The sequence below is a fragment of the Bradyrhizobium sp. B097 genome, assembly GCF_038957035.1.
Classification (GTDB): domain Bacteria; phylum Pseudomonadota; class Alphaproteobacteria; order Rhizobiales; family Xanthobacteraceae; genus Bradyrhizobium.
Map to the genome: position 1 here is coordinate 3,037,213 of NZ_CP152412.1, position 109,764 is coordinate 3,146,976.

Genomic DNA, 109,764 nt, shown 5'->3' on the forward strand with positions numbered 1-109,764 from the left:
CGCGTCCGAGGCTTGTCAGAGCCTGGCCGATGGCAATGTCCAGTTCGACTATTTGGGTCGCAAACGGCTCAAAGGGTTCAGCGAGCCTGTGCCGATCTACCGTGTGACCGGCGCAACCAATGTCTCTAGTTGGCGGGTACGCAGGGCACGAAGCGTTGCACGGTTTGTCAACCGCGTGGACGAGACCGGGTTGCTCAGGCAGCTGGCTCAAAATGCCGGGGCGAGCCGGCAAACGGCTCTCTTGATCGGTGATCCCGGCATCGGAAAGTCGCGGCTCGTGCACGAGTTTGTCGACGAGCTCAAGCGCGAGGGCTGGCGCCCGGTCCACGCAGAATGCAGTCCAAACCTTCAAGGTGCACCGTTCAGCGCGCTGAAGGCGCTGGTGCTGTCGATGCTCGAAGGGACTGCGGCGGACGCCGATCTCCAGACAGAGCCTCCCACGGCTCTGACCGGGACTGCGCGTTCCGCCATCAATGCGGTGCTGGATCGTCCGATATCGGATCCAGAGTGGGGCGAACTGGAGCCACACGCGCGCGGCCGCGCGATCAGCGACGCGAGCTGCGCGATTCTCGAGAGTCTGGTCGCCGGCCAGCGCACGGTGATCCTCGTCGAGGATCTGCACTGGATCGATCGCGCCAGCGAAGCCGTTGTCGCTGCGCTCGCGGCGCTGCAGATACCTGGCCTTCTGGTGCTGTTGACCAGCAGACCCAACGGCATTCCGGACTGGATCGCGCGCTGCAACGCCGAGATCGCCGCGTTGCGGTCGCTCGGCGAGGATGCTGGACGGGAGATGCTGGACGACATCTTGGGGCGGTCCGCGAACATGGCCGATCTGAAGAGCCGGGTTGTGCTTCATACGGCCAGCGTGCCGCTCTTCATTGAGGAGGTCTGCCGGGGCCTCAAGGATAGCGGGATTCTGCGGGGGCATTGGGGCGATCTAGCGCTGGCGCGTCCGGTCGGCGAGCTTGGCATCCCGAGTAGCATCCAGGGTGTGATCGCAGCGCGTCTGGATCGGGTGTCGAGGGAGGAACGCTCCCTGTTGCAGATCGCGGCAGCGCTAGGCCCGCGCTCGACGGAAGTTATTTTGCGCGAGGCGTCTGGCCTCCCTGAGCCCGCGCTGCAGCGCTGCCTTGCGGTTCTCGACCGCTCCGAGTTTCTCGTGAAAATCGATATCGAGCCGGATCAATTGCTCGAGTTTCCGCACGAAATGGTCCGCCAGGTCATCTACGACTCGATGGTCGAAAAAGTGCGTGAAGGCGTCCACGCACGCATTCTTGCGACGTTGGAGGGCAATGGAAGCTCGTATGATGAGCCCAACAGGCTCTGCTATCACGCAATGCGGGCGAAGGATTGGCAGAAAGCTTTCAGCTACGGCAGAACTGCCGCGCGGAAGAGCCTGGCACGATCGGCATTTGCCGACGCAGCCAACTATTTCGAGATCGCGATGACCGCACTCGACAAGACGCCGTTCGCTCGCTCGCGCGAAGCGGATGCGGTCGACCTCCGTATCGAGGCGCGCACAGCCTTCATGAGCGCAGGCAAGGTCGCCGAATGGTTCGACCTTGGAAGGGACGCGGAGGGACGCGCCAACGCGATCGATGATATCGGGCGGAAGGTCGCGGCGATGGCGGTCAGGTCGGGGGCGCAGAACTTCTATGGTACCCCGGTCGAGGCCATCGAAACCGGCGAGGAGGTTGCCCGTCTGGCGGGAGAGTGGGGCAATCCGGGTTGGCTCAACCTGGCTCAATACAGCCTTGGCCAAGCCTATTTCATTGCGGGGCGCTATCGCGACGCGGAGCAGATGCTGGGACAGGCTTGCCTCCGCCTGTCCGGGTCGGATGCCAGCGCGCCGCCCGGGACGACGCCGAAGACCCTCGAGCTGCTCTGCTGCATGATGAAAAGCGTGACCCACACGACCTTGGGAGAGATTGATACGGGGGCCGAGTTTCATCAACGCGCGTCGGCGATCGCCAACGAGAGCAACAGGCCATTTGATCGCGTTGGCACGGGCTATAGTGGCGGTTGTCTGGCGCTCGGGCGGGGCAATCCTGGCGAAGCAGCGGCGATCCTGGAGGACGCTTTTGCCATTACGCAAAAGTATGGAATTCGCCTCTTTGTGCCGGTCATCAGCTGCCATCTCGGTATTGCCTATCTGGAACAGGGACGTCTCGCTGAAGCGCGGGTTGCGCTCGTCGAAGCCCGAGAGGTAGCCAGGTCGGTGAGCTATACCTCGATCGTGCTGCGTACCTCGATCTATTTGGCACTCGCTCTCAGCCGGCTCGGCGATACGAAGGCTGCGCTGAACATGCTGCGAGAGGCCCGGAATACCGCGCGGCAGCAGGGCTTTTCCGGCCTGGAAGCCGAGGCGTTGTTCGGAGAGGCGACGGTATCGCCGGCGTCAAATGAGAACGACAGGACTTCCGTTCTGCACCAGTTGCGCGCGGCCATCGCGATTGCTTCGAGCAGTGGCACGAAGCCGCTGCTGCATCGGGCCGAGGCGCTCCTGAACGGGATGCTTGCCGATCCACAGGACGAACCCTGGCGCCATTAGAGCGTGACCCGGAGAAGTGCGAAGCGGCTTTCCGAAAGGATCAAGCGCGAGCGCGATGACGCTTCAACCTGACCTCGTCGCGCCACTAGGACACCGCTGCAAGCGGCGGCGAGATCACCTGCGGTGCCTCGGCTGCCTGCGTGGCGGTCGTCGCCAGCTCGAAGCGGATGCCGTGCAGGGAGACGGTCAGCGGGATGGCGCGGAAGTCGTCGTGGAAGGCGCGGATCCGGCGGGCCAGCTCGCCGGCGCTGATGCCGGCGGGAAGCTCGCACATGTCGCGGTACATCTGCCGGGTGCTCTTGATGCCGCACCAGGCGATCTCCAATTCCCTTAGCGGTGAGGGATCGCATGCGAGATCGCGCGACATCCGCCAGAACAGATGGGCAAGCCGCACATAGGCGATCTGCTCGAGCCCACGCACGCTGATCTTGTCGGGAATGATGAAGGACTCGACCCCGACGATCGGGCCGGAATCGACGCGCGCGGCCATCACATGGGCGGTCGCGCCGAACGTGCGTGCACCGTCATAGAGCGCGAAATGCGCCGGCGCCCAGCCGGGATATTGCGGCGGACCGGGGTGGAAATTGTAAGCGCCATGGCCGAGCGCCGCCGGGATGCTTTCAGGCACGATGACGCTGGTGGTGAACGCCAGCAGCCGGGCCTCGCGCAACACCTCGGGTTCGATCGCCGCGAGGTCCTCGGCCGTCACCGCGCAGCGGAACGACAGCGCCGGATTGTGCGCCTTCAGCAGCTCGGTGAGCGCGAATTGCTGGTTGGCGACGCCGGTGAGAAGGATGATGGTCTTCATGATGTCGATGTCCTTCTCTTGCCTGGTGGTTGTGCCGTTGATCAGCCGCGCTGCCCGGCCACGACGAGGACGCTGCCGGCATCGCGGGATTGACCCACGGTGCGGAACAGATCGGCCGGCAACGCCTGCCAGGGCGCAATCTCGATGATCCGGTTGTTCGCGCTGGCGGCTGCCGATTTCGCCGCGCGGATATCGTCCTGCCAGGGGCAGAGCGCGAGCTCGAGCCGGCCGAACCCGCCGCAATCGGCGGCGAACGCGCCGGTGACCGCCTCGATGCTGGTGGCCATTTCGCGTGCGTCGCTGGTCGCGATGTCGCGCATGATCACGGTGATCGCGTTGTTCGAGGAGGCCGGCGACTTGATCACGATCATGGCGTCGCGGCCGCCGCTGCGGCTGGCGCGCCGCGCGGCCCGCATCGTGACGCCGAATTCGGCATCGGGCCCAAGGTCGCTGTTGTCGGTCGGCAGATTGTGGACGACCGTGGTGTGGCGGGGCGTGCCGGCATCTTCGGCGGGGGCATGGTACGAGCGCGGCAGCCAGGCGGTGTCGAGCGCCATCTGCGACGACGTCAGGCTCCAGGCCTGGTCGAGCAGGTAGCCCTCCCAGACCGCAGGATAGGCGGTCGCGATGTGATGCCAGTTGCGCAGCAGCGCTTCGGCGGCCGGGGTGCGGCCGAGATACAAGGTGCGCGCCGACATCTCCCACCGGTTCCACTTGTGGAGCGCGATGTCGCAGTCGAGGGACGACGGCAGCAATGGCGGTTCGCTGAGCGTTGCATCGGCCTCGATGAACAGCAGCGGCTCGCGATGCTCCTGCCACATCCGCAGCATGAAGGCAGACTTTTCGGACGCGCGCATGTGCTCGCCGTCAGCGGTTTCGATCGGTACGATGTCGGAAGCGATCTCGAATTCGGTCAGCTTCTCCCGGAGCACGCGGGCATGATCGTCGCCGCAGGTGCGAGGAAAGCAGGAGACCACGCGCAGCGCTGCGTCGGACCGGGAGCCTTCTTCCGGAGCGATCGGGCGCCAGTTGAGGCCGCCCCACCACATTTCGTGTGGGCCGTCGAAGCTCGGCCCGATCGTCCCGAAGTCGGTCAGCTTGGACTTCAGGAAATCGAACGCGGGATTTTCGCCGAACGGGATAACGACCGCACAATCGGCGCGAAGCGACCGGTAGAGCAATTCGGCGGCGGGGCCGCTCGGCGGCTCGACGAGGATGATGACGCCATGGTCCCGCCCGGCCTGGTGGACGATCGCGCGTCCGAGCCGTTCGGACAGCCATGCGAGCCGCCGGCGCTGTGCAGCGCTCATCCGGATGTTGTTGGTCGCCAGTAATTGGTCGAAATTTGTCTGCAAGCCGTCCGCTTGCACCGTGTCAGCCGAAATCATGCCCGCGCTACCCCTCGTTAACCTTCTACGAGCGGGGCGGCCAGATCAGGCGGACAAATCAGTTGCCCTTGGATGCCTGCGCACTGTTGGCGCTGCGCCAGGTCAGCGTGGCCGAGGGGGCTCCGTTACCGTCGCGGTCCTCGACCGCCAGGATGCGGTCATGGTCGAGGGCGGTCAGCGCGACGGTGTAGATTGCAACATCGTCCTCGAAGCCGTCGACCGGGATCAGCAGCATGCCGTCCTCATTGGTGGCACGGAACTGGCGGCCGCTCCGCTCCAGGCCGGCATCGATCAGCCGTCCCTCGGCGATCGCCTTCACGTTCGAATTCTCCGCAGCCTTCGCGGCGCTCTCGCCGTACTGAACCGTGATGCCGTGCAGCATCCCGGCGCGGGTGAGCTTTGCCAGCGGCAGCGCGATGGTCGCAACCGCCATTTGGCGCGACAGTGGAATCCGCAGGCGGAGGTCGCTGAGCCCGGTGTGATAGACGGTGACGGTTTCCAGCGACGCCTGGCCGTCCGGCCCGAACAGGCCGACCTGCAGCGTCCCGCATTGCGCCTCGCCGAACACGTTCGCCGGCAGGCGATTGGCGCCGAACAATGTGTAGAGGTAGGCGTGCGACGGTGACAACGCGGCAAAGCTGCCGGCCAGCCACATCGGCGGCGCCGGAGCCGCGCAGGCGGCCGAGAGGCCGCGGGCGACGATGCAATCATCGATGAAGCCGGCGTCGAGCAGCGGCGCGAGCGCCTGCGTGCCAAGGTTGACGTCATGCTTGATGCAGCCGAGCAGCACGAGTTCATCATCGTCGGGCAGCAGCAGCAGGCGCCCGAGCACGGCGGCGGCCCAGCGTGCCGCAACAATGGGGTCGGCGTCGGGTCGCAGTGCATAGTGCGGCGCCAGCTCGCGGGCGCGCGACGCATAGGCCAGCGTTCCGGATTGCACCTCGTTCGCCAGCGCCAGCTGAGCGGCCGGGCGCTGGTCGCCCTCGCGCAACACCTCACCGCCGCGATAATCGCGCGCCGATCCTTCATCGGAACAGCAAAGCTGCTCCAGCAACGCGACATTGCGGATCAACATGCGCTTGACGTGCGGCGTGACGATGCGATCCGAGATCAGGCCTTCCGCGGTGTCGTCATCGGCGATGTCGTCGAAGGCGTCATCAAGCGTCAGCAGATAGGCGCCATGCAGCCGGATGCGAATGCCTTCGCGATCGAAGATCCGCCGCAGCGACTTCTGCACGCTGGCGGAATAGCCGAGGTCGACCAGGATCAGGTCGGTGCAGCCGTCGAAATCCGTGATCTTCGCCCGAAGATAAGCGAGCAGGCGGGTACGGACACCGGCAGCGATGTCGGTGATTTCGCGCGAGTCCATCAGATCGGGCAGGGCGTCGGCGAGTTCGCTGCCGCTCGCAATGCCGTCGGGATACTGCGCGAAGAACTTCGTCACCGCCGGAGGCTGCACCTTGACGATATCGACAAAGGTGGCCGCGTCGATCTTGACGACCCGGCTCAGCAACTCACTGAGAGGTTCGAGCGTATCGGCGGATCCGACCAGGCTGACACGACGATCTCGACATAGGCGCCGGTCTCGCCATGGTTTGCCTGCCAGACGCGATACGGCAGCAGACCGTCGCGGCCGAGGAATCCGATCGCGACGCGTGCACCCTTGCGCGCCAGCGCAGCACGCTGTGCTTCGATGAAGGCGTCGAACGCCGCCATCACCGGGCCGAGCACGGTCACGCCGAGGTTGAAAGCAGGAGAATGCTCTGCACTGCGCGCCGTCACCGCACGCCGCAGCGTGCGGGCGCCGCAATCGAGTCGCGACGGCTGATCGGGACACAGCAGTTCGAAGATCGATGTTTCGCGCTGAAACTTCGACGCCAGCGGCGCGCTGGCCTGCGGATAGTAGCGCGGTCGGATGCCGTGACGGCGGGCGCCCTTGATATCGGCGTTGTGATTGTCGCCGACATGGAACGAGCTTGCCGCATCGATGCCTTGCTCGGCGAGATAGGCCTCGAACAGCGCTTCGCTCTTGCCAGAGCCGTGATCGCAGGATGCGTAGAGGAAATCCCAGGTCAGTCCCGGGCTGCAGGAGCGCAGCAATTGCGCGAGCTGGTCGGTGCTCCAGTAGGTGTCGGAAATGAAGCCGACGCGAAAACCGCCGCGCTTCATGTCCATATATTGCTCGAGCATTTCCGGGTTGGCGCGGCACAGCTCGAGCTCGGCTTCGAACTCGATCTGCGCGAGATCGCCCAACGCATCGCGGCTCAGGTCGAACAGCCTGAACGGAAAGTACTTATAGATGTCGGCGATGCGCACTTCAGTGGAGCCGCACCGCTCCAGCGCCAGCTTGCGCGCACGCGCCTCCGCCTGGATTCGATGCTGAACGAAACTGACGGACATGTATGGAAATTTTTCAGCAATGCGGGAAAGCTGAAAAACCCTTTCAAATACGCCATCTGGCGTCGTGCAGGCACGCAACAGAAATGTATCGAAAACATCGAACGAACATGCAGAAACATTCTGCGCTCGACGCGTTGCGTCGACCGTCATGATCGTCATGCGCAAAATTCCCGCCAGTCCTCATGCGTTGAACGCCTGCGTGAGACAAATCAGGCGCGATGATTCAAAAAAGTTGATGCGCGATTCAAAAACGCGCGCTTCGCGACTGACAGATTCAAAAAATCCGATAACGTCGAAATGGTGATTCGGAAAAAATTGCCTAGTCGCAATCGTCGAATGCAAGATGGCGACCAACGGCGATGGATCACTCGCATGCTCCGCGCATGCATGTGTTCGCGTGGCGTTAGTTGATGTGACAACAGCGTTTTCCGGCGCGACGAACTCTCCCGCGGGAATGCGAGGCGATGCTGAACGACTGCTCCAGACTCCGTCGAACTTTTCCCTGCGCCTCCGCGCAGCGGCAGCTTTTGCCGGGCGGTCGGCAAAAAAATCCAGCTAAGCGTTTGAAAAATAACGAAAAAATTTCGCCTGGTTTGCTCAGCCCCTCCGTTCAACGCTCAGAAGCCGCATGCGATGTGTGCTTGCGGCGTTGGTTGGAGAGCGGCGGATGAGTTACGCGCTTGATGTGATGGCAGCGGTCGAGGTGGAGGCCACGGCGGCCGCGGCTGCACCGGTCGAAGCGGCTGCTCCCTGGAGCAACGTCCCCACCGTTGCCGATGCAGGCCCACTCGACACCGTCGAGATCCAGGACGAGGACAAGGAGCTGCTCGACCGCCTCGCCGCCGGCGACGAGGCGGCGTTTCGTGCTCTCGTCGAACGCCATGTCGATCGCGCCTACGCGATCGCGCTGCGCATCGTCGGCAACGCCGCAGATGCTGAAGACGTGGTGCAGGACACCATGCTGAAGGTCTGGACGCATCGCGGCCGCTGGCAGCATGGCCGCGCCAAGTTCTCCACTTGGCTCTATCGTGTCGTCAGCAACCGTTGCATCGATCTGCGCCGCAAGCCGCGCACCGAGAATGTCGATGTCGTGCCCGAGGTTGCCGACACCCAGCTCGACGCTTCGACCGTCATCGAGCGCAACGAGATCGGCAATCTTCTGGAGCTCGCGATGCAGCGGCTGCCCGAGCAGCAGCGCGTCGCGGTGATCCTTTCCTACCACGAGAACATGAGTAACGGCGAGATCGCCGAGGTGATGGATACGACCGTGGCCGCGGTCGAGTCGCTGCTGAAGCGCGGGCGGCAACAGCTGCGCGAGCTGCTCAAGCGGCACGAGCGCGACCTGCGCGGCGCGTTTACCGACTGCTAACCATAAATTCCGGCTTCTGAAGATTTCGCGCCTGACCACCGGCGGCCGACCCGTTTGAACGGTCGGACGGGGGCTGGATCCGCGTCACCTCTCTTTTTCACGATGCGGCATGCGATGCCCCATCAGCACAGGAGCTACTCATGCCCGCAATTTCCACCAACACAGCCGCCAACTCCGCGGTCCGCTACCTCAACATCAACTCGATGCAGGAAACGAGCGCGCTGTCGAAGCTGTCGAGCGGCTCGCGCATCACCTCCGCTTCCGACGACGCGGCTGGCCTGGCGATCTCGACCCGCATCTCCTCCGACATCACGACGCTGCAGCAGGCTGCCACCAACGCAGCGCAGGCGACCTCGATCCTGCAGACCGCCGACGGCGGCGCCTCCAACATCTCGGACATCCTGGCCCGCATGAAGTCGCTGGCCTCCGAGTCCGCCTCCGGCACCGTGGCCGACTCCAGCCGCGCCTACATCAACTCGGAATTCACGCAGCTCAAGGGCGAAATCGACTCCATCGCCTCCGGCACCCGCTACAGCAGCCAGAGCCTGCTCGACGGTTCGAGCGTGTTCTCCTCGGGCGTCTCGGTGCTGGTCGGCTCGACCTCGGCCGACACCATCACGATCACGCTGACCAGTCTGACGGCATCCTCGCTCGGCGTGACCTCGCTCGACGTCTCCAGCCTGTCGAGCGCCACCAGCGCGATGTCGGCCCTCGACAGCGCGATCGACACCGTGTCGTCCGCCCGCGCCGAGATCGGTGCCCAGGAATCGCGCTTCAACTTCAGCGCCGACTCGATCTCGACCCAGACCCAGAACCTGCAGTCCGCGAATTCAGCGATCAAGGACGTCGACATCGCTTCCGAGCAGGCGACGCTGTCTTCGGCCGAAGTGAAGACCCAGGCCGCGGTGTCGGCGGAAACGGCTGCCAACCAGATGCCGCAGTACCTGCTCAAGCTGCTCGGCTAATTCGAACGATAGATCGGGCCGGCATCGTGCCGGCCCGATTCTCACGACCGCGGAGGTGTCGACATGACGGTTAGCAGCGCCACCTCGAGCACATCAGGCGCGACATCGTCGAGTTCCGCCAGCTCTGCGAGCACGGTGACTACGACCGGAACGACCAATTCGGCCAGTATCGACTGGACTGCCCTGATCAATGCCGAAGTCAACGCCAAGCTCACGGCGGCGACCACGATCACCACCAAGATTACGGCGAACCAGGCCAAGGTCACCGCCTACCAGTCCCTGCAGACCGAGCTGTCAACCCTGGCAACCGGGCTGTCGTCGCTCAGCACGTCGATCATCAACTCGATCGCCACCAATGCGTTCGCCACACGTTCGGCGACGATTTCGTCCACCGGCGACGTCAGCGCCGCCTCGGCGCTGTCGATGAGCGTCAACAGCGGCTCGGCGACCGGCGATCACGCGCTCCAGATCACCCAGCTCGCAACCGCGCAGAAGGTGATCGGCACTTCGCAGTCGAGCAGTTCGACCGCACTCGGCTATTCCGGAACGTTTTCGCTGGGCCTCGCCGGCGGCAGCAGCACGGCGATCTCGATCACCAGCGGCATGTCGATGCAGGACATCGTCGACACCATCAACGCGCAGACCTCGGCCACCAATGTCCAGGCCTCCATCGTCCAGGTGTCGAGCGGGTCCTATGAGATGGTGCTGACGGGAACCCAGGACGCCGCAAACATCACCTATTCATCGACATCCGGCGACGACATCCTGAACGAGCTCGGCGTCACCGGCACATCGGGGGCTTTCACCGACGTGTTGCAGAAGGCGCAATCTGCGGAATTCACCCTCGACGGCATCGCGCTCACCCGCAACACCAACGATATTTCCGACGTGCTCTCGGGCGTCACGTTCGACCTGCTGCAGCCGACGCCGAGCGGCACCAGCCTGAACATCAGCATCTCGACCGACACCAGCCAGATCACGTCAGCGCTGCAGACCTTCGTGACCAATTACAACGCGTTTCGCGACCAGGTGATCGCGCAGTCCGCGCAGAATTCCGACGGCACCGCCGCATCGAGCGCGGTGCTGTTCGGCGACAGCACGATGCGCGATATCATGACCCAGCTTCAGCAGGTGCTCAGCGGCTCCGTCGGCGACATGACGATGGCCGACCTCGGCCTGTCGTTCAACGAGAGCAACGAGCTGCAGCTCGATACCGGTACGCTGTCGACCGTGCTGACGCAAAATCTGGCCGGCGTCAGCAAGCTGCTGTCCGCGCAGACGACGGCCTCGTCCAGCCAGCTCAACGTCGTCAACACCGGCACGTCGCCGCAATCGTTCACGCTCGATGTGACGGTGGATTCGACCGGCACGCTGACCGGCGCCTCGGTCGGCGGCGACAGTTCCGGCCTTTCGGTGGTCGGCAACACCATCATCGGCAATTCGGGCACGATCTACGCCGGCATGGCATTCACCTACACCGGCTCGACCTCGCAATCGATCACCGTGACGTCATCGTCCGGGCTTGCGGCACAACTTTATCAGCTCGCGCAAACCAACTCCGGGACCAGCGGTCAGCTACAGACCATGATCACCAACCTGCAGTCGCGCGATACCGATCTGCAGTCACAGGTCAGCGACATCCAGAGCAATGCGGCGACGTTCAAGGCGCAGCTGCAGCTTCAATACGCCAATTATCAGGCCGCCATCGAAAGCGCGAACAACACGCTGGGCTACCTGAGTGCCCTCCTGAACGCATCATCGAGTAAATAATGACCCAGAATGCTACGGCCTACCTTGCCAACAATGCCTATCGATCCGCCGCGGTGGCGGTCCCGCCGTTGAAGGCGGTGGTGATGCTGTGCGATGGCGCCATCACGTTGCTACAGAAGGCGCTGGATGCGCACGAGGCGAAGCGCTTCGAGGAAGGGCACACCTATCTGACGCGGGCGACCGCGATCCTGCGCGGATTGAGCCACCATCTCGACGTCACCCGCGGCGGCGCGATGGCCGATCGCCTGTTCCGGACCTACAACGCCCTGATCATGGCGTGCCTGCGCTCCTACGGCCGGCCGCACGCCAGGGAGAATTTCCGGCGCATCATTGCCAGCCTGACGGAACTCCGCGACGCCTGGAAGTTCGTCGAGGCGACCGCCGGCAAGGCCGCCAAGGCCAGGACGCTCGGCAAGACGCTCGAATCAGCCGCCGGGCGCTGAGCGGCGAATCGGCCGGCGAACCACGTTTCGCCGGGAGGGGGCAGGGCGCTCGGGCGGGCGTCCTGTTGGGGAAAAGGCCGCTCGGTGAGCACCATGCTGGACCTGACGCTACGGCGGCGGAAATTGATTTCCGCCGTCCCGCGAATGCTTTATGACAGCCTTGGCGACGAGGCGGGATCTGCGCGCGGGATGGACGTTGCGACATTCGAAGACCTGATCGACCGGCTGGGGGAGGATCTGTCCCGCTGGCCCGATGATCAACGTCTTGCCGCCGTCCAACTCCTTGCATCGTCGGCCGAGGCGCGGACGCTCTATGAAGAGGCGAGCGCGCTACGCCGGGCGCTCACGGCGCCGCCGGTTCGGGCACCCAAGGGCCTTGTCGACCGTATCGTGACCGCGGCGGCGAAACTGCCCCAACAGGCACTGTCCGAAGTTGCGGCCCCGGAGCCGACCCAGTCTGAGGAGCAGCCGAACGATGCTCAAGCTCCAGGCGATGCCGCACAGCAAGGCAAGGTGCTGCCTGCACTGTTGCTGGCCCTCTGCCTGTTGCCCGCATTGGCGCCGCCGGCATTGATGCTCGGCGAACCGGACCTGCCGATCAGCCTCTCGCTCTAAGCTCTCCGCATTCCTTTGCAGCGCTCCGCGCCCTTCCGCGGTGGGTCGGCCCGCGCGCGCATTTGCGCGCCTCTGGGCCGCGGCCGACACGGCAAATTCTGCCGATTAATCAAGTGATTCCGGGCGGATGAATCCGCGCCTGAAATCGCCGCGTCATCCGTTTTATCTGCGAACGACTTCACGATCCCAATGTTTCACCGCGTTCCGTCGCCTAGCCCGCGACGAAGAGAGCCTCGTCATGACCGTTTCCTCGGCAACCTCTGCTGCAGCCTCCGCCCCCTCGAGCTCGTCGTCGAGTTCGTCAACCAGCGCGTCGATGGGGATGAGCTCGACCGATTTCCTCAACCTGCTCGTCAGCGAACTGCAAAACCAGGATCCGCTGAACGCAACCAGCACGACCGACTTCATCAATCAGCTCACCTCCTACGCCAACTTCACCGAGCAGCAGTCGACCAACGCCAGCATGACGTCGCTCGCGAGCTCGTTCTCGAGCCTCGTGACGCTCAACTCGGTCAACTATATCGGCCACACCGTCGAGGCGAAGACCAACACGGCGGAGCTGACCAACGGTTCGGCCACTTTCGGTTATTCGCTCACTTCGGCCGCTTCCAACGTCGCGATCGCGATCCAGGACTCCTCGGGCAACACGGTGTGGAGCGGCAAGGGGACCGGAAACGCCGGCTCGAACACCTTCACCTGGAATGGCCAGACCACGAGCGGCACCCAGCTCAGCAATGGCGGCCAGTACACGATCCAGGTGACCGCGACCGACTCCGCCGGAAACTCGCTGCTCAGCTACACCACGATGACCGGAACGGTGACCGGGATCGATGCCTCCGGCTCGACACCCTCGCTGCTCGTGAACGGCGTCCCCGTCAGTGCAGCCAACATCATCGGCGTCACGTCCTGATTGCTTCCGGAGTATTATCATGAGTCTTACTGGTGCACTTTCCTCGGCGATCTCGGCGCTCAATTCGCAGAGCCAGTCGCTGGCAATGATTTCCGACAACATCTCGAACGCCGATACCACGGGTTACAAGACCACGTCGGCGATGTTCGAAGATCTGGTGACGGCGTCGAACAGCGCCACCTCGTACACGTCCGGCGGCGTCACGGTGTCCGGCCGCGCCAATATCACCCAGCAGGGATTGCTGGCGGCGACCACCAACGCCACCGACGTTGCGATCCAGGGCAGCGGCTTCTTCGTCACCACCAATGCGACGACTGGCGGCACCACCTCCTATACGCGCAACGGTGCGTTCACCACCGATAACTCAGGCTATCTCGTCAACAACGGCAATTACCTCGAGGGCTGGCGCACCGACGCTCAAGGCAACATCATCGGCAACGCCTCAGCCGCGAGCCTCGGGCCGATCAACACGCAGGTCGCCTCGACCAGCGGCAGCGCCACCACCAAGACCACGGTCGCGGCGAATCTTCCGGCCGATGCTGCCATCGGCGCGACGTTCAACAGCTCGATGACGGTCTACGATTCGCTTGGTACGGCGAGCACCATCCAGATCGACTGGAAGAAGACCGCCGACAATGCCTGGCAGGCGAGCTTCGAGCAGCCGAAGCTCGCGTCGGACTCCAGCACGGCAAGTGCCAACGCGATCACCGATACGGTGGCGATCACCTTCAATCCCGACGGTTCGCTCGCCTCGACGGTGCCGAGCCCGCCGACCATCTCGATCACCGGCTGGAAGGACGGCGCGGCCGACAGCTCCACCGCCAACGGTACGGCGATCACGCTCAATCTCGGCACGGCCGGCAAGACCGATGGTCTCACGCAATATTCGTCGGGCCAGACCACGCCTTCCGTCGACCTCACGAGCATCACGTCGGACGGCCTGCCTTACGGCAAGCTGAGCAGCATCGCGATCGGCAGGGGCGGCGTGGTCGATGCGACCTACTCCAACGGGCAGACGATCGCAATCTACAAGATTGCGGTCGCGACCTTCAGCGACCCCAACGGATTGAGCGCGGCTAGCGACGGCCTGTACTCCGCGACGGCAGCCTCCGGCAACGCCACGCTGCAGACCTCGGGGGCCAACGGCGCCGGCACGATCTACGGCAGCGAGCTGGAATCGAGCACCACTGACACCAGCGGCCAGTTCTCCAACATGATCTCGGCGCAGCAGGCCTATTCTGCGGCATCGCAGGTCATCACCACCGTCAACAAGATGTTCGACACGCTGATTTCGGCGGTGTCGCGATGATGACTGAAAAGAAGAATGACCGCCTGCTGGTCAGGCTTCGGCGGCTGAAGGCGAGGGCCGCCTCGGTTCGGCCGGACGATCGGGCGCAGCTCACTGCGTTGCTCGACGACGTCGGAACACTGCGGGACCTGCTGATGCGCGAGTGCGCGCGGCTCGACCAGGAACTCAACCGGGCCTCGGTCCGGGTAACGGCAATCACCGCGTATGGGCGCAGCGCACAATCGGTTCGCGCCCTGCGTCGCGGACACTAGCTTGAACGGGAGCGATGACATGACACCGGAACGCAGCATCAAGATCAATCCCGCGGGCAATGACGAGCGCGCCAGGTCGTTGATCGCGTTGATCGACAATCTGATCGAGATCGTGAACGAGGAGAACGTCGAACTCGCCAAGGGCCTGCCGGCCTCTCGGCTGAAACAGGTCGACGAGAAGAACCGCCTCGCTACGCTGTTCGAGCAGTGCGTGGCGGAGGCCGTCGGCAAGACCGCCAACCTCAATGTCCAGGATCGCGTGCTGCGCGAGCAGCTGATGGACCGGATCCTGAAGCTCCGGGTCGCGATGGACGAGAACGTAATGCGGCTGCGCGCGGCAATCGATGCCAGCAATCGCAGGATCGAGGCGATCATGCAGGCGATCCGCGAGCAGATCGCCAACGTATCGCCTTATGGGGCCGGCGGCCGTCGTGTCACGTCCGCGATGTCCTATGGCACCAACGTGCGGGCCTGATCGGGCCGGCGCCGGAGGGAGTTGGCCGTGTCGTCGCTCGATATCGCACGAAGCATCGCATTCAGCGGGCTGTCTGCCACGCAGGTGCAGATCAGCGTCGCCTCGGCCAATATCTCCAATGCCGACACCAAGGGCTATACCGAGAAGACCGCCAACCAGAGCAGCAGCGTCACCAGCGGTGTCGGCACCGGCGTCACGATCTCGGGGATCACCAGCGCGGTCGACAAGCTGCTCCTGAAGTCGCTGGTGGGCGCCGATTCTGATCTCGGCGCCGCCGACACCAACAACAACTATCTGACCGAGCTCCAGCAGCTCTATGGCAGCACGTCGAGCGGCAACAGCTCCACGACGGGGACATCGCTGGCCAACACGATCGCGGCATTCGAATCGGCGCTGTCCTCGCTCGCCAGCACGCCGAGCAGCGCTTCGCTGCAATCGAATGCCGTCAGCGCGCTTGCTGCGGTCACTAATCAGTTACAGCAGACCTCGAACGGCATCCAGAAGCTGCGCTCCAACGCCGATCAGGACATCGCCTCGTCGGTCACCGACATCAATTCCGATCTGCAGCAGATCTCCGACCTCAACAAGCAGATCAAGCAGGAAGCGGCCGCTGGCCAGTCGACCGCCGATCTTGAGGACCAGCGCAACAGCGCGCTGCAGGACCTCGCTTCGCAGATGAATGTGAGCTATTTCACCACGTCGAGCGGTGATCTGCAGGTCTATACTGGCTCGGGGCAGGCGCTGGTCGACAGCACAGCGCACCCGCTGAGCTATACGGCGCTGCCCAGTGTCACGGCATCAACGACGTACAGCGCCGGATCGTCGAGCGGCTTCAGCGGCATTACCGTCAACGGGGTCGACATCACCTCGCAGATCTCCTCCGGCAAGGTCAGCGCCCTGATTGCCCTGCGCGACCAGACCCTGCCGGCCGCGCAGTCGCAACTCGACGAGCTTGCCCAGCAGCTGGCCTCGAGCGTGAATGCGGTCTCGAACCAGGGCACATCGGTGCCGCCGCCGACGAGCCTGACCGGTACGGCGACTGTCAGCAATTCGACATCGTTCGCGGGCACCGGCACGGTGCGTATCGCAGTCGCCGACAAGAGCGGCAATCTCGTATCGTATCAGGATATCGATCTATCGGCGTATTCCACGGTGGGGGCTCTTGCCGCCAAGATCAACACCATCCCCGGCGTATCGGCGTCGGTCGATGCCAACGGACATTTGTCGATCTCGGCGACCGGGTCGGGCATTGGCATCGCCATCAATCAGATGACGAGTTCGGTCGGCGGTGAGGGATTTTCCCAGTATTTCGGGCTCAACGACCTGATCACGGGGACCAGCGCCTCCAACATCGCTGTGCGCAGTGACATCCTGAGCGGCACGGCGACGCTGCCGACGTCGACGCTCGATGCGTCGTCCACGCTGACGGTCGGAAACTCGGTGCTGTCGTCGGGCTCGGCGACGGTGGTGAATGCGCTCGCGAGCGCGCTGACGGGGTCGACCAATTTCGCGATGGCGGGTGGGCTGGGCGCCACCACCGGCTCGTTCACCGACTATGCGGCAGCGATCGTTGCCGACGTCGCCGGCAAGGCGAGCCAGGCGTCGGCAACCTACACATCCAAGCAGACCGCGCAGTCGACCTATGCGAGTTCGCTGTCGTCGCAGTCGGGCGTCAACATTGACCAGGAGAGCGCGAATCTGAGTGCATTGCAGAACAAATACGCTGCCGCATCCCAGATCATTACGGCCATCAATTCCATGTTCTCGGCGCTGATGACCGCGATGAGCGCAGCCTGAGTGTGAGGGCCTCGTCATGATGATGCGTGTCGCCACCTTCGCGCAATCGGAGCAGATGATATCAAGCGCGCTGCGGGTGCAGTCGGTGATGGCCAATGAGCAGGTGCAGGAGTCCTCCGGGCTGCAATCCGAGGATTTCGGCGGCTACGGCTCAGGCGCCGGGCGCGTGATCAATTTGCAGGTCTCGGTGACGCGCGCCCAGTCCTATATCGATGCCAGCAATCTCGCCGACAACAAGGTGCAGGCGATGTATTCGGCGGTCGGCTCGGTGACCGATATCATCACGCAGCTTCGGACCCAGCTCAGCGCCGCCACGACCGGCAGCAGCACGGCGACGGCATCGGTGATCAACTATGCCCAGCAGGCGATCTCGCAGATGCAGGGGCTGCTCAACACCCAGTATGACGGCGAATACGTCTTCAGCGGCGCCCGCACCGATACTGCGCCTGTGGATCTGTCGAGCTATGACAACGACACGGGCTCGCTGACGACATCAGACACCAGCTACTACAAGGGTGACAGCGAGATCGCGTCGGTGCGCGTATCAGACAGCCAGTCGGTTTCCTATGGCGTCACCGCCGACAATCCCGCCTTCGAGCAGGTCATGCGGCTGTTGAAATACGTCGGCAACAGCACGACGTTGTCGTCGAGCGATATCTCGCAGGCGCTCGACCTCGCCAGCAATGCATTGGATGCAACGTCCACGGTGCAGGCAAAGCTTTCTACCTCGGCGTCGCAGATCGAGACCGCCAGCACCAACCAGAGCGACTACCAGAATTTCGCCAAGACCCTGTCGACCAACCTCACCAGCGTCGACGTCGCCGCGGTGACGGCACAGCTTTCGACCTATCAGGCGCAGCTGACGGCATCCTATTCGGCGATCGCCAAGATCCAGAGCATGAACCTGGCGAGCTACCTGCGATAGCAGCCTGTCGCCGACATCATCGGTTCAGGATCTTCAGCCAGACGTCGCCGAGAATGATCGGCTCGCGCGGGGGAAGCCAGGTCAGGCCCGCGGCCTTGCCAAGCTCGGCGATGGTGCCTTTGGCTTGCAGATCGGTGAGCACCTTGTTGACAGCCTCCAGCAGCGCCTTGTCGGTCTCGAGGGCGACGTAACCGCGGTTGGCGCCGATCGGATAGTAATAGCCGGAGGCGGTGATCTTGGTGTCGGGATGATCAGCGCGGTAGGCGTCAAACCGGCGCAGGTCGAGCAGCGTGGCGTCGAATTCTCCGCGCTCGAGCTCTCCCAACAGGTCGCTACGCCCGGGAACGAGGTGGGTGATGTCTTCGATCAGCTTTCCCTTGTCGAAGGTCATCAGGATGGCATCGCCCAGCGTACCGCTTTCGATCGTCAGGCGGAGCCCGGCGAGATCGCCGATGTCGGAGATCTTGCGGCCCTTGACCCGGTCCTTGGCCTTGGGGCCGAGCACGACGGTCATCGGCGAATAGATGTAGGGCTGGCTTGGCGCCAGCACCCCGATCGGAATCCGCCGCCGGCGATCGTCGCGGGTGGCGCCATCGAAGTCCGGCAGCTTGGCCGTCGCGACACCAGGCGCCTTCAGCGAGTCGGTGGTGAGGGCGTAGCCGCCGACCAGCGAGCAACGCCCGTCCGACAGCAACGCATTGGCTTCCAGCGCGGGGCTCGAATCCTCGTCAAGCTTGCTCTCGAACCACTGGATCTTGAGCGGCCGTCCGAGCCGCTCGGCGATCACTTGCGCGAGCGCGACGTCGAAACCGGCATCCGGCTTGCCGCGATGATGCGCCGACAACGGCGGCAGATCCTTGTCGAGGCATACTTTGAGCGACTCCCCGGCAGCAGCATGTGCTGCCGCCGTCATGGCGAGCAGCAAGGCTGTCGCGGCGCCCGCCAGCAGCGCTCTTATAGGCGCTCTCATTGGGGCCTCCGGCTCGCCAGGAAGGCCCAGACGTCGGCGATCTCCTGCTCGCTCAGGATATCGGCCCAGGGCGGCATCTTGCCGTTCTTGCCTTGCTTCACGGTGGTCACAAAGCGCGTCTTGTCGTCGGGAAACGCGCGCAGGTCCGGCGTGATGGTGCCAGAGTTGACCATGTTGGGCCCATGGCAGTGCGAGCAGTTCTTGGCGTAGGTGACCTTGCCCTGGTCGGCCTGACCCTGAAGGTCGATTGCATTGGCTTGCTGTGCGGCTGCCGGGATCAACGTGATCAAGGCCGCCGCGACGGCGGCGAAGATCGCCGCCGTCAACAGGGTTACTCTTTCAGTCACGTGTGCTCCGCGCTCAGTTCTTGACCGCGAAAACCCACAGCGAGCCGCCGGGCGGGACCTTGGCAAGCCGCTCGTCGCCCGAGAACAGCGAATAGACGCCGCCATAGCCCGAGGTGACGGCGACATACTGCACGCCGTCCTGCTGCCAGGTCACGGGTTGTCCTTCGATGCCCGAGCCGGTCTGGAACTGCCAGAGCTTCTTGCCGGTGTCGGCGTCGAACGCCTCGAATTCGCCAGTCAGCTGACCGGAGAACACCACGCCGCCTGCCGTGGAGAGCACGCCGGAGAAGCGCGGAATATCGCTCGGCGCTTCCCACTTCGCCTTGCCGGTCATCGGATCGATCGCCTTGAGATGGCCGCGCGGTCCGGTGCCCCATTCCCAGGGATCGGTGAGGTCCATGCCGAGATACCACTCGCCCTGCTTGAACGTCACCGGTTCGGACTTGTACTTGCCGCCGAAGGCCAGCGTGTTGGCGTAGGCGAGGCCGGTCTGCGGATTGAACGACATCGGCTCCCAATTCTTGCCGCCGAGGATCGACGGGTAGACCGTGACCTTCTTGCCGTCGCGCGCATCCTTGGCGACGTCGGTCTCGATCGGCCGCCCGGTCTTCAGGTCTACTCCGGTGGCCCAGTTGACGTTTACATAGGGATTGGCCGCGAGCAGCTTGCCGTTGGTGCGGTCGAGCACGTAGAAGAAGCCGTTGCGGTTGGCATCCATCAGCACCTTGGTCGGCTTGCCCTCGACATTCATGTCGGCGAGCACCATCTCGGCCACCGAGTCATAGTCGAACGGATTGTTCGGCGAGAACTGGTAGTGCCACTTGATCTTGCCGGTCTTCGGATCGAGCGCGAGCACCGAACAGGTGTAGAGGTTGTCGCCAGGACGCACCGCCGAGTTGAACGGTCCGGGATTGCCGATGCCCCAATACACGGTGTTCAATTCGGCATCATAGGAGCCGGTGATCCAGGTCGATCCGCCGCCCAGCTTCCAGGTGTCGCCCTTCCAGGTGTCGCCACCGGGCTCATCCGGAGTCGGGATCGAGTAGGTACGCCAGAGGCGCTTGCCGGTCGCCGGATCCCAGCCGTCGATGAAGCCGCGGGTGCCGAATTCGGCGCCGGAGATGCCGGTGATCACGACGCCGTCGGCGACCAGCGGCGCCACCGTCATCGAGTAGCCTTCCTTGATGTCCGCAGCCTTTTCGCGCCACAGCTCCTTGCCGGTCTTGGCATCGAGCGCGATCACATTGGCGTCGAGGGTGGTGCGGAACAGCTTGCCGTCATACAGAGCCGCGCCGCGATTGATGATGCCGCAGCAGACGATACGCGGCGTCTCGGCGGGATACTCGACCTTGGTCTTCCAGATCTGCTTGCCGGTCTTGGCGTCGATCGCGATCGTGGCATTGTGGGTGGTGACGTAAAGGACGCCCTGGTAGACGAGCGGCTGCGATTCCTCGCTGCGGTCGTCGTTCAAGCTGTAATTCCAGACCGGGACCAGATTCTTGACGGTGTCCTTGTTGATCTGGTTCAGCGTTGAGAAGCGCTGAAGATTGTAGCCCATTCCGTAATTGAGAACGTTCGATGTATCAGTCGCACCCTTGACCAACTGCTCGTTGGTCTGAGCGCTTGCACCATAAGATGCAAGAATCACGAGGCTTGCGGCCAGCGCAATGCGTCTCATCATATCCTCCCAATGAACCTTTTCCGCACGCCTATTCCTGACGTTGCGGATGGAACCATCCCCCTGAAACCAAAACGGGTCAATACGAAAACGTGAACGAACCCCAGCCAGCCTCCGGAAGCCGGTCGAAGCTTCAGGTTTTTGCTGATGCGCCCGTAGCTTACCGTGGCATGGAATACACAACGCCAAGTGTGACTTGCCGCTATGCCGCAGCGCGAACGGTTCGGTCAGCTCGACGGCGCATGCGGACAGGCGCTCGGACGTGGCTTGGTGCCGCGCTTGTCCGGCGGCACATTGCAATTGTCGATGCGCTGCTCGTCGGTCCATTTGCGTCCGAGCCGCTCCTTGCCGGTGAGCGTGCGCTGCTGGACAACCTCTGCCGATGGGGCAGGGGCCCTGTTCTGCGGGGACGCGGGCGCGGTCAGACCGAGTGCAACGAGGCAGCCCAACGTGGTCCTGCAAATATCGCTCATGGGTCACCCCGCTCGTTCCGGTGCAATGGCATTTGCCGAATGTCACAGATGATCCGCGAGGCGGTTTCTTTCCACCCGAAACCTGACAGGTCTCGCTGATTGCTCCGGCTGTGGGAAGCCTCATCGAAGTTGCTATGGTAGCTTCGATCGCAGGGCGCGCTCCGTATCCTTGCTGGAGCGGCACTCAAGGGAGACCAATGATGATTTCGCGCCGATCGCTTGCTTTGACTTTGGCCGTGGCCGTGCTGTCACGTCCCGCTCTGGCCGCATCGGGTGGTGGCAGCGCGCTCAAGATGCTCGATCCCGACAATGACGGCACGGTCGACCTTGCCGAGGCCAAGAAGGCCGCCGCCGATCTGTTCGCGAAGCTCGATCCCGATCATGATGGCACGCTCGATATCCGCGAATTGCGCGGACGGCTGACCGCGAAAGAACTTGCGAAGGCGGATCCGGATCATGACGGCACCCTGACGCTCGACGAGTATCTCGCGGTCGTCGAGCAGCGCTTCAAAGCCGCCGATCCCGACAATGACGGAACGCTGGATGCGAAGGAGTTGAAGTCGCGCGCCGGCCGGGCGCTGCTGCGCCTGCTCAAATAGGTCCGTGCCAGCGAATTGTGCCGGGCGGATTCCGCCTATTGATGCTGGATTTCGCGCATAACAAAAAAAGTTGCGATTTCGCTCTTGGGCAAGACTCGGCCGGCGCAATCGGGTCTGCTTATCGGTGCGTCGCCGTCCGGCAGCCGGAAAATGCCTGACAGATCAGCGTCGGGGTTTCCCAGCCGTTTCAAAGCCGGGCGGGCGTCAGCGAGCCGTCATCCGGTTCGGCATGCCCAGCAGCGAAGTCGGGTCCTTACCCGGCCGGCTTGCGCCCTGGAATAGCCAGCCCTAGCTTGCCGCGCGGCGCGACGCTTGCGCCAACATAGACTTGGGAGAAGGAAATGGCCTGGAAAACACCGAAGATCGTCGAAGTGCCGGTCGGCATGGAAATCAACATGTACGCCTGCGCAGCGCGCAAATAATCCGAGACAAGTAACGCGAGACAGCCTGCCCGGCTCGTGCAGCTTGCTGCATCGAGCCGCGGCAGGCGTCTTTCGCGGCCGCGACGCTGCCGCTCGAATTTCCCGCAGATCCTTCCCACAACAGGTTGAAATCGAGACCACCTGCGCGATTGGCGGGCCGTCCTGCTTTGTCCTACAGTGCGGCTTGAGGCGGTGGGTCCGGGGACGATGAATTTCGAAATCATGCGAGGGCGTTGGGTGGGCGTGCTGTGCGCGGCGATTGCTGGCGTCGCAGCGGTGCTGCCGCTCGGCGCCTACGCCGCGGGTTTTGATACCGAGCACATCTTCGGCTTCATGATCGGGTCCGATGTGGGCGACGTCGGCGAGCGGGAATTCCAGAGCCAGAGCACCGGGCGCTTTGCCAAGGATGGCGGCCGCTACCGCGCGCTCAATCAGGAAATGGAGATCGAACTCGTTCCGGCGCCGAATTTCCGTGTCGAGCTCGGCACGTCGTTCAGCGCGTACGATATCAATCGCGTCCCGGGCTTTGACGATCGCCGCCAATTGTCGTGGCAGAGCGTCTCGGTCGATTTCCGCTATCGCTTTCTCGATCGCGAGGCGGCGCCCTTCGGCATGACGGTGGCGTTGGAGACACGCGCCGGCCGCGTCGACGAGACGACGGCTGCGGCAGTCCGCAGCTACGGGACCGAACTCACGGTGGCGTTCGACCGCGAGGTGATCCCGAATTTTGTAGTGGCGGCCCTCAACGTCAGCTATGAGCCGGAATGGACTCGCATCCCACGCAACGGCACAGCAGAGCAGGATGCCACGATCGGTGTCGCATTAGGCCTGATGGCCAAGGTGAGGCCCGATATCCTGATCGGCGGCGAAGCGCGCTATTTCAGGAAGTATGAGGGGATCGGTCTGGATGAACTGTCCGGGCAGGCGCTGTTCATCGGTCCCACCGCCTATTTCCAGCTCTCGGAGCGCTCACGCCTGACCGCGACCTGGAGCGTCCAGGCCTGGGGGCAGCGGGCCGGCAGCTATGCCGCCCTCGACCTGGTCAATTTCGAGCGTCACCAGGCCCGGCTGGTGTACGGTCTGAATTTCTAGAGCCGGGTTCCCAAGGCCCTGTCACGGGCCTGTGAAACCCTGACCTGGCTGATTACGTATTCCGTCGTGCTACCTACTTCGTGAGCACGCCTAGGGATCGCGCATGAACCCGATTGATCTGATCGTCACTGTATGTGCCGTGCTGTCGCCCGCCACCTGCGAGGAGCAGCATCTGGTGTTCAACTGGAGCGGTTCGCTGCAGCAATGCGCCATGGCCGCGCCGCCTTACATCGCACAATGGGTCGGCGAACATCCGAAATGGACCGCGGTGCGATGGCGCTGCGAATATCCGCACACCAACGATCGCGCCGGCGCGGACGGTAAACCGCCGGCGGGCTAGCTGCTATTTGTTGCAGTCCTTCAGATCCTTGTCGGACACCGAAAACACGGCATCGGCCTTGATCTCGATGTCGCGAACGAAGCACTGCCTGGCGCTGCTGTAGCCGACCTTGGCATCGTAGCGGCCGGGCTCGACGCCGGTGATCCGCAAGCGTTCGTCGTGGTCGACTTCCTTGTCCTTGTCGTTGAGCGTCTGGTTCTGACCCCACTCGTTCTTGCCCGCCGGCGACAGCTCGAAGCTCGAAATCGTAGCGCTGGTCAGATTCCACAGCCGGATGCCCTTGCCCTTGCTTTGGGCGAGCGCTGCCGCCGGCAGGACAAGCAACGCAACACCAATAGCGATCAATGCACGCGGCATCCAACCTCTCCCTTACGCTTTCGTGCAAGGATGACGGCGTCTCACATATTTGCAAGGTCCAACTGTGAGAGCCGCCGCTTGATTTCGTCGATCTCCGGCTCGCCGCGCACCGCGCGCGGCGCGGCGATGGTTTCGACGTGAAGGATTCGAGCCGGTCGCGGCGACAGGAAGAACAGGCGGTCGCCGAGGCGGACTGCATCGTCGAGATCGTGGGTGACCAGCAGCGTCATCATCTTGCGGCTGGCTACCAGTATGGCGATCTGGTCGCGCAGCCGCCCCGCAAGTGCATTGTCGAGCGAAGCCAGCGGCTCGTCGAGGATGAGGAAATCCGGCTCGATGGCGAAGGCGCGGGCGAGCGCGACGCGGCGGGCGAGGCCGAGCGACAGCTCACCGGGAAAATGGTTGCGGTGCACGCTCAATTCGAGCACCTCGAACAGCGCCGACAGCGTGCCGCCGTCGACATGCGGTGCGGCGATCCGCACATTCTCCTCAACGGTGCGCCAGGGCAACAGCCGCGGCTCCTGAAACACCATGCCGAGGCGCATGCCGGCGGAGCGCGCGACATGGCCCTGGTAGTTGGCGTCGAGCCCGGCGAGAATCCGCAGCAGGGTGCTCTTGCCGCAGCCCGACGGGCCGAACAGCACGCCAACCTCGCCGGCGTTCAACGTGAAGGTGACGTTGTCGAGCACGTCGTGCCGCTTTCCGGCCGCACTCGCAAAGCTCTTGCCTGTGATATTGACCTCAAGCTGCACGGAGCCGCCACCGCGTTAGCCTGGTTTCAAACGGCTGCACCAGCAGGGTCTCGATGACGAGCACGACACCGGCAAAGCTCAGCGAGTAAGCGAGCAGCAACGGGATGTCGAACAGCTGGAAGGCGACCCCGATCTCGAAGCCGACGCCGTTGGGGCGGCCCAGATATTCGGCGACCAGCACGATCTTCCAAACCAGCGACAGCCCGGAGCGCGCAGCGGCCGCGATGTAGGGCGCAAGCTGCGGCAGGACCACATGCCGGAACGCGCGACCGCGCGGCAAGGCAAACGCCGTTGCCATCTCGTCGAGTGCAGGGTCGAGCGCGCGGGCCCCCTCGCGCAGGGTAACGACGGCGGTCGGCAGCTTGTTGATGGCGATGGCCGTGATCGCGGCGACCTCGGTCAGCCCGGCCCAGATATAGGCCAGCACGATGACGACCAGCGCCGGCAGGTTGAGCAGCAGGATCAGCCAGGGGTCGCCAAGGCGATTGGCAAGCGACACGCGGCCCATCAGATAGCCGATCGCCGAGCCGAGCGCCATGGCGAGGGTGAAGGCCAGCGCGACACGCGCCAGCGTTGCGCCGAGATTGACGAACAGCGCGCCCGATCGCGCTTCGGCTATGAGGACCGACAGCACCGCCGGCGGCGCCGGCAGCTTGGCATCGCCGATCAACAGCGAGGCAATCCACCAGGTCCCGATGAACAGCGCGAATGACAGGAGGCGCAGCACCGCTAGTCTCCCGGGATCGCTTGATAGAACGTGCCGGGATCGAGCTCGGTCGCGGTGCCGACGAGATCGCGGCCGCCGAGCTGCGCCAGCACCCGGTAGAGCACGCGAGCATCAGCCTCTTCGTCAGCGATCGGACGGCGCGGGATGCCCTCGCGGTAGCGGTCGCGATAAGCGCGCAGCGTCGCCGCATCCTGCGCACCGGTCAGCGGCGCAATCGTGTCCCATTCGGCATCCGAGGTCGCCAGAATCTCTTTCGCGGCGCGCGTCACGGCGATGAAGCGGGCCACCAGATCCTTGTTGGCATTGGCCCAGGCTTCGTCGAACACGTAGCCGATCATCGCGATGCGGCCCTTGCTGCCGAGCTTATGCAGGACCTCCTCCATGCCGGCGAGCCGGCGAAAGCCCTTGGCTTCAAGCGCCGCGCAGAAATTCCAGTAGTTAAGCGTCGCGTCCATCTCGCCACCGAGGGCCTTGGCGGCCAGCAGCGGCGGTGCGCCGTAGACGATGGTCGCCTGCGACTTTAGGTCGACGCCATCCTGCCTCAATGCGGCCTGCAGCAGCAGCCAGTTCTTGTCGATCGCACCGCCGGCAATGGCGAGCTTGCGCCCCTTGAGGTCCGCCAGCGTCTTGAGCGGCGAGGCGGCCGGGACCATTACGGCTCCCAGCGCGCTTGAATAGGGATAGAATTGCAGCTTGGCGCCGAGCGAGCGTTCGCGCGACACCCAGGGCCAGTCGGATACCATGACGTCGGCCGAGCCGGAGCGCAGCGCGATCTTGCCGGCCTCGGGGCTGGCGAGCTCGACGACATCGATCGACAGATTGGCCTTCTTGTCGAGACCATGGGAGCGAATGACGGCCAGTTCCCAGGCCAGCGTTCCGGTCTTCTGCGCTGCAACGCGGATGGTCTCCGCGTTACACGAGGTGCCGAACTGCATGACCGCCAGAACTGCCGCAGCCAACACCGTGCGTACAGAGATGATCATCGTTTCTTGAGCCACTTCCCCGAATGTTTTCTTTTCTGATCAACATCCATAGCATAGCTTGCGGAAAGAGAAGAGGAAGCAGGACCATGGCAGGAGCTGGCATGCTACGACCGATTGTCGCCGTCCTGGTGCTCGGCGGGACGGCCGTCAGCGTGCGGGCCCAGGAGATCAATGACTATCCGACCTCGGCGCGGGCCGAATATGTGTTCGGCTGCATGAAGTCCAATGGCGAATCCCGGCAGTCGATCGAACAATGTTCCTGCTCGATCGACGTGGTCGCCTCGATCATCCCCTATGATCGCTATGTCACCGCCGAGACCGTGCTGAGCATGGCGCAGGTGCGCGGCAATCTGGGCGGCCAGTTCCGCTCATCCGAGCAGGCCGCCAATGCGCTCAACGACCTCAGGCGGGCGCAGGCCGAGGCCGAAGTGAGGTGCTTCTAGCGTTGATCGAGAGATCGCGAACGCGTCAGGTCCCGGGGTTCTCGACCTTCCATTCGTGGTCGAAGACGTGCCCGTCGGTGTCCTTGGCCTCGGCACGGAAATGCTTGGCGCCATTCGAGACGTAAGTGAAGCGGATATTAGGGTCCTCGGAAATCGAGATCCCGCCCTCCATCGTGAGCACCGGACTGCCATCCTGCCAGATGTGCAGCTCATTGACGAAGAAGGCCGGGATATAGAGCTGCGTGACCTGGTCCATCTGCAGGCCTGAATTATTCGGATGCCCGATCATGATCTGGGCCTCCCGTGTGCTCGTCGCCGGGCCCTGTTCGGACTTTGTGAATTGCCGGTAGCGCATCTGGCCGAGCCGGTTCTTCGCTTCCTCGACGTTCTTGCCGGCCGGTGCCGAGCAGCCGCCGGATGCTTTCACATACACCTTGCTGACATAGAGCTTGCCGTCGCTGAGCTCCGCGACGGCGTGCACATTGGTGTAGTTGTTAACGCGGACGCGGGTCGAGATCTCGGTGACGTTGGCGTCCGGTCCCAGCGTGAACTTCGCGGCCATCGGCGCCGGGTTCTCGTCGATCACAAGCGTGATCGCGACGACGCGGAGGCTATCGCTCGGCTGCAGCTTGGTGCGCAGCGTCACCGGAACGATCGCGGCATCCTCCGCGCGCGCCGGCATCTCGATGCCGATGATATCGTTGCCGTCATTCATCGGACGATTGCTGAAGATGTCTTGGACGAGGCCGGGCCAGGGATCATAGGTCTCCGCCGCGGGCGCAGCGGGTGTCCCCAGCGCGATCGCAAGCAGGCTGGCGATGCAAAGCAGGCGGGCGCGATGTCCAGTCATGTTCGCGATATCCTATGCAGCCGCGTCATTATAGGACGAACAGCTACTCCCATTCAATTTCCGAGAATGCTGCAGTTGCGTTGCGGGCGTTGTAATCGTCAAACAATTGCCAGCGCGGCCGCTCGGCTGCCGCGGCATGCTCCGCCGCAACCGTGATCGGCTTGCCGCTTGCGACCAGCGTGCGGACGTCCGCGGCCAGCGTCTCAAGATAACGCCGCTCGTCGGCAAGCGCTGCAGGCCACGCACTCACGGGTCCGTGACCGGGAACCACGCGCTCGGCGGGAATAGCCTGGAGCTCGTCGAGCGCACGCAGCCAGCCCTTGAGGCTGCCGTCGACCACCGGAATATGCTCGAGGAACACCAGATCGCCGGCGAACAGGGTGCCGGTGCGCTCATCGAAGACGGTGAGGTCGTTGTCGCTGTGGGCGGGTGGCCATGCCTTCAAGGTGAGGGTCCGTCCGCCGAGGTCGAGCTTCAGCGTGTCCGTGACCAGCACGGTCGGCGGAATGATGCGGACCTCGTCGATCAACGCATCGCCCATGGTCCGGCGAAAGCCGTCGAGATAGAATTGCCCGCGCGTCGCCAGCGCGCGGGGCAGGGCCTTGTGGCCGACGACGCTGGTCCCGTCAGCCGCGAACGCCGCGTTGCCGAAGCTATGATCCGGATGCGCGTGGGTATTGATCACATAGCGGATCGGTTTGTCGCTATGGCTGCGCACCGCGGCGAGGAATTGCCGTCCTTCGCGGACACTGCCGCCGGTGTCGATGACGGCGACGGCGCTGTCGCCGACCACGAAGCCGACATTGGCGATGGCGCCTTCGTTGTTGCGCGTCATCAATGCAGTGACCCCGGTGTGAACGAATATTCCGGGCGCGACTTCGCTCACAGGCAATTCCGCCTCTTGAGCCCGCGCTATGGTTGGCGCCCAAAGCATCAGGAGCAGCGCAAGCACCGAACCGCCATGAGCCATGTTTCCGCCTCAGTTTTTCCGGGACGCGCGATCGATGTCGTCGCGCTCCAGTTTGCGCTGCAACAAGCAACGCGGCACCGTCGCGATCATTATCCCTGTTGCACGTCATGGTGCGCCGGGCAATCGGTGGATGGCGGCAATCCGTCCGATCAAGAGGAGACCGCGCAATGAGAGTTATCGGATGCCGTCCTGTTCTGCTCGCGCTTGCCGGCTTCATCGTCTGTTTCGCCGGCCGCGACATCGCGCGTGCGCAGGTCAACGAGCAGGGCGAACTCTCCATCGAGCTGGTCGATCCCAAGGTGCTTCGCATCTGCGCCGATCCGCGCAACCTGCCGTTCTCGAATGACAAGGGCGAGGGCTTTGAGAACAAGATCGGCGAGCTGTTCGCCGAGAAGCTGCAAAAGAAGCTCGACTATATGTATTTCCCGCAGGCGACCGGCTTCGTGCGGGTCACGCTCGGCTCGCATCGCTGCGATGTGATCATGGGCTTTCCGCAAGGCGACGACCTCGCGCAAGGGACCAATCCGTATTACCGCACGGCCTATGCGATCGTCGCCAAGCCGGGCAGTGGACTGGATGAAGTCACGACGCTCGAGGATGAGCGGCTGAAGGGCAAGCATATCGGCATCGTCGCTGGAACGCCGCCCGCGACCAACATGGCCATCAACGGCCTGATGACCAATGCGAAGCCTTATCCGCTGATGATCGATACGCGCTACGATTCATCGGCCGAGGCGATGATGAACGACCTTGAAAAGGGCGAGATCGACGCCGGCATCCTTTGGGGGCCGATGGCGGGCTTTTATGCCAAGAAAGCGAATCCGCCGCTCCATGTCACGCCGCTGCTCAAGGAGACCACGGGACCCAAGCTGGTCTATCGCATCGGCATGGGCGTGCGGGCGTCCGACCAGAACTGGAAGCGGCAGCTCAATCGCCTGATCCAGGAGAACCAGCCGGCGATCAACAAGATCCTGCTCGACTTCGGCGTTCCGCTGCTCGACGAGAACGACCGTCCGATCGGGCCGGAGACCGCGACCAAATCGCCATGATCAGGCTCGCGGCCATGCTTGCGGTGATATTGCTCGCCGCTTCGCATGTCCGCGCGCAGGACCAGCCCGCGGAGCCCGAGGGGTATCGCACCGAGGATTATCGCACGGCGGTGCCGGCAACGCTTGCCGGCGCGCGGGTGCTCACGACGGCGGAAGCGGCAGAGATCTGGCGCGACAAGTCCGGCGCGTTCGTCGACGTGCTGCCGCGCGCGCCGAAGCCCAATCTGCCCGCCGGCACGGTGTGGCGCGAACGGCCGCATCGCGATATTCCCGGCAGCATCTGGCTGCCCGACACCGGCTACGGCAAGCTCGCCGCATCGACCGAGGACTACATGCGACGCGGCCTGGTCCGCGCTTCCGGCAACGACAGGGCCAGATTGCTGGTGATCTACTGCCAGGAAAACTGCTGGATGTCGTGGAACGCCGCCAAGCGCGCGCTCTCCTACGGCTACCGCAATGTGGCGTGGTATCCGGAGGGAACCGATGGGTGGGAACGCGCCAATTTTCCGCTGGCGGATGCGGAGCCCGAGCTGCGCGAGGGCGAGCAGTAAGCCCGTCCTCACGTGGCCAGGAAAATGCTCTAGCGCGCTACTTCTGCTTGTCGAGCTTGTTGATGGTCTTGCCGCCGTTGCCGTCCGTGGTGGTGAACGTCACCTTGTCGCCGGCGTGAAGCTCCTCCAGCGACTGTCCCTTGGCCACCTTGTATTCCTGTATAGCGCCCCCGGCCGCGCCCACCGTGCCGGTTTGCGTCTGCTGGATCGAGATGGTTCCACTCAGTCGGTCAATCTTGGTGATCATTCCTGACATGGATTGCTGGGCCAAAGCCGCTGTGGTGATCAGGCTCGCAGCGGCGAGGCTGGTCATGACGATCTTGGCTGCTCTCATCGTGGTCTCCCAACTTCAGATATAGTTGGAGACAACGAGCGGGCAGGGCAGTTTGTTCCGGTGGCCCGGTGGTGATCGCCGGGGCGATCGGCCGCAGGCCTAATCCAGCTCCTGCTGGATGGTGCGGCCCAGCGCGAACAGGCGCTGATCGATAATGGTCGGCACCTCGCAGACGAATTTCACCACGCGTCCGCGGTCCTCGAATATCCGCGTCTCCCAGACCAGCTGATTGCCGAGCTCGTCGACCTTGGCCTGGTCCGGCGGCGTGGCATCCTGCAGCGCCTGCAGCGCGATCGTATCGGCGCGGATCTTTTCCGCGGCCTCGCGCTGCTTGCGCATCACGCGCTCCAGCCCGTTCATGACCGAGGCCCGCTGACCGTTGAGCGTATCGAACAGGCCCGCGAACAGCAGCTTTCCCGCATTGGCCTTGTCGGCCGCGGCGGCTGACAGGAACTCGGTGATCTCCTTCTGCGCATCCTCGAGCGGAACGCGGCGCGCCGCGAGTCTGGTCGCAAGTTGGCTGATCTTCGGATCGTCCCTCCACCTGGTCTCGGCATCGCCGAGCGGCGGCCCCGCCCAGACCGCGGCGAGCGAGATTTCGGGCACCTTGGCCTGCGCGCACGGCCAATCCGGGTAACGCGGGTCGGCACCGAATGCGACCTGGTTCGACAGAACCATCGCGAGCAGCGCGCCCAGTCCTGCTGGCCGCCAGCCTGTCATGCCTCGCCTCCGCCGGGTCCGCGGCGCACCAGGCCGCGCGATGGATCGTAAGCCAGGATCGCGCCGATCATGAACACCACCGTGCAGCCGCCGACCACCGCGAGCGAAAGCCAGTTCATCTTGCCGTAGAGCGCAAACCGGATCAGCTCGACCGCATGCGTGAACGGATTGCACTGGCAGACATAATACAGCATCGGGCTGCCTTCCTGCACGCGCCAGAGCGGGTACAGGGCCGACGATGCAAAGAACATCGGGAAGATGACAAAGTTCATCACGCCGGCGAAATTCTCCAGCTGCTTGATGCTGGCCGAGATCAGCATGCCCAGCGCACCGAGCATCAGGCCCGACAGCATCAGTGCCGGAAGCACGGTGAAGTAGCCGAGGGTCGGCGGCGTGATGTCCCAGAACCACGCGATCAGCAGGAAGGCATAGACCTGGAGCAGCGACACCGCCGTGCCGGCGAGCAGCTTGCAGAACAGGAGATAGCCGCGCGGCAGCGGGCTGACCAGCAGCGTGCGCATGTTGCCCATCTCGCGGTCATAGACCATCGACAGCGACGATTGCATGCCGTTGAAGAGCTGGATCATCGCCATCAGGCCGGGCGCGATATAGACCTCGTAGAGGATGTAGGTCTCATAAGGCGGGATGATCGAGATGCCGAGCACCTGACGGAAGCCGGCCGCGAAGATGAACAGCCAGACCAGCGGTCTGACCAGCGCCGAGACGAAGCGCTCGCGCTGATGCAGGAAGCGCAGCGCCTCGCGCCAAACGATGCCGTTGAGGCAGACGATGTATTCCGACACCGAGAAGCCGCTTCGCTCAGGCGTGACCGTCGTGCTGCTCATGTTGGCGGTTTTCCGGTGAGGGTTGCCGTTCCGGTCAGGCGCATGAACGCAGTGTTGACGTCCTGGGCGCCAGCGTCCGCGATCACCCGCGACATCGGGCCGTGCGCCAGCATCCGGCCCTGATGCAGCACGACGAGGTCGTCGCCCGGCATGATCTCGTCGAACAGATGCGTCGCCCAGAGCACGCCGATGCCTTGTTCAGTAACGAGTTGCCGGACATGGTCGAGAATGTCGGCGCGCGCCTTGACGTCGAGCCCGACGGTGGCCTCGTCGAGCAGCAACAGCCGCGGCCGGTGCAGCAGCGCGCGGGCGATCTCGAGCCGCCGCATCTGGCCCCCCGAGAGATCGCGCACCTTGCTCGTGGCGCGGTCGGCAAGCCCGATGCGGCCGAGCACCTCGGCGCTGCGCAGCCGCGCCTCGCGCCGCGAGATGCCGTGCAGCGCGGCGTGATAGAGCAGGTTCTGCGTCAGCGAGAGATCGAGATCGAGCGTGCGCGGCTGGAACACGACGCCCATCAGCCGCAGCGCCTCACCGGGCGTCCGGCTGATATCGTGGCCGAAGATCTTGATCTGGCCGTTCTGGATCCCGAACAGCCGCGTCACCAGCGAAAACAACGTGCTCTTGCCGGCGCCGTTGAGGCCCAGCAATGCGGTGAAGCTCGCAGGCTGAACCGTGAAGTTGACATCGATCAAGGCGCGCCGCGGACCGTAGCTGTGGCTGACATTGCCGATCGACAGCGCCGGCGGCACGGCCGCTACAGGGCCTGCATCCGGCGAGGGCGCGATATGGGCGTCGGTTGCGGTCATGGCTGCGCGATCGTGATCCCCCAGGGCAGTTCGCCGACCTGAATGGTCTTGATCACCTTCTGGGCTGCGATGTCGATCACCGAGACATCGTTCGAGACGCCGTTGGTGACCATCAGATATTTTTCGTCCGGCGTGAAATCCATGTGCCAGACGCGTTGGCCGACCAGCAGATATTTGAGGACCTTGTGGGTCGCGCCGTCGACCACCGCGACGCGGTTGGCGGGGCCGAGCGCAACGAATGCGGTCTTGCCGTCCTTGGTCATGCCGATGCCGACGGGCTGGATCGCTTCGTTGCGCAGCCCCGGGATGTCGAAGGTGATCTTGCCGGTCACCTCGCGCTTGACCGGATCGATGATCGACACCGTGCCGCCGATCTCGGAGGAAACCCACAATTCGGAGCCGTCGCGCTTGAACTGGGCGAAGCGCGGCCGCGAATCAACCAGCACGTTGGCGACGATCTGGCGCGTCGTCGTGTCGATGAAATGCGCCATGTTGGTGGTTTCGGAAGTGTTGATCAGGATCTTGCCGTCCGGGCTGATCGTCATGCCCTCGGGCTCGACGCCGACCTGGATGTCGCCGAGCCGGGCGCGCTTCTCGAGATCGATCACGGTGACCGTGTTGTCGTTCTCGTTGGCGACATACATGGTCTTGCCGGCGGCATCCTGGGTGAACAATTCCGGGTCCGGGCCGGAGGGCAGGGTGTCGACGATCTCCTGGGTCTTGGTATCGATCACCTGGATCGTGTCGTCATCGCCGACCGCGACCATCACGAACTTGCCGTCGCGCGAGAACTCGATGCCGCGCGGCCGCTGGCCGACCTTGATGGTTTTGGTCACCGTCCAGCTGTTGGTGTCGATGACCGTGACGGTGTTGCCCTTCTCGTTGGAGACGTAGGCAAAGAAGGCGGACGCCGGTGCCGCGGCAAGCCAAACCAGCATCCCGGTCAACAGACAGCGGCGCCACATGCGTTTCATCTCCCTCACTGCAGCTTGCACTTCGTTTCAGGCCGGTCAACACCGAGCGTATCGAGCTCGGAGACCTGATGCAGGAAACCCTCCTGCGGCGAGACCGAAACGACCATACGACCATCGGCCAGCAGGATCGGCTGGCGGAGCTGCAGATTCCAGTCGCGCAGGGTCAATCGCGTGCCCTTGAAGGCGGCGATCGAGAAATCCTTGCCCTTGAGGAAGGCGATGACCTTCCTGGGATCGCCCGAATTGGTGCGGGAGGTGGCTTCCCCGATCATGCGTGCAGCGGTCCAGGCCTGCATGTCGAGCGCCGTCATGCGGCGCATGTTCAGCTTGACGAAGCGGTTCTGGATCTGGACCGCGCCCCACTGGTCATGCGCCGCGTCCCAGCTGGTCGGCACGAGGCCCGCCGACCCCGCCACGGGACGCGGGTCCCAGGTCCGGTAAGGCAGATAGTTCGCGAACACCTCGCTCTCGTCGGCGGCGACCAGCACGTCGTAAGCCGGCGCCTGCTGCGTGAACACTGGCATCTGACGCTGGATCAGCGTCACGCCAGAGTCGGTGCGGCGGGCGCCGCCGGTGTCCTCGAATGTCCGTTCCTGGACGATCTTGGCGCCGAAGCGCGTCGCCGCGCGGCGCAGCGCGTCGGCGTAGAGCTTGTCCTGATCGTGCGAGCCAGTCACCAGCAGCCAGCGCTTCCACTGCTTCCACACCAGGTATTGGCCAAGCGCGTCCGCCAGCATCGAGCGGGTCGGTGCGATATGGATCACGTTGGCGCGGCAGTCCTGCTCGCGCAGCCGATCGTCGATCGCGCCGGCATTCAGCAGCACGGTGCCGCGATCGCGCAGCGCGTCGGCGACCTTGAGCAGGGCGTCGGCGGGCAGGTCGGTGATGATATAGTCGTTGTGGCCGGCGAGATCGGTCGCGACCTTGGCGACGTCGTCGCTGTCCTTGATCTTGACCTCGTCGAGCACGAAGCGCTGGTTGAGGAATTTCCCGGTCGTATTGTTGTCCTCGATCGCAAGGCGTGCGCCGGCGATGCCGTCATTGTCGGCCGGTTGCTCGACCAGCGAGAGCGTCGATTTGATGCCGGCACGACCGAGATAGCCGACATGGACCTCGACGGGATCAGCCGCCAGCGCTCTAGTCGCCATCATGCTGAGCGCGATCGTACCGATCAGCCATCGGAACATAATTCCTCCCGTAGTCATTCTTCACTCGGCTGGCGTTGTCGAGCCTCGCGTTGACATGCAAGATGCCGGAATTAGCCTCGCTTGCAACCCCGCTTTTTGTCGTTGCGCGGTACCATATTTGGATTGGTTCACAATCATGAGATCAGCGTTCGTCTTCGTCATATCTTTGCTGCTGATGTCTGCGGCGGCGCGCGCCGAACCGCCCAAGCTCGCGGTGTTCGACCTCGAGATGATCGACACCAGCCTTCAAGGAGAGATGGACGGACCGCGGACCGACGAACAGGCGCGGTTGCTGCGCACCGGCGATCAGGTGCGCAAGGAGCTTGCGGATTCCGGCAAGTTCCACGTGCTCGACATCGCGCCGGTCAATGCTGCGGCGCACGGCAGCAATCTTCAGGCCTGCGGCGGATGCGACGTGAAACTGGCCGGCGAGCTGGGCGCCGATCTCGCGATGACCGGCGTGGTGCAGAAGGTCTCCAATCTGATCCTCAACATCAATCTCTATCTGCGCGACGTGCATACCGGGCAATTGGTGGCAGCAGTGAGCGCCGACATGCGCGGCAATACCGACGAATCCTGGTCGCGCGCCACCGATTACCTCGTGCGCAACCGCCTGCTCGCGCCGAACTACGGCGCGCCGCAGCCAAGGTAGCTCGCGCGCACAGATTTTTCTCCGTCATCCTGAGGTGCGAGCCTCTTCGGCGAGCCTCGAAGGATGCACGGCCCCACTGTGGCCGATTCATCCTTCGAGGCTCGCTCCGCTCGCACCTCAGGATGACGGAGAAAGACTGACGCCGTCCCATCAACATCATTGCGGGCGAACGTTGCCACCGTTGCGTAGTCAACTTGGCCGCGAGGAAGCGATGCTCACGCCTTCAACCGCGCGGCGTGCCAGCGCAGGTGATCGGCCATGAAGGTCGAGATAAAGTAATAGCTGTGGTCGTAACCCGGCTGGCACCGCAAGGTGAGGGGAATGTTGGCCTTCTCGCAAGCCGCCTTCAGCAGCTCGGGCCGCAGCTGTTCGGTGAGAAAACCGTCGGCATCGCCATAGTCGACCAGCAGATCGGAAAAGCGGGCGCCGTCCTCGATCAGCGCGACCGCATCGTGCTTGCGCCACGCCTGCTTGTTGCTGCCGAGATAGCCGCCCAGCGCCTTGTTGCCCCACGGCACCTGTGACGGTGCCACGATCGGCGCGAACGCGCTCGCCGCGCGATACCGATCGGGATAGCGCAGCGCGGCCGTCAGCGCGCCATGGCCGCCCATGGAGTGACCGAGGATCGATTGCCGCGCCGTATCGACCGGAAATTGCTCGGCGATCAGCTTCGGCAATTCCTCGGTGACATAGCTCCACATCCGGTAATTGGTCGCGAACGGTGGCTCGGTCGCATCGACATAGAAGCCTGCGCCGAGGCCAAAATCGTAGGCATTGGCGGGATCGCCGGGGATGCCTTCGCCGCGCGGGCTGGTGTCGGGTGCGACGAAGATCAGGCCGAGCTCGGCACATGCCTGCCGGAATTCACCTTTCTCCGTGACGTTGGCGTGCGTGCAGGTCAGACCCGACAGATAGGTGACGACGGGCAATTTGGCACCGGCCGCATGATCGGGGACAAACACCGAGAAGGTCATGTCGGTCTTGGTCTCGCGGCTTGGATGCCGGTAAACGCCTTGCGTGCCGCCATGCGACTTGTTCTGGGAAACCGTCTGCATTGCCATATTCCTCTGTGTTGGAGCGCGACGTCAGGCGACGCCGCTCTCGATCGCCAACCGCACCAGCTCTGCCGAGCTGCGCACGCCAAGCTTCTGGCGCATGATCGATGACGTGTTCGCGACCGTCTTGTAGGACGAATGCACCAGCCAGGCGATCTCCGACAGGCTCTTGCCAGAACTGAGCAGGCGAAGGATCTCCATCTCGCGCGAGGTAAGCTTGGAGAGCGGATTTTGCGCAAAGCCCGGCCGCGCAAAGGCGACGTTGCGTGCGATCGCCGGCGGCAAATAGACGCCGCCATTGCCAACTTCGCGTACCGCCTCCACCAGATCGTTGGGGTCGCCGGTCTTCGAGACGTAGCCCTTGGCGCCGATGTCGATGGCGCGGGCGGCGAACACCGGGTCGTCGTTCATGCTGAACATGATGAGGCGCGCGGATGCATCGCGCGACAGGATGCGGCGGGCCAGCTCGAAGCCGGAGACCGTCGGCAGGTTGATGTCGATCACGCAGAGATCGGGCTTCTCCGCGACGAACGCTCGTTCGCCGCTTTCGGCATCGGCCGCTTCCAGCAGGGTGATCTCGGGATCGTCCGCGAACACGGTGCGACATCCGGAGGCAACAATGGGATGATCGTCAACGATCAGAATGCGCATGGCGTTGTTCCGGCAACCTGCTTCGATTCACTCATCGTCGCATCGGCTTGCACGAAGAACACCTCGGTTCCGACCGGTTGTGCACCTCGCACGAGATTGCGATAGGGTGCGATTAGATAGCCGGGCAAATTTGGCTGTCAACGATCCTCTCGGAGGAGGGATCGCGGTCGGGGGCAACGTCATGTGGCAAAAGCTAGCCTTGCGCGCACGGATCAACCTGCTGCTGGCGCTGATACTGGCGCTTGGGCTGGGCATCAATATTGCGCGGCTCGTGCTGGAAGCGGGGCCGCGCGTCCAGGCCGAGGACCAGAGTGTGATCCGGCTGGCGCGCGAGTTTGTTGCGACGATGGTGACCGGTCTCGACGAGGCGCCGGATCCGGATGCGCGGCTCGACCAGATCGTCCAGGACCTGAGCCGGCTGCGTCATGTCAGCATCACGCGGCAGGATGACGCGACCGCAAAGTCTGCCGAGCGCCTGGCGGAGGCAGGCGATCTGCGCGCCCCGCCGGCGTGGTTCATCGCGTTGGTTCATCCCGAGCAGACTTCGGTGCGGGTGCCGATCTCGGTTCACGGCAAGCCGCAATCGCTTGTCATCACCTCGCATCCCGATGACGAAATGGCCGAGATCTGGGACGGCATCGTCACCCAGATTGAAGTCGGCTCCGCGATCGCGGTGGCGCTGCTGCTGGTGACTATGCTGGTGGTCGGCCGTGCGCTTGCGCCGCTGGAAGCGCTGTCGCAGGCCATGACCGGTATCGAGGCCGGGGACTACGACGCGCGCGTCGAGCCCGGCGGATCGCCCGAACTGGCTGCGATCTGTGCCAAACTGAACCATTTGGCGGCGACCCTTGGCGAGGCCGTGGACAGCAAACGGCAGCTGGCCGAACGTGCGGTCTCGCTGCAGGATTCCGAACGCAAGGAGATCGCGCGCGAATTGCACGATGAGTTCGGGCCCTATCTGTTCGCGCTGCGTGCGCATGCCGGCGCGCTGACGCGGCTGTCGGAGGTCGAAAACCCCGATCCTGCTGCGCTACGCAAGCACGGCGGCGCCATCCTCGAGCAGGTCAACGCCCTTCAGCAGTTCACTCGCCGCATCCTGGAGCGGTTGCGGCCGGTGGGATTGGCGGAGCTTGGGCTTGCGCAAGCGCTTGGCGCGCTGGTGCGGCTCTGGGGCGAGACCCACCCGGAGGTGGAGATCGAGAGCAGCATATCGCCTGATCTCGGCGAGACCGGCGAGACCGGCGAGACGGCCGATCTGACGATCTATCGCATCGTCCAGGAGGCGCTCACTAATGTGTTCCGCCACGCCGGCGCAACGGCAGTCGATATCACGATCGAGCCCGCGGAGCGGCAGACCGGCCCGCGCGGCAGCCGCGGCTGCGCGCTGGTGCGTGTCCGCGACAACGGCCGCGGCCTGCTCAGGGATCACCGGCTTGGCCGCGGTTTGACCGGCATGCAGGAGCGAATCCTCGCGCTCGGAGGCACGCTCAAGATCAATTCCAGCGATGATGGCGTGACGGTCGAGGCGCTGGTGCCAAAGGCCATGCAGGCTTAGCGCGCAGTTCGCGGCCAGTATGCGAAGACGGCCCATGCCAGCGCGAGCGCACCGGCGATCCAGAGCACGATGATCGCGATCATTCCCGCTCGACTGATCGGGCGCTGCAAGACGGAACTGGCATTGGCGCGGCATTCGGCCATCACCTCATCCGGAACGAGCGAGATCGCGAGCCAGATGCCGAGCGGCAGCAGGATCAGATCGTCGAGATAGCCGATGACCGGGATGAAATCCGGAATCAGGTCGATGGGCGAGAGCGCATAGGCCGCGATGGCGACAGCGAGGGCCTTTGCGTACCACGGTACGCGTGGATCACGCGACGCGAGATACAGCGCAACGCTGTCTCGTTTCAGGTTGCGCGCCCAAGCTTTGATTGAGGAAAGTTTGATTGAGGATAGCTTGATGGACGGCATGGCGTGGCGCCTGCACGCCAAGCGAATCGCTATTCCAGTACCACATCGACCGGCATGCCGCCGTGCAGACCCTTGTGCACGGAGGAGGGGGCGATGCCAAAATACTTCCGGAATACGCGGCTGAAATGCGATGAACTCGAGAAGCCCCAGGAGAACGCGACGTCCGTGATGGTCTTGCCGTTCTGGGATTCCAGCTCCTGCCGGCAATTCTGCAGCCGGGCCTTCCAGATGTAGTCGCTGACCGTCATGCCGCGATCGCTGAACAGCATGTGCAAATAGCGCTTCGAGCAGCCGAGCGCCGCGGAAATGCGGTCGATGCAGAGATCCGGATCGCGCAGATGCTCGCGGATGAAGCCCTGAGCCCGCACATAGGTTGCCTCGGCGCTGCCGCGGTCGAACATGGCACCGGTCTCGCGCAGCGGCAGCAGCAGCAGGTCGATCAGCGCATCGGCCACGCCGACGGCGTTGACCGGGGTCAGCGTCGGCGCTTCGCCGAACGCGGCATGCACGAAATCATAAGCGATGCGGCCGGTGCCGTTGCGCGCCGAGAGCTTGCATGGCGCCATCTTGGAGAGCTGGAAGCCACGCTCCTTGAGCAGGTCCTTCGGAACGATGACGACCTCGTGACGCGTCAGGGACGGGCTGATGATGGTGTGCGGACACGACACGTCGTAGGCGAAGCAGTCGCCCGGCATGATGTCGAAGTGCAGACCGTCCTGCTCGAAATGCGAGACGCCGTAGGTCTGGAACACGATCTTGATGTAGGGGTGCTCGCTCAGCTTGATGCGCGAGACGGTATGGGCGATGCGATGCTGGCTTGCCTCGATCTGGCACAGCTTCAATCGCGATACCGTCGTGAAATTGATCCGGCCTTCGAGCGAGGATCCCTCCAGCGCATCGACGTCGAACTGACCGCACAGGTCAGTGAGCGCATCCGACCAGCGCTGGATCTGACGCTTGGGCGTCAATCCGTTTGTGCTGAGTGAATGGACTGTATCGGACATCTTTCCAGCCACCGATTCGATCCCCAACGTGACTGCTCACCGAGCTGAAATCTGGCCCGGGATGATGCGCCTTCTCCCTGATTCTGAACAGCTTAGGGAGGCGGCGGGACTTCTTCCCGGTTAATGTCGGGTGATCCTCCGACTTAGTTCTGGGCGCGTCAAGCGCAACCTTGGGCCGGTTCTATCCGACGCTGGAATAGCACTGACGACGTTTGATGCCCTGCAACATGAAGCGGTCTTTCCTGCCAATTCGCGGCCCGACCGCAAAAATCTGACGATGCTTCGCTTCTGAGCAAACGGCGCTTCGCTGCTGGGCAAGTCAGCGCGGTTCGATGGGACTACCAGTGAGGTACCAAAATGGAAGAAGTGGGGCCGTTTCGGCGGAAACCCTTGAGCTCATGAACCTGGGAGGAAATCCACGATGCGCAAGTTGCTTTACGCGACCAGCCTTGGGGCAATGGCGGTGTTCGCCGCCGGAGCTGCCAACGCCAATGACGAACTCCACAAGATGACGCAGAACCCGAAAGACTGGGTGATGCCGACCGGCGATTACACCAATCAGCGCTATTCGAAGCTGAATCAGATCAACGCCCAGAACGTCGGAAAGTTGCAGGTAGCGTGGACGTTTTCGACCGGCGTGCTGCGCGGTCACGAAGGCGGCCCGCTGATCATCGGCAACATGATGTACGTGCATACGCCGTTCCCGAACAAGGTCTACGCTATTGACCTTTCCAAGGACAATCAGATCGTCTGGAAGTACGAGCCGAAGCAGGATCCGAACGTCATTCCGGTGATGTGCTGCGACACGGTCAATCGCGGCGTTGCCTATGGCGACGGCAAGATCTTCCTGCACCAGGCCGACACCACGCTGGTCGCGCTCGATGCGAAGACCGGCAAGGTGGAATGGACGGTGAAGAACGGCGATCCCAGCAAGGGGTCCACCGGCACTTCCGCGCCGATGGTGATCAAGGACAAGGTCCTGATCGGCATCTCAGGCGGCGAGTTCGGCGTCCAGGCTCACATGAGCGCTTACGACATCAAGACCGGCAAGCTGGTCTGGCGCGGATACTCGGAAGGCCCGGATGACCAGATCCTGGTCGACGACAAGACCACCGAGCTCGGCAAGCCGGTCGGCAAGGACTCGAGCCTGAAGACGTGGCAAGGCGATCAGTGGAAGATCGGCGGCGGCGCGACCTGGGGCTGGATCTCCTACGATCCCGAACTCAACCTCGTCTATTACGGATCGGGCAACCCCTCGACCTGGAATCCGAAGCAGCGTCCCGGCGACAACAAGTGGTCGATGACGATCTGGGCGCGTAACCCGGATACCGGCGTTGCCAAGTGGGTCTATCAGATGACGCCCCATGACGAATGGGACTATGACGGCATCAACGAGATGATCCTTTCGGATCAGTCGATCGACGGTAAGGCGCGCAAGCTGTTGACGCACTTCGATCGTAACGGCCTCGGCTACACGCTCGATCGCGTCACCGGCGAACTGCTGGTCGCCGAGAAGTATGATCCGAAGGTGAACTGGACCTCCGGCGTCGACATGAACAAGAGCTCGCCGACCTATGGTCGTCCGAAGGTTCTTGACGCAGCGTCGACCGACAAGGCCGGCGAAGACCACAACGTCAAGGGCATCTGCCCGGCGGCGTTGGGTTCGAAGGACGAGCAGCCGGCGGCCTACTCGCCGGACACGCAGCTGTTCTACGTGCCGACCAACCACGTCTGCATGGACTACGAGCCGTTCAAGGTGAGCTACACCGCAGGTCAGCCCTATGTCGGCGCGACGCTGTCGATGTATCCGCCTCCCGGTGAGACCAACATGGGCAACTTCATCGCCTGGGACGGCAAGACTGGCAAGATCGTGTGGTCGAACAAGGAGCAGTTCTCGGTCTGGTCGGGTGCACTCGCGACCGCCGGCGGCGTGGTGTTCTACGGCACGCTGGAAGGCTACCTGAAGGCAGTCGACGCCAAGACGGGCAAGGAGCTCTATAAGTTCAAGACCCCGTCCGGCATCATCGGCAACGTCACCACCTATGAGAACGGCGGCAAGCAGTACGTCGCCGTGCTGTCGGGTGTTGGCGGTTGGGCAGGCATCGGCCTCGCGGCCGGTCTGACTGATCCGACGGCCGGTCTCGGTGCAGTCGGCGGCTACGCCGCGCTGAGCAACTACACCGCGCTCGGCGGAACGCTCACCGTGTTCTCGCTGCCGCAGTGAGCTGAGCAACCCTCGTTCCGGCGCATGGAGCGATCTCCATGCGCCGGTCCGTCTTCAATCCGCACGCGAGGATATGCTTTTGCGTAAGATCTGGTTTGTGACTGCCGCGATCTTCGTCGTGGCAATGGGAGGAGTTGCCTCCGCCGAGGACGTAGGTGATCCGGCCGCCGTCAAGTCCGAGGACGGCAAGTATCTCGACAAGGAAGGAAACCCGACGTTCAAGGTCGCGTCCGACGGTACGGTGGACTGGTACACCTACTCGGGCTACCGCCGCTATCATTCGGAGTGCCACGTCTGCCACGGTCCCGACGGCATGGGCTCGACTTACGCGCCGGCTTTGAAGGATTCGCTGAAGACCATGAGCTATCCCGACTTCATGGGCGTGGTCGCGAGCGGGCGCAAGAACGTGTCGACGTCGCAGGAAAACGTCATGCCGGCATTCGGCGATAACCCGAACGTTGCCTGCTACATGGACGACCTCTATGTGTACCTGCGCGCCCGCGCCAATGATGCGGTTGGGCGTGTTCGACCGGCCAAGCACGAAGACAAGTCGGATGCCTATGGAAAGGCTGAAGACGCCTGCATGGGCAACAAGAACTGAGCGTGACCGGCGCGAATGACAAACCTGTTTGATGTTTTGTGGAGACTAAGATGAAGACCCGCGCCGCAGTTGCATTCGAAGCCAAGAAGCCGCTTGAGCTCGTCGAGCTCGACCTGGAAGGCCCCAAGGCCGGCGAGGTCCTTGTCGAGATCAAGGCGACGGGCATCTGCCACACCGATGCCTACACGCTCGATGGCTTCGACAGCGAAGGCATCTTCCCCTCGGTCCTCGGGCACGAAGGCGCCGGCATCGTTCGCGAGGTCGGCGCCGGCGTGACGTCGGTGAAGCCGGGCGATCACGTGATCCCGCTCTACACGCCCGAATGCCGCCAGTGCAAAAGCTGCCTGAGCCAGAAGACCAATCTCTGCACCGCGATCCGTGCCACCCAGGGCAAGGGCGTGATGCCGGACGGCACCTCGCGCTTCAGCTACAAGGGCAAGACGGTCTTCCACTATATGGGCTGCTCGACCTTCTCGAACTTCACCGTGCTGCCCGAGATCGCGGTGGCGAAGATCCGCGAGGACGCGCCGTTCGACAAGAGCTGCTACATCGGCTGCGGCGTCACCACCGGCGTCGGAGCCGTTGTCAACACCGCCAAGGTGACGCCGGGCTCCAACGTCGTCGTGTTCGGCCTCGGCGGCATCGGCCTCAACGTGATCCAGGGCGCCAAGATGGTCGGCGCCGACAAGATCATCGGCGTTGACATCAACGACTCCAAGGACAATTGGGGCCGCCAGTTCGGCATGACGCATTTCGTCAACCCGACCAAGGTGAGCGGCGATATCGTGCAGCACCTGGTTGGCCTGACTGACGGCGGCGCCGACTACACCTTCGACTGCACCGGCAACACCAACGTGATGCGCCAGGCGCTGGAAGCCTGCCACCGCGGCTGGGGCGTATCGGTCGTGATCGGCGTCGCGGAATCCGGCAAGGAGATCGCGACCCGGCCGTTCCAGCTCGTCACCGGACGCGTCTGGAAGGGTACTGCGTTCGGCGGCGCGCGCGGCCGCACCGACGTGCCGAAGATCGTCGACTGGTACATGAACGGAAAGATCCAGATCGATCCGATGATCACCCACGTGCTGAAGCTCGACGAGATCAACAAGGGCTTCGACCTGATGCACGAGGGCAAATCGATCCGTTCGGTCGTCGTGTTCTAAAATCAAAACACCAAGCACTAGGAGGATAGGTCAATGACTGTTCATATCCACCCGTCAGTCGACAATGGCGTCAAGCAAGGCTCCGGCAGTTTTGCCGGCGGCACACTCGTCTGCAAATGCGCGGACAAGAAGGTCAAGGTCGGGGTCAAGGGCGACGTCGCCCACAACCACGCCTGCGGTTGCACCAAATGCTGGAAGCCTTCCGGCGCCACGTTTTCGGTCGTCGCGGTCGTCCCGCGCGAGAACGTCACTGTGCTGGAGAACGGCGACAAGTTGAAGATCATCGATGCCGCGGCGGTGATCCAGCGCCATGCCTGCACCGGATGCGGCACCCACATGTACGGCCGGATCGAGAACAAGGGTCATCCGTTCTACGGCCTCGACTTCATCCATCCCGAGCTGTTCCAGGAGTCAGGCTCTGCGGCTCCGGGATTTGCCGCCTTCGTCTCGTCGGTGATCGAGTCCGGCGTCAAGCCGGCCGACATGGCCGGGATCAGGTCGCGGCTGAAGGAGCTCGGGCTCGAGCCCTATGACTGCCTGTCGCCGGCGCTGATGGACGCGATTGCCACCCACGTGGCGAAATCCAAGGCAGCCTGATCAAGGCAGCCTGACCGCGACAGCCTGACAAGGGCGGCACGACCGGCCGGCCCTGACGAGATTCGGCGTCGGCAGAGGGCCTGCCGGCGACGGATATGTTGGTAGTACCCGTGACCTTGAACCTTGCATGCCCTGCGGGCGACCACAGGGCATGCATTTTACTTTCCGCCTTGCCCTCGTCCTATCCCCGATCCTGGTCCTTTCGCCGGCCCGCGCCGCGTCGCCGGAGGACCGCTACTTTGCCGCACGCGACGCTGCGATTGCCAAATTCGCCAAGCAGGAGAAGGACGGCAAGATCGACGAGGCCGTCGACAAGGCAGAGGCAGCCGCGCGTGACGAGCTGAAGGGGCAGCTGATCGCGATCCTGCCCCAGCCCGCCCGGCCTGGCTTTGCCCCGGCCCAGCTCAACCTCGACACTCTATATAATGGCGATATGGGGTTCGGCATGCTGGACGGCCTGCGCTTCGATGCCGACACCGGCAGGGACGGCGGCAAGATCGGTGAGAAACGCGCTGACGGCAGCTTCGTCGAGCCGAGAGCGCATATCATCGTCACCTCCGAAGCCCTGTTCACGCGCTGGCTGCACGAGCACAAGACATGGTGGGACAAGGGCAGCAAGAATGTGCCGCAGCAGATCGAACCGGCCCTGAAGTTCGAGGGCCTCTACACCCAGGCGATCTCGACCGACGCCGCCGTGATCAACTTCAACGAGCTGCCGGTCGTCAAACCGGCGTCGGCCACCCTGACTTACGGTTTCCTGGCCGGCCGCACCCAAGACTCGACGCCTGAGGGCGCCGATGAGGTGTTTGTCGCAGCGCTCGCCAACGGCAGGTTCTACATCGCCTATGGCGAGATCGAGCCCACCGTGAAAGTGCCGGCCTGCGCTAGCATCCGCGCCGACTACAACAAGCGGGCGGATGAAGCGGACGAGAAGCTGCGTCAGAAGCGGATCGACAAGAAGGCCTATGACAAGCTCGGCGACCTGCGCCAGCAGGGCGAGGATGCATTCAAGCGCTGTTTCGTTCAGCACGCCCCGGAACAACCGGCATTCACCGAAGCCACCAAGCAGGCCCAGGCATTGCTGGAGTTGGCGCTCGGCAAGTAGCGTCACCTGACGATTTGATCGGCTGGCGGTCCGACCTTATGTTCCCCGGGGCAGCTTTTGAGCCCCGGGGAGACGCCATGAATACCGCTATCAGTCCGTTTCGCATCGCCGTCAGCGACGATGTCCTCGAGGATCTCCGCACCCGGCTGCGCCGGACCCGCTGGCCGGAAGCCGAGCTGGTCGACGACTGGAGCCAGGGCGCGCCGCTGCAATGGATCAAGGACGTCTGCCACTATTGGGCCGAGACCTATGATTGGCGGCAGCGCGAGGCGCAGCTCAATCGATTCAGCCAGTTCACCACCGAGATCGACGGGCTCGCCATCCACTTCATCCATGTCCGTTCAAAGCATCCCGAGGCACGGCCATTGCTCATCACCCATGGTTGGCCGGGATCGGTGGTCGAATTCCACAAGGTGATCGAACCGCTGACCGATCCGACGGCGCATGGTGGCAGCACGGCCGATGCCTTCCATGTGGTGTGTCCGTCCTTGCCGGGCTTCGGCTTCTCGGCCAAGCCGGCTGCGACAGGCTGGGGCGTCGATCGCATCGCCAAGGCCTGGGCCGTCCTGATGGAGCGGCTGGGCTACGCCAGGTACTTCGCGCAAGGCGGCGACTGGGGCTCAGCGGTCACGACCGCGATCGGCGGGCAGGACGCGGCACACTGCGCCGGCATTCACATCACGCTTGCGATGTCGACCCGGCCCAATGTCGAGGGCCAGCCGACGCCGGAGGAGACCCGCGCGCTCAACGGCATCAAATACTATGCCGACTGGGATTCCGGCTATTCCAAGCAACAGTCTACCCGGCCGCAGACTCTCGGTTACGCGCTGACGGATTCGCCGAGCGGGCAGGCGGCATGGATCCTGGAAAAGTTCTGGGCCTGGACCGACTGCGACGGGCATCCGGAAAATATCCTCAGCCGCGACGAACTGCTCGACAATGTCATGCTGTACTGGGTGACTGAGACGGCCGCATCGTCGGCGCGGCTCTATTGGGAAAGCTTTGGGCCCGGCAAGCGAACCCCGCACAAGGTGAGCGTGCCGACCGGTGTTGCCGTGTTCCCCAAGGAGATCGTCACGCCGGTCCGCAAATGGATGGAGACGAATTTCACCAACATCCAGCACTGGCGCGAGATGCCGAAGGGCGGACATTTCTCGGCGTTCGAGCAGCCCGAGCTGTTCGTCGGCGAGGTGCGGGAGTTTTTCGGGAAGCTGCGCTAGTTGTGTAGTCATCCGCGTAGGATGGGTAGAGCGCAGCGAAACCCATCGACCTCGCGTGCGGCGCGCATGATGGGTTTCGCTGCGCTCTACCCATCCTACGAACTGCTACAGAAGTCCCCGGTAAATCCCCGGCGCGGAGCCTTCGATGGCCACCGCGCCGACGGCCTTCGAATAGAATTCGGCCGGTCCGACGCCGCCGATGATGGCGTAGCCGAAGCCCTGGTGTTTCATGTCCTCGAGACAGGCGAACAGCAGTGCCTTGCCGATGCCGCCCTGCTGCGCCTTCGGTGTGACGCCGGTTGGACCGAAGAAGTTGCGGCAGGCCGCATCGTGGCAGGCGAATCCCACGATCTTCTTTTGCTGGATCGCGATGAAGCAGGAGACCGGCTGGCGGCTGAACGCGACCTCGGTTTCGCTGGCCCATGCCTCGCTGAACGTTTCCCGTACCCAGGCTGTGACCTTGTGCTTTTCGGGCGCGAGCGCCCGGCGCATGACAATTCCGGCCTTGAGCAGCCGATCGTAGGCAGGCCGGGAATCGGGCAGGGCATAGAGCTTGACGAGCATGTCCATCCGGCGACCTTAGTTGAAAATGCGTCCTGCGGGCAAATCGCGGGAGGAAGGGTGGGGCGGGTTAGCGGCGTAGCGGGTGGTTAATCCACCCAGCCTCGTCATTCCGGCGCGTGCGAAGCACGAGCCCGGAATCCATCAGGCCGCTGGCTTTGTGGACGAATGGATTCCGGGTTCTCGCTTCGCGAGCCCCGGAATGACGGATCCGTCGCGATAGTTTGCCGCAGTGCGTAGCGTCGAGCACCGCTGTCATTTCCGCCGTTGCTTGTTCGAGATCCTGGCTTCGCGCGCAACGGCCCAGAAATACCCGCCGCAGAATGCAACAATCGCAACAATCACGGCGGCGGCGATAATCTCTTGCATGTCGGCGGCTCTCCAAGTACACGTACCTCACATACGTGGGAATTATGCCCACGCAAAGCAAATCTCGGTTTCGAGATGTGACGAGGCGGAGCGAAGGCATGGTGAGAGTCAGCGCAACAGACAGACGTTTTCGGGCGATTGCAGCTCTCGTCGTCATCGCCGGCATCGGTTCGGCGCAGGCCGCTCGAACGTCTGATAAATCGGATGCCGGCGGCGGCACGGTCTCGATTCCGATCGACACAAGGAGCCAGACGTCCGCGATGGAGGGCGTGGTCCGCCCCGTCCAGCTTCCCAAGGGCGCATCCGCGGTCAGCGAGACCTACGGAGACTGGGTCGTCAAATGCCTGCTCGATGGCGGCGCCAAGCTCTGCACCCTCAGTCAGACGCAGACCTCCAAGGAGACCAATCAGCAAATCTTCGCCATCGAGTTGCTTGCCAGGGACGGAAAGGCCGAAGGCAACATCTTGATGCCGTTTGGGCTGAAGTTCGACGCCGGGGCCGTCCTCAAGCTCGACGGCAAGGATCTGGAGCAGACCCGGTTCTCCACCTGCACCGCGCAAGGCTGTTTGCTTCCGGTTTCCTTTCCCACGGTCGTGACCGACACCATCAGCAAGGCCAAGACGCTCACCGTCGCCGCGCAGAACATCAGTAACGGGCAGGCCGTCGTCTTCAATGTCCCTCTCAACGGCTTCGCCGCGGCGCTGGAACGCACCATTCAGCTTGGAGGTTGAGCGGCAATCTCGTCAGCTCGCCAGCACCGGACCGCGTGCCCGTCGGTGCGCGTTTGAAGCGAAGGCCCGGGCTCGCGCTGGCACACCGCTTCGGCGTAGCGACAGCGTGGACTGAATGCACATCCGTCCGGCGGATTGAGCGGATTGGGAAGCTCGCCCTTTGTCGTCGCGAGCGGTGCGCGGCGTAGCGGATCTGGAATCGCGGCGATCAGGGTCTGCGTATACGGGTGGGCCGGCCGCTCGAAGATCTCGCGCCAGCCGCCCGCCTCCACAATGCGGCCGAGATACATGACCGCGACCCTGTCGCTCATGTGCTCGACCACGCCGAGATCGTGGCTGATCATGATGTAGGAGAGGCCGAGACTCTCTTTCAGTTCCAGCAGCAGATTGATGATCTGGGCACGGATCGAGACATCGAGCGCCGAGACCGGCTCGTCGCAGATGACGATCTTGGGATTGAGGATCAGGGCGCGGGCGATGCCGATGCGTTGGCGCTGGCCACCCGAGAATTCATGCGGGTAGCGGCCGGCCTGCTCGGGCCGCAAGCCGACATGTTTGAGCATCGCGGCAATGCGTCCGTCGATCTCGCTCTGGGCCGTCACGCCATGCAGGCGCAGCGGGTCTTCAAGCGTGCGGCGAACGGTCTGGCGTGGATTGAGCGAGGCGTAAGGGTCCTGAAACACCATCTGGGCGGTGCGCGCCAGGAGCTTTCGATCGACCGATCGCTGGCCCGTCACGACATGCCCGTCGAGCACGATCCGGCCGCGCGTCGGCGTCAGCAGTCCAAGCAGCGACAGTGCGACGGTCGACTTGCCGCAGCCGGATTCGCCGACGAGACCGAGGCACTCACCGCGCTTCAGTTCGAGATCGATGCCGTCGACCGCGCGCAGCAGCCGCTGGCCGCCGCCCAGCAAGCCGCCGCCGAGCGGAAAATGCACCGCGAGATCCTTGACGCTGAGGATGACATTGTCGTCAGGCTTCGCCGCGGGCTCATGCATGGTGGTGGCACCTGACGAGGCCGCCTGCACCGAGCCATGTCGTTTCCGGTGCGGTGGTCCGGCAGATCTCGGTCGCCTGTGCGCAACGCGGATTGAAGCGGCAGCCGCTCGGAAAGTCCGCGATCGCCGGGACGACGCCGGCGATCTCGCGGAGCCGCGACCGGCCGAGCGCTGCGCGGCTCCCCAGCCGTGGCAGCGAGTCGACCAGGCCTTGCGTGTAGGGATGCGCGCAGGCGCGGAAGATGTCGTCCGAGCCGCGTTCCTCGACAATGCGACCGGCATACATGACGCCGACGCGGCGGCAGACGTTGGCGACCAGGCCCAGATCGTGGCTGATCATCAGGATCGCCGTGCCTCGCTCCGCGCACAGATTGCGCATCAGCTCGATGATTTCCGCCTGCACCGTCACGTCGAGCGCGGTGGTCGGCTCGTCGGCGATCAGAAGGTCCGGATCGCATGCCAGCGCGATGGCGATCATCACGCGTTGGCGCATGCCGCCCGAAAGCTGGTGCGGGTAATCCTTCACCCGCCGCTCCGGTGCCGGGACGCGCACGTTCGCCAGCGCCTCGACGGCCAGCTGGTTTGCCTCGCGCCAGCTCTTGCCCTTGTGCAGCACGAACATCTCCGCGATCTGCCGGCCGACCGGCGAGACCGGATTGAGCGCGGTCATCGGCTCCTGGAAGATCATGGCGATGCGGTTGCCACGCAGCGCCCGCTGCTCGGCCGCGGAAAGTCCCTGAATCTCGCGGCCCTCGAACCGTATCGCACCGGCGGCGACCGAGAGCGGCCGGCGCAGCAGGCCGATCAAGGCGAGTGCCGTAATGCTCTTGCCGCAGCCGGACTCGCCGACGAGGCCGAATGTCTCCCCCCGATCGATCCGGAATGAAACGCCCTCGACCGCCGCAACATGCTTGGCGCCGTCGTCGAGATCGATGCGCAAGTCCTCGACTTCGATCAGCGGAGCGGCCGTCATGCGCGCCGGCTCCGCGACTGGGGATCCAGCACGTCACGCAGGCCATCGCCGAGCAGATTGAGGCCGAGCACCGTCAGGAAGATGGCGAGGCCCGGGAACACCGACAGCCACGGCGCCGTGGTGATCTGGTCGCGCGCCTCCGACAGCATGCTGCCCCAGCTTGGATAGGGCGGACGGATGCCGAGGCCGAGGAATGAAAGCGAGGCTTCCGCCAGTACCGCGCCGCCCATGCCGAGCGTGCCGATGACAATGATGGGGCCGACCATGTTCGGCAGCAGCTGCGTGATCATGATGCGCAAATCCCCATAGCCGAGCACGCGCGCAGCCTGCACATAGCCCTGGCTCTTGAGCGACAGCGTCGAGGCGCGTGCGATCCGGCAGGTGAAGGACCAGTTGGTCAGTCCGAGTGCGATCAGGAGGCTGGTCAGGCCGGGTCCAAGCACCGCCATGATTGCGAGCGCGAAGATTAGCGAGGGGATGGCCAGCATCAGATTGGTCAGCCCGTTGACGACATCGTCCCACCAGCCGCCCCAATAGCCCGCGGTCAGGCCCAGCGTCACGCCGATGACGCTATTGACGAGCTGCGAGACGATGCCGACCGTCAGCGAGATGCGCGCGCCGTGCACGACGCGGGAATAGATGTCGCGACCCTGCGCATCGGTGCCGAACCACCAGATCCAGCTCGGCGGTTCTTCCGCATTCATGAGGTTGGCGCCCATGACCGGATCGGTATGTGCAAGCCAGGGCGCGAACAGGCCGACGAAGATCGCAAGCGCGAATAACAGCCCGCCGATGATCGCGCTGGTTCCAAGCTTCATCGCGGCCGCTCCGCCGTGGCAGGCTGCATGGTCGATCGTGCGCTGGCGCGATGAGACTGGCCGCCGTTCATGCGTATCTGATCCTGGGATCGATCACGCCGTAGAGCAGGTCAACCAATGTATTGACGGCAAGGAAGAATAGCACCACCACGAGAATGGTGCCCTGGACGGCGGGAATGTCGCGCTGCAGGACGCTGTCGACCAGCAGCGAGCCGATGCCCGGCCAGGAGAACAATTTCTCGACGACGACGGCTTGGCCCATCACGACGCCGAATTGCAGGCCGATCGCCGTGAGAATGATGACGAGGGCATTGCGCATCACGTGCCACGTCACGACGCGGGTCTCGCTCATGCCCTTCGAACGCGCCGTCCGGACAAAATCCGCGGTCATGATCTCGAGCACCGCTGCCCGCGTCGTCCGCGCCAGCAGCGCCATCGGCGAGACGCCGAGGGTCACGGCAGGCAGGAGCAGATATTTAAGGCTGCCATCGCCATAGCCGAAGCTCGGCAGCCAGCCGAGCTTCAATGCAAACAGATACATCAGCAAAAGCCCGAGCCAGAATTTGGCCATCGAGAGGCCGGATACCGCCAGGACCATCGAGAGCGTGTCGACGATGCTGCCCGGCTTCAGCGCGGCGATGAAACCGAGCGGAACGCCGACCGCAATCGCAAACGCCAGCGCTGCGAAGATCAGCTGCTGCGTTGGCCACATCCGTTTGGCAACCATGGTCGTGACCGGCTCGCGGGTTCGGAACGAGGTCCCGAAATCACCTGTCGTGAGCTTGGCGACATAGGAGCCGAACCGCACGTAAACGGGATCGTCGAGGCCGAGCTGCTTTTTCATGCGTTCCACGACCTGCGGGTCCGTCGGACCGCGGCCGTCATCGCCCATGCTCGACACGATGCTGCCCGGAACGACGCTGAACAGCACGAAGATCAGCAGCACGACAGCCAGCACGGTCGGAATGGTTTGCAGGACTCGACGGATCGCGAAGGAGAGCATTCGACGTTTTCCTCATCCCCTCCATCATTTCACATGATGGAGAGAGCGATTGGCACCTGTCACTTCGCCGGCGAGGTGTCGTCGACCCAGAGGTCTTCGACGTTTTGATGGGTAAGTTCCGTTGCGTCCAGCTGGATTCCCTTGAGCCAGGGCTGCACCGCCATGACCGCCTTGTTGTAGTTGAAGAACCAGATCGGCGCTTCCTCCTGGAGCAGCGCATTGGCCTTTTGCAACAGCTGGACGCGCTTTGCGGCATCGTCGGTCTGGCCCGCTGCATCGATCATCTTGTCGAACTCCGCGTTCTTGAAGGTCGTGTAGTTGCAGGCCGATTGCGGCGTCGCCGAGTGGAAGCATTTGAGCGCTGCCTGCGGATCCGGGCCGGTCGCCTGGGAATAGATGAAGGCCTGGAAGTCGCCCTTGCGAATGACCTCCGCCAGCACCGCGGTTTCGACCTGCTTGACCTTCACCTTGATGCCCACTTTGTCCAGCATCGGGATCGCGGCTTCGACGATCGGCAAGCCCCAGCTTTCGTTCTGACTGGTGGTCCATTCGAATTCAAAGCCGTTGGGATAACCCGCGTCCGCAAGCAATTGCTTCGCCTTCGCAGGATCGTAAGGGTAGGGCTTCATGGCCTTGTCGTATGCCGGCGAGGTCAAAGGCAGCCAGCTCGTGGCGCGATAGGCCTTGCCCTTGACCAGCTTGCTGATAATCAGATCGGCATCGATGGCGTAGTTGACGGCCTGCCGAACCCGCTTGTCGGAGAATGGCTTGAACGCGGGATTCATCCCCATATAGCGGGTGAAGACCTCGGCGACCTCGACGATGGTGCCCTTGAGGTTGGGGTCGGCCTGATAGGCGACATACTGTGCCGGCCCAAGCACCGAGGTGTCGATCTCCTTGTTGCGGAAGGCGACGTCGCGTGCCGCGGCTTCGCCCATCAGCGATATCACGAGTTTGTCGGCATATGGCTTGCCGGGCTTGTAGAACCGGTCCCAGCGTTCAAGCACGATGCGCGATCCCGGCACGTGCTCGACGAATTTGAATGGACCAAGCCCGATCGGCTTCTGGAGGAAGCTTTCCTTGCCGCCCTCGTCGGCCGGATAGATCGAGGTCAACGCGGTGAAGAAATAGAAGGCGGGATCGACTTTCTCGGTCAGCTTCATTTCGAGGGTGAAGTCGTCGATCTTCTTCAAGCCCGAGATTTCCTTGGCTTGGCCCTTCTCGACCTCGGCCGCGCCCTCGATCAAGCGGGCAAAGCGCGCGCCGGGATAGGCCTTGGTGCCGTCCATGATGCGATTGTAGGACCAGATGATGTCATCGGCCGTCATCTTGCGGCCGTTGTGGAAATAGGCGTCGTCGCGCAGCTTGAAGGTATGAACGAGGCCTCCGCCCGAGACGGTGACCTCCTTGGCAAGTTCCAGAACCGGCTTGCCCTCGGTCGAGTCCCAGATGTAGAGCGAGCGGTGCAGGGCCTTGGCGTAGATCTCGTCCTGGGCGCGCGGTGTCGTGTGGATGTCCATGCTGGTGAAGCTGGAGCCATAAGGCGCCGTCATGCGAATGGTCCCGCCCTTGCGCGGTGTCTGGGCCTCCGCCGTGGCGGCGAGTGCGAGCGCGAGGCCAACCGCGATCGCAATCAACTTGAACTTCATGTTTACCCCAACGATGCAGGAACATTCCGATCAGCGAGTTGACCATCGGCAGCACGTCAAGCGCAAGGTCCTCATGTCGCGTCGATGGCGACCGGCACCAAATAATTTGTGTCGCCGCGATGCGTGGGGCAGGATTATCGAAACGCTGCCGGTGCTGCGGGTGCCTACCGACATGATTTGACCGCGCCGAACCTTGGCTGCAACTTGCGCGAGCAAGTAAGCGGCTGCGATTGAATGGATTTCGGCTTCTGTCCTGAAACTGGGGGGCCGGGGTTCCTGACCGCATGCCAGCCGCGGGGCCGCCTCTCGCGCATTCTGTGGCAGCAAGCCACCTGTGACATAATAACCGGACGGGCTATTTGAAAATTGAAGCGGACCAACCCCGGCGTCGTCCCGGGCAAGCGAAGCGCGACCCGGGACCCATAACCACAGGGTTGAGTTGTTGAAGAGGCTGTGGCCCCAACGTCGCGCAACAATCACCTTCGGTGGTTATCGGTCCCTGCGTTCGCAGGGACGACGAATGCAGGCGAGCCAACAATCACAAATACCAGGCCAGCACCGCCTTGAGCCGGGCGTTCTCGATCACCGGCAGCGCGACCAGATGGTTCATGCCGGAAGCCCGCGCCAGTACCGCCCCGATCGATTCATCCTGCTTCAGATGCTCGGTGAGCGCGGGCATTCCGGTGGCCCATGCGCCGCCGATAGAGCCTTCGCCGCGACCGATCGTCTTGGCCGCATAGAGCGTGGCGAGATCAGACCGCTCGCTGCAGTCGCCGGAGTGAAACACCAGCGCCGACCGCTCTTCGTTCGGCACCCAGATCTCGAACCGGCGTGCGATCGGCGTCGCCTGCGCCGACAGGAATGTCACCACCCAGGTCTTGTCGCCGGTCGTGTGTGGGATGCCGACACCGCAATTGATGCCGATCTCGGATGCGTCCTCCCAGCGCAGGAATCCCTTGGAATTGTGCAGGTCCTTGATGATCAGCGGCATGCCGGCCTTCCAGGTCCGGCCGGGCAGGCCGAAGCCGCGCGGGAATTTGGTGTGGCGCGAGTTGAACTCGAACATGTCGGCGGTGCCGTAGTAGCCGTCGACCAACGCCATCTCGTGGGATTTGTCGGGATCGTTGTGCCAAAGTTCGATCGCGCCGACATGCTTCCTGTCGTCACCGCAGAGCAGCACCATCACGGCCATCAGGAATTCGCCGGCGAACACCGGAAGCGCAACGCCGCAGGTCAGGCCGGCTTCGCGCGCCTCGTCGGTCCGTTTGAAATAGGAGTTGGCGAATTCGGTCAGGATGACCGGATGGCCGCTCGCCCAGGCCTTGCCGGGAAGGCCCTGGTCATAGGCGAACAGCGCATTCTCGCTGACCGCGTTGAACTCCGCGAACTCGGAGCTGTGCAGGCTGCCGCCGAATTCCAGCCGCGTCCGTGTTGGATCGGGCACCCAGAGCTCAACAACGCGAATGAAGGTTTTCATCGCACGCACCTGCCGTCTCGCCGACGGCTAGCATCGGCGATGTCACGGCAAAATGTGCGCTCAAATAGCAGGCAAGCGACGCCCAAAGTTGATGCGAAGGCGCGATTTCGTCTCAGTCCCGGTACGACGGATCGACGCGATCGAGCTTGCGGAGCAACGCCGGCCAGGCGAGTTCGCCGTTGCGCGCGGCGCGGCCGGGCTTCGGCAGCATCCGCTCATAGGTGTCTTCGAGGATGTTTTGCGGCGGATAGGTCAGCTTGGTGTTGCAGGACAGCGCCATCACCTGGGTCTGGCAGGCGCGCTCGAGCCGGAACAGCACGTTGAAGGCGGCGGGCACAGTGCGGCCGACGACCAAGAGGCCATGGTTGCGCAGGATCATCGCCTCGCTGTCGCCGAGGTCGCGCACCAGCCGTTCGCGCTCGTCGACATTGTCGGCGATACCCTCGAAGTCGTGATAGGCGATGTGCAGGAAGCGCATCGAGGTCTGCGCCAGCGGCAGCAGGCCGCATTCCATCGCGGAGACCGCCATGCCGGCGGGGGTGTGGGTGTGCGCGACGCAGTCCATGTCGTGCTTGGCCATGTGGATGGCGCTGTGAATGACGAAGCCCGCGACGTTGACATCATAGTCGGTCGCGTTGAGCAGCGTGTTGCCCTCGACGTCGACCTTGATCAGGCTGGAGGCGTCGATCTCCTCATACAGCATGCCATAGGCATTGATCAGGAACTGGTCGGTGGTGCCGGGCACGCGGCAGGAGATGTGGTTCGCGATCATCTCGGTCATGCCGTACATCGCCGTCAGCCGATAGCATGCGGCGAGATCGACGCGGGCCTGCCACTCCTCGGCGCTCACCTGTTCGCGAACGGATTTAACGACCTTGATCGCGGGTGAGCTGACGGGGGGATTCATGGCGTTCTCTCCTTGAGACATCTGTGGGGCCGGAGCCCGATCGTTGGCGTGGACCATAGCAGAATCGGCACGGCGGCAAGCCGCGCCGCGTCTGCTTATTTGCAGGTCTGGCGGGCAAAAACCGAATGCGGCATTGGCGCCCCGCGCCTTCAATGTCAGGATACGAAAAATAGCCGAGGCGCACAGAATGAGCGAACGCAAGATTCGTATTGCCGTCCTGCATTTCTCCCACGAAACCGTCTCGTTCCTGCCGAACGAGACCACGCTCGACGACTTCATTTATCCGGGCTCGCCAGCCAGGGGCGAGGCGCTGCTGCAGTTCGATCCCAAGAACTACATGGGCGGCTTCGTGCAGGTGGCGCGCGAGTTCTCCGAGGTCGAACTGGTTGGCATCGAATCCCCGCTCTGGCCGAAGACCTATACGGGGTCGGGCTGGATCACCCAGGAAGCCTACCGGACCTTCACCGGCAAGATGATTGCCGGGCTCAAGGAAGAAGGGCCGTTCGACGGGGTCTATCTGTGCCTGCATGGCGCGATGGCCGTGCGCGACGTGCCGCGGCCGGAGGCCGATCTGGCGCGGCAGGTCCGCGAGGTGGTCGGCCGCTCCGCCTTCATCGCCGCGACCTTCGATCCTCACGGCAATGAGGATGAGGCGTTCCTCGAACAGGCGGACATGGCGTTCGCCGTCAAATACTTCCCGCATTATGACGCGCATCTGCAGGGTGAACGCGCAGCGCGCATGCTGGTGCGGGCGATCCGTGGGGACTACAAGCCCAGGCACAAGACCACCAAGGTTCCTGTGATCTCTCCCACCGTGCTGCAATGGACCGGCGCGCGTCCCTGGATGGATCTCGTGCAGCGCGCGCTGGTCTGGGAGGCCCGTGAGGTCGACGTCTACGTCAACATCTTCTTCGGCTTCCCGTTCGCTGATGTCCCCGACGTCGGCATGACCGTGCAGGTCCTGACCAACGACAACCCAAGGCTCGCCGAGCAGGTCGCGCGCGATCTCGCCGGCACGATCTGGCGGCTGCGCGAGGCGCTGCTGCAATCGACCAAGCTGCACAGCATCACCGAGGGCGTCGCGTTGGCCAAGCAGGCCGTCGCCGATGGCAACACGCCGGTGGTGCTGGCCGATCACAGCGACCGCTCGGGATCGGCGACCTGGCTGCTGCGCGAGATCATCGCGCAGGACCTCGCCAACACGGTGATCGCGACTATTGCCGACGCCAAGGCAACGGCAGACCTGAAGGCGGCCGGCGCCAAGGCCGGCGATACCTTCGACATGGAGATCGGTGGCCGCGCCGACGAGTCGGCGGGGGATCCGGTTCGCATTCAGGGCACGATCTCGGCGGCAGCCGAGGGGTACGGTCAGTTCTGGGTCTGCGTGCGCTTCGGCCGCAACAATGTGCTGATCCTCTCCACCTATCTGGTGCAGATCATGGAGCCGTTCTCGCTGAAGGCGCTGGTGCCTGATCTCGGTGGATTCGAGGTCATGGCGATCAAGTCGCGGGTGCACTTTCGGCGCGGCTTCGACGACAACGGCTTTGCCAAGACGATTCTGCTGGTCGAGCCTGACGAGCCTTTCCTTGGCACGACGCAGCTGGACAAGCTGCCCTACAAGAACGTCGATCTTGCGCAGTTCTATCCGTACGGCAATCCGGCGTTTTCGGAGGGGGCGCCATGATGGAAGGCCGCTACCGCCTGATCGGTTCGACCGCGTCGCCCTATGCGATCAAGCTGCGGGCGCTGATGCGCTACCGGCGGATTCCGCACGACTGGGTGATCATGACCAAGGCGTTGCGCGCGGCGACCGCGCATCTGAAGCCGATGCTGATCCCGGTGCTGCAATATCCCGACGGCAGCTATCGCGGCGAGACCACGACACTGGCCTATGATCTGGAAGCGCGTCACCGGGGGCGGTCGGTGATCCCGGAGGATAAGGCCACAGCCTTCGTCTGCGATCTGCTCGAGGACCTCGCCGACGAATGGGCGGTGAAGCCGCTGTTTCTGTATCGCTGGTGGGATCCGGAAGATCAGGCCTATGTCTCGCGCTGGGCGGGCGAGGAGTGGTCGACGTCGGAAGCCGCGGCTGGCAGCCGCGAGGAAATCGAGGAATTCCGGCAGCGGCAGATTTCGCGCATGGTCATTCTCGGCGCCACTGAAGAGAACCGTCCGCTGCTGGAGGAGAGCTATCGGCGGACGCTCGCGGCATTCGAGCCGCATGTCGGCATGACGAATTATCTGTTTGGCAGCCGGCCGTCACTGGCGGATTTCGCCTGGTTCGGGCAGCTCAGCGAGATGGCGACCGACCCGACCCCGATGCGGATCATGCGCGAGCAGGCGCCGTTCACCGATCATTGGGTGCGGCGGCTCGATGATGCCTCCGGCGTGGAGGGCAACTGGTATCCGCGCGAGCAGGCGCTCGGCGGATTCGCTGAAGCGCTGCTGCGGATCGCGGGCGAGCTCTATCTGCCGTTCCTTGCCGCCAATGCCGATGCATTTGGGAAGGGCCTCGAACGGCTCGAGATCAGCGTCTGGGGACTGCCTTACGCGCTGGCGCCGTTCAAATATCAGGTCAAGTGCCTGCAGCAGCTGCGCGAGAAATTTGCAGCACTGGATGCCGGAGATCGCGTGGCGTTGAAGCCCGTGCTGGAACGCACCGGATGCTGGGCGATCCTGGATGGAGGGTGATCGATCAGGGACGGCAAGCAGATTGGAAGCGCCCGTCGTCTAGGTCCGGTGCCTACTGCCGAGCGCGACCGCCACCGATTCCGGATGCCTGATCCGCTCGATCAGCATGTCGATGCGGTCGCCGCCCCAGAACAGTTCGCCGTTGAACACCATGCTGGGCACGCCGAAAACGCCGAGCGCTTCGGCTTCGTCGATGATGCGATCATGTTCCGCGCGGGCAGGGCCGCGAACATAGGCTTCGAACGCCTCAGTGGAACCGCCGATCGCGCCGATCACGCCGGCAATCTCCGACAGGTCGTCGATCTCCAGCTCATGGTTCCAGAACCTCCGGAACACCGTGTCATGATAGGGCCGGAACAGCCCATGGCGTTGCGCGAACAGCATTCCGGCGCTCGAGTAGAAGGCGTCATAGATCCGGCGCGGGCCCTTCATGGTCAGTCCCTGCGCATTGGCGAACCGCCGCGCGTCCATGTAGGAGTAACGCACCTTGCGCCAGAAATGCGGCGTGCGCGCCTCGACCGTGCCCATGAACTCAGGAATGCGTAGCGTGTAGGGCAGCCACTCCAGCTCGACGCCAAGGGTTTCCTCGAGCTCGAACAGCCGCTTGTTAGCGACATAGGCATAGGGCGACTTGTAGTCGGTGTAGATGCGTACGCGCGGTTTTTCGATCATCGTTCCTCACCCGGTCGCGACAATTGTTCCCGATCCTGCGCGGTGACGCAATGCGGTGCGACGAGGGAGAGATGGCGCGCAAACGAATGGGCCCCGGTGCATTCAAGCATCGCGGGGCCCTGCTACTTCGTTTTAGCGAAGGATCTCTGGTGTAGACCAGTGGTGTTTCGGGACCTAAAAGCGCTTGGCCTTTGCGCTCTCGTCCTGCGGATATGTTCAGATTGTCGGCGGCACACGCGGCTAGCAGCTGCTGTTCGCCTCAACGTGCACCGAGACCTTGCCGAGCAAGGTCGCTGGCTTTCGCCGGTGGCGTCATGCTCCTCTCCAAGGGTGGGCCGACGGACCTCTGTCCGCTTCTCTGCCTGGCGGCCGATTCCAAAATCGTCCGTCAATTCCTGCGACGCGGGGAGCAGGCGCTCCCGCACCCCAACAGGTGCAGTCGGCGAAATGCTGCGGCAGATATGGCCTGCTGTCAAGTTAACGAGCGGGGTAATTCAGGTCAGGCCTCCTGTCGCGCCTTGGTCTTTCGATACTGGGTGAAGTCCGGATCGTGCGTCATTTTCCAATAGTCGACGAACCGCCACGGCATTGCCGAGAACACCCGGCCGCTTCTGTTGCGGTAGTAGGTCGTCATGCCCGGATGCGTCCAGATCAATTGCTCATGCTCGGCATCGACGCTGCGGATGTATTCGTCATGCGCGTCGGGATGCACGTCGATTGCAGCGATATCGTTCTCGATCATCTCGACGAGGCAGGCAGAGATGTAGCGGCTCTGGCATTCCGACTGGAAGATCACGCTGCCGCCATGCGCGGGTCCCGAGTTGGGGCCGAGCATCAGAAACAGGTTGGGGAAGTCAGGCACGGTGAGACCGAGATACGCGGTCGGATTGTCGTGGTGCCACGCCTGCTTGAGGTTCTTGCCGTCGCGGCCGGTGATGTTGAGACGTGCCGCCATCTCGGAGACCTTGAAGCCGGTCGAGATCACGACGACGTCGTGCGGCCGCGATGTGCCGTCGGCCGTGACGATTCCGTCCGCAGCGAAATGGTCGATCTTGTCGGTGACCAGCTCGACATTCGGCCTGGTCAGCGTCTTGAACCAGTTGTTGTCGAGCAAAATGCGCTTGCCGTAAGGCGGATAGGTCGGCATGCACTTCTCGATCAAGTCAGGGCGGTCCTTCAGCTCGGAGAGGATGAAGTCGGCCAGCTCCTGGCGATGCCGGTCGTTGCCCTTGTTGACGGCGCGCTCCGGATGCGGCCAGGCCGGATCCTTGCGGAGGAACGGCAACAATCCGTCGCCGTAACGCCAGAACATGTTGAAGCGATACCACTGCACATAAAACGGCAGATGCGCCAGCAGCCACTGCGCACCGTCGGTGATCGGGTCGGAATAGCCCTTGACCGGCCGCGCCCACTGCGCGGTGCGCTGGTAGACGGTGACCGAGGCGACGCGGTCAGCGATCGACGGCACCAGCTGCATCGCAGTCGCGCCGGTGCCGATCACGGCGACATGCTTGCCGTCGAGCTCGATGTCGTCGGACCACAGCGCCGAATGAACCTTCTGGCCGGTGAAATCCCCGTCTCCCTTGAAAGAGGCAGGCGAGGGATCGTTGAGTTGCCCGATCGCGCTGACCAGCGCGGTGGACTCGAAGGTCTCTTCACCGCTCGCAGTCTTCAGCGTCGAGATCCAGCGGCGCTTGGCTTCGTCCCAGCGCGAGGCGACGAGCTCGGTCGAGAGGCGGACGCGCTCGCGGATGCCGTATTCGCGCACGACCTTGAGCAGATAGTCGAGCAGTTCCTGGCGCTGTGCGAAATAGCGGGTCCACGGATTGCGGGCGCCGAACGAGAACGAATAGGAGTGGTTCGGCGTATCGACACCGCAGCCGGGATAGCGGTTGACGTACCAGGTGCCGCCGATCTCGTCCTGCTTCTCGACGATCGTGTAGGGAATGCCGAGCCGCCTCAGCGCAACGCCGAGCGCGATCGCGCAGACACCGGCGCCGACGATCAGCACGTGCTGCTGCGCCAGCCTCGCCTCGGAGGGGCGTTCGCGCCAGCGCGCGTCGCGGGGAACGAACCCCATCTCCTCCCGCATCAGCGGGGCATATTCCGGCGCGACATTCTCGCCGAGCGTTGCGCGCATCATCCGCAGCATCAGCTCATCGCCGGGATCGGTGATGACGGGTTTCGGCGCGCCATTCGCGAACAGGTTCAGCACGGCCGCGCGGATCTCGTCCTGAATCTCCTTCGGCACGCCCGCGTCCGGATCGGGGATCAGGCGGACGTCGCGCTTCGGCTTGTACGGCGGCTCGAGCCACTTCTCGTCGCCGGTCATGTGTACCAGCACCATCAGCAGTACGCGGATGTCGCCCTCGGCGATGGCGGAGGACAGATCGAGGTGTTGGCGCGAAAGCTCGATATTCATGCGTTGTCCTCAGCTCGCCGGTGCGTCGGGCAGACCGCCATAGGCGGCCCAGGTGGTGCCGACGATGTAGCCGGCGTCGACCGGCAGGTTGATGCCGGTCACGCCGCTGCTCTGCGGCGAGAGCAGCCAGGCGATCGCCTGCGCCACTTCGATCGGCTCGACCAGCCGGTTCATCGCAGTCGGGCGGGCCAGCAGATCCTTGTTCAGGGCGCCCGACGCGATACCGGCTTCGAGCGCCACCGTGCGGGTGAAGCCGGGCGACACCGCGTTGACGCGTACGCCGGAACGTCCCCATTCGGCGGCGAGCGTCTGCGTGATCTGGATGACGCCGGCCTTCGCCGCGGTATAGGCGTGGATCGGACCCGACGTCATGCCGGCCACCGAGGCGACGTTGACGATCGCACCGTACCGCCGCTTCGCCATGCCGATGCCAACGCTGCGCGCGACCAGAAAGGTGCCGCGCAGGTCGATATTGACCTCGCGGTCCCATTGCTCCATCCGCACCCGCTCGATCGTGTGCATCTTGCCGAACACGCCGGCCGCGTTGACGAGGCCGGTGATCGGGCCGTGCGCTTTCTCGATATCGGAGATGCCGGTGACGACGGCGCTTTCGCTCGCGACATCGAACGGGGCCGGCCAGAGGATGGCTGCCGTTCCGACCAGCGGCTCGGGCGCGATGTCGACGATGACGACGCGGTGTCCTTGATCCGCAAGCAGCGTTGCGGTCGCCGCGCCAATGCCGCGGCTGCCGCCGGTGACGAGGATGATGCCGTCGGCGCTCATGACTTTCTTCCCTTGTCGCTCGTGGTGAACAGGCCGCGCGTGACCAGCTTCTGGTAGGCCGTGATGACGTAGTCGGGCACGGCGGTGACGCCTTGCTCGGAATAGGAATATCGGCGGCTGAGATAGCCGCGCGCTCCCATCAAGACCTGGACGATGGCCTCGAACTCCTCGTCGCTGAAATTGTTGATGGCACCCGCGGCCCGCGCGCGCTGGAGGATCCGGACATAGGCGTTCGAAATATTGTCGAAATGCTTCTGGTAACCGATCGGCGCGAAGAACTCGGCCTCGTTGAGGATGCGGAGAAACTCGGGCACCTCGCGGATGAAGTCGAAGAAGGCGCTAAAGCGCTCGACCTCCTGCCGGGCTTCGTTGGCAGTGCCGGTGCGTGCATGGATGAAGCGGACCATGTCGAGGCCGATCTTCGGCAGCAGCTGGTCGAGCAGCTCCTGGCGGTTCTCGAAATGATTGTAGAAGGTGCCTTGTGCCACACCGGCGGCTTCGGTGATGCGCGCAACCGAGGCTTCGGCATAGCCGTATTTGCCGACGACCTTGGTCGCGGCGTCGAAGATCTTCTGCTTGGTCCAGGCGTTGCGCTCGACCCGGTTGAGTTTTGTCACTTTGGCGGATGTCGCTTGCGTCATGCGGTGGCCTCGAGTTCGGCGCGGAGCACGCGTTTGAGCACCTTGCCGGATGGATTGCGCGGCAGGCTGTCGCGGATGATCAACTGTCGCGGCACCTTGAAGCCGGCGAGCCGTGTCTGGCAGAATTCAGTGAGCTCAGCCAGGTCGAGCTTGGCATCGTCCGCCAGCACCACGATGGCGACCGGCTTCTCGCCCCAGCGGTCGTCCGGCAGGCCGATCACGGCGACCTCGCGTACCCCGGGGATTTCGTAGATGACGCGCTCGACCTCGGAGGAGGCGATGTTCTCGCCGCCGGAGATGATCATGTCCTTCTTGCGATCGGTCAGATAGAGGAAGCCGTCCTCGTCGAGATAGCCGACGTCGCCGGTGCGGAACCAGTCGCCGAAGAACGCGGATGCCGTCTTCTCCGGATCCTTCCAGTAGCCATGCGTGACCTTCGGGCCGCGCAGGCAGATCTGGCCGGCGGGCAGGCGCTTGCCGGCGTCGTCGCGGATCTCGATCTCGACATGGGCGATGGCGCGGCCGGTGGAGCCGATCTTCTCGATCTCGCGGCCGGCATCCATGAAGGTATCGCCGCCGCAGCTTTCGGTCAGCCCGTAGGCATCGATGTAGCGCGCGTTCTTGAAATGGTCAGAGAAAGCGCGGATGCGGACCTCCGGTGTCTTCTCGCCGCCGCCGATTGCCCATTGCAGGCTGGAGACATCGTAACGGTCGCGGTTCGGGCAGGTGAGGAGGGCCGTGGTCATGACCGGTGCAAACCACGCCGCGTTGAGCCTCTCGCGTTCGATGGCGGCCAGCGCTGGTTCAGGCTCGAAGGTGCGGTGAATGCACAGCATGCCGCCATGCCAGAGCACCGCGATGCCGGGCAGGTCGAGGGCGCCGACATGATAGAGTGGGCCGACGACGAGCAGCCGCGTGTCGGCGTTGAGTCCAAGCACCAGCGTCTGGTCGGCGGATTTCCAATAGATGTTCTCGTAAGTGAGCATCACGCCCTTGGGGCGATCCGTCGTGCCCGAGGTGTACATCAGCCGCATCAGGTCGCGCGGCTGGCGCACATGGATCGGCGCCGGCGCAATATCGGGCGCAAGATTGGTGACGCTGGACTGCTCGACTTCACCCAGCAGCGCCACCGGCGCGCCACCGGTTGCGATCGCGGCAAATTCCTCATCGGCGACGAGCAGGCGCGCGCCGGAATTGCCGACGATGTAGCCGACTTCAGCGGCCGACAGGCGATAATTGATCGGCAGGAACACCGCGCCGATATGGCTGGTCGCGAATACCAGTTCGAGAAAGGCCGTGCTGTTCTTCATCAGGACGGCGACGACGTCGCCGGGCGCGATGCCGCGAGTCGCGAGCCAGCTTCCGACCTGCCGGATCCGCAGATCGAAATCTGCATAGGAGATGTCTTCGCCGCGATATTTCAGCGCACAGCGGTCCGGAGTCCGCCTGGCATGAAATGCGATGAAGCTGGAAAGATTGATCATTTGCCGCTCGTCGGGCCGATTCCGGCGCCGTTTTCTCCCTGGATGAATTATGAGTCGTAATTCATCTTTGGCTTGACGTCACCCCCCTTGCTCTGAAAACATTGCGGCCATGGAGACGAAACGATCTCCGACAGGGATTTGGGAACGCGAACCCGACAGGGAGGGGAATATGACGAGGACCCGGAAACCGGGCATCAGCCGGCGTTCGACGCTTGCGCTGATGGGCGCCGGTGCGGTGAGCTTTGCTGCGCCATGGGCGGCGCGCGCACAGGCCAAGACCATCAAGATCGGCATGCCGACCATTCTGTCGGGTCGCGTCGCGCAACTCGGGACGTCCTCGCGCAATGCGGTGATGCTGGAAGTCGAGAAGGTCAATGCCGCGGGCGGTCTTGCCGGGCGGCAGATCGAGATGGTGATCCGCGATTCCAAGGGACAGCCGCAGGAAGCCGCGCGGATCGCGCGCGAACTCGTCAACACCGACGGCTGCGAGATGCTGCTCGACGGCGAGGCATCGTCGGGATCGTTCGCGGTTCACGAGGTGGCGCGCGATCTTGGCGTGCTCTGCATTCACACCTGCTCGGAAGCGTCGTCGCTGACCGCCGATCCCAAGCAACACATCCCGAACGCGTTCCGCTGCGTGCGGCAGGGCATTCATGACTCGATCGTCGGCGCCGGCTACGCGGCCGGGATCGCCAAGGCCAAGGGCCTGAAGAAATGGGCGACCTGCTCGCCTGACTATGCCTATGGCCGCGACACGACCGGCGAATTCGTGCTGTACCTGAAGAAGTTCGCGCCCGATGTCGAGATCATCAGCGAATCCTGGCCAAAGCTGTTTCAGCCCGACTACACCGAGGTGGTGACCAAGATCCTGCAGGCCAAGCCGCAGGCGCTCTATTCCTGCCTGTGGGGTGGCGATCTCACCTCCTACATCGACCAGGCTAACATCTATGCGATGTTCACCCAGATGGAGGTGTTTGCGGTCAACATGGCCGACTACACCGCGCTCACGGTGGTGAAGAACCTGCCCAAAGGCATCCACTCCGGTGACCGTTACATCAAGACATTCCCGCCGACGCCGGAGAATGCAGCCTGGGGCGATGCCTACAGGGCGAAGTACAACGAGTACCCCACCAACTGGTCCTGGCAGAACGCGACGGCCGTCATGTTCCTCAACGAGGCCGTGAAGAAGGCGAACTCGACCGACGGCAAGAAGGTCGCAGAGGCTCTCACCGGGCTGACCATCAAATGTCCGTTCGGTGCCGACGGCACCGTCACGATGCGCGCCGACGACCACACGCTGGTCGGCTACGCGATCGGCTGGGGCACCACGATCCCGCAGGAGCCCTACGTGCCTGACGTGAAGGCCGGCGACTGGAAGACCATCTTCGAGCTCGAAGCCGAGTGGAAGAAGAGTAAGGGCTACACCTGATCCGCATGCGGGGGCGGAGGCAGCGTGCTGTCTCCGCCTTGCATCTGATGTTTGTCGCGCGCCGGCGTTGCGGCCCGCCGTAATGGATGATTCTCGTGGACCTCGACGCGCTCGCCAGTTGCCTCACCAGCCCTGCATGCCTGGTGACGCAGACCACCAGCGGCCTGATCATCGGCATGCTGCTGTTTCTTGTCGCCGTCGGGCTGACGCTGATCTTCGGCGTGCTCAAGGTCGTCAATTTCAGCCACGGCGCCTTCTATATGTTCGGCGCCTATTTCGCGATGACGGCCTACCAGCTCACCGGCAGCTTTGCGCTGGCGATCCTGAGCGGTGCCGTCGGCACCGCGCTCCTCGGCCTGATCTTCGAACGCGCCTTCATGAGCCGCGTCTACGGCCGCGACGTGCTGATGCAGCTCCTCGTCTGTTATGCCTTCGTGCTGATCTTCGACGATGTCGTTCGCATGATCTGGGGGCCTGAATTCAGGTCGATGGGCATGCCGGCCGCGTTCCAGGTGCCGCCATTGTTCATCGCCGGCGGCGTGGTGCCGCCATATTATCTGCTGCTGATCGGGGTGGCGCTCGTCGCCGCGGTGGTTCTCGGATTAGGACTGGCGCGCTCCAGGATCGGCAAGGTGATCCGTGCGGCCGCCCATAATCCCGGGATGGTGTCGGCGCTCGGCATCAACACCGGGCTGATCTATGGCGGCGTGTTCGCGCTCGGTGGCATGCTGGCGGGGCTGGCCGGCGCGCTTGCCGCGCCGGTGCGCTCGCTGACGCCGGGCATGGGCTTCTCGGTGCTAATCGAGTCCTTCATCGTTACCGTGATCGGCGGCATGGGTTCGATCCTGGGTGCGCTGATCGGCGCGCTCCTGATCGGCCTGATCCGCTCGTTCGGATCGCTCGGCTTCCCGCTGTTCACCGAGGGGCTGATGTACCTCTTCATGGTGATCGTACTGGTGTCGCGTCCGACCGGCCTGTTCGGCAAGGAGGTCGCATGACCGAGTTGCAGGCCGGGCAGGGCGCACAGCCGCTCGAGGTACCCCGGATCGACGCAAGACCGCAGCGCTACCGCGATGTGCTGATCGCGCTCGCGGCCTTTGTGCTGCTTGCGCTGCTGCCGATGGTGTTCGGCAGCAAGCAACTGCTCGACTTCGTGATCCGCTGCGCAGCCTACGGATTGTTCGCGACGTCGCTCAACCTTCTGGTCGGCTACACCGGACTGATCTCGTTCGGGCACGGCATGTTCTTCGGCCTCGGTGCCTATGGTTTCGGCCTCATGATGCAGAAGACGGGTGTGCCGATCCCGGTGGCCTTCGTCGCCACGCTGGCGATGACCTTCGTCGTCGCCGTCGTCATCGGCGCGATCTGCGTGCGGCTGAGGGAGATCTATTTCGCCTTCGTCACGCTGGCGTTCCAGATGCTGATCCACTCGACCATCCTGTCGTGGCAATCGTTGACCGGCGGCGACCAGGGCTTGCGCGGCGGCATTCCGCGGCCGCCGTTTCTCGGTATCGACCTGTCGAACCATCTGCACCTCTACATCACGAGTTGCGCGCTGCTGGTGATCGGGCTGTTCCTGATGCGCCAGATCGCGCAGTCGCCGTTCGGCTACACGCTGCGCATGATCCGCGACAACGCCACGCGGGCGAGCTTCATCGGTATCGATGTCTGGCGCGCGAAGCTTGTGATCTTCGTGCTGGCGGCGCTGTTCGCCGCGACCGGCGGCATCATCATGGCGCTGTTCGTCTCCGGTGCCTATCCCGAATTCGCCTACTGGACGATCTCGGGCGAGGGCATCTTCATCAACATGCTGGGCGGCGTGACCACGTTCCTCGGGCCGATGGTCGGGACGGTGCTGCTGCTGATCCTCAACGATACCGTCACGCGACTAACCGAGTATCACGGCATCGTACTCGGCATCGTGATCCTGTTCTTCGCCATTGGCCTGCGAAAAGGCCTGATGGACTTCGTCGTCGAATGGTACGGCCATCGACGTGGTGAAGGGCGCGGTTAGCCATGCTGGAAATTCGCGCCCTCTCGAAATCCTTCGGCGGCGTCAAGGCGACCGACAACGTCTCGCTCGACTTTGCCGACGGTTCGCTCACCGCCGTGATCGGCCCCAACGGCGCCGGCAAGAGCACCTTCTTCAACCTGATCACGGGCGCGCTGCGGCCGGATGCCGGGCAGATTTTGCTCAATGGCGTCGACATGGCGGGCAAGACGCCACCGGAGATCGTGCGCCACGGCATCGGCCGCGCCTTTCAGGTCGCGAGCATCTTCCCGTCGATGACGGTCGAGGAGACGATGCTGGCAGCGGTCTGCGCCGATCAGCGACGCGCCGGCGTGATGCATCGCCGCTTTCCGTTGGCCGAGACGCGCGACCGCGCCGAGCATGCGATGGAACTGCTCGGCCTCGCCGGCAAGCGTACCAGGACCGCGGCGACGCTGTCGCATGGCGACCAGAAGCTGCTCGATATCGCGCTCGCGCTGGTGCTCGATCCCAAGGTGCTGCTGCTCGACGAGCCGACCGCGGGCATGGGCACCGAGGAGCGCTGGCGCATGATCGACAAGGTGCGCGAGCTCTGGGAGAAGCAGAAGATCACGGTCGTGTTCATCGAGCACGACATGGACATCGTGTTCAAGATCGCGCCTGAGATCGTCGTGCTGTGTTACGGCCGGATCCTGGCGACCGGGACGCCGGACGCGATCCGCAGGAATGAAGCCGTCATCGAGGCCTATCTCGGCAGCGACGACCACGCGGGAGCGGTGGTATGAGCACGCAGCCGGTGGTGCAGGTCGAGGACCTCGACGTCTATTATGGCACCAGCCAGATCCTGTTCGGCGTCGGTCTCTCCGTGCGGAAGGGCGAGACCATGGCGCTGCTGGGCCGCAATGGCGCCGGAAAGTCGACCACCATGAAGGCGATCATGGGGCTTGCGCCGGCGCGCCGCGGCAAGGTGACCTTGCGCGGCAACGTGGTCTCCGGGATGAGGCCGCATCACATCGCGCGGGCCGGGCTCGGCTTCGTGCCGGAGGACCGCCAGATCTTTCCCGAGCATACGGTCGAGGACAACCTCGTCATCGGCCAGAAGAAAGGGCCGGACGGCGAGGACGAATGGTCGATCCGCCGCGTCTATGACGTATTCCCGCTGCTGGAGCCGCTGCGGCACCGGATCGCGGGCCGGCTGTCCGGCGGCGAGCAGCAGATGCTGGCGATCGCCCGCACGCTGATGGGCAATCCGGTGCTGCTGCTGCTGGACGAGCCGAGCGAGGGCTTGGCGCCGATCATCGTACAGCGCATCGGCGAGCTGCTGCGGCAGCTTCGCGGCACCGGTGCCACAGTATTGATCGCCGAGCAGAACATGCATTTTTGCCTTGGCCTTGCGAGCCACGCGACGGTTATCGACAAGGGACAGATCGTCTACACATCCTCCATCGAAGAGTTGAAGGCCAACGACAACATCCGGCAGCGCTATCTCGCGTTGTAAGGCTCTTCGTCATGGGAGGACAAATGGCGGGCAAGCTGATGCCGACGCACGAGGCGCCGTATCGCGGGCTGAAAGTGCTGGATTTCGGGCAGGGGATCGCCTCGCCCTATTGCGCGATGCTGCTTGGGGTCTACGGCGCCGACGTTATCAAGGTCGAGCCGCCTGAAGGCGACTGGTCGCGCTATTTGGGCACGACCTACGGCAACCACACGACGCTGTCGGCGGTCTATAACCGCGGCAAGCGCAGCCTGTGTCTCGACATGAAGCACAAGGACGGGATCGCGATCGCGCAGCTTTTGGCGCGCGAGGCCGACGTCCTCATTGAAGGATTCCGCCCCGGTGTCGCGGAGCGGCTCGGGCTTGGCTATGAGAGCCTGTCGCGCGACAATCCGGGCCTCGTCTATCTGTCGGTCAGCGGTTTCGGGCAGAGCGGGCCCTATGCCAAGCGGCCCGGCTCGGACTCGGTCGCGCAGGCGTTCTCGGGGCTGGTCTCGGTCAATGTCGGCACCGACGGCGTGCCGCATCGGGTCGGCACCACGATCTCCGACGTCGTCACCGGCGTGTATGCGTTCCAGGCGATTGCGACGACGCTGTTCGCGCGTGCGACGGTCGGCACCGGTCGCTGGATCGATGTCAACCTCTGCCAGTCGACGTCGGCGCTGCTTGGCCATAAGGTCGCGGAGTTCATCCTCGAGGGCGGTGCGCCGCGCGCGCTCAACGTGCCGGCCGGCACCTACCAGACCCAGGACGGTTGGATGATGGTCACGCTGGTGAACGAGCCGCAATACAAGCGGCTGTGCGGTGCGATCGACCGTGAGGATCTCGCCAGCGATCCCCGTTTCGCCGACTTCGCCCGGCGCGCCGATTCAGCCGACACGCTGATCCCGCTGCTGCGCGAGGTGTTCCTGACGCAGCCGACGGATGCCTGGCTCGCGCGGCTGCACGCCGCCGATATCATCGCGGAGCGGATCCTCAATCCCGGTGAATGGCTGCGCAATCCTCACGTCGAGGCTGTCAGGGCGTCGGTCCGCCAGGATACGCCGGGCGTCGGCGCGGTCTATTCGCCGCGGACGCCGGGGATCGCGAGTCTGTCCGAGGATCATCTTTGTCCTGCGCCTGATGTCGGGCAGGATAGCCGCGCGGTGCTGGCGGAGGCTGGCCTTGGTTCGGTCGAGATCGACGGCTTACTGCTGTCGGGCGCGGTGCGACAGGCCAAAGCGATGACAGGAGGCAAGACATCATGAGCACGGACCTCGTTCATTACTCGGTCAACAACCAGATTGCGGAAATTGTGCTGGACCGCGGGCCGGTCAATGCGCTCAGCATCCCCTTGATCGACGCGTTGCTGGCGGCGCTGGCCAAAGCACGTGATGATGACGCGGTGCGCGCCGTCATCATCAGCAGCGCCCACAAGGTGTTTTGCGCCGGCCTCGACCTCGATATTGTCAGGGGCAAGCCCGCGATCGAGACCAAGGCATTCCTCGAGCGCTTGTACTTCGCACTGAACGATACGCAGTACCGCATGGGCAAGCCGACAATCGCGGCGGTCGATGGCGCGGTGCGCGCCGGCGGCATGACGATCGCGATCTCATGTGACATGATCATCGCGGGCGACGGCTCGACCTTCGGCTATCCCGAGATCGATGTCGGCCTGATCCCGGCGATCCACTTCGTGCAGTTGCCGCGGCTGGTCGGCAAGCACCAGGCGTTCGGCCCGCTGTTCCTCGGCGACCCCTTCGATGCCGCAACCGCCTATCGCATGGGGCTGCTCAGCGAAGTGGTGCCAAAGGGCACCGCCCTGGAGCGGGCCCGCGAGATCGCGCGGAAGCTGGCCGCGAAATCGCCGATCGTGATGAAGATCGGCCGCGATGCCTTCATGCGCGCGGTCGATGCCGATTTCCGCCGCTCGGTGGAGAACACGGCGGAAAGCTTCGTGGTGGTCGCCTCGACGGAAGACTGCCAGGAAGGGCTGAATGCGTTCGTTGAGAAGCGAACGCCCAACTACAAGGGACGTTAAATGGCTGGATTGTATTTCGAAGAGTTCGAGGTCGGGCAGGAATTCCATCACGAGTTCAGCCGGACCGTGACGGAGATGGACAACACGATGTTCAGCCTCCTGACCATGAACCCGCAGCCGCTGCACATCGATGCGCATTTCTCAGAGAAGACCGAGTTCGGCCAGCGGCTGTTCAACAGCCTTTATACGCTCGGCATCATGATCGGTATGAGCGTGTACGACACGACCTTGGGAACCACGGTCGGCAATCTCGGCATGACCGACGTCAAGTTTCCGAAACCAGTCTTTCACGGCGATACCTTGAAAGCGCATACCAGGATCATCGGCAAGCGCGCCAGCAAGTCGCGGCCGACCCAGGGCATCGTCGAGTTTGAGCATACCATGACCAACCAGCGCGGCGAGGTGGTGGCAAGCTGCCGCCGCACTGGCCTGATGCATTGCAAGCCGAAGGCATAGACGATGCGATCGTTCCTGTTCGTTCCCGGCGACAGCACCCGGAAATATGAGAGCGCCAAGAAGACCGCGGCCGACGCATTGATCCTCGACCTCGAGGACTCCATCGCGCCGGACCAGAAGGTCGTGGCGCGTGGCATCACGCGTGAGATGCTCGATGCGCGTAATCCGGACCAGAAGCTCTATATCCGCGTCAATGCGCTCGACACCGATCTGACGCTCGGCGACCTCGCGGCCGTGATACCCGGAAAGCCCGATGGCATCGTGCTGCCGAAATGCGCCGGCGCCGCCGATGTCAACAAGCTCGCGCTCTATCTCGATGCATTCGAGGCCGCTTCAGGTATCGCGCAGGGCTCCACGCGGATCGTCACGGTGGCAACCGAGACGGCGCGCGCGGTTCTGAAGATCCTCGACTTCGAGAATATGAGCCCGCGGCTCTGGGGCATGATGTGGGGCGCGGAGGACCTTGCGGCTTCGCTCGGCGCAACGCGCAACCGCACCGACGGCCGCTATCATTCGCCCTTCATCCTCGCCCGCGATCTCTGCCTGATCGGCGCGGCCGCGGCCGGCGTGGTCGCGATCGACACCATCGCCACCGACATCAACGATCTTGATGCGCTGAAGGCGGAGGCGATTGCCGCGCGGCAGGACGGCTTCCTGGCCAAGGCCGTGATCCATCCCAAGCATGTCGATGTCGTCAACGCGGCCTTCATGCCGACCGACGAGGAGATCGCATGGTCGGAGCGGGTGATCGCTGCGTTCGCCAATAATCCATCTGGTGTCGCCAAGATGGACGGCAAGATGCTGGACAAGCCGCATCTGCGCGCCGCCGAGAAGATCCTGGCGTCGCGCAGGAAATAGTCAGTCCGGCTCGATCAGCGCGCCCTCCTTGAGGAGGGCGGCAATCTCCGCATCCGCAAGTCCAGCCTCGCGCAGGATCTCCGGGCCATGCTCGCCGAGGTTCGGCGGATAGGTCCGGATCGATGGCGGCGTCTTGCTCCAGGTGGCGGCCGGGCCGGCCACGCGTAGCGTGCCTTCGGTCGGATGCTCCAGTGATTGGATCAGCCCGACGGCGGTCAGTTGCGGATCGTCGATCAGGCTGTCGAGGTCGTGCAGCGGCGCGTGCGGAATGTCGGCCTCTTCGAAGAAGCGCATCCATTCGGCGGTGCTGCGGGTCTTCATCATCTGCGAGAACCAGTCGTAGACGAAATCGTAGTTCCTCGTTCGTGCCGAGATGCTGTTCAGCCGCGGGTCGCGGTCGGCTTCGTTCGCAAGGCCGATCTTGGCGAAGAACGCGTCCCACTGCTTGTCGGAATAGACCAGCGCGCAGATGTAGCCGTCGCTGGTTTGATACGGACGGCGGTCGGGCGACAGCAGCCGGGAATAGCCCGGCGGGCCGATCGGCGGCTCGAAGCTGCGGCCGGCCATGTGATCGCCGAGCACGAACTGCGCCATGGTCTCGAACATTGGGATTTCGATCGCCTGGCCTTCGCCGGTGCGCTCGCGGTGAAACAGCGCCGCGAGGATAGCGTGAACGGCATTGAGGCCGACGATTCGGTCGGCCATGGTCGCCGGAGAGTAGCGCGGCTCACCGGTGATCCTGCCGGTCAGCGCGGGCAGGGCGGTCAGCCCCTGGATCAGGTCGTCATAGGCGGGCCGGCCCGCATAGGGCCCGGTCTCGCCGAAGCCGTGCAGGCTGGCATAGACGAGCCGCGGGTTGGTCGCAAGCAGATCGTCGGCACCGAGCTTCAGCCGCGTCATCGCGGCCGGACGAACGTTGTGGACGAACACGTCGGCATCGGTGGCAAGCCGCAGCAGCGCCGCGCGGCCGCCAGCCTTCTTCAGGTCGAGCACGATCGAGCGCTTGTTGCGGTTGCCCTGCAGATACATCGCGCCCATCGCGGGATGGCGCATCGGGGCGGCATGGCGCATCACATCGCCATCGGGGCTCTCGACCTTGATCACGTCGGCGCCGTAGTCGCCGAGGATCATGGTCGCGTAGGGTCCCATCATCACGCTGGTGAGGTCGATGATCTTGACGCCGGCGAGCGGGCCCGCCGGCGCTGACGGCTTGTCTCTCGTCGGTGCCTTGGTCAATGGGTGGCGGCCAATGCTTCGGTGAAGGCCTTGAAGACGTCGGTGCCGGGCTTGCCGCGCTTGTCGACGTCCTTCACCCAATCCTGTGCCACCGACTTGAAGGCGGTGTCGAACACCTTCTTGTCGTCGGCGCTGAAGTTGATGACCTTCATGCCCTGCGACTTGATCTTGTCGGCCGCGGCCTTTTCTCCGTCCTCGAACCGCTTGCAGGCCTCGCGCGTGGTCTGCTCGCCGGCCTCGACCAGCGCCTTGCGCACGTTCTCTGGGAGCGACTTGAATTTCAACTCGCCGATCGAATAGGTGAAGATCGCGGTGCCGAAGTTCAGCCCCTCGGTGCCCGACTTCAGGATCTTGCCGAAGTCGTAGGACGCCGAGCTCTGGTAGGAGAAGATCAGCCCGTCGAGCGTGCCACGGGTCAGCGATTCATAGATCTCGGGCGCGGCCATCCGAACCGGCACGCCGCCAATCGAGCGCATCATCAGGTCCATCGCGCCGCCGGTGGTGCGGATCTTCAGGCCTTCGAGGTCCTTCGCGGTTTTCACATCGCGGCTGGTCGCTAGCTGGACCTGGTAGGCCGGCAGCGCGAGCGTCACCAGCGGCCGAAGCTGGTTCGGCGCGAACTCCTTGGTCTCCAGGATGCCGCCATTGTGCGAGACCTTGTAGAAGGCGAGCGAGCCCTGGCATTCGCTGTCGAAGATGCCGGGCAGTTCGGCGACGGCCGTCAGCGGAAACTTGTCCGACGAATAGGACGGCACGATGTAGGAGACGTCGGCAACGCCAAGCGCGGTGAGCTGGGCCATGTCCTTGGCCTTGCCGAGCTGCTCCGCCGGGAAGTGCTGGAACGTGACCTGGCCGTTGGTCAGCTTGGTGACGAGCTCCGAAAACGGCTTGCCGACGAGCTCATGGATCACGTGGCCGGACGGCAGGCTATCGGCAAGGCGCAGGGTGATCTTTTCCTGGGCCGGGCTTGGCGACGCGCAAGCCGCCAGCAGGGCCGTGCCGACACCTGCGCCGGCGAGGAAACGGGAAGAGAAATTCATAACAGTCTCCCAGAGATGGCCGTCTCGACCGACGGCTTCTTCAATGTTGCATGTGGTTCGGCAGCCAGAGGATGATCTCCGGGAATGCCACGAAAATGGCGATTGCGATCAGATGCGCGATGAAATGCGGGAATGTGCCGTGGAACACCTCGCCGACGGGGCGGTGTGCATAGCGCGCCACGATGAAGCAGTTCAATCCGATCGGCGGCGTGATCATGCCGACCTCGGCAGTCACAATCTTGATGACGCCGAACCAGATCGGGTCGAATCCGAGCGACTTGATCAGCGGCAGCACGATCGGAACCGTCAGCACCAGGATCGCGATCTGATCCATGAACGAGCCGAGCACGATGTAGCCGCACAGGATCAGCGTGATGATGATCCATCGCGAGACGTCGAGCCCGCCGACCCACCCGACGATGTTCTGCGTCACCTGGGTGAGGGTGAAGAAATAGCCGAAGATGTGCGCGCACATGATGATCAGCACGATCATGCACGTGCCCTGGGCGGCGTGCCGTAACGTCGTGTAGAGCGAGGTCAGGTTGATCTTGCGCTTCCAGCAGGCAAGACAAAAGGCGCCGAACGCACCGAACGCCGAGGCCTCCGTCGGCGTCGCGATCCCAAGATAGATCGTGCCTGTGACGATCGAGAACAGGACCACCATCGGGCTGACCTGCCAGAGCAGACTGAACCGCTCCGACCATGTCACCGCCGATATCGTCGGTGCACGGGTGGGATCGAGCAGCACCAGGATATAGATCGTCGACATGATGATGATGGTGACGAAGATCGCCGGGATGATGCCGCTGATCAGCAGCTTTCCGATGTTCACCTCGGCAAGCAGGCCGAAGATCACCAGCGCCACCGAAGTCGGCAGCAGCATCGCCAGCGTGCCCGAGATCGCGACGACGCCGGCGGCCATTTTGGGCTCGTAGCCCTGGCGGATCATCGCGGGCAGGCTGGTCGAGGACAGCGTTGCGGCCGAGGCCGTGCTGGTGCCGCAGATCGAGCCGAAGCCCGCGCCAGCCAACGCGGTCGCCATGCCGAGACCGCCGGGGATGCGTCCAACCCAGGCTGCGGCGGTCTTGAACAGATCGTCGGCGACGCCCGACAGCAGCACCAGGTCTGCCATCAACAGGAACATCGGGATCGTGATCAGCTCGTAGGAGGTGACGGCCGACAGTGGCGTGGTCTGCAGAACGCCGAGCAGGATCGGCAGGCCGCCGGTCAGATAGAGGCCGAGCCCGCCGGAGAATGCCATGGCGAACGCGACCGGTGTTCCGATCGCGAGCAGGAAGAACAGCAGCGCCAGGATGAAGGTCGGGATCATTCGAAACCTCCGGCAGCCTTGTCCGAATGACCGGAGATGGCCGGCAGCGGCAATAAATTCTTGCCGGTCAGGAGGCTTGCGGTATTGGCAATGAGATGAACGGCAAGGCGCAGCGCGAGAATTCCCGCTCCGACCGGCACGAAGATCGAGGACGCCCAGGTCGGCCACGGGATCGCACCGGCCATCACGTCGCCCGACACATAATTGTCGAGCGCGCGCTGATAGCCGAGCCAGGCGATTGGAACGAAGATCGCGAGGCCAACGAGGTTGGAGATGATGACGCAGAGGCGCTGGATGATCGCCGAGAAGCGCGGCAGCAGGATATCGACGCTGATATGGCCGTTGACCGCGTAGGTGCCGGAAAGGGAGAGAAAGAACACGCCGGCCATCACGTAGAGCGAGATCAAATCATAGGCCCAGGAGAACGGCCGGTTGAAGATGTAGCGCATCACGACATCGGAGAAGACGATGATCATGATTGCAAACATCATCGCCGCGGCGATTGCCGAGGTCACCTTTTCGATGGCAGTCAGAGCCTTCAGGCTTGTCTTGATCACGTTGGGCTCCGTCCGCGTTACTGGGCCGGCACGGCCGCAACGGCTGCGCTAAATTCCTTCAGGGCGTCGCTGCCGTGCTTGCCGCGCGCATCGAGCCCGTCGGCCCATGCTTTGCCCACGCCCTTCGTCAGGTCCTTGAGCTTGGCGACGACGTCAGGCTGCAAGGTGTCGAAGTGGACGCCTGCGGCTTCCATCGACTTCATGGTCTCGCTGTCCTGCTTCTGCACTTCCTTGCAGGCAGACGGCAGGATTTCCTCGGCGGTGTCGATCATTGCCTTCTGGATCTCGGGGGACAGTTTCTTCCAGGCGTTCTCGCTGATCGAATAGGCGACCACGAAGCTCGCGAAGCCAAAGCCGTCGGTGGAATGCTTCACGAGCTTGTCGGCGCCATAGGCGACGACGCTCTCGAGCGGAAACAGCAGGCCGTCCATCGTGCCGCGTGACAGCGACTCATAGGCGTCGGGTGCCGCCATGCGCACCGGCACCGCGCCGATCGCGCGCAAGGTGAGGTCCTGTGCGCCGCCGGTCGACCGCAGCTTCAGCCCATTGATGTCGGCGACATCCTTCACCGGCTGCTTCACGGTCAGGATACGATAGGGCGGCAGGCTCACTGCGAGCAGCAGGCGGATGCCGTTTGCGGTATAATCCTGCTCTGCAATCACGCCGCTCCGCGCGGCCTTCCAGTAGGCGAGCGTGCCCTGGCAGGAATGCTCGAACGCGCCGGGGAGCATCGCGACTTCGGAGACCGGCATCTTGTCGGATACGTAGGCGGGCGCGACATAGCCGATATCGGCGACGCCGGTTTGCGTCAGTTTGAGCATGTCGGCGGCCTTGCCGAGCTGCTGGGCCGGATAGTGCTCGAACGTCACTGCGTTGTTGGTTCGCTTCTGCACCTCGGCCATCCAAGGCTCAAGCACGAGGCGGACGAGGTAGTGTCCCTTCGGAAAGGAGTCGGCGACGCGCAGCTTGATCGGCTCCGCCGCCGCCGCCAGATTGATCGATGCGATGAGAAAGCCGTAACCGGCCAGCGCCCGCCGAAGCCCGCCCATATGTCCTGCCCCTGAGTAGCCTTGTTATTTTGAGCAGCTGCGCACAAACGAATTTGCTCGTCAAGCATGGCTCGGCTGAGCATGCCTGATCGGACAACCGGAGAGCGCGGGCCACGATGCGCCGACGCGATTGCGCGGGCGGAAGGGATCACGCGAGGACCTCGATGCGCTTGATTTCAAGCCGTGAGCGCGCGACGGCCAACTGGCTGGAAGTTGATGCTGAGAGGCAACCAGATCTCGATCAATTTTGTCCACCACGCGGGAAATTCCTCCGGTGTGCTCGACGGCTCAGCGCCACCGCCGGCGGCATGGCGGCCGCGATCATCATCGAGCCGGTCTGACGCCGGTTAGACCGCGGGAAACTCCAGCGCGAAAGCGACGCCCTGGCTGCCGGGCAGGAGACGGATCGTACCGCCATGGCTCACCATGACGGCTTGCGCGATGGCGAGGCCCATGCCGGTGCCGCCGCTATCGCGGCGGGTGGTGAAGAAGGCATCGAAGATCTTGTCGCTGTTGGCGTTGGAGATCGGGTCGCCATCGTTGCTCACCGTCACCCTGACGGTCGAGGCTTCGGCAGTCGCTTCGAGCTGCACCAATTTGGCATTGTGACGGAACGCGTTGTCGGACAGATGCGCCAGCACGATCAGCGCCTTCTCGCCGGACATTCCGATCGGGCGGTCGAGGTCGCCGTTGGCCACGATGGTCCGCTGCGCAAAGCGGCTCTTCAGGTTCGCGATGACGCCAGAGAGTGAGGTTTGCTCGTTCTGCGGAGCGCTCTCTGCGCGCGCCAGCTCGCGCAGCCGCTGGCTCATCGCGTCGAGCCGCGCGACGTCGCCAAGGATGTTTGAGATGAAGCTCTGTTGCTCGGATCGGGTCAGCGTGTCCGACTTGCTTTGAAGCGAATCCAGCAGCAGCTCGGCCGCGCCCCGGATCGATGTCAGCGGCGATTTCAATTCGTGCGTCAGGTGTGCCGAGAAGGTGGCGATGTAGTCGGAACGGCGGGACAGCTGCTGGGCCATGTCGAGGAAGCTGTCGGAGAGCTGGGCCAGCTCGCGGGTGCCATAGTGCTGCAGGGGCTGAAACGCATTACGGTCGCCGCGGCCGATCCGCACGGCGCGATCGACGAGCTCGCGCATCGGACGCGTGACCGTACGAGAGAACATCAGCCCGATCGCAACGGTCGCCAGCAGCACGGCCAATGTGGCGAGCAGGAACTTGCCGCGCTCCTGATAGAGATGATCGAAGATGTTGCTCGGCGTCCGCGACGTGTAGATCACGCCGGCGACGTGATCGTTGACGATCACGGGCATCGCGGAGAAGACATGGACACCGACGCCGCGGCTGATCGAATAGATCGGTGGCGGCGGCTTGTCCGGCATGCGGATACGGAGCGCGGCGCTATACTGGCCGCCCAGCGCCGCGGCCACTTCCTCGATATGGGCAAGCGACTGCCCGACCTCCTGGCGTCCGGCGATCACCACGCCTTGCGGATCGAGAATACGGAAGCCCGCCAGAGTGACCTTCTGGGTCTCCAGGATGATGGGCATGAGCGCGGTACCGATCTCGACATAGGCTGGATCCGCCGGCTTCGCCGCCGGCAGCGCGTCGGGCCGCCGCCGCAGCAGGTCGTTGCCGGCGAGATCGAGCGCGGGACGGATCGGCGTCACCTGGTCGCCGCGATCAGGCAGCGCCTCCGGCGGCACCGGGGCGCTGAGCGGGATGCCGTCGCCAAGCCGTGCCTTCACGTGTTCGGCGTAGATCGCGGCAAGGACACGGCTTTGCGCGATCAGCTCGGCTTGCGTCTGGTGAATCAGCTGATTGTCGTAGAGGCGAAAGAAAAACAGCCCCATCAGCGGCAGGACCGCGACCGAGGCAAGCACGGTGAAGATGACCAGACCAAGCGACGGTCGCCACTTCTGGCGGGCGCGGAACGATGTCATGCTTGCTGCTCGCAGCGACCGAGCTTGAAGCCAACGCCGTGAACGGTTTCGATAACGTTGTCGCAGTTCACGGCTGCGAGCTTGGCCCGGATGTTGCGGATGTGGCTGTCGATGGTGCGGTCGGAGACCTGGATGTTGAGCTGGTAGGCCGCGCTCATGATCTGCTCGCGGTTGAACACCGCCGTTGGCCGCGTCAGGAAGGCGCGCAGAATTCCGAACTCGATCGCGGTCAGGCGCAGCGGTACGCCAGCGAATGCCGCCACGTGCTGCTCGGGATCGACCGAGAGATGTCCCCGGGAGAGCACGCCAGTCTCTGTCCTTGTCTCCGCCTTCCGCGGGCTCAGGCGCCGCAGGATGACATTCACCCGCGCGACGAGCTCGCGCGGACTGAACGGCTTGGTCACGTAGTCGTCACCGCCGATCTCCAGGCCGAGGACGCGGTCGATCTCGTCGTCACGGGCGGAGAGGAACAGGATCGGCACGTCGGACGATTTGCGGATCTCGCGGCAAACCTCGAGGCCATCGAATTCCGGCATGCCGATATCGAGCACGATCAGGTCCGGCCGCTCGCCGGCAAACCGGGCCAGCGCCTCCTTGCCGTCGCGGGCCTCGGCCACGTACATGCCGGCTTTCTTGAGCGCGACGCGGATGACCTCGCGGATATGCAGGTCGTCGTCGACGATGAGGATGCGGTGCGTCACGAGTCGTCTCCGAAAACCGGCGCTTCGACTATCCCGGCGCGTTGCTCTGCCGCCCGTCCAGGAAACGCTGAAGCCGCCAGCCGCGAAAGCTCCAGCCGCGCCATGAGGCCATCTGCTGGCGTTGCTGTTCTACAAGGCTATTGCGGCGAGAGACAAGGACCGGGTTGGCGTAACGCAGTTGGATCGCCCGGTCGATGGCCGGAAGCGCGTTCGGGCCGAGCTGGATCAGGTAGTCCATATCCAAACTGACGCCGCTGCCCGAGGCTTCGCGGCTGTGACTGACATTATAGTCGGCGATCACGGCGGCGAAATTGATCAGAGAGCCGACATAGAGCGCGATGGTCAGTACCAACAGGTTGGCGCGGACGAGCCATTCATTCGATGCCCGCAGGGCAATGCGCACCAGAATCAGGATCAGCCCGACGGCGACGAGCAGCATCCAGACGAATGCCGCAACGCGCCAGTAGGTGAGCAAATAGGTTTGGACATAGAGATCAAGCCGGAGCATCGAGGAGATCACCAGTAGAACATTCTGCCCGACCCAGAGGTAGACGAGCGGTCGGATCACCCGCGATTGTTCGGCCGGGCCGCCCGGCCGCATCGCGACCAGAACGAAGGCCGCGGCCAGGAGCGCCGTGACAATCAGTGGATAGGCGCCACGGTGGGCGTAGGACGCGTAAGTGATGGCGGCGGGAAGCGTTGCGTTGCCCCAGAGATAGATCGCATCGAGAATTGTCTGAATCGAAAACAGCAAGTTGAACAGGATCAGAGAGCGCAGGATGGTGCCTGCGCCGAACAAGTCGATGAAATGATCGGGTTCGGCCGGACCCTGCGCGGAAGATCGCGGTCCGTTGCGCACGACGTTGGTGTAGCGCCGCCATTTGACATGGACGAATGGCCAGACCAGCGCCGATACGAGGATCCAGAACAGCGTGCGACCGAGGCTGAGGCTGGCGGCGGGATTGCCGGGGGTCAGCTGGCTGATCCATATCTCCAGCACCGGATTGGCTGCGACGAACAGAACGACAAACACGGTTCCGAGCAGTAATGGCACGAACCATAGGATGAACCCCCTGGTGAGACCCGGCAGGTCGAATGCGCTGACGACGTCCCGGAACAACCTGAAAGGGCTGACCAGAAAGAGATCCACCAGCGAGGCAGCTCCCCTGGTCAGGCTGTCGAGACAGGGATTGGTCATCAGAGCAAGCGCGGTGCCGAGCGCAAGAATGGCGAAGGCCAGCGAGACTGCGTTGACCTCCTCCAGGGCAGGGAGTAGCCCGGCCACAACGATCGCGCCGGCGATCGGCAGCCTGTGGCGAGCGACGAGACCGAAGTTGGCGGCCAGTGACACGCCGGCCAGCGCGAAGGCGAAGAGGACCACCGAGAGTCCGGCATTCTGATCATAGAACAACCAATCGGCCAGCGCGGCGAGCGCAAGCGCGGCGGCGGTCTTGGCTGGCGGCAAACCAATCGAGTGGGTCTCGGCTTCCGGTGACTCTAGGCTTGTCATGATGACCTCTGGATTGAAGGACGTGTGGACTTCGGCGGTCGCGCTGACGTCATCGGCGGGTGTGCGAACGCGATCCTGGTTGCGGCATGGCGCACCTTGGGTTGGCCGCGTGCAGACAACGGGAAGGCGATCAGCAGGAGTTCAGGATTGTTATGCAGATTGCGTGCAGAGCGGTCTTGTCCGCTCGCTGTGGCGAGTCCGGTCTGATACGGACGATACGTTCGGTTCGTTCACCCGTCGTCTCCATGCAGATCATCAAGCGCGTCGGCATTGCCCTGGCCTGGATCGTCGGGCTCGCATTCGTCTTGGCCGGCGTCAACAACAACGATCCCTATCTCGTCCCGTTGCGCGGGACGGGCAATCTTCTTGTCGTGCTCGCAAGCATCGCCGTCGCGTTCATGCTGGTCCGCGGCGCCACGTGGCGGAGGCGGACGCGGTCAGGAAGGCCCCTGGTGATCCTGTGGTGTCTGCCGCCGCTCGCGATGGTCGCCGCGCATGGTGTGTTCGAGGTGCGGAAGCATCGCGTTCTCCAGACTGAGCCGGTCCTCGCGCGGTCGCTGGGGCAGCATTTTGTCATCGGCTATCGGTCGTTCGACGAGGTCGCACCGCTTGTGGAGAAGGGGTTCGTTGCGGGCATCTATGTCACCCGGCGCAACGTCGCCGGCAGGACGGCTGACGCCTTGAAGGCGGAAATCGCCATACTACAAGCGAGGCGGCGGGCCGCGAGGCTGCCGCCTCTGATGGTCGCGACGGATCAGGAAGGAGGCATCGTTTCGCATCTGGCACCGCCACTCACGAGACTGCCCGCACTGGCTTCCCTGGCCGAGCTGGCGCCGGATGAGCAAAAGGCGAAAGCCGAGGAGTTCGGGCGCATCCATGGACGCGAGCTGGCGTCGCTTGGCATCAACCTGAATTTTGCGCCGGTGCTCGACCTGCGGCCGGCGGCGAAGCACAACCGGCTCGATTTCAATACGCTGATCAATCAGCGCGCGATCTCCGACGATCCGGGCAAGGTGAGCGCGATCGCGGGCGCCTACATCCATGGCCTCGAGTCCGCGGGCGTCAATGCCACCGTGAAGCACTTTCCGGGATTGGGCCGCGTGCGCGCCGACACGCATCATTTCAACGCCGATCTCGGTACGCCGGTCAGCGAACTGGAGGCGACGGACTGGCGCCCGTTCCGCGACGTGCTGTCGTCGACCGATGCGCGCCTGATGGTCGGGCATGTCGCGGTGAATGCGCTCGACCGAGGGCGGCCGGCGTCGCATTCAAAGGCCGTGGTCGACGGGCTGATCCGCAGGAGCTGGAACTACCAGGGCATCGTCACGACGGACGATCTGGTGATGGGCGCGATCTATCAGCACGATGTCTGCACCGCAGTCGTGGAGGCGTTGAACGCGGGCGTCGATCTGTTGTTGGTCGCCTATGACGGGTTGCAATTCTACCGCCTGTTCGATTGCGCGACGGATGCTGCTGCGCGAGGGGGCCTCGATACCACCATGCTGCACGACAGCGAGACGCGGCTAAGGCGCGCGCTGCTGGTCGACTAGATCGATGGATTCAGGAATGAGCGCCGACCGCTGATTTGTTGTCCTGCTGCTTCGACCACGAGACGTAGTAGGCCACAGCCGTCATCGCCGCGAGACCGGCGAGGCTGACCGCGACCTGCCTTGTCAGTGAGTAAGGGCCGGTGATCAAGATCAGGTGCGCGGCGAAGGAGAGGAACACGCCTGCACAGAACACGGCCAGCCATTCCTCGCCGCATTTGATGATCGGCTGCAGGGCGTAAGATCGCAGATGTCCCCAGTCGCGCGGCACCAACCAGGTGAACAGGAATGTCAGGGTCAGGAAATGCAGGATGCGGTGAGGTGCGACATCCTCCCGGTCGTTCTGCAGCAGCATGTCGCTCAGTCCGCTCGGCATCATTTGGGCGAGTGCCGGGATATCGCTGCTGGAGACGATCGTCAGCGCGAACAGCAGGTAGAGCGACGCCATGGCGCGCAGCGCGGCAACGGCCTGCATCGCGCGGATCGCGGGTGCATAGCGCGTGCCGATGAGCGCGAGCCAGCCACCCATTACGAACAGCAATTGCCAGCAGAACGGATTAAGGTACCAATCTCCGTACGGATATGAAGTCAGGTTCCAGTCGAACACGCGGGCGGTAGCGTAAACCGCCACGGACGCGAGAAGCGTTGCGTTCGGCACGTAGAGCAATCCGAATACGACGAACGGCTGGAAGGCCATCAGGGCGATAGTGAGTTGCAGCACGTCGAGATTGAGTGGCTTGGCCTGCAGGAACAAGCCGTAGATCAGCGTCCGGATCGGGTGGTCGATGAATCCGGTGATGTTGAACTCGCTGATGATCTCGGGCGCCGCGGTCCGCGTGGCGACATAGCTGATCAACTCGACATAGATCACGAACAGGACGATATAGGCAGCATAGAGCTGCCATACGCGCTTGAATATCCGGGTTGCAGCCACCACAAATCCGCGCTCCAGCGCCATCCGGGCGTAGATGAGCGTCACCGCATAGCCGCCGATGAACACAAAAAGGTCGGTCGCGCCGCTAAAGCCGAAATTGCGCATGGTCAGCGCGCTGACGACGTTGTGCGGAACGTGATCCAGGAACAGAAACCAGTTTGCGATGCCAAGCAGCAGCGCGATCCTGAGATCGCCATCGGCTCTCGCGATCTCGGCGTTTGTTGTCGAAGTCATCTGAAACTGAAATCTGCCGGCCCGAGAAAACGATTTCGCGAATCTAATGGGAACCCACGCCCGGTCCGAATAGACTCTGCGTGAACCCTATCTAGTCCGTTTCGGGTTCCGGCCAAGTGGCCGGTTCAAGAAAGATCACGTTTTCGCAATCACCGCGTGAGCGCGGTCAGACCGGCTCGTGTTTGCGCAGGTCGCGGGCGTGATCCAGTGTATTGGCTTGCAGGTTTGCGCCGGTCGGGGCGACCTCCGGCAGGGCGGCCTCCGCGAGGATATCGTCCGTGATATCCTCGACCGAGCACTCGGCAACCTCGTGGATGAAGCTGATGTTGGTGTATTCCCCTGACGCGACCCGCGAGATGACCTCGCGCCGCGTCATTTCGGGATCGACGATCGCCTCGCGGCCACGGCGGCCATAGTCGATCATCACAACAAAATACTGCATTGCCTGGCGGCTCGATGCGTTGACTTTCGTTGTCCATTATTTCCGATAATCGGAATTATGTCAAGGGAAATTGACGATAATCGGAACTCGGGCGCGGTCGCACCGACCGATTCGGGCCGAAGGCACCCGAATCGGTCAGGCCGGCCCCTGCAGCCGGGCGGCTATTTCTCGGACGACCGTCCGCCCTGCGCCCGGGCGGATTTGCGGCCCTTCGCCGCCGTCTTGCCACGCAGCCTTTCGATCTGGCCGCGGGGCAGGGTGACGCATATCTCGCCGATCCATTCGAGCTTGACGCCGTTGATCGGCTTGGCATTGAAGCTCTTGAGGTTGACCGTGCCGGACGAACTGCCGCGCTCGATCGTCTTCAGATAGCGCTCGCCGCTCTTCAGCCGGACCGCAGCTTCCTCTCCGTAGAAGCTCGACAGCGGATAGCGCTGCTCGCGATACACCACGATGACATCGCCGTTCTCGTATTTCGGCAGCATCGAATCGCCTGAAACCTCGAAAGCGACGGTTTCCTCCGTCATCGGGAACGGGAGTTCGATCTCGCCGAGACCCTCCGGCGGGACCTGCTCAAGCTCCGGCTGGATCGAGGCGCCGGCGCCGACCCGGCCCACGATCGGCACCGAGTTCAGCTCCAGGTATTCCATGATCGGGGCGATCTCCGATGCCTTGATCAAGCGGATTCCCGACAGGATTTCGGACACCGCTCCGGCCCGAACGCCCATTGCGCGGGCAAGCCCGCCCTTGCTCTTTCCCGTTTTTTCCAGTGCTCGTTCGATAAGTGCCGCGTCCAGCATGTTTCATCCTCTCCAAAGCTGGACATACTCTTACCGTTACGATTATCAGAATTCAAGCTTGACTTTTTCTTCGGAATATCGGAAGCTATGCGAGGCGCCGGCGGAATGACAAAAATGGGAATTTGGAATGGATATGGTGAACTGGCTGCCGGAGCATTCGGCTGCCCTGCAGGACCTGCGCGCGCGCGGCTTGTCCTATTCGGAAATCGCTGACACGATCAATGCAACCTTCAGCACGGCCTATACACGCAACGCGGCCCTCAGCCGGGCGCAGCGCATGGGGTTGGCGGGCCTCGATCGGCCGGAGCCGTCCCTGCCAGGCCACCTCGACCCACCCAAGCCGGCCTTGCCGGAGCCACCGAGGATCGGGCGCCTGCGTGAAGAGCGGGCCGAGCTGAAGTCCGATCTGCTTCGTTGGCCGAAAAGCTTCACCGAAACGGTGGAGATGCCCCAACTTCGTTGCGCGGCGGTCGCGTCACGGCACCTTTCTCTGTTCGACCTCAAGCGCGGAGACTGCCGCTATCCCTATGGCGGGGATGCCGACGGCGAAACCATGACCTTCTGTGGTCACCCGCGCCGGCCGGGCTCGAGCTATTGCACCCCGCATTTTCACCTGAGCCGCGATCCCGAGGCATCGACGAGGCCGGTACTGAACGACGCCTGGCTTCAAGCCATCGGGGCCATCTGAGGCCGCTCATCTTCCGACCGATCGACGTCGGTCCACACAACCGCGGTCGCGCGGACAACGCCGCGCGCTTTCATCACACATTTCGGAGGTCACCAATGCCGCGCGCAAAACGCCGGAAACCGTACGATCCCGCTGCAACACATGATCGGCGCTCCCAGGATCTGCCCTTCAACGCCGAGGTGGCGACCGTTGAGATCGACGATCCCCTCGCGCTCGAGCCGGGCGAGAAGATCGTTGCCTTTCGCTCGATCCGCAACGATCCGCTAGGCCGGCTGCATGCACACCGGCAGATCGACGACACCCAGTACCGGAGCGGCCGGGCCTTCCAGAACGATTGGGAGAAGGCCGAGCGCGGCCCTCGCGCGGTGGATACGACGCGTGAATATGTTGACGGCGGTCAGCAACGTGAGCCGATCACGGAGGGGCAGCGCCAGGCGACCTTGCGCCTCAATCGCGCCGAGCACGAGCTTGGTGCCGACGGTTCGGCACTGGTGCACGACGTCCTGATCCTCGGCATGACCATGGAGCAGGTGGGGCAGCGGCGCGGACTGCGTACGCAGCGCTGGCAGGACTATTTTGCGCGGCGCCTCAAGGAATGCCTCGATCGGCTGGCGCTGATGTACGGCCTTGCCACGCCGAACAAGGTTCCCGTGAAGGACCGTCAATGCTGACTTGAAGTGACGTGCTCACGCGCCGGTTGCCGCACAGGCAGCCGGCGCGGCAGCGATTCATCACGGCACTGTGCTTTGCCTCACACTGAGTTCGTCCTGATCTGCGTCGAAGACGGTCGACAGCCGCGCGGACTCTCATGTAACTTCGCTCGTATCGACGACCTGCCCGCATTGGAGCGCAGTGTGACTGCTTCTGGTGCGGGGAATGGTCTGGTACGTCCACGAGGGGGTGCGCAGCGGCCAAGTCCGCCTTGATCTTATCCTGCATCGCGAACATCACGAGTAACGTGGGTCGATGCCGGCGCGGAGTCTGATCAATTCACCCTCCGATCAATTCACCCTAGGGAGAACCGAGCGATGAATCACACTGGAACCTGCTTTTGCGGCGCCGTCGAACTCAAGGTCACTGGGGAGCCTGAGGCGATGGGCTACTGCCACTGCCGTTCATGCCGTTCCTGGTCCGGCGGCCCAGTGAATGCGTTCAGCCTCTGGAAGCCCGAGGCGGTCGAAGTTACCAAGGGCACCGATCATGTCGGGACGTTCGAGAAGACCGCGATGAGCCAGCGCAAATACTGCACCAAGTGCGGCGGCCATCTGATGACGAACCATCCGACGCTTGGGCTCGTCGACGTGTTCACGGCAACGATCCCGACGCTGAAGTTCAGCCCCGGCGTTCACGTCAACTATTCGGAGGCGGTGCTGCCGATACGCGATGGCCTGCCGAAGCTGAAGGATTTTCCTGCCGAGTTCGGCGGCTCCGGCGAAGTGATCGCCGAATAGCGCGACGGTTCTCGAGCGGGTGGCGACGGCGCGTCGCTACCCGCCGATGTCCATTCTTCCCCTCGCCGGACGCGCTGACAGATCCGGTATCCGGCGGGTTTCCTCGACATTCGAATCGTTTGACCGTGTCGGCGCTGCCGGCACTGCGGGATCTCCTTCGCCCGTGACAGCCATGTCAGGCGAAGGTCCCGCCCTGCAAAATCCGGGTTTGGTTTTGGTGACGCCCTTCCGCTAAAAGGCAGGCAGTGCCGGTCCTGGCAAGGGCCGTCGTATTTCGCCTGACAAAATAACAGAGGAAGCGCCGGATCATGACCAAACCAGAATTGCCAGGGCGCGCGCCGCGCGGGGAGGGAGTTCCGACGGCGCTCGATGGCCTGCTGGTGGTCGACTTCACCCGCGTCGTCGCCGGCCCGGCCTGCACGCAAACGCTGGCCGATTTCGGGGCCGAGGTCATCAAGATCGAGAATCCGGACGGCGGTGACGACACGCGAGCTTACGAGCACGCTGAAATTGGCGGGGAAAGCGCAGCGTATCTGAGCCTCAACCGCAACAAGCGCGGCATTGCGCTCGATTTCAACAATCCGGCCGCGCTCGAAGTCGCGCGCGCGTTGATTGCCAAGGCAGACGTCGTGGTGGAGAATTTCTCCGGCGGCGTGATGAAGAAATTCGATCTCGACTATGCGTCGGTGTCGCCGACCAATCCGCGGCTGATCTATTGCTCGATCTCCGCCTATGGCCGCAAGGGTGATTTCGCGCTGCGCCCGGGCTTCGACCCAATTACGCAGGCCGAAAGCGGCTTCATGTCGCTCAACGGCTTTCCGGATGGCGAACCGGTGCGCACCGGGCCGCCGATCGTGGATATGGCAACCGGTATGTCGGCCTGCAACGCCATCCTGCTCGCCTTGATTGCGCGGGATCGGCTCGGTCGCGGGCAGCAGGTCGAGGTCGCGTTGATCGACACCGCAGTGTCGATGACCGGTTTCTACGGCATGGCCTATCTCATCAACGGCAACAACCCCGGTCGTTTCGGTAACTCACCGAACGGTTCGCCGACCGTCGGCGTCTACCGGGCGTCCGATGGTCCGCTCTATATGGCCTGCGCCAACGACCGGCTCTATCGCCGGCTTGTGACCGACGTACTCGAGCGCCCGGATCTCGTCACCGACCCCGAGTTTGCTCAGCGCAAGGCGCGGACCGCCAACAAGGAGAAGCTGCGCGCCATCATCGCCAGCGTGTTTGCAAGCGATACGCTCGAGCATTGGATGGCAAAGATGAAGAAGGCCAATATTCCGGTTGGCTATCTGCGTACGGTCGAGGAAGGCTTCAACGCACCCGAGGTGCGTGATCGTCATCGCCTGAGCAAGATCGCGCATCCGACTGCCGGCTCGGTTCCGAACATCGAGTCGCCGGTCAATATGAGCCTGACGCCGACGGTCGATCCCGTTGCGGCTCCGCTGCTCGGTCAGCACACCCGGGATGTGTTGAGCAAGACGCTCGGCTACGACGACCGGCGCATCGCCGCTTTGGCCGAGGCAGGCGCATTCGGCAAGCCAGGCAACACCGGCTAGCCGTTTGGCCTGAACCAAAGATCAGATACGCGCCAACCACCTGACCTGAGGCGAGAGGGAAGCCTCTCGCCTCGCAAGATGTCGTTCAGACGTCACGGGCCCCCACCGCGTGCCGGCGGCCTTCGACCCGGAACTGGCCCGTTCGGGAACTCAGTTCGGCTTGCTGCGCAAGTTGTTCCTTGGCATACTTTCAACTTCCTCGGGCTCTGCTCGATCAATTTCGAGACGGGCCATCCGGAGTATGAGGGTTGCCGTGGTTAGGCCAAGGCGTTCGGCCTCTTGCGCTGCGGTGTCGACCTTCTGGGCCAAGCCTTCACGTTTACCTGGGTATGCCATTCGTAATCCTCACTTAAGGTGCGAGATGAAAAATCCCACATACGTTGCAGAGCTGCAGAACAAGCTCGGAGCTCCATCGAGCGAAACACTGGAAAGCCTGCGACTGTTGAAGGCTTTCCTTCGACTTGCGCCCGACCAGCGTTCCGAGGTCATCGAGCTGGTCGAACGTTTGGCGGTTGAGCCGCCGCGCGATCCCTCACTGTCCTGAGGTGTTCGCGTTTTTCCTGGATGTCAGTTGTTCATTGGCCTGGCGGGCGGCTGTGTCGCGATCACATAGATTGCACCACCCTCGAGCGCTTCGGATTGATGCCGGGTGCCGGCAGGCAGCAGGATGGTGTCGCCGGCGCCGACGACCCGCTCACCGCCGTCCCAGATGAAGTTCAACCGGCCGCTGATGATCATCAGGATTTCATCGACCGGATGGGTATGGAAGTGATGCACCTTGCCGGCTGCATCATGCTGCAGCTCGACGGACCCCTGGGCCGGGAGCAGGTTCAGAATCTCCGGATCGATGGCAAATTCGGTCTTCGTGCCCGCGATGATTTGGGTCATGCTGCCTGTTCCTTGTTCGCGATAGCTGGCGTCGTGTTCTGCGCGAGCTTGGCAAAGGGGCAGCCTCCGCTCGCATTGTTGTCGTCGTGCAGGAAGTACTGCAGATATTCGCGGCCATCGGTCGCGCCGTAACGGCCAAGAAGCGGAGAGGGGCTCGCGCTGTCGTACGGGATCAGGCGCTTGCGCACCTCGGCGAACGCGGCAGTCGCGGCCTTTTCCGTCCCGAGGATCTTGTCGAACACCCAGCGCGGCTGGAACGTGAGCATGAAGGCGCTGGATCGACGGCTCTGGCGCATCACGTGGGCCGGCGTCGTGCACACGACGAAAATGGGCTCACCCGCAAACGAGAACTCCCACATCGGGTGGTCGATCTGTTCCGGAATCTCTGATGGCCACGGGTTCTTGTCCAGGCGTGCGAGCTGGTCGAGCGTCAGCCACATCTTGCGATAATAGGCATCGAGCGTCTGCACGGGGCGGGGACGCGTGAACACGATTAACGAGGTGTTGGGGCCGAACGAGCGCGCCTCCGAAACATATTGTGCGAGCTGCTCGCCGAGTACAGCAACGTCATACGGATCGAGGAAAAGATAGCGGAGCTGATCCTGGCGATGTCCGGTCACCCCGAATACGCAAGGGAACGGCCTTGCCTCGCTGCTCATCTGCGCTTCAAACTCGGAGAACATCACGCTCTGCCAGCTGCTGACCGGAAAGTTTGACGTGACTTCGCCTTTTCTCAAGAACAAGCGCTCCATAACACCCCCTACACTCATAACGACACTAACAGGCTATCAACTTGCTTCTCATCAATAACGGCCCGGCAATGCCTGGCAGCGACATGAGAAGCAGAATGACGATCAAGGCGCTGTAGCCGCCGTCACCGATCGCGGCCGTGTTGTGCACGGCGTCGGTTCCGGAGGCGTTGCTGGCGGCAAGCATCGCAAAGCCGATGATCGGCTGCGAGACGCCGGCGAAGATCCCGGCAGCGGTGGTGTTCACAGAAGCGCCGACACCGATCAGTTCGGAGGTGTAGAGCTTCTTCACGCATTTCAGCACCAGCGGGACGGTGCCGCCGGCGACGAGCCCCAAGGCCGTGAACACGACGGTGACGTAGGCGAGACCAAATGTCCGGGCGACCTGCGGCAGCAGCATCGCGATCAGCAGCATGCGCAATACGCAAATGCCGATCAATGCGCGGTCGAGCGCCGCCGCGGCACGATCGGCAGCGTGACCGAGGAAGATCGAGCCGAGCGCATTGCCGATCATGAAGGCGAGCAGCGGCGTTCCGGCAGCGGTCGGGGAGATATGGAAGAAGTGGGCGACCATCGGAATGCCCCAGACGCCCGACAGCGTCGTCACAACTGCGAAGTGCGACGCAAACGTCATCGCGCAGCCCCAGTTCGCAATATGGGCCAGCGATTGCCGCGCAGCGATCACGACGCCCTTCAGCGTCTTGTTGCTATGCGATGCCGGATCAGGCTTGAGCGCGAGCTTGGCGAAGGCGAGGTTGGCGAGACCAATGCAGGCGATGAACAGGAAGCAGGCCCGCCAGCCGAACCCCGAGACGGCGGCTGCCAGCGGCGTGGTCGCAATCACGCCTCCGACATAGCCGGAGACCTGCGAGATGCCCGACATCATGCCGAACCGCTCGTCAGCGAAGCTTTGTGCCACGAGCTTGAGGAGTGCCGTGAAGACCAACGCATCGCCGCAGGCGACAATCAGGCGCGCAGCAAAAACGTCGAGCAGGTTAGGCGCCAGCGCGAACGCTGCGCTGCCGAGCGACGAGGCGATCATGCTGAGAAGGACGACGCGCTTGACGCCGTAACGATCGACCAGCAGGCCGGCCGGAATCTGCATCAAGGTGTAGCCCCAGAAATAGCTCGAGGCGAGCATTGCAACACCGGCCGCATCGGTGTTGAAGTCGTGCATGAAACTGAGGCTGACAGATTGCGGTGACACCCGCTGCAGGAAAGCAATGGCGTAGGCGATGGCCACCGCCGTCCAGGCGAGATAGGCGCGGTCGGTGAAGCGCGACGTCGGGGCGTAAACGGCTTGTTGTCCGAGCATCGACATCACACCCTCGCGTAACCCACCGAGAACAGGGCATCTGCTGAATTCGGAATCTTCCGCGACATCGCAGCATCGACCAGCGACGCGGTGCCACGATAGGCCTGCCGATGGTGTTTAATGTGGCCGTAAGCGCCACGCATGATCATGTCGGGCAGCTCGAGCGGCTTGCCCGGATAGAGTGAGGTGCACATCTCGACACAGGCCGCCTGCAACGCCGGGTCCTGCGCATCATCGAGCAATGATGGAGAAACTTTTTCGCAAATTTTAGCGTTCGCTGCCCAGACGATCGGATTGCGGGTTCGCCAGCCGTAGAGCACGTTGCCGTTGGCCCTCTCGGCGGCGCCGGAGCATTTCAGAACTTCCGCCGTAAAGAAGCCGTAGAGGCCGCGGCCCTGATGCGCAGGGAATACTTCTGTCCCGCTGCGATAGATTCCAAGTCCGGCCGACATCTGCAGGATGCGGTAGACCGAGAAGGCCACGAGGCCGGAGCCGTCATAGACCAGGATCAGGCTGTACTTCTGGTCGAAGGGTGAGGAGGTTGCCGTCCAATGCGGCTCGGCGGCCTGCCAGTTGACAGCAATGATGCCGTTCATGGCGTCCATCAGCGGCTGGCGGTCGCAGGCTTCGATCCGGGAGGCATCGGGTAGACTGTAGATCGCGTAATCCGCCCAAGGCGATTTGATCGCCTCGTATCCGCTGCCCAGATTTCGCGACATGGCAGAACTCCAGAATTCCATTGCAAGCTATACAGGGCAGCCTCGAATGGCTTAAAGGACAATATGCCCTCGAAAACTGCCAAGCCGCCCCGGCCCGAGCCGCGCGACAAGAAAGCGACGCGGCGGATCGCGATCGTTGCCTTTCCGGGCGTGACCTTGCTTGACATCTCAGGGCCGGCTCAGGTGTTCGCGGAGCTGGAGGCGATCGAACTGCCCGGGCCGGACTATTCGCTATCCTATCTGTCGACTTCAGGCGGCTTGGTGCCGACCGATGTCGGTATGATGATCGACACGGCGCCGATCGCCAGAGTTGCGCCCGCCGAGGTCGACACGCTGGTGATCCCCGGAGGACCCGGCATCTGGAAGATCCGCAACGACGCCGAGTTGATGAACTGGATTGCGGAGGCGCTGCCGAAGGCGCGCCGTATCGCATCAGTCTGCCTCGGCGCATTTGCGTTGGCCTGGACCGGGATTCTGGACGGCAAGCGTGCTGCAACGCACTGGCGCTATTGTCCGCGTTTGCAGGACAGCTTTCCCGAGATCCGCGTCGAGCCCAATGCGATTTTCGTCAAGGACGGACATGTCTGGTCGTCGGCGGGTGTCAGCGCCGGCATCGATCTGGCGCTCGCGATGATCGAGGAGGATTTCGGCCACACCATCGCGCTCGATGTCGCGCGCAGACTTGTGGTGTTTCTGAAGCGGCCGGGCGGTCAGAGTCAGTTCTCGACCGTCCTTGCGGCCCAGGCGTCGGACGTCGAGGGACGCTTCAGCGCGCTGCATGCCTGGATCATCGAGAACATCACGAGCGACCTCAAGGTCGAGACCCTCGCGGAAAAGGCCGGGATGACGCCGCGCACCTTTGCCCGGACCTATGTCAACCGCACCGGCATGACACCTGCTAGCGGTGTCGAGGCGCTGCGCGTTGAGACCGCGCGCTTGCTGCTCGAAAGCCGCCAGATCGGCGGCGTGGTCGAGGTTGCCAAGCGCGCGGGATTTGGCGACGACGAACGAATGCGGCGGGCCTTCCTGCGCCACCTCGGCGTGTCGCCGACCGAGTACCGAAACCGGTTCTCGGGCAGCTAGCGCGTGTCGGACGGCTCAGTTCGGAGGCGGCCGCTTCGCGTCGAAACCCGATCCATCTCACAAGCGAATAGCTGGCCTTCGCTGGCCGGTTTCGTGGGTCAAGGTGGTAGCTTTTCCAGTTTGTCTGCGGCTAATGTGCCGGCCAAATCGGGAGAAGAAACGACCATGAATGACGGGACCCCCATTCAGCAGGCGCGCAACGTCGAACTCGGTGCCAGCGGCGAGGAATTCCAGAACCTGCACGAATTCGCGCAGAAGGCCCGCGCCAGGCTGAACCAGAACGCCTGGGACTATATCGTCGGCGCCTCGGAAACCGAGACCACGATGCGCCGCAACAGAATGGCGCTCGACGAGATCGCGTTCCGGCCGCGCGTGCTGCGCAACGTCATCAATGTGGATCCATCCACCGAGGTCTTCGGCCGCAAGCTCCGGCTTCCCGTGATGATCGCCCCGGTCGGCGCACTCGAGATCTTCGATCCGGACGCCGGCGCAGCCGTCGCGCGCGGAGCGGGAACGTTCGGCGCGGCGCATATGCTGAGCTCGGTGTCGGAGCCGGGGCTGGAGAATACCGCCAAGTCGGCGCCCGACGCCTTGCGCATCTTCCAGCTCTATGTGCGCGGCGACGATGCGTTCGTCGAGGATGTGGTCAGCCGGTCCATCGACAACGGCTACGCCGCGTTCTGCCTCACCGTGGACACTGCCCACTACAGCCGGCGTGAGCGCGATATCGCCAAGCGCTATGTCCGCGAAAGCCGCATCCGCGCCACCGGCGGCGATTTCCAGAAGGGGCTGGAATGGCGGACGGTGAAGTTGATCAAGGACAAGTTCAAGATCCCGCTCATCCTGAAGGGGATCGCCACCGCGGAAGACGCCAGGATCGCCCTCGATCACGGCGTCGACTGGATCTATGTCTCAAATCACGGCGGACGGCAGCTCGACCACGGCCGCGGGTCCATGCACGTCCTGCCCGAGATCGTTCAGGCCGTCGCGGGCCGAGCCAAGATCATGGTCGATGGCTCGATCTGCCGTGGCACTGACATCGTCAAGGCCATCGTCTCGGGGGCCGACCTTGTCGGGATCGGCCGTCTGCAATGCTGGGCGCTCGCTGCGGCCGGCGAGGCCGGCATCGTCCGGATGCTGGAATTGCTGGAGGACGAGGTGATCCGCTGCCTCGGTCTGCTCGGCGTCACCAGCTTCGCTGAACTGGACAAGTCCTATCTGCATCCGGCGACGCCGACCAATCTGCCGAGCGTGTTCAGCGCATTCCCGCTGCTCGATATCGACCCCTACCGCTACTGAGCCGCGCCGCTGCGAAGACATGTGGAGTGATGACGCGATCGGGGCGCCGGGCACCTCGATCGCGCCGGCTCGCCGTCAATCAGTGGTGTCCATGAAGCCGCCGCGGCAAAGACAAAGTCTGATCCAAATGCCGCACTAGTCGAAGCGAATGGCAAACAATCCATTCGCTGAATTTTCACTTGAGCGCGCGATCGCCTTGCGCTGGACACTCCGCGATATCCAGGCCGGCCGGCTCAAACTGTCGCCGGTCAGCGACGAGGATCTGGGCGTCCTCATCGAACTTGGTCTGGTCGAACTGTATGACGACCAGCCCGAGCTGACGGAGGCGGGGGCCGCGGTGCTGAACGACTGAACGGGCCGATAGCCTAGCGCGCGTTCAGGAAGCTTTCGCCGGAATTGCACGGCGCACACTGATAGGTCAGCACGTCGTAGACTTGGTCGCGCGGCTCGATCAAGGCGAGCCGCATTTGCGTGCCGCACTTCATGCACGGCATCTCTATGCTGGTCTTGAAGCGGGTGCAGGTCGGTGTTGGACGAACGGCGCGCAGCATCGGATCCCCTTATTCCCCACAAGAGACGCGAACGCGACCAACGACGAGGCCGAATCACTATGCCACAGTGCTGACATGATTGGAATCGGCCTGCGGTGCAGCGCAGTCGCTGCTAGGTAAATTTTCCTTGGCTGCAACAAGTGGGCCTCTCAAGGCTTGGCGATACGGCGCTGACGCCGTCACAATCTATGCTAACCTCGGCAGACGCTTTTTTCAGGGGGCGCGATCATGATTGAGCCGAAGCTTGAAGTTCCCGCCGAGTTGCGCGATCTGGCGGAAAAGACCATTGACCAGGCCGAGCAGGCCTTCAGCCTGTTCTTTGATGCCGCGAGCAAGTCGATGACGGCGATGCCGGGCACCGGGACCGAGATTTCCAAGCAGGCGCTGTCGTTCACCGAGCAGAACATGAAGGCGGCGTTCGAGCATGCGCGCAAGCTCGTGCACGCGACCGATCTGCAGGAGGCGATGCGGATCCAGTCGGAATTTCTGCGCAGCCAGTTCACCAATGCCGGCGAACATATGCGCCAGATCAGCGGAAGCGTGATGTCAGCCACCAAGGACGCCACCAAGGGCAAGTTCTAGGGCAGGCGGCCTTCGCGGCGGGGCGGCCACTAGCGCCGGCGTGCGACCGCGACGCCGAGCAGAAACGCGACGAACAGGCTTGCGAGCGGCGCTTCGCGCGTGACCGCGCTCACGGTGGCGAGGACGCCGCCCGGCCGGCGCGAGGTTGCGATCGCGTCGCTGAGGCGATCGGCCGCCGCTCGAAGTCCGTCCGACACTTCCGTGATGGTACGCGAAACGTCCGTCGCGGTGTCGATCGCCCGATCACCGAGTGTGGGCTGAAGCGGAGACTCGGGTGTTTCAGAGCTCATCTGCCGTGCCGCGATTTCAATAACGGTGGGGTGGCCGTTACCCAAGCTATCCGCGCGTGCGCGTGGCGACGTCCACATATCGGGGAAATTCAGCAGCTGCGGATTGGTTCCAGCAACATGCCTCGCTTTCACATCGCGGAACCGGAAACTTACACGCCGGTTGCGGCTTGTTTCCGTGGAGGAGACGATGATGACAATGCAGGCCTATGGCATATCGGATGGTCGTTCGGTCAAGCATCGAAATCGGCACGGCGGAACGCCGCTGTTGATCGCGGCCCTGGTTGCGATCCTCGGCGTGCTGGGCATGCTGATGGTCGACCACGGTCCGTGGAGCAAGCCGAAGGTGCAGCCGGCCGCTTCCGCCAACCACTCAACGACGGGCGAGGCGGCACGCGCGGCGGGCGCAAAGGTGATGCCGACCGAGCCCAAGACACCGATTGAGCCTGATCCACCCGGCCCAAAGCCCGCTCAGCCGGCAAATCCGAGTACACCGCAATAGATGCGGGGCGTTCTTGAGGGTTGCATCCGACGCAAAGTGCAGGAATTGACTCGTCGGGCAAATCAGCGGCACAAAGCTATAGTCGAAATACTGCGGGACGATCAGCGAACGCTGACGAGCATGCCCCACGCCGCGGCGAACCCGGCACCGACGAGAACCAGCACCGGACTGTCGCAGAAGATACCGCCATACTGGCACATGGTGGCACCGATCGAGCCGATCTCATGATGGCCCGCTGCATAGAACAGGCCGGACAGGACCGCGAGCACGGCAGCAACGAAATACATCGGCGCTTCCTCCTTGCAATCTAACTGCGGCGCGGGTCGACCGACGCGAGCCAAAAACTGTCCTGATGTTGATCCAACTGTCGTGAGCGCTTGTCCGCTTGACGCGTCGGGCAACTCAGCGGCACACTGACATCATCGCAACAAGCATACGGCTGATCGGCGCCGGCTCGTGTTGCGATTCCGGATCATGCGCAGAGTTTCGGTCAAAGCGGTTTCCCGTCGTCGAAGCCGACGCATCACATTTTACCGATCGCATTTAGTTCGCAAAAACGTTTGACACGTCGGGCAACTCAGGGGCATAATCCGAAAATCAGAAATTGTTGAGCCCGCGCGGAGCAATCCACGGCGGGCTTTTTCTTTGCCGTTTCACCAATCGGACGGCGGCCGCAACGTCACGACGCCACATCCTCCCAGCCCGTCGCCTGAGCGTCGCAAGCGAGCCGCCGTCCGAACCCATTGAAACGAGCACAAAATTGGCCGGTGCGCGCGAACGCGCCGGTCCTGCGGCGCGGCGAAAGCCGGCGCCGCCCGCGGCCCCACGCGTCAGGGATAAGGTTCGCGCCCCAAAGATCGCCGCCCGCTGCGCGATCTGCCGCACATTCCATTCGATGGCCACATCGCGCGCGGACGGCCGATCAACGAGGTTCGCATGACTGCTTATTTGATGTCGCTCGCACTCGCGGGCCTGATCGCCATTGCGTTGTCGGAGTTTACATGAGCGCAGAGATCATACAGTTCATTCCCCGTCCGCGTCACGAAGGCGAGCGAACGGATTTTCCCACGATCGCATTTCGCTCGGCGTTGCCCGATCCTGATACGCATGATGTCGATACGGCTCCGAGCGAATATCTCCCGTCCGATTGGGAGGAGAAATAGCTTGGCAAAGACGATCACGCAGATCCGCTCACTTGCGCGGAGCCATACACGAAGCGCACTCAACGCACTGGTCGGCGTGATGCGATCGACCAGCGCAACTCCGGCTGCCCGCGTCTCGGCTGCCAACGCCATCCTCGATCGCGGCTGGGGCAAAGCGCCGCAGGCGATCGAGAACGGAGACGGAGCGCTCGAACTTGTGCACCGCATCGAGCGGATCATCGTTGAGCCCGAGGAGGTTGAGGGCGAAAATCCCTGAGAGCCGCGCCCGCGGTTCATCCAGCCCAACGGATCACTTGAGTTGTTTCGTTGAACGTCTTTCCGAAACGTTCAATCACGTCATCGAGAACCCGGACCGCCATCGTGGCCACTCGCCGCATCGTGTGCCCGGTACTGCGGGAGTGCTCTTACCCGCGTGCTAGCCGGTATGATATCAATCATGCGTGTCCAGGCAGAGCGCGCCATGGCGAGGGGGCCAATGTGGATTGTCCAAGATTTTGTTGCGATGTTCCTCTATTTCGTCGTTGACGTGATTGGATGCACTGTGGCGCGGCTCATTTTGCCAGTGGTCTCGTTGGGACGCATTCGGGTAGCCGCCTATAGTTATGACGAAGGGGAGTATGGTTGGCTGGGCGGCCGGCCGGACAGCTTTGGGCGGCTGGAGCTAGGGGCGGGTGTCGCCAGCGGGATCGGCCTTGTCATCTGCGCGCTCTATCTGGCAGCGGTTTTATGGTTCGTGGGGTGATGTATGTTGGTCGCCATGGCCGAGAGGCATCTTCGAACTCTCCGGGCGGTGAGTATGACAATGCTCCTCTCGACCTTTGAATCGATCTGGTGGTAAATGGCTGCCAAGGGGGAGGCAACGGTGCGAAATTTCGTTCTCTTGTTTGCAAGTCTCGTCGTTCTTGTCGATGCGCCCTTGCTGGCGAGTGCCGAGCAATCTTCTGAACAAACAGGTGCGCCCGCGTCGAGAGTCAAAACCTGCAACGAGTCGTTTTCACGCGACGCTACAGCGGAATTCAATGCATGGTGTGTGGCGTTGGCGGGGCCGCTGGCCGCAATGCGAGGCAACACTCTCGTTCTTCGCATGGATAACGGCAGTCGCAAAATATTCGATAACAAGAACGGATTCGGAAGGAGTGAAGGAGGATTTGGTTACGGCCTTGCCGACTTCTATCCATCGACACGCATTTTCGTCGTTTGTGACCATGGAGCGGACGGTGGTCAATGCATGGCTATCGAGGGAAGGACAGGTCGCGAGCTCGATTTCGGAAATGTGTTTCCTCAATTTTCCCCGGACGGGAATTTAGTGCTCACCGAGGAAGGCGGCGAGGACGAGACAACCTTTGAGATTCTCGACGTTCGAGGCAAAAAGCAGCGTCCAGTTTGGACATCGAAAGAGAGCAAGACTCCCTTACCTGCAAAAGCGACCTTCGTTGCGTGGATCGATGACAAGACGATCAAGCTTGAGAGCCCCGACAAGAAGCCCGTGGTTTTGACCCAAGGTTCGGACGGAACGTGGAGCGTCAACGCTGCGCCAGTCAAATGATCGAAGGTCCGCTTCTGACTTATATACCAAAGTCTCCTTGGCCGCTGCAGGGTCGACTCAGTGGAGATGAGCGGGCGCTGACCGATCTGGCAGCCATTTGCGGCTTTTGACCCAACGTAGACTTCAAAAACTCTGCACAGGAATGCTGAAATCGTGCGCGGCGCGCGGCGATTAGCAATCTGACCGACTGGTTTGCCGGCCTGACCAGAGCGCGCCCTCGTCAATGACAGTTCAAGCCCGATGATCGCCGCTCGCCACCAGGCGGGCGTGCGAGTCGTTTTGCCTTACCGAGAGCCGCCTTGTCGATCCTGAAAATTCCAACCGCAAAAGTGTTCGAGCCGCTGCTTCGGCCGGCGCGATACAAGGGCGCATTTGGCGGCCGGGGGTCGGGAAAATGCGTGATCTGGGACAAGGTTCTCGGCCTTGGGACGACGCCGCAACTCGCTGGAGACGTGAGCACCTGGGCCGGCATGATCATGGGCTTCTACTTCGGAAAGCGTACGTTTGAGAATGTCGCCCACATCATACGACGGTGATCCGATGCGTGAAGCCGATGTCAAAGCAATCGTGATGGAAACGCTGATCGAGCAAGATCGGGTGCGCAGAAGCGACATCGATGCCGTTGTGGTCAAGACCATTGCGACAGTCTTGACTTCATTTGGATTTGAGGAGGGGGACCGACGAGAATTGCGCGCGGACTTTCAGCACCTCCGGCGATGGCGAAAGAGCGTGGAGCAGGCGCAAAGCTATACTTTCAAGGCGGTGATCACCGTGATCGCTACTGGCTTTCTCGGCGCCGTTTGGTTGGGGATCAAAGCCACGCTCGGAAAGTAATTCGTGTTGCAGCTGGAGTGGGTGCGTCTCTCTCCAGACTGGAGCGCCAAGTACCCTGGCGGACAACAGAATCTCGAGGTGCGAACAATGTACAGGATACGCGAGGTTGATCCGCAGGACGAAGAGGTCGCGGATGCGCTCGCCGAGCTTCATCGGCTGACCTTCTGCGATGGGACTCGTGTGCCCGACTTCGAGCAGGGGTATTGGTGGATTGCTTTCCGTGGGCTGAAACCGATTGCATTCGCGGGCGTCGTTCCGTCAACCCATGTTGCCAACGCCGGATATCTATGCCGCGTTGGCGTCGTGATGACGCACTGCGGTCATGGCCTGCAAGTGCGGCTCACTCGCGCGCTGGAAGCGCGAGCGCGGCGGTCCGGCTGGAAAGCGATCGTCTCGGATACGACGGACAATCATTTTTCGGCCAATAACTTCATCCGGCAGGGGTATCGGCTCTTCGAACCGGCCTCGCCCTGGGCATGGCAGCACACGCTGTATTGGCGGAAGGAGCTCGTCTAGATCCTGCGAGGTGGATGTGACCATTGCCGACAGTTCGACGACGTAGAGCGCCCGGTGGTCGATTGGCCGCCGGGCTTCTTGGCGTATCTGGTTCATAGGCCGCACCCTTCGGCAAGCCACCGTCGTTGGCCGGTGCTTGGCCGCGCGTCGAATCCTGGGCGGGAGAATGCTAGAGTGCCGCGTCCCGCGCGGACGAACATGGCTGAGAGCGTTCCCGTCACCGGACGCCCGGTGGCGGCAGTTGAGAGTTCTGCGCCTTGAATTTCGCCGGACGCAGGCTTGCGCGTCTTGATCTCTGGTGATCGCTCGATAAACTGAGCCGAACGACCTGATCGCGCGAATGTTCCGGAGATCGAACGAAGGAAGAGACCATGGTTGAGGTTGGCCGCGGGCTCGACACTGAGCTGCCGCCAGGGTCAGATCGGGATCATTATTCGCTCATGGTCGCACGAGCCCGAGCGCTGGCACCGGCTCTGCGTGAACGGGCTGCGCAGACCGAGGAGCTGCGCCGTTTGCCGCCCGAGACCGAGCGGGATCTACACGATAGTGGCCTTTTCCGGGTTCTGCAGCCCAAGCGCGTCGGAGGCAGTGAGCTCGACTATGTTGCGTTGGTCGATTGCGCCGACGCCCTGGGGCAGGGCGACGCCTCGGTTTCTTGGAATTTTGCCAATCTTGCGAGCCACCACTGGATGCTGGGTATGTTCGCGCCCGAGGCGCAGAGCGCCGTGTGGGGTGAGAATCCCGATACGCTGATCGCGTCTTCCTTTGTTTTCCCGGCCGGACGGGCCAGGAAGACAAGTGGCGGTTATTTGCTGAGCGGTCATTGGCCGTTCTCGTCCGGGGTGGAAGCGTGCGGGTGGAACATGCTCGCGAGCGTGGTTGCCTCGGATGATGAGGCCGATGGCGTCGAGTATCGGCTCTTCCTGTTGAACAGACGCGACTACAGCATCGACGACACCTGGAACGCGGCAGGTCTGCGCGGAACGGGATCGAACGATGTGCGAGTAACTGACGCATTCGTTCCCGAGCACATGACGGTCGCCGTCAGCGATCTTGCGGGTGGCGCAACGCCAGGCAGCGTCGTCAATCCGAACGCGCTCTACATGCTCCCGGTTTTCTCGTTGTTCCCCTATGTGCTGTCTGGGGTTGGTCTGGGAAATGCCCAGGCTTGTCTTGATGATTACGTCGAGATCGCGCGACACCGTGCCTCGACATATAATCGGGCCAAGCTTGGCGACCTGCAGAGTACACAGATCAAGATCGCCGAGGCGTCTGCGAAGATAGATGCCGCACGGCTGATCATGCGCACGAATTGCGTTGACGCGCTTGCAGAGATTCGGCGTGGTGATATCCCCAGCATTGCGGCGAAGACGAAGCTCCGGCGCGATGGCGCGTTCGCGGTCAATCTGTGCACCGAAGCCGTTTCTCTTCTGTTTGCAGCGAGTGGGGCGCGCAGCCTGTTCACCTCGGGAGCACTGCAGCGCCAATTTCGCGATGCGCATGCAGTGAACGCACATCTCGCCTTCAATTTCGACGCGGCGGGCACCAATTACGGGCGGGTGGCTCTTGGGCTGCCGTCTGAAAACCTGACGCTTTGAGGCTGGGATGTCCGACCCACCCAAACATCCGCCGGACCCGGCCAGTGAACTCGCAAGCGACAGCTCGACGATCGATCCCCGCGACTTCCGCAATGCCCTCGGTATGTTTGCGACTGGTGTGACGATCGTCACCGCGATGTCGGCCGAAGGACATCCGTACGGAATCACTTGCAATTCCTTTGCGTCGGTGTCGCTCAACCCTCCACTCGTGTTGTGGAGCCTGGGGATGTTTTCGCAGGGACTGCCGATCTTCCAGAATGCCAGTCATTTCGCGGTCAACGTTCTAGACGCGTCGCAGCAGACGCTGGCGATAAAGTTTGCCAGATCATCGGGTGACAAATTCGCCGGTGTGAGTTGGTCACCAGGCCTCGGGAACGCCCCCGTGCTTGCCGGCGTGGTCGCAAGTTTCCAATGCCGGGCTGCCGACCGGTACTACGGCGGCGATCACGTCATTTTCCTTGGGGCGGTGGAGGCCTACGCCTATAACCGGAACAATCCCCTGCTGTTCGCGCAGGGAGGTTTTGGCCGGTTCCTGGCCGACGATGACGGCAACGCATCATGAATCGAAAGGCGCCCGTCAAGCGAACTCGTGCCAAGCAGAGGCGGCTGTCGGCCGACGACCGTCGCAGTGAATTCGTCAGCAAGGCGACAGAGCTTTTTGCGGAGGAGGGATTTGGCGGCGGCACGCGTGCCCTCGCTCGCAGGCTCGGCGTGACGCAACCGTTGCTTTATCGCTACTTTCCGAGCAAGGACGATCTCATCAAGGAGGTCTACCGCAAGGTCTATCTCGAGCCCCTTGAGATCGGCTGGGAAAAGTTGCTCTCCGACCGGTCGCGGCCACTCCGCGTGCGGCTTCAGGAATTTTACGAAGGCTACACGGACGCAATCTTCAACCGAAAATGGCTGCGGATCTATCTCTACTCTGGACTGAAGGGCCTCGATATCAATCGTTGGTATGTTGGCATGGTCAAGGACAAGATCCTGACACGCATTGTCAGGGAATGTCGCCACGACGCCGGCCTCGCCATGCAGAGCAGGCCCAGCGCGGCCGAACTGGAGCTGGCCTGGGTGTTTCACGGCGGCATCTTCTATTACGGTGTACGCAAGTACATCTACGAAGCGCCCGTCCTGGAGGACAAGGCGCAGATGATCAGTGATGCGCTGGATCTCTTTCTGGCGGGATTTGAGAGGATGGCGGAGAGCGCGACCGATCGTCGGTGAGTATCGATCAAGGTCGTCGGCTGAGCCGGATTACCTTGCCGCCATCTGGCCCCGATACCAATCTCCAATCTCGCTCGCCGTCATGAGCGCGACGCCGTCATGGCCGATCACATAATCGAGCAGGGCCTCCAGATACTTGATTCGATGTGGGACCCCCGTGATGTAAGGATGCACCGAAATTGCCATGACCCGCGCGTTCTCTGCGCCTTCGAGATACAGCCGATCGAACTGGTCGGTACAGCGCGTCAGGAACTGTTCCGAGGGCAGGTGCTGTAGCGCGTGAATGACAATGTCGTTGGTCTCGACGGAATAGGGAATCGTCGTCACAGTTCCGTGCGGTGTCGCGATGTCCTGAGGAAGATCGTCGATCACCCAATCGGCCACGTATTCGATCCCGTTGAGGCGCAGGAGATCGAGTGTTTCTTCGGTCTCGGTCAGGCCCGGGCTTTCCCATGACCGCGGCGGCTTGCCGACAAAGGCGGCGATCGTGTCGACAGCACGCTTGATCGCATCCGCCTGGTTCTCGACCTTGTGCATTGGGCCCTGCACGAACCCATGGCCCATGAATTCGAAACCCGCCTCGCGCGCCGCCGACGCGACGCGCGGATAGCTGTTGCAGACGTTGGCATTCGCGGCCAGCGTCACCGGTATCTTTCGATCGGTGAGGGCTTTGAATTGCCGCCAGAAGCCGGCGCGCATGCCGTATTCATGCCACGACCAGTTCGGCACGTCAGGCAGCAGCGGCTGGCCCATCGGCGGGCTCAGCACGGTGCGCGGCATCGCATTTTCGATACGCCATTCCTCGACATTGAGGACGACCCAGACAGCAAGCTTCTTGCCATCAGGCAACGTCAGTTTCGGTCGGTCGATCTGAGCCTGGTACGGAATGCGATCAGTGAAAGCCACGTCGAAACTCCCTTGATCACGCCAATCATCCGGCATCGGCGGTATTGATCCGCGGCAAGACCTTCTCGGCCATCAGGATCATTGATTGACGGCCGAGCTCACGATCCTTCCAGTCCTTGCCCGCATAAAGCAGGGTTCCGAAGGTGCCGATCTCTTCCTGAAATGCCAGCAGCTGATCGGCCACGCTTTCAGGCGTGCCGTAGATGATGAGCTTGTCGCAGATCGATTCGAGGGTGACCTCCGAGTCTGGTTGATCCCGCCTCGTCTTGAACAACTCGAGCCGGCCGCCGCGCTTCAGCTTCGTGAACAACTGGTGATAATAGTACACGTAGGGGCTATCGGGCGACGTGACATAGGCCTTCGCGGTTGCTGCGTCCTTTGCAACGAACACGCTCTTGGCAACGCGCCAATTGGCGGGGTCGGCGACCCGGTTCACACGCTCGCAACCCTCGACGTATTTGGGCCAGTGGCTCTTCACCCAGGCAGGCATCAGGAAGTTCGCCGAGATCGGATCCCAGCCGCGCGCAGCGGCTTCCGTGACGCCTTTTGAGAACGGCGCGACCGCGGTCACCACAATCGGCGGGTGAGGGGTTTGCAATGGGCGGGCAATCAATCCCTGCCCGATGTCCTCGATCAGGGTTCGCTGGACCGAGACATTCCAGTATCTGCCCTGCAGATCATAGGGCGGCTTGCCTGCCCAGATATCGAGAACCTGATTGATTGCCTCAAGGAACATGGCATTGCGGTCGGCATCGAGATTGCCGAACACTTCCGCGTCGGACAGCAGTCCGCCGGGGCTTATTCCGAGTATGAAGCGGCCATCAAGCATGTGATCGAGCATGGCGACGGATGCGGCGACCGCTGCCGGATGAGTGTTCGGCATGTTGATGGTGCCGGTTCCAAGCTTGATCTGCCTGGTTGCGGCGGCGAGCCAGGCAATGAACGCGATGCTGGAGGTGATGTTCTCGGCCTTGTCGGTGACATGCTCGCCGACATACGCCTCGGTGAACCCGAGCTCGTCCGCGAGCAGGAAGGCCTCCCGATCCTCCCGGAGCGATTGCCGCCAATCCTTGTCGAGAGGATGGATCGGCATCGTAAAGAATCCGAGCTTCATCATCCGCCTCCCTGCACGTTGAACGTTAGTTGGCGAGGAACCTGCGGCCTTCCCACGGTGAAGACAAGCCCTGCCGCGTAAATAATCACTCGATAAACAAGCTTGACGTTTCAAGGGGGCGGCCCTCTAATCGGGCAAACCAAAATTGGGCCGGGAGGCCACGCCCACATGAAAGCTGCGGCTTTCGCCTACGCCCGCGCGACCAGCGTCGTGAATGCGTTGGAGTTGCTTGCCGCGCATGGCGACAAGGCGAAGGTTCTGTCGGGTGGCCAGAGCCTGATGCCGGCCATGAACCTGCGGCTCATCTCCCCGGACATTCTGGTCGATATCGGTGGCCTCACCGAGTTGCATGGCATCGCCGTGAGGGCAGGCGTGCTGGTCGTTGGCGCGCTGACGCGGCATGTCGACCTGCTCAGGTCGCCGGAGATTGCGCTACACGCGCCGCTGTTGCGGGATGCCGTTGCCCACGTTGCCCACCCCGCTATTCGCAATCGCGGAACGATAGGCGGTAGCCTTGCGCATGCCGATCCGGCGTCGGAGCTGCCGGCCTGCGTTATCGCGCTTGACGCCACGATCGTTGTTCGCGGCCCGACGGGCGAGCGCCGGATTGCTGCGACCGAATTTTTCAAGGGCATCTATGAAACGGCGCTGTCGCCGGACGAATTGCTTGTCGCGATCGCGGTGCCAGTCGCGGGCCAGGGCTCGACATTTTTCTTTCAGGAGTATGCCCGGCGACATGGTGACTACGCCGTCGTTGGTCTCGCCGCACGTGCTATTGTTGCTACTGGCAGGTTCTCGGATCTTCGGCTCGGCTTCTTTGCGGTTGGCGATCGACCGCTGCTCGCAGCGGCCGCCGGCAAGCTGATCAATGCGTCTGTGACGCCCGCCTTGCTCGCGGAGGCGGCGACCGCGCTGGCCGCTGAACTCGATCCGCAGGACGATCAGCAGGCGAGCGCGGCGATGCGACGACACCTCGCCACAGTCCTGCTTCGGCGTTGCGTGGCCACGTTGTTGGCGCGGCCCAAACTGGAAGCGGGAGTGACCAAGTGAGCGCTCCGGTGCCGGTCTCACTGTTGGTCAACGGCGAGCCCATCGATGCTTTTGTCCTGCCACGTCTCAATCTCGCTGATTTCCTCAGGGAGAATCTGAAGCTGACCGGAACCCATGTCGGTTGCGAGCACGGCGTCTGTGGTGCCTGCACGGTCCGGATCGATGGCGAGATCGTCCGCTCCTGTCTGATGCTGGCGGTCCAGGCGCAGGGGGCATCAGTCGAGACAATCGAGGGGCTGTCCGACAGCGGCGAAATCGCCGATCTTCAGGCGGCCTTTCGCGAACGCAATGCATTGCAGTGCGGCTATTGCACGCCCGGGATGCTGATGACGGCGCAGGACCTACTGAAGCATTTGCCCGTGCCTGATCGTCAAGCGATCCGCGAGCACCTTTCCGGCAATTATTGCCGTTGCACCGGCTATCAAGCCATCGTGGATGCGGTGGAGGCGACAGCCAGGACGCGCGCGGGGCGGCGGGCATGACGGTGACCCGTGCGCCAGCAGAGACCCTTTCGGTGCTCGATCGCCCGAATTCCTATATCGGCAAGACGGTGCCACGGCCGAACCTCGACAGGTTGCTGCAAGGGCGCGGACAATATGTCAGCGATCTGGAATTGCCGCGGATGGCGCACGTGGTCTTTTTACGGTCGCCCTATGCCCACGCCAGGATCGTGGCGATCGACGCCGACGCGGCACGGCGTATGTC

General features: G+C 63.2%; 121 protein-coding genes (2 of these 121 cut by a window edge). 64 read left to right on the forward strand and 57 right to left on the reverse strand.

Features of this window, described 5'->3' with window-relative positions:
- Positions 1-2,551, forward strand: partial view of an adenylate/guanylate cyclase domain-containing protein gene (locus AAFG07_RS14015; RefSeq protein WP_342727788.1) — the 3' portion only. 515 nt of this gene lie to the left of the window's left edge; the window shows 2,551 of its 3,066 coding nt (coding positions 516-3,066); its start codon lies off the left edge, out of view; its stop codon occupies positions 2,549-2,551.
- 85 nt (positions 2,552-2,636) lie between these two features.
- Here the strand turns inward: AAFG07_RS14015 and AAFG07_RS14020 are convergent, their stop codons facing one another.
- Genes AAFG07_RS14020 through AAFG07_RS14035 form a run of 4 tightly spaced genes read right to left on the reverse strand, consistent with a single transcriptional unit; the run spans position 2,637 to position 7,147 of the window.
- Positions 2,637-3,362 (reverse strand): formyltransferase family protein, encoded by a 726-nt coding sequence (locus AAFG07_RS14020; RefSeq protein ID WP_342729150.1) that lies wholly within the window; start codon positions 3,360-3,362, stop codon positions 2,637-2,639.
- Positions 3,363-3,400: 38 nt separating this feature from the next.
- Positions 3,401-4,747, reverse strand: coding sequence for a hypothetical protein (locus AAFG07_RS14025; RefSeq protein WP_342727789.1), 1,347 nt, complete (start codon positions 4,745-4,747; stop codon positions 3,401-3,403).
- Positions 4,748-4,805: 58 nt separating this feature from the next.
- The gene (locus AAFG07_RS14030) at positions 4,806-6,260 is read right to left on the reverse strand and encodes a hypothetical protein (protein WP_342727790.1); all 1,455 of its coding nucleotides are present in this window, start codon (positions 6,258-6,260) and stop codon (positions 4,806-4,808) included.
- Positions 6,254-7,147 (reverse strand): hypothetical protein, encoded by an 894-nt coding sequence (locus AAFG07_RS14035; RefSeq protein WP_342727791.1) that lies wholly within the window; start codon positions 7,145-7,147, stop codon positions 6,254-6,256. Before AAFG07_RS14035 ends, AAFG07_RS14030 begins: the two co-directional genes overlap by 7 nt.
- 667 nt (positions 7,148-7,814) lie before the next feature.
- On the opposite strand from AAFG07_RS14035, the gene AAFG07_RS14040 reads away from it, so the two are divergent.
- The 11 genes from AAFG07_RS14040 to AAFG07_RS14090 all read left to right on the forward strand — a co-directional run bounded on the left by AAFG07_RS14040 (position 7,815) and on the right by AAFG07_RS14090 (position 17,976).
- The gene (locus AAFG07_RS14040; RefSeq protein WP_207831563.1) at positions 7,815-8,516 is read left to right on the forward strand and encodes an RNA polymerase sigma factor; all 702 of its coding nucleotides are present in this window, start codon (positions 7,815-7,817) and stop codon (positions 8,514-8,516) included.
- A gap of 140 nt (positions 8,517-8,656) precedes the next feature.
- Positions 8,657-9,481, forward strand: coding sequence for a flagellin (locus tag AAFG07_RS14045; RefSeq protein ID WP_050405219.1), 825 nt, complete (start codon positions 8,657-8,659; stop codon positions 9,479-9,481).
- Between the two features lie 63 nt (positions 9,482-9,544).
- Positions 9,545-11,251, forward strand: a complete 1,707-nt coding sequence (fliD, locus tag AAFG07_RS14050) for a flagellar filament capping protein FliD (RefSeq protein ID WP_342727792.1) — start codon at positions 9,545-9,547, stop codon at positions 11,249-11,251.
- Positions 11,251-11,694 carry a flagellar export chaperone FliS gene (locus tag AAFG07_RS14055; RefSeq protein ID WP_342727793.1) on the forward strand — a complete coding sequence of 148 codons (444 nt, stop codon included), beginning with the start codon at positions 11,251-11,253 and terminating at the stop codon, positions 11,692-11,694. The genes fliD and AAFG07_RS14055 overlap by 1 nt, the downstream gene beginning before the upstream one ends.
- Positions 11,695-11,787: 93 nt before the next feature.
- Positions 11,788-12,309: a hypothetical protein gene (locus AAFG07_RS14060; protein ID WP_342727794.1), complete on the forward strand. Its 522-nt coding sequence runs from the start codon at positions 11,788-11,790 to the stop codon at positions 12,307-12,309.
- A 238-nt stretch (positions 12,310-12,547) separates the two neighbouring features.
- Positions 12,548-13,219, forward strand: coding sequence for a flagellar hook capping FlgD N-terminal domain-containing protein (locus tag AAFG07_RS14065; RefSeq protein WP_342727795.1), 672 nt, complete (start codon positions 12,548-12,550; stop codon positions 13,217-13,219).
- A gap of 19 nt (positions 13,220-13,238) precedes the next feature.
- A complete protein-coding gene (gene flgE / locus AAFG07_RS14070) occupies positions 13,239-14,528 on the forward strand; it encodes a flagellar hook protein FlgE (RefSeq protein WP_342727796.1) in 1,290 nt (429 codons plus the stop codon).
- A complete protein-coding gene (locus AAFG07_RS14075; protein ID WP_342727797.1) occupies positions 14,528-14,779 on the forward strand; it encodes a hypothetical protein in 252 nt (83 codons plus the stop codon). The genes flgE and AAFG07_RS14075 overlap by 1 nt, the downstream gene beginning before the upstream one ends.
- 19 nt (positions 14,780-14,798) lie before the next feature.
- Positions 14,799-15,254, forward strand: a complete 456-nt coding sequence (locus AAFG07_RS14080; protein ID WP_342727798.1) for a flagellar protein FlgN — start codon at positions 14,799-14,801, stop codon at positions 15,252-15,254.
- Between the two features lie 27 nt (positions 15,255-15,281).
- Entirely contained in the window at positions 15,282-17,051 is a 1,770-nt protein-coding gene (gene flgK, locus AAFG07_RS14085; protein WP_342727799.1) for a flagellar hook-associated protein FlgK, read from the forward strand.
- Positions 17,052-17,067: 16 nt separating this feature from the next.
- Positions 17,068-17,976, forward strand: a complete 909-nt coding sequence (locus AAFG07_RS14090) for a flagellin (RefSeq protein WP_342727800.1) — start codon at positions 17,068-17,070, stop codon at positions 17,974-17,976.
- A 16-nt stretch (positions 17,977-17,992) separates the two neighbouring features.
- Here the strand turns inward: AAFG07_RS14090 and AAFG07_RS14095 are convergent, their stop codons facing one another.
- The 4 genes from AAFG07_RS14095 to AAFG07_RS14110 form a co-directional block, all read right to left on the reverse strand.
- On the reverse strand, positions 17,993-18,946 hold the full coding sequence (locus AAFG07_RS14095; RefSeq protein ID WP_342727801.1) for a transporter substrate-binding domain-containing protein: 954 nt from the start codon (positions 18,944-18,946) through the stop codon (positions 17,993-17,995).
- Positions 18,943-19,236: a cytochrome c gene (locus AAFG07_RS14100; protein WP_342729151.1), complete on the reverse strand. Its 294-nt coding sequence runs from the start codon at positions 19,234-19,236 to the stop codon at positions 18,943-18,945. The genes AAFG07_RS14095 and AAFG07_RS14100 overlap by 4 nt, the downstream gene beginning before the upstream one ends.
- Positions 19,237-19,306: 70 nt before the next feature.
- Positions 19,307-20,971: a methanol/ethanol family PQQ-dependent dehydrogenase gene (locus AAFG07_RS14105; protein ID WP_342727802.1), complete on the reverse strand. Its 1,665-nt coding sequence runs from the start codon at positions 20,969-20,971 to the stop codon at positions 19,307-19,309.
- 227 nt (positions 20,972-21,198) lie between these two features.
- Positions 21,199-21,444, reverse strand: coding sequence for a hypothetical protein (locus AAFG07_RS14110; RefSeq protein ID WP_342727803.1), 246 nt, complete (start codon positions 21,442-21,444; stop codon positions 21,199-21,201).
- 200 nt (positions 21,445-21,644) lie between these two features.
- Here AAFG07_RS14110 and AAFG07_RS14115 point away from each other — a divergent pair, with 200 nt between their 5' ends.
- The 4 genes from AAFG07_RS14115 (at position 21,645) to AAFG07_RS14130 (ending at position 23,897) form a co-directional block, all read left to right on the forward strand.
- Positions 21,645-22,043, forward strand: a complete 399-nt coding sequence (locus AAFG07_RS14115; RefSeq protein ID WP_342727804.1) for an EF-hand domain-containing protein — start codon at positions 21,645-21,647, stop codon at positions 22,041-22,043.
- 341 nt (positions 22,044-22,384) lie between these two features.
- Positions 22,385-22,465: a pyrroloquinoline quinone precursor peptide PqqA gene (gene pqqA / locus AAFG07_RS14120; RefSeq protein ID WP_009031067.1), complete on the forward strand. Its 81-nt coding sequence runs from the start codon at positions 22,385-22,387 to the stop codon at positions 22,463-22,465.
- A gap of 207 nt (positions 22,466-22,672) precedes the next feature.
- Positions 22,673-23,557 carry a hypothetical protein gene (locus AAFG07_RS14125; protein ID WP_342727805.1) on the forward strand — a complete coding sequence of 295 codons (885 nt, stop codon included), beginning with the start codon at positions 22,673-22,675 and terminating at the stop codon, positions 23,555-23,557.
- A gap of 103 nt (positions 23,558-23,660) precedes the next feature.
- The gene (locus tag AAFG07_RS14130) at positions 23,661-23,897 is read left to right on the forward strand and encodes a hypothetical protein (protein ID WP_342727806.1); all 237 of its coding nucleotides are present in this window, start codon (positions 23,661-23,663) and stop codon (positions 23,895-23,897) included.
- 3 nt (positions 23,898-23,900) lie between these two features.
- Here AAFG07_RS14130 and AAFG07_RS14135 read toward each other — a convergent pair whose 3' ends face one another.
- Genes AAFG07_RS14135 through AAFG07_RS14150 form a run of 4 tightly spaced genes read right to left on the reverse strand, consistent with a single transcriptional unit; the run spans position 23,901 to position 26,668 of the window.
- The gene (locus AAFG07_RS14135; protein WP_342727807.1) at positions 23,901-24,254 is read right to left on the reverse strand and encodes a hypothetical protein; all 354 of its coding nucleotides are present in this window, start codon (positions 24,252-24,254) and stop codon (positions 23,901-23,903) included.
- Positions 24,255-24,295: 41 nt separating this feature from the next.
- Positions 24,296-25,006, reverse strand: a complete 711-nt coding sequence (locus tag AAFG07_RS14140; protein WP_342727808.1) for an ABC transporter ATP-binding protein — start codon at positions 25,004-25,006, stop codon at positions 24,296-24,298.
- Positions 24,996-25,733, reverse strand: a complete 738-nt coding sequence (locus AAFG07_RS14145) for an ABC transporter permease subunit (protein WP_342727809.1) — start codon at positions 25,731-25,733, stop codon at positions 24,996-24,998. The genes AAFG07_RS14140 and AAFG07_RS14145 overlap by 11 nt, the downstream gene beginning before the upstream one ends.
- 2 nt (positions 25,734-25,735) lie before the next feature.
- Positions 25,736-26,668: an ABC transporter substrate-binding protein gene (locus tag AAFG07_RS14150; protein WP_342729152.1), complete on the reverse strand. Its 933-nt coding sequence runs from the start codon at positions 26,666-26,668 to the stop codon at positions 25,736-25,738.
- Between the two features lie 134 nt (positions 26,669-26,802).
- Here AAFG07_RS14150 and AAFG07_RS14155 point away from each other — a divergent pair, with 134 nt between their 5' ends.
- Entirely contained in the window at positions 26,803-27,159 is a 357-nt protein-coding gene (locus AAFG07_RS14155; protein WP_229163930.1) for a hypothetical protein, read from the forward strand.
- 25 nt (positions 27,160-27,184) lie between these two features.
- Here the strand turns inward: AAFG07_RS14155 and AAFG07_RS14160 are convergent, their stop codons facing one another.
- Both AAFG07_RS14160 and AAFG07_RS14165 read right to left on the reverse strand, forming a co-directional pair.
- Positions 27,185-28,009 carry a quinoprotein dehydrogenase-associated SoxYZ-like carrier gene (locus AAFG07_RS14160; protein WP_342727810.1) on the reverse strand — a complete coding sequence of 275 codons (825 nt, stop codon included), beginning with the start codon at positions 28,007-28,009 and terminating at the stop codon, positions 27,185-27,187.
- Positions 28,010-28,052: 43 nt separating this feature from the next.
- Positions 28,053-28,979, reverse strand: a complete 927-nt coding sequence (locus AAFG07_RS14165; protein ID WP_342727811.1) for a quinoprotein relay system zinc metallohydrolase 2 — start codon at positions 28,977-28,979, stop codon at positions 28,053-28,055.
- A gap of 167 nt (positions 28,980-29,146) precedes the next feature.
- Here AAFG07_RS14165 and AAFG07_RS14170 point away from each other — a divergent pair, with 167 nt between their 5' ends.
- Together AAFG07_RS14170 and AAFG07_RS14175 are read left to right on the forward strand one after the other, a co-directional pair.
- Positions 29,147-30,028 (forward strand): substrate-binding domain-containing protein, encoded by an 882-nt coding sequence (locus AAFG07_RS14170; protein WP_342727812.1) that lies wholly within the window; start codon positions 29,147-29,149, stop codon positions 30,026-30,028.
- Complete coding sequence (locus tag AAFG07_RS14175) at positions 30,025-30,579, forward strand: PQQ-dependent catabolism-associated CXXCW motif protein (protein ID WP_342727813.1); 555 nt, start codon at positions 30,025-30,027, stop codon at positions 30,577-30,579. The genes AAFG07_RS14170 and AAFG07_RS14175 overlap by 4 nt, the downstream gene beginning before the upstream one ends.
- A gap of 37 nt (positions 30,580-30,616) precedes the next feature.
- Here AAFG07_RS14175 and AAFG07_RS14180 read toward each other — a convergent pair whose 3' ends face one another.
- The 6 genes from AAFG07_RS14180 to AAFG07_RS14205 form a co-directional block, all read right to left on the reverse strand.
- Positions 30,617-30,913 (reverse strand): copper-binding protein, encoded by a 297-nt coding sequence (locus AAFG07_RS14180; RefSeq protein ID WP_342727814.1) that lies wholly within the window; start codon positions 30,911-30,913, stop codon positions 30,617-30,619.
- A gap of 99 nt (positions 30,914-31,012) precedes the next feature.
- Positions 31,013-31,591: a hypothetical protein gene (locus tag AAFG07_RS14185; protein ID WP_342729153.1), complete on the reverse strand. Its 579-nt coding sequence runs from the start codon at positions 31,589-31,591 to the stop codon at positions 31,013-31,015.
- Positions 31,592-31,629: 38 nt separating this feature from the next.
- The gene (locus AAFG07_RS14190) at positions 31,630-32,478 is read right to left on the reverse strand and encodes an ABC transporter permease (RefSeq protein ID WP_342727815.1); all 849 of its coding nucleotides are present in this window, start codon (positions 32,476-32,478) and stop codon (positions 31,630-31,632) included.
- Positions 32,475-33,284, reverse strand: coding sequence for an ABC transporter ATP-binding protein (locus AAFG07_RS14195; protein ID WP_342727816.1), 810 nt, complete (start codon positions 33,282-33,284; stop codon positions 32,475-32,477). The genes AAFG07_RS14190 and AAFG07_RS14195 overlap by 4 nt, the downstream gene beginning before the upstream one ends.
- Complete coding sequence (locus tag AAFG07_RS14200; protein ID WP_342727817.1) at positions 33,281-34,258, reverse strand: YVTN family beta-propeller repeat protein; 978 nt, start codon at positions 34,256-34,258, stop codon at positions 33,281-33,283. The genes AAFG07_RS14195 and AAFG07_RS14200 overlap by 4 nt, the downstream gene beginning before the upstream one ends.
- A 5-nt stretch (positions 34,259-34,263) precedes the next feature.
- Entirely contained in the window at positions 34,264-35,445 is a 1,182-nt protein-coding gene (locus AAFG07_RS14205) for an ABC transporter substrate-binding protein (protein ID WP_342727818.1), read from the reverse strand.
- Positions 35,446-35,581: 136 nt separating this feature from the next.
- On the opposite strand from AAFG07_RS14205, the gene AAFG07_RS14210 reads away from it, so the two are divergent.
- Positions 35,582-36,097 (forward strand): DUF3280 domain-containing protein, encoded by a 516-nt coding sequence (locus AAFG07_RS14210; RefSeq protein WP_342727819.1) that lies wholly within the window; start codon positions 35,582-35,584, stop codon positions 36,095-36,097.
- Positions 36,098-36,312: 215 nt separating this feature from the next.
- Here the strand turns inward: AAFG07_RS14210 and fghA are convergent, their stop codons facing one another.
- Together fghA and AAFG07_RS14220 are read right to left on the reverse strand one after the other, a co-directional pair.
- Entirely contained in the window at positions 36,313-37,158 is an 846-nt protein-coding gene (gene fghA / locus AAFG07_RS14215; RefSeq protein ID WP_342727820.1) for an S-formylglutathione hydrolase, read from the reverse strand.
- Positions 37,159-37,182: 24 nt separating this feature from the next.
- Positions 37,183-37,803, reverse strand: coding sequence for a response regulator transcription factor (locus AAFG07_RS14220; protein WP_342727821.1), 621 nt, complete (start codon positions 37,801-37,803; stop codon positions 37,183-37,185).
- A 181-nt stretch (positions 37,804-37,984) separates the two neighbouring features.
- On the opposite strand from AAFG07_RS14220, the gene AAFG07_RS14225 reads away from it, so the two are divergent.
- A complete protein-coding gene (locus AAFG07_RS14225) occupies positions 37,985-39,358 on the forward strand; it encodes a histidine kinase (protein ID WP_342727822.1) in 1,374 nt (457 codons plus the stop codon).
- On the opposite strand, the gene AAFG07_RS14230 is transcribed toward AAFG07_RS14225, so the two are convergent.
- Together AAFG07_RS14230 and AAFG07_RS14235 are read right to left on the reverse strand one after the other, a co-directional pair.
- The gene (locus AAFG07_RS14230; protein ID WP_342727823.1) at positions 39,355-39,771 is read right to left on the reverse strand and encodes a YkvA family protein; all 417 of its coding nucleotides are present in this window, start codon (positions 39,769-39,771) and stop codon (positions 39,355-39,357) included. The two genes, AAFG07_RS14225 and AAFG07_RS14230, sit on opposite strands and share 4 nt — an antisense overlap.
- Before the next feature lie 29 nt (positions 39,772-39,800).
- Positions 39,801-40,775, reverse strand: coding sequence for a helix-turn-helix domain-containing protein (locus tag AAFG07_RS14235; protein WP_342727824.1), 975 nt, complete (start codon positions 40,773-40,775; stop codon positions 39,801-39,803).
- 421 nt (positions 40,776-41,196) lie between these two features.
- Between AAFG07_RS14235 and xoxF5 the strand changes: the two genes are divergently transcribed.
- The 6 genes from xoxF5 to AAFG07_RS14265 all read left to right on the forward strand — a co-directional run bounded on the left by xoxF5 (position 41,197) and on the right by AAFG07_RS14265 (position 47,682).
- On the forward strand, positions 41,197-42,999 hold the full coding sequence (gene xoxF5 / locus AAFG07_RS14240) for a lanthanide-dependent methanol dehydrogenase XoxF5 (protein WP_342727825.1): 1,803 nt from the start codon (positions 41,197-41,199) through the stop codon (positions 42,997-42,999).
- A gap of 124 nt (positions 43,000-43,123) precedes the next feature.
- Positions 43,124-43,600 carry a c-type cytochrome, methanol metabolism-related gene (locus AAFG07_RS14245; protein ID WP_342729154.1) on the forward strand — a complete coding sequence of 159 codons (477 nt, stop codon included), beginning with the start codon at positions 43,124-43,126 and terminating at the stop codon, positions 43,598-43,600.
- 50 nt (positions 43,601-43,650) lie between these two features.
- On the forward strand, positions 43,651-44,760 hold the full coding sequence (locus tag AAFG07_RS14250) for an S-(hydroxymethyl)glutathione dehydrogenase/class III alcohol dehydrogenase (RefSeq protein WP_092125859.1): 1,110 nt from the start codon (positions 43,651-43,653) through the stop codon (positions 44,758-44,760).
- A gap of 33 nt (positions 44,761-44,793) precedes the next feature.
- The gene (gene gfa / locus AAFG07_RS14255; RefSeq protein WP_092115643.1) at positions 44,794-45,357 is read left to right on the forward strand and encodes an S-(hydroxymethyl)glutathione synthase; all 564 of its coding nucleotides are present in this window, start codon (positions 44,794-44,796) and stop codon (positions 45,355-45,357) included.
- A 151-nt stretch (positions 45,358-45,508) separates the two neighbouring features.
- Positions 45,509-46,462: a hypothetical protein gene (locus tag AAFG07_RS14260; RefSeq protein ID WP_342727826.1), complete on the forward strand. Its 954-nt coding sequence runs from the start codon at positions 45,509-45,511 to the stop codon at positions 46,460-46,462.
- Positions 46,463-46,539: 77 nt separating this feature from the next.
- A complete protein-coding gene (locus tag AAFG07_RS14265) occupies positions 46,540-47,682 on the forward strand; it encodes an epoxide hydrolase family protein (RefSeq protein WP_342727827.1) in 1,143 nt (380 codons plus the stop codon).
- A 105-nt stretch (positions 47,683-47,787) separates the two neighbouring features.
- Here the strand turns inward: AAFG07_RS14265 and AAFG07_RS14270 are convergent, their stop codons facing one another.
- Positions 47,788-48,252, reverse strand: coding sequence for a GNAT family N-acetyltransferase (locus AAFG07_RS14270; RefSeq protein WP_342727828.1), 465 nt, complete (start codon positions 48,250-48,252; stop codon positions 47,788-47,790).
- A 404-nt stretch (positions 48,253-48,656) separates the two neighbouring features.
- On the opposite strand from AAFG07_RS14270, the gene AAFG07_RS14275 reads away from it, so the two are divergent.
- On the forward strand, positions 48,657-49,343 hold the full coding sequence (locus tag AAFG07_RS14275; protein ID WP_342727829.1) for an invasion associated locus B family protein: 687 nt from the start codon (positions 48,657-48,659) through the stop codon (positions 49,341-49,343).
- Here the strand turns inward: AAFG07_RS14275 and AAFG07_RS14280 are convergent.
- The 7 genes from AAFG07_RS14280 to AAFG07_RS14310 all read right to left on the reverse strand — a co-directional run bounded on the left by AAFG07_RS14280 (position 49,328) and on the right by AAFG07_RS14310 (position 57,168).
- Positions 49,328-50,341, reverse strand: coding sequence for an oligopeptide/dipeptide ABC transporter ATP-binding protein (locus AAFG07_RS14280; RefSeq protein WP_342727830.1), 1,014 nt, complete (start codon positions 50,339-50,341; stop codon positions 49,328-49,330). The genes AAFG07_RS14275 and AAFG07_RS14280 overlap by 16 nt on opposite strands.
- Positions 50,334-51,314 carry an ABC transporter ATP-binding protein gene (locus AAFG07_RS14285; protein ID WP_342727831.1) on the reverse strand — a complete coding sequence of 327 codons (981 nt, stop codon included), beginning with the start codon at positions 51,312-51,314 and terminating at the stop codon, positions 50,334-50,336. Before AAFG07_RS14285 ends, AAFG07_RS14280 begins: the two co-directional genes overlap by 8 nt.
- The gene (locus AAFG07_RS14290; RefSeq protein WP_223968980.1) at positions 51,311-52,132 is read right to left on the reverse strand and encodes an ABC transporter permease; all 822 of its coding nucleotides are present in this window, start codon (positions 52,130-52,132) and stop codon (positions 51,311-51,313) included. The genes AAFG07_RS14285 and AAFG07_RS14290 overlap by 4 nt, the downstream gene beginning before the upstream one ends.
- Positions 52,133-52,199: 67 nt before the next feature.
- Positions 52,200-53,135, reverse strand: coding sequence for an ABC transporter permease (locus AAFG07_RS14295; protein WP_342727832.1), 936 nt, complete (start codon positions 53,133-53,135; stop codon positions 52,200-52,202).
- Between the two features lie 59 nt (positions 53,136-53,194).
- On the reverse strand, positions 53,195-54,784 hold the full coding sequence (locus AAFG07_RS14300; protein ID WP_342727833.1) for an ABC transporter substrate-binding protein: 1,590 nt from the start codon (positions 54,782-54,784) through the stop codon (positions 53,195-53,197).
- 538 nt (positions 54,785-55,322) lie between these two features.
- A complete protein-coding gene (locus AAFG07_RS14305; RefSeq protein WP_342727834.1) occupies positions 55,323-56,261 on the reverse strand; it encodes a GAF domain-containing protein in 939 nt (312 codons plus the stop codon).
- 112 nt (positions 56,262-56,373) lie between these two features.
- Complete coding sequence (locus tag AAFG07_RS14310; protein WP_342727835.1) at positions 56,374-57,168, reverse strand: class II aldolase/adducin family protein; 795 nt, start codon at positions 57,166-57,168, stop codon at positions 56,374-56,376.
- A gap of 187 nt (positions 57,169-57,355) precedes the next feature.
- Between AAFG07_RS14310 and AAFG07_RS14315 the strand changes: the two genes are divergently transcribed.
- The gene (locus tag AAFG07_RS14315) at positions 57,356-58,852 is read left to right on the forward strand and encodes a M81 family metallopeptidase (RefSeq protein ID WP_342727836.1); all 1,497 of its coding nucleotides are present in this window, start codon (positions 57,356-57,358) and stop codon (positions 58,850-58,852) included.
- Positions 58,849-59,859: a glutathione S-transferase N-terminal domain-containing protein gene (locus tag AAFG07_RS14320; protein WP_342727837.1), complete on the forward strand. Its 1,011-nt coding sequence runs from the start codon at positions 58,849-58,851 to the stop codon at positions 59,857-59,859. The genes AAFG07_RS14315 and AAFG07_RS14320 overlap by 4 nt, the downstream gene beginning before the upstream one ends.
- Positions 59,860-59,898: 39 nt before the next feature.
- Here the strand turns inward: AAFG07_RS14320 and AAFG07_RS14325 are convergent, their stop codons facing one another.
- From AAFG07_RS14325 to AAFG07_RS14345, 5 genes are all read right to left on the reverse strand, one after another.
- Positions 59,899-60,528, reverse strand: coding sequence for a DsbA family protein (locus AAFG07_RS14325; protein ID WP_342729155.1), 630 nt, complete (start codon positions 60,526-60,528; stop codon positions 59,899-59,901).
- A gap of 502 nt (positions 60,529-61,030) precedes the next feature.
- A complete protein-coding gene (locus tag AAFG07_RS14330) occupies positions 61,031-62,953 on the reverse strand; it encodes an NAD(P)-binding domain-containing protein (protein WP_342727838.1) in 1,923 nt (640 codons plus the stop codon).
- 9 nt (positions 62,954-62,962) lie between these two features.
- A complete protein-coding gene (locus tag AAFG07_RS14335) occupies positions 62,963-63,736 on the reverse strand; it encodes an SDR family NAD(P)-dependent oxidoreductase (RefSeq protein WP_342727839.1) in 774 nt (257 codons plus the stop codon).
- A complete protein-coding gene (locus AAFG07_RS14340; RefSeq protein WP_342727840.1) occupies positions 63,733-64,377 on the reverse strand; it encodes a TetR/AcrR family transcriptional regulator in 645 nt (214 codons plus the stop codon). Before AAFG07_RS14340 ends, AAFG07_RS14335 begins: the two co-directional genes overlap by 4 nt.
- Positions 64,374-65,861, reverse strand: a complete 1,488-nt coding sequence (locus AAFG07_RS14345; RefSeq protein ID WP_342727841.1) for an AMP-binding protein — start codon at positions 65,859-65,861, stop codon at positions 64,374-64,376. The genes AAFG07_RS14340 and AAFG07_RS14345 overlap by 4 nt, the downstream gene beginning before the upstream one ends.
- A 169-nt stretch (positions 65,862-66,030) precedes the next feature.
- Here AAFG07_RS14345 and AAFG07_RS14350 point away from each other — a divergent pair, with 169 nt between their 5' ends.
- The 9 genes from AAFG07_RS14350 (at position 66,031) to AAFG07_RS14390 (ending at position 74,109) form a co-directional block, all read left to right on the forward strand.
- Positions 66,031-67,290, forward strand: a complete 1,260-nt coding sequence (locus AAFG07_RS14350) for an ABC transporter substrate-binding protein (protein WP_342727842.1) — start codon at positions 66,031-66,033, stop codon at positions 67,288-67,290.
- 95 nt (positions 67,291-67,385) lie between these two features.
- Complete coding sequence (locus AAFG07_RS14355; RefSeq protein ID WP_092125855.1) at positions 67,386-68,288, forward strand: branched-chain amino acid ABC transporter permease; 903 nt, start codon at positions 67,386-67,388, stop codon at positions 68,286-68,288.
- Entirely contained in the window at positions 68,285-69,304 is a 1,020-nt protein-coding gene (locus tag AAFG07_RS14360) for a branched-chain amino acid ABC transporter permease (protein WP_342727843.1), read from the forward strand. Before AAFG07_RS14355 ends, AAFG07_RS14360 begins: the two co-directional genes overlap by 4 nt.
- Before the next feature lie 2 nt (positions 69,305-69,306).
- A complete protein-coding gene (locus AAFG07_RS14365) occupies positions 69,307-70,065 on the forward strand; it encodes an ABC transporter ATP-binding protein (RefSeq protein WP_342727844.1) in 759 nt (252 codons plus the stop codon).
- Positions 70,062-70,778, forward strand: coding sequence for an ABC transporter ATP-binding protein (locus AAFG07_RS14370; protein WP_342727845.1), 717 nt, complete (start codon positions 70,062-70,064; stop codon positions 70,776-70,778). The genes AAFG07_RS14365 and AAFG07_RS14370 overlap by 4 nt, the downstream gene beginning before the upstream one ends.
- 23 nt (positions 70,779-70,801) lie before the next feature.
- Positions 70,802-72,022: a CoA transferase gene (locus AAFG07_RS14375; RefSeq protein WP_342727846.1), complete on the forward strand. Its 1,221-nt coding sequence runs from the start codon at positions 70,802-70,804 to the stop codon at positions 72,020-72,022.
- The gene (locus AAFG07_RS14380; RefSeq protein ID WP_342727847.1) at positions 72,019-72,795 is read left to right on the forward strand and encodes an enoyl-CoA hydratase/isomerase family protein; all 777 of its coding nucleotides are present in this window, start codon (positions 72,019-72,021) and stop codon (positions 72,793-72,795) included. Before AAFG07_RS14375 ends, AAFG07_RS14380 begins: the two co-directional genes overlap by 4 nt.
- Positions 72,796-73,251, forward strand: a complete 456-nt coding sequence (locus AAFG07_RS14385; RefSeq protein ID WP_018272840.1) for a MaoC family dehydratase — start codon at positions 72,796-72,798, stop codon at positions 73,249-73,251.
- Positions 73,252-73,254: 3 nt separating this feature from the next.
- On the forward strand, positions 73,255-74,109 hold the full coding sequence (locus AAFG07_RS14390; RefSeq protein WP_342727848.1) for a CoA ester lyase: 855 nt from the start codon (positions 73,255-73,257) through the stop codon (positions 74,107-74,109).
- Here the strand turns inward: AAFG07_RS14390 and AAFG07_RS14395 are convergent, their stop codons facing one another.
- The 5 genes from AAFG07_RS14395 to dctP (AAFG07_RS14415) form a co-directional block, all read right to left on the reverse strand.
- Complete coding sequence (locus AAFG07_RS14395; RefSeq protein ID WP_342729156.1) at positions 74,110-75,261, reverse strand: CoA transferase; 1,152 nt, start codon at positions 75,259-75,261, stop codon at positions 74,110-74,112. It abuts the gene before it with no gap.
- Positions 75,262-75,341: 80 nt separating this feature from the next.
- A complete protein-coding gene (gene dctP, locus AAFG07_RS14400) occupies positions 75,342-76,385 on the reverse strand; it encodes a TRAP transporter substrate-binding protein DctP (protein ID WP_342727849.1) in 1,044 nt (347 codons plus the stop codon).
- A gap of 40 nt (positions 76,386-76,425) precedes the next feature.
- Complete coding sequence (locus AAFG07_RS14405) at positions 76,426-77,715, reverse strand: TRAP transporter large permease (protein ID WP_342727850.1); 1,290 nt, start codon at positions 77,713-77,715, stop codon at positions 76,426-76,428.
- Positions 77,712-78,272, reverse strand: a complete 561-nt coding sequence (locus AAFG07_RS14410) for a TRAP transporter small permease (protein WP_342727851.1) — start codon at positions 78,270-78,272, stop codon at positions 77,712-77,714. The genes AAFG07_RS14405 and AAFG07_RS14410 overlap by 4 nt, the downstream gene beginning before the upstream one ends.
- A gap of 17 nt (positions 78,273-78,289) precedes the next feature.
- Positions 78,290-79,321 (reverse strand): TRAP transporter substrate-binding protein DctP, encoded by a 1,032-nt coding sequence (gene dctP / locus AAFG07_RS14415; RefSeq protein ID WP_342727852.1) that lies wholly within the window; start codon positions 79,319-79,321, stop codon positions 78,290-78,292.
- 164 nt (positions 79,322-79,485) lie between these two features.
- Between dctP (AAFG07_RS14415) and AAFG07_RS14420 the strand changes: the two genes are divergently transcribed.
- Entirely contained in the window at positions 79,486-79,662 is a 177-nt protein-coding gene (locus AAFG07_RS14420; RefSeq protein WP_342727853.1) for a hypothetical protein, read from the forward strand.
- Positions 79,663-79,668: 6 nt separating this feature from the next.
- On the opposite strand, the gene AAFG07_RS14425 is transcribed toward AAFG07_RS14420, so the two are convergent.
- Genes AAFG07_RS14425 through AAFG07_RS14435 form a run of 3 tightly spaced genes read right to left on the reverse strand, consistent with a single transcriptional unit; the run spans position 79,669 to position 83,472 of the window.
- Positions 79,669-81,261, reverse strand: coding sequence for an ATP-binding protein (locus AAFG07_RS14425; protein ID WP_342727854.1), 1,593 nt, complete (start codon positions 81,259-81,261; stop codon positions 79,669-79,671).
- Positions 81,258-81,962 carry a response regulator transcription factor gene (locus AAFG07_RS14430; RefSeq protein ID WP_342727855.1) on the reverse strand — a complete coding sequence of 235 codons (705 nt, stop codon included), beginning with the start codon at positions 81,960-81,962 and terminating at the stop codon, positions 81,258-81,260. Before AAFG07_RS14430 ends, AAFG07_RS14425 begins: the two co-directional genes overlap by 4 nt.
- 28 nt (positions 81,963-81,990) lie before the next feature.
- Positions 81,991-83,472, reverse strand: a complete 1,482-nt coding sequence (locus AAFG07_RS14435) for a DUF4173 domain-containing protein (RefSeq protein WP_342727856.1) — start codon at positions 83,470-83,472, stop codon at positions 81,991-81,993.
- Between the two features lie 245 nt (positions 83,473-83,717).
- On the opposite strand from AAFG07_RS14435, the gene AAFG07_RS14440 reads away from it, so the two are divergent.
- Complete coding sequence (locus AAFG07_RS14440) at positions 83,718-85,022, forward strand: glycoside hydrolase family 3 N-terminal domain-containing protein (protein WP_342727857.1); 1,305 nt, start codon at positions 83,718-83,720, stop codon at positions 85,020-85,022.
- Between the two features lie 10 nt (positions 85,023-85,032).
- Here AAFG07_RS14440 and AAFG07_RS14445 read toward each other — a convergent pair whose 3' ends face one another.
- The 3 genes from AAFG07_RS14445 to AAFG07_RS14455 all read right to left on the reverse strand — a co-directional run bounded on the left by AAFG07_RS14445 (position 85,033) and on the right by AAFG07_RS14455 (position 87,429).
- A complete protein-coding gene (locus AAFG07_RS14445; protein WP_342727858.1) occupies positions 85,033-86,187 on the reverse strand; it encodes an OpgC domain-containing protein in 1,155 nt (384 codons plus the stop codon).
- A 166-nt stretch (positions 86,188-86,353) separates the two neighbouring features.
- The gene (locus AAFG07_RS14450) at positions 86,354-86,629 is read right to left on the reverse strand and encodes a hypothetical protein (protein WP_173637767.1); all 276 of its coding nucleotides are present in this window, start codon (positions 86,627-86,629) and stop codon (positions 86,354-86,356) included.
- Between the two features lie 161 nt (positions 86,630-86,790).
- Positions 86,791-87,429 carry an XRE family transcriptional regulator gene (locus AAFG07_RS14455; protein WP_342727859.1) on the reverse strand — a complete coding sequence of 213 codons (639 nt, stop codon included), beginning with the start codon at positions 87,427-87,429 and terminating at the stop codon, positions 86,791-86,793.
- 127 nt (positions 87,430-87,556) lie between these two features.
- Here AAFG07_RS14455 and AAFG07_RS14460 point away from each other — a divergent pair, with 127 nt between their 5' ends.
- The 5 genes from AAFG07_RS14460 (at position 87,557) to AAFG07_RS14480 (ending at position 91,680) form a co-directional block, all read left to right on the forward strand.
- The gene (locus tag AAFG07_RS14460) at positions 87,557-88,117 is read left to right on the forward strand and encodes a GcrA family cell cycle regulator (RefSeq protein ID WP_342727860.1); all 561 of its coding nucleotides are present in this window, start codon (positions 87,557-87,559) and stop codon (positions 88,115-88,117) included.
- Between the two features lie 95 nt (positions 88,118-88,212).
- On the forward strand, positions 88,213-88,788 hold the full coding sequence (locus tag AAFG07_RS14465) for a DUF6456 domain-containing protein (RefSeq protein WP_342727861.1): 576 nt from the start codon (positions 88,213-88,215) through the stop codon (positions 88,786-88,788).
- Positions 88,789-89,145: 357 nt separating this feature from the next.
- Positions 89,146-89,568: a GFA family protein gene (locus AAFG07_RS14470; RefSeq protein ID WP_342727862.1), complete on the forward strand. Its 423-nt coding sequence runs from the start codon at positions 89,146-89,148 to the stop codon at positions 89,566-89,568.
- A 305-nt stretch (positions 89,569-89,873) separates the two neighbouring features.
- Positions 89,874-91,136, forward strand: coding sequence for a CoA transferase (locus tag AAFG07_RS14475; RefSeq protein WP_342729157.1), 1,263 nt, complete (start codon positions 89,874-89,876; stop codon positions 91,134-91,136).
- A gap of 361 nt (positions 91,137-91,497) precedes the next feature.
- Complete coding sequence (locus AAFG07_RS14480; protein ID WP_092115610.1) at positions 91,498-91,680, forward strand: hypothetical protein; 183 nt, start codon at positions 91,498-91,500, stop codon at positions 91,678-91,680.
- Between the two features lie 23 nt (positions 91,681-91,703).
- Here AAFG07_RS14480 and AAFG07_RS14485 read toward each other — a convergent pair whose 3' ends face one another.
- The 4 genes from AAFG07_RS14485 to AAFG07_RS14500 are packed head-to-tail and all read right to left on the reverse strand — an operon-like array spanning position 91,704 to position 94,828.
- On the reverse strand, positions 91,704-92,024 hold the full coding sequence (locus tag AAFG07_RS14485; protein ID WP_092115609.1) for a cupin domain-containing protein: 321 nt from the start codon (positions 92,022-92,024) through the stop codon (positions 91,704-91,706).
- Entirely contained in the window at positions 92,021-92,776 is a 756-nt protein-coding gene (locus tag AAFG07_RS14490) for a YqcI/YcgG family protein (protein WP_342727863.1), read from the reverse strand. Before AAFG07_RS14490 ends, AAFG07_RS14485 begins: the two co-directional genes overlap by 4 nt.
- A gap of 25 nt (positions 92,777-92,801) precedes the next feature.
- Positions 92,802-94,094, reverse strand: a complete 1,293-nt coding sequence (locus tag AAFG07_RS14495; RefSeq protein ID WP_342727864.1) for an MFS transporter — start codon at positions 94,092-94,094, stop codon at positions 92,802-92,804.
- Positions 94,094-94,828, reverse strand: coding sequence for a hypothetical protein (locus AAFG07_RS14500; RefSeq protein ID WP_342727865.1), 735 nt, complete (start codon positions 94,826-94,828; stop codon positions 94,094-94,096). Before AAFG07_RS14500 ends, AAFG07_RS14495 begins: the two co-directional genes overlap by 1 nt.
- A gap of 42 nt (positions 94,829-94,870) precedes the next feature.
- Here AAFG07_RS14500 and AAFG07_RS14505 point away from each other — a divergent pair, with 42 nt between their 5' ends.
- The 3 genes from AAFG07_RS14505 to AAFG07_RS14515 all read left to right on the forward strand — a co-directional run bounded on the left by AAFG07_RS14505 (position 94,871) and on the right by AAFG07_RS14515 (position 97,541).
- Positions 94,871-95,890, forward strand: a complete 1,020-nt coding sequence (locus tag AAFG07_RS14505) for a DJ-1/PfpI family protein (protein ID WP_342727866.1) — start codon at positions 94,871-94,873, stop codon at positions 95,888-95,890.
- A 165-nt stretch (positions 95,891-96,055) separates the two neighbouring features.
- A complete protein-coding gene (locus AAFG07_RS14510; RefSeq protein ID WP_342727867.1) occupies positions 96,056-97,189 on the forward strand; it encodes an alpha-hydroxy acid oxidase in 1,134 nt (377 codons plus the stop codon).
- A gap of 196 nt (positions 97,190-97,385) precedes the next feature.
- A complete protein-coding gene (locus tag AAFG07_RS14515) occupies positions 97,386-97,541 on the forward strand; it encodes a hypothetical protein (protein ID WP_342727868.1) in 156 nt (51 codons plus the stop codon).
- A gap of 13 nt (positions 97,542-97,554) precedes the next feature.
- Here AAFG07_RS14515 and AAFG07_RS14520 read toward each other — a convergent pair whose 3' ends face one another.
- Entirely contained in the window at positions 97,555-97,740 is a 186-nt protein-coding gene (locus AAFG07_RS14520) for a hypothetical protein (RefSeq protein ID WP_050419149.1), read from the reverse strand.
- 228 nt (positions 97,741-97,968) lie between these two features.
- Between AAFG07_RS14520 and AAFG07_RS14525 the strand changes: the two genes are divergently transcribed.
- Positions 97,969-98,322 (forward strand): phasin, encoded by a 354-nt coding sequence (locus tag AAFG07_RS14525; protein ID WP_021080362.1) that lies wholly within the window; start codon positions 97,969-97,971, stop codon positions 98,320-98,322.
- Positions 98,323-98,351: 29 nt separating this feature from the next.
- Here AAFG07_RS14525 and AAFG07_RS14530 read toward each other — a convergent pair whose 3' ends face one another.
- Positions 98,352-98,612, reverse strand: a complete 261-nt coding sequence (locus tag AAFG07_RS14530) for a hypothetical protein (RefSeq protein ID WP_342727869.1) — start codon at positions 98,610-98,612, stop codon at positions 98,352-98,354.
- 196 nt (positions 98,613-98,808) lie between these two features.
- Here AAFG07_RS14530 and AAFG07_RS14535 point away from each other — a divergent pair, with 196 nt between their 5' ends.
- Positions 98,809-99,111: a hypothetical protein gene (locus AAFG07_RS14535; protein WP_342727870.1), complete on the forward strand. Its 303-nt coding sequence runs from the start codon at positions 98,809-98,811 to the stop codon at positions 99,109-99,111.
- Between the two features lie 101 nt (positions 99,112-99,212).
- Here AAFG07_RS14535 and AAFG07_RS14540 read toward each other — a convergent pair whose 3' ends face one another.
- Positions 99,213-99,398 (reverse strand): hypothetical protein, encoded by a 186-nt coding sequence (locus AAFG07_RS14540; RefSeq protein WP_173637755.1) that lies wholly within the window; start codon positions 99,396-99,398, stop codon positions 99,213-99,215.
- Between the two features lie 714 nt (positions 99,399-100,112).
- Here AAFG07_RS14540 and AAFG07_RS14545 point away from each other — a divergent pair.
- The 10 genes from AAFG07_RS14545 to AAFG07_RS14590 all read left to right on the forward strand — a co-directional run bounded on the left by AAFG07_RS14545 (position 100,113) and on the right by AAFG07_RS14590 (position 105,989).
- Positions 100,113-100,274 carry a hypothetical protein gene (locus AAFG07_RS14545; protein ID WP_298362999.1) on the forward strand — a complete coding sequence of 54 codons (162 nt, stop codon included), beginning with the start codon at positions 100,113-100,115 and terminating at the stop codon, positions 100,272-100,274.
- A 1-nt stretch (position 100,275) separates the two neighbouring features.
- On the forward strand, positions 100,276-100,530 hold the full coding sequence (locus AAFG07_RS14550; RefSeq protein WP_342727871.1) for a hypothetical protein: 255 nt from the start codon (positions 100,276-100,278) through the stop codon (positions 100,528-100,530).
- A gap of 219 nt (positions 100,531-100,749) precedes the next feature.
- Positions 100,750-101,016, forward strand: a complete 267-nt coding sequence (locus AAFG07_RS14555; protein ID WP_342727872.1) for a hypothetical protein — start codon at positions 100,750-100,752, stop codon at positions 101,014-101,016.
- 96 nt (positions 101,017-101,112) lie between these two features.
- Positions 101,113-101,820 carry a hypothetical protein gene (locus tag AAFG07_RS14560; RefSeq protein WP_342727874.1) on the forward strand — a complete coding sequence of 236 codons (708 nt, stop codon included), beginning with the start codon at positions 101,113-101,115 and terminating at the stop codon, positions 101,818-101,820.
- 299 nt (positions 101,821-102,119) lie between these two features.
- Positions 102,120-102,356: a hypothetical protein gene (locus tag AAFG07_RS14565; RefSeq protein WP_342727875.1), complete on the forward strand. Its 237-nt coding sequence runs from the start codon at positions 102,120-102,122 to the stop codon at positions 102,354-102,356.
- A 4-nt stretch (positions 102,357-102,360) separates the two neighbouring features.
- Positions 102,361-102,654, forward strand: a complete 294-nt coding sequence (locus AAFG07_RS14570) for a hypothetical protein (protein WP_207831445.1) — start codon at positions 102,361-102,363, stop codon at positions 102,652-102,654.
- 87 nt (positions 102,655-102,741) lie between these two features.
- A complete protein-coding gene (locus AAFG07_RS14575; RefSeq protein WP_342729158.1) occupies positions 102,742-103,170 on the forward strand; it encodes a GNAT family N-acetyltransferase in 429 nt (142 codons plus the stop codon).
- A 371-nt stretch (positions 103,171-103,541) separates the two neighbouring features.
- Positions 103,542-104,768: an acyl-CoA dehydrogenase family protein gene (locus tag AAFG07_RS14580; protein WP_342727876.1), complete on the forward strand. Its 1,227-nt coding sequence runs from the start codon at positions 103,542-103,544 to the stop codon at positions 104,766-104,768.
- Positions 104,769-104,775: 7 nt separating this feature from the next.
- Positions 104,776-105,330, forward strand: coding sequence for a flavin reductase family protein (locus AAFG07_RS14585; RefSeq protein ID WP_342727877.1), 555 nt, complete (start codon positions 104,776-104,778; stop codon positions 105,328-105,330).
- A complete protein-coding gene (locus tag AAFG07_RS14590; RefSeq protein WP_342727878.1) occupies positions 105,327-105,989 on the forward strand; it encodes a TetR/AcrR family transcriptional regulator in 663 nt (220 codons plus the stop codon). Before AAFG07_RS14585 ends, AAFG07_RS14590 begins: the two co-directional genes overlap by 4 nt.
- Positions 105,990-106,019: 30 nt before the next feature.
- On the opposite strand, the gene AAFG07_RS14595 is transcribed toward AAFG07_RS14590, so the two are convergent.
- Together AAFG07_RS14595 and AAFG07_RS14600 are read right to left on the reverse strand one after the other, a co-directional pair.
- Positions 106,020-106,895, reverse strand: a complete 876-nt coding sequence (locus AAFG07_RS14595) for a polysaccharide deacetylase family protein (RefSeq protein WP_342727879.1) — start codon at positions 106,893-106,895, stop codon at positions 106,020-106,022.
- Between the two features lie 25 nt (positions 106,896-106,920).
- Entirely contained in the window at positions 106,921-108,009 is a 1,089-nt protein-coding gene (locus AAFG07_RS14600; protein WP_342727880.1) for an LLM class flavin-dependent oxidoreductase, read from the reverse strand.
- A 168-nt stretch (positions 108,010-108,177) separates the two neighbouring features.
- Between AAFG07_RS14600 and AAFG07_RS14605 the strand changes: the two genes are divergently transcribed.
- The 3 genes in view from AAFG07_RS14605 to AAFG07_RS14615 are tightly spaced (each overlapping or abutting the next) and all read left to right on the forward strand, a layout consistent with a single transcriptional unit that may run on beyond the window.
- Positions 108,178-109,059, forward strand: coding sequence for a xanthine dehydrogenase family protein subunit M (locus AAFG07_RS14605; RefSeq protein WP_342727881.1), 882 nt, complete (start codon positions 108,178-108,180; stop codon positions 109,057-109,059).
- Positions 109,056-109,541 carry a (2Fe-2S)-binding protein gene (locus AAFG07_RS14610; protein WP_342727882.1) on the forward strand — a complete coding sequence of 162 codons (486 nt, stop codon included), beginning with the start codon at positions 109,056-109,058 and terminating at the stop codon, positions 109,539-109,541. The genes AAFG07_RS14605 and AAFG07_RS14610 overlap by 4 nt, the downstream gene beginning before the upstream one ends.
- Positions 109,538-109,764, forward strand: the 5' portion of a protein-coding gene (locus AAFG07_RS14615) for a xanthine dehydrogenase family protein molybdopterin-binding subunit (RefSeq protein ID WP_342727883.1). The gene runs 2,164 nt beyond the window's last position; 227 of the gene's 2,391 nt are visible here — the first part of the coding sequence; it begins with the start codon at positions 109,538-109,540; the stop codon falls past the right edge of the window. The genes AAFG07_RS14610 and AAFG07_RS14615 overlap by 4 nt, the downstream gene beginning before the upstream one ends.

Excerpts from the sequence above, each read along its gene's own strand:
- AAFG07_RS14025 (WP_342727789.1), bottom strand. The coding sequence starts at position 4,747 with ATGATTTCGGCTGACACGGTGCAAGCGGACGGCTTGCAGACAAATTTC.
- AAFG07_RS14035 (WP_342727791.1), bottom strand. The coding sequence starts at position 7,147 with ATGTCCGTCAGTTTCGTTCAGCATCGAATCCAGGCGGAGGCGCGTGCG.
- AAFG07_RS14040 (WP_207831563.1), top strand. The coding sequence starts at position 7,815 with ATGAGTTACGCGCTTGATGTGATGGCAGCGGTCGAGGTGGAGGCCACG.
- AAFG07_RS14045 (WP_050405219.1), top strand. The coding sequence starts at position 8,657 with ATGCCCGCAATTTCCACCAACACAGCCGCCAACTCCGCGGTCCGCTAC.
- fliD (WP_342727792.1), top strand. The coding sequence starts at position 9,545 with ATGACGGTTAGCAGCGCCACCTCGAGCACATCAGGCGCGACATCGTCG.
- AAFG07_RS14055 (WP_342727793.1), top strand. The coding sequence starts at position 11,251 with ATGACCCAGAATGCTACGGCCTACCTTGCCAACAATGCCTATCGATCC.
- AAFG07_RS14060 (WP_342727794.1), top strand. The coding sequence starts at position 11,788 with ATGCTGGACCTGACGCTACGGCGGCGGAAATTGATTTCCGCCGTCCCG.
- AAFG07_RS14065 (WP_342727795.1), top strand. The coding sequence starts at position 12,548 with ATGACCGTTTCCTCGGCAACCTCTGCTGCAGCCTCCGCCCCCTCGAGC.
- flgE (WP_342727796.1), top strand. The coding sequence starts at position 13,239 with ATGAGTCTTACTGGTGCACTTTCCTCGGCGATCTCGGCGCTCAATTCG.
- AAFG07_RS14075 (WP_342727797.1), top strand. The coding sequence starts at position 14,528 with ATGACTGAAAAGAAGAATGACCGCCTGCTGGTCAGGCTTCGGCGGCTG.
- AAFG07_RS14080 (WP_342727798.1), top strand. The coding sequence starts at position 14,799 with ATGACACCGGAACGCAGCATCAAGATCAATCCCGCGGGCAATGACGAG.
- AAFG07_RS14090 (WP_342727800.1), top strand. The coding sequence starts at position 17,068 with ATGATGATGCGTGTCGCCACCTTCGCGCAATCGGAGCAGATGATATCA.
- AAFG07_RS14095 (WP_342727801.1), bottom strand. The coding sequence starts at position 18,946 with ATGAGAGCGCCTATAAGAGCGCTGCTGGCGGGCGCCGCGACAGCCTTG.
- AAFG07_RS14105 (WP_342727802.1), bottom strand. The coding sequence starts at position 20,971 with ATGAGACGCATTGCGCTGGCCGCAAGCCTCGTGATTCTTGCATCTTAT.
- AAFG07_RS14110 (WP_342727803.1), bottom strand. The coding sequence starts at position 21,444 with ATGAGCGATATTTGCAGGACCACGTTGGGCTGCCTCGTTGCACTCGGT.
- AAFG07_RS14115 (WP_342727804.1), top strand. The coding sequence starts at position 21,645 with ATGATTTCGCGCCGATCGCTTGCTTTGACTTTGGCCGTGGCCGTGCTG.
- pqqA (WP_009031067.1), top strand. The coding sequence starts at position 22,385 with ATGGCCTGGAAAACACCGAAGATCGTCGAAGTGCCGGTCGGCATGGAA.
- AAFG07_RS14125 (WP_342727805.1), top strand. The coding sequence starts at position 22,673 with ATGAATTTCGAAATCATGCGAGGGCGTTGGGTGGGCGTGCTGTGCGCG.
- AAFG07_RS14130 (WP_342727806.1), top strand. The coding sequence starts at position 23,661 with ATGAACCCGATTGATCTGATCGTCACTGTATGTGCCGTGCTGTCGCCC.
- AAFG07_RS14135 (WP_342727807.1), bottom strand. The coding sequence starts at position 24,254 with ATGCCGCGTGCATTGATCGCTATTGGTGTTGCGTTGCTTGTCCTGCCG.
- AAFG07_RS14150 (WP_342729152.1), bottom strand. The coding sequence starts at position 26,668 with ATGCAGTTCGGCACCTCGTGTAACGCGGAGACCATCCGCGTTGCAGCG.
- AAFG07_RS14155 (WP_229163930.1), top strand. The coding sequence starts at position 26,803 with ATGGCAGGAGCTGGCATGCTACGACCGATTGTCGCCGTCCTGGTGCTC.
- AAFG07_RS14160 (WP_342727810.1), bottom strand. The coding sequence starts at position 28,009 with ATGACTGGACATCGCGCCCGCCTGCTTTGCATCGCCAGCCTGCTTGCG.
- AAFG07_RS14165 (WP_342727811.1), bottom strand. The coding sequence starts at position 28,979 with ATGGCTCATGGCGGTTCGGTGCTTGCGCTGCTCCTGATGCTTTGGGCG.
- AAFG07_RS14170 (WP_342727812.1), top strand. The coding sequence starts at position 29,147 with ATGAGAGTTATCGGATGCCGTCCTGTTCTGCTCGCGCTTGCCGGCTTC.
- AAFG07_RS14175 (WP_342727813.1), top strand. The coding sequence starts at position 30,025 with ATGATCAGGCTCGCGGCCATGCTTGCGGTGATATTGCTCGCCGCTTCG.
- AAFG07_RS14180 (WP_342727814.1), bottom strand. The coding sequence starts at position 30,913 with ATGAGAGCAGCCAAGATCGTCATGACCAGCCTCGCCGCTGCGAGCCTG.
- AAFG07_RS14185 (WP_342729153.1), bottom strand. The coding sequence starts at position 31,591 with ATGGTTCTGTCGAACCAGGTCGCATTCGGTGCCGACCCGCGTTACCCG.
- AAFG07_RS14190 (WP_342727815.1), bottom strand. The coding sequence starts at position 32,478 with ATGAGCAGCACGACGGTCACGCCTGAGCGAAGCGGCTTCTCGGTGTCG.
- AAFG07_RS14195 (WP_342727816.1), bottom strand. The coding sequence starts at position 33,284 with ATGACCGCAACCGACGCCCATATCGCGCCCTCGCCGGATGCAGGCCCT.
- AAFG07_RS14200 (WP_342727817.1), bottom strand. The coding sequence starts at position 34,258 with ATGAAACGCATGTGGCGCCGCTGTCTGTTGACCGGGATGCTGGTTTGG.
- AAFG07_RS14205 (WP_342727818.1), bottom strand. The coding sequence starts at position 35,445 with ATGTTCCGATGGCTGATCGGTACGATCGCGCTCAGCATGATGGCGACT.
- AAFG07_RS14210 (WP_342727819.1), top strand. The coding sequence starts at position 35,582 with ATGAGATCAGCGTTCGTCTTCGTCATATCTTTGCTGCTGATGTCTGCG.
- fghA (WP_342727820.1), bottom strand. The coding sequence starts at position 37,158 with ATGGCAATGCAGACGGTTTCCCAGAACAAGTCGCATGGCGGCACGCAA.
- AAFG07_RS14220 (WP_342727821.1), bottom strand. The coding sequence starts at position 37,803 with ATGCGCATTCTGATCGTTGACGATCATCCCATTGTTGCCTCCGGATGT.
- AAFG07_RS14225 (WP_342727822.1), top strand. The coding sequence starts at position 37,985 with ATGTGGCAAAAGCTAGCCTTGCGCGCACGGATCAACCTGCTGCTGGCG.
- AAFG07_RS14230 (WP_342727823.1), bottom strand. The coding sequence starts at position 39,771 with ATGCCGTCCATCAAGCTATCCTCAATCAAACTTTCCTCAATCAAAGCT.
- AAFG07_RS14235 (WP_342727824.1), bottom strand. The coding sequence starts at position 40,775 with ATGTCCGATACAGTCCATTCACTCAGCACAAACGGATTGACGCCCAAG.
- xoxF5 (WP_342727825.1), top strand. The coding sequence starts at position 41,197 with ATGCGCAAGTTGCTTTACGCGACCAGCCTTGGGGCAATGGCGGTGTTC.
- AAFG07_RS14245 (WP_342729154.1), top strand. The coding sequence starts at position 43,124 with ATGGGAGGAGTTGCCTCCGCCGAGGACGTAGGTGATCCGGCCGCCGTC.
- AAFG07_RS14250 (WP_092125859.1), top strand. The coding sequence starts at position 43,651 with ATGAAGACCCGCGCCGCAGTTGCATTCGAAGCCAAGAAGCCGCTTGAG.
- gfa (WP_092115643.1), top strand. The coding sequence starts at position 44,794 with ATGACTGTTCATATCCACCCGTCAGTCGACAATGGCGTCAAGCAAGGC.
- AAFG07_RS14260 (WP_342727826.1), top strand. The coding sequence starts at position 45,509 with ATGCATTTTACTTTCCGCCTTGCCCTCGTCCTATCCCCGATCCTGGTC.
- AAFG07_RS14265 (WP_342727827.1), top strand. The coding sequence starts at position 46,540 with ATGAATACCGCTATCAGTCCGTTTCGCATCGCCGTCAGCGACGATGTC.
- AAFG07_RS14270 (WP_342727828.1), bottom strand. The coding sequence starts at position 48,252 with ATGGACATGCTCGTCAAGCTCTATGCCCTGCCCGATTCCCGGCCTGCC.
- AAFG07_RS14275 (WP_342727829.1), top strand. The coding sequence starts at position 48,657 with ATGCCCACGCAAAGCAAATCTCGGTTTCGAGATGTGACGAGGCGGAGC.
- AAFG07_RS14280 (WP_342727830.1), bottom strand. The coding sequence starts at position 50,341 with ATGCATGAGCCCGCGGCGAAGCCTGACGACAATGTCATCCTCAGCGTC.
- AAFG07_RS14285 (WP_342727831.1), bottom strand. The coding sequence starts at position 51,314 with ATGACGGCCGCTCCGCTGATCGAAGTCGAGGACTTGCGCATCGATCTC.
- AAFG07_RS14290 (WP_223968980.1), bottom strand. The coding sequence starts at position 52,132 with ATGAAGCTTGGAACCAGCGCGATCATCGGCGGGCTGTTATTCGCGCTT.
- AAFG07_RS14295 (WP_342727832.1), bottom strand. The coding sequence starts at position 53,135 with ATGCTCTCCTTCGCGATCCGTCGAGTCCTGCAAACCATTCCGACCGTG.
- AAFG07_RS14300 (WP_342727833.1), bottom strand. The coding sequence starts at position 54,784 with ATGAAGTTCAAGTTGATTGCGATCGCGGTTGGCCTCGCGCTCGCACTC.
- AAFG07_RS14305 (WP_342727834.1), bottom strand. The coding sequence starts at position 56,261 with ATGAAAACCTTCATTCGCGTTGTTGAGCTCTGGGTGCCCGATCCAACA.
- AAFG07_RS14310 (WP_342727835.1), bottom strand. The coding sequence starts at position 57,168 with ATGAATCCCCCCGTCAGCTCACCCGCGATCAAGGTCGTTAAATCCGTT.
- AAFG07_RS14315 (WP_342727836.1), top strand. The coding sequence starts at position 57,356 with ATGAGCGAACGCAAGATTCGTATTGCCGTCCTGCATTTCTCCCACGAA.
- AAFG07_RS14320 (WP_342727837.1), top strand. The coding sequence starts at position 58,849 with ATGATGGAAGGCCGCTACCGCCTGATCGGTTCGACCGCGTCGCCCTAT.
- AAFG07_RS14330 (WP_342727838.1), bottom strand. The coding sequence starts at position 62,953 with ATGAATATCGAGCTTTCGCGCCAACACCTCGATCTGTCCTCCGCCATC.
- AAFG07_RS14335 (WP_342727839.1), bottom strand. The coding sequence starts at position 63,736 with ATGAGCGCCGACGGCATCATCCTCGTCACCGGCGGCAGCCGCGGCATT.
- AAFG07_RS14340 (WP_342727840.1), bottom strand. The coding sequence starts at position 64,377 with ATGACGCAAGCGACATCCGCCAAAGTGACAAAACTCAACCGGGTCGAG.
- AAFG07_RS14345 (WP_342727841.1), bottom strand. The coding sequence starts at position 65,861 with ATGATCAATCTTTCCAGCTTCATCGCATTTCATGCCAGGCGGACTCCG.
- AAFG07_RS14350 (WP_342727842.1), top strand. The coding sequence starts at position 66,031 with ATGACGAGGACCCGGAAACCGGGCATCAGCCGGCGTTCGACGCTTGCG.
- AAFG07_RS14360 (WP_342727843.1), top strand. The coding sequence starts at position 68,285 with ATGACCGAGTTGCAGGCCGGGCAGGGCGCACAGCCGCTCGAGGTACCC.
- AAFG07_RS14365 (WP_342727844.1), top strand. The coding sequence starts at position 69,307 with ATGCTGGAAATTCGCGCCCTCTCGAAATCCTTCGGCGGCGTCAAGGCG.
- AAFG07_RS14370 (WP_342727845.1), top strand. The coding sequence starts at position 70,062 with ATGAGCACGCAGCCGGTGGTGCAGGTCGAGGACCTCGACGTCTATTAT.
- AAFG07_RS14375 (WP_342727846.1), top strand. The coding sequence starts at position 70,802 with ATGGCGGGCAAGCTGATGCCGACGCACGAGGCGCCGTATCGCGGGCTG.
- AAFG07_RS14380 (WP_342727847.1), top strand. The coding sequence starts at position 72,019 with ATGAGCACGGACCTCGTTCATTACTCGGTCAACAACCAGATTGCGGAA.
- AAFG07_RS14385 (WP_018272840.1), top strand. The coding sequence starts at position 72,796 with ATGGCTGGATTGTATTTCGAAGAGTTCGAGGTCGGGCAGGAATTCCAT.
- AAFG07_RS14390 (WP_342727848.1), top strand. The coding sequence starts at position 73,255 with ATGCGATCGTTCCTGTTCGTTCCCGGCGACAGCACCCGGAAATATGAG.
- AAFG07_RS14395 (WP_342729156.1), bottom strand. The coding sequence starts at position 75,261 with ATGATGGGACCCTACGCGACCATGATCCTCGGCGACTACGGCGCCGAC.
- dctP (WP_342727849.1), bottom strand. The coding sequence starts at position 76,385 with ATGAATTTCTCTTCCCGTTTCCTCGCCGGCGCAGGTGTCGGCACGGCC.
- AAFG07_RS14405 (WP_342727850.1), bottom strand. The coding sequence starts at position 77,715 with ATGATCCCGACCTTCATCCTGGCGCTGCTGTTCTTCCTGCTCGCGATC.
- dctP (WP_342727852.1), bottom strand. The coding sequence starts at position 79,321 with ATGGGCGGGCTTCGGCGGGCGCTGGCCGGTTACGGCTTTCTCATCGCA.
- AAFG07_RS14420 (WP_342727853.1), top strand. The coding sequence starts at position 79,486 with ATGCGCTTGATTTCAAGCCGTGAGCGCGCGACGGCCAACTGGCTGGAA.
- AAFG07_RS14425 (WP_342727854.1), bottom strand. The coding sequence starts at position 81,261 with ATGACATCGTTCCGCGCCCGCCAGAAGTGGCGACCGTCGCTTGGTCTG.
- AAFG07_RS14435 (WP_342727856.1), bottom strand. The coding sequence starts at position 83,472 with ATGACAAGCCTAGAGTCACCGGAAGCCGAGACCCACTCGATTGGTTTG.
- AAFG07_RS14440 (WP_342727857.1), top strand. The coding sequence starts at position 83,718 with ATGCAGATCATCAAGCGCGTCGGCATTGCCCTGGCCTGGATCGTCGGG.
- AAFG07_RS14445 (WP_342727858.1), bottom strand. The coding sequence starts at position 86,187 with ATGACTTCGACAACAAACGCCGAGATCGCGAGAGCCGATGGCGATCTC.
- AAFG07_RS14450 (WP_173637767.1), bottom strand. The coding sequence starts at position 86,629 with ATGCAGTATTTTGTTGTGATGATCGACTATGGCCGCCGTGGCCGCGAG.
- AAFG07_RS14455 (WP_342727859.1), bottom strand. The coding sequence starts at position 87,429 with ATGCTGGACGCGGCACTTATCGAACGAGCACTGGAAAAAACGGGAAAG.
- AAFG07_RS14460 (WP_342727860.1), top strand. The coding sequence starts at position 87,557 with ATGGATATGGTGAACTGGCTGCCGGAGCATTCGGCTGCCCTGCAGGAC.
- AAFG07_RS14465 (WP_342727861.1), top strand. The coding sequence starts at position 88,213 with ATGCCGCGCGCAAAACGCCGGAAACCGTACGATCCCGCTGCAACACAT.
- AAFG07_RS14470 (WP_342727862.1), top strand. The coding sequence starts at position 89,146 with ATGAATCACACTGGAACCTGCTTTTGCGGCGCCGTCGAACTCAAGGTC.
- AAFG07_RS14480 (WP_092115610.1), top strand. The coding sequence starts at position 91,498 with ATGAAAAATCCCACATACGTTGCAGAGCTGCAGAACAAGCTCGGAGCT.
- AAFG07_RS14485 (WP_092115609.1), bottom strand. The coding sequence starts at position 92,024 with ATGACCCAAATCATCGCGGGCACGAAGACCGAATTTGCCATCGATCCG.
- AAFG07_RS14490 (WP_342727863.1), bottom strand. The coding sequence starts at position 92,776 with ATGGAGCGCTTGTTCTTGAGAAAAGGCGAAGTCACGTCAAACTTTCCG.
- AAFG07_RS14495 (WP_342727864.1), bottom strand. The coding sequence starts at position 94,094 with ATGTCGATGCTCGGACAACAAGCCGTTTACGCCCCGACGTCGCGCTTC.
- AAFG07_RS14500 (WP_342727865.1), bottom strand. The coding sequence starts at position 94,828 with ATGGAATTCTGGAGTTCTGCCATGTCGCGAAATCTGGGCAGCGGATAC.
- AAFG07_RS14505 (WP_342727866.1), top strand. The coding sequence starts at position 94,871 with ATGCCCTCGAAAACTGCCAAGCCGCCCCGGCCCGAGCCGCGCGACAAG.
- AAFG07_RS14510 (WP_342727867.1), top strand. The coding sequence starts at position 96,056 with ATGAATGACGGGACCCCCATTCAGCAGGCGCGCAACGTCGAACTCGGT.
- AAFG07_RS14520 (WP_050419149.1), bottom strand. The coding sequence starts at position 97,740 with ATGCTGCGCGCCGTTCGTCCAACACCGACCTGCACCCGCTTCAAGACC.
- AAFG07_RS14525 (WP_021080362.1), top strand. The coding sequence starts at position 97,969 with ATGATTGAGCCGAAGCTTGAAGTTCCCGCCGAGTTGCGCGATCTGGCG.
- AAFG07_RS14530 (WP_342727869.1), bottom strand. The coding sequence starts at position 98,612 with ATGAGCTCTGAAACACCCGAGTCTCCGCTTCAGCCCACACTCGGTGAT.
- AAFG07_RS14535 (WP_342727870.1), top strand. The coding sequence starts at position 98,809 with ATGCAGGCCTATGGCATATCGGATGGTCGTTCGGTCAAGCATCGAAAT.
- AAFG07_RS14540 (WP_173637755.1), bottom strand. The coding sequence starts at position 99,398 with ATGTATTTCGTTGCTGCCGTGCTCGCGGTCCTGTCCGGCCTGTTCTAT.
- AAFG07_RS14545 (WP_298362999.1), top strand. The coding sequence starts at position 100,113 with ATGAGCGCAGAGATCATACAGTTCATTCCCCGTCCGCGTCACGAAGGC.
- AAFG07_RS14555 (WP_342727872.1), top strand. The coding sequence starts at position 100,750 with ATGTGGATTGTCCAAGATTTTGTTGCGATGTTCCTCTATTTCGTCGTT.
- AAFG07_RS14560 (WP_342727874.1), top strand. The coding sequence starts at position 101,113 with ATGGCTGCCAAGGGGGAGGCAACGGTGCGAAATTTCGTTCTCTTGTTT.
- AAFG07_RS14570 (WP_207831445.1), top strand. The coding sequence starts at position 102,361 with ATGCGTGAAGCCGATGTCAAAGCAATCGTGATGGAAACGCTGATCGAG.
- AAFG07_RS14575 (WP_342729158.1), top strand. The coding sequence starts at position 102,742 with ATGTACAGGATACGCGAGGTTGATCCGCAGGACGAAGAGGTCGCGGAT.
- AAFG07_RS14580 (WP_342727876.1), top strand. The coding sequence starts at position 103,542 with ATGGTTGAGGTTGGCCGCGGGCTCGACACTGAGCTGCCGCCAGGGTCA.
- AAFG07_RS14585 (WP_342727877.1), top strand. The coding sequence starts at position 104,776 with ATGTCCGACCCACCCAAACATCCGCCGGACCCGGCCAGTGAACTCGCA.
- AAFG07_RS14590 (WP_342727878.1), top strand. The coding sequence starts at position 105,327 with ATGAATCGAAAGGCGCCCGTCAAGCGAACTCGTGCCAAGCAGAGGCGG.
- AAFG07_RS14600 (WP_342727880.1), bottom strand. The coding sequence starts at position 108,009 with ATGAAGCTCGGATTCTTTACGATGCCGATCCATCCTCTCGACAAGGAT.
- AAFG07_RS14605 (WP_342727881.1), top strand. The coding sequence starts at position 108,178 with ATGAAAGCTGCGGCTTTCGCCTACGCCCGCGCGACCAGCGTCGTGAAT.